Source organism: Aliiglaciecola sp. (genome assembly GCF_039982535.1).
GTDB lineage: Bacteria > Pseudomonadota > Gammaproteobacteria > Enterobacterales > Alteromonadaceae > Aliiglaciecola.
Genome location: NZ_JBDWYG010000017.1, coordinates 57,672 through 173,014, shown reverse-complemented (window position 1 = coordinate 173,014; position 115,343 = coordinate 57,672). Strand labels below are relative to the sequence as shown.

The window sequence follows — 115,343 nt, the reverse complement described above, 5'->3', positions numbered from 1 at the left end:
TGCAAAGTACATTCCAGGCCCCTTAGCCGCTTTGGTGATAGGTACCCTTGCTAGCTTTGCTTTCACCAATGTGCCAGCTCTTGGAAACATTCCTACAGGATTGCCAAGCTTACATTTACCTGTCTATGAACAAAGTCACTTCTTTTTAGTGTTAGAAGCAGCATTCATACTAGCAATTTTAGGCGCAATCGATAGTTTGCTGACCTCATTAGTTGCTGACAACATGACTCGTACCCGACACGACAGTAAAAAAGAGCTGATTGGACAAGGGATTGGTAACACTGTATCTGGTTTATTTGGTGGTATTGCTGGCGCAGGTGCAACTATGCGTACAGTAGTTAACATCCGAACCGGTGGTAAAACCCGAATCTCTGGAATGGTACATTCACTAGTTTTACTTGCGGTTGTACTTGGTTTAGGTCCATTGGCAGCCAACATTCCCCATGCCGTCTTAGCCGGGATACTTGTTAAAGTTGGTCTGGACATTATTGATTGGAGTTACCTAAGACGGGCTCATAATGGCCCTCGTTGGGACTTTGCATTGATGATTCTAGTATTAGGCCTAACCGTATTTGTTGACCTAGTGACAGCCGTAGGCGTAGGTGTGGTTTTAGCAGCCTTGGCATTTGTTCGTCAAATCGCGCAAATTCAAATCGACGAATTAAAGAAAATTCCGGATACTTTGAATGATCCCAAAGAAAATGCATTGCTTAAACAAGCAGACGGTAGAGTTAGCATCTTCAGTTTCGGTGGACCTCTTAGCTTTGGTGCTGCTGCAGATGTTGGCCATCATGTGCGCGACAAGGTAAAACCTGGATCACAAATATTGATTATGGACTTTACACGAGTGCCGACAGTGGATGTTTCAGCAGGTATGGCCATTGAAACGGTGGCATCAGATGCGAAAGGTGCTGGTAGAAGGCTGATAATTTGTGGTGCCAATGATGATATTAAACAAGTATTAAAAGGCATCAATGCGGCGCAAACGGATGTAGAGTCCTTTGACAACCTATTAGGTGCACTAGAACACGCTGTTAAGTTAATTAACAAGGAGCCAGACTCCACAAAAAAGTTATCTAGCTCTGCAACCTTGGCTGGAGCGTAATAAACTAGTAGCAAAATAGCCTTTGTGTAAGGCTTAAAATGAGCTATAAGGTTAATAATTCAAAAGCGCTGTATCTTAGATACAGCGCTTTTTTATTTATCCGTAAACAGGGAATTCAGCGGTCAGTTGTGCAACCTTAGACTTCACTTGCTCACTCACCTTAGCGTCCTCAGGGTTATCCAGTAAATCACATATCCAATTTGCTAAATCAGCTACATGGCTTACTTTAAACCCTCTTGAGGTTACTGCAGGTGTACCAATGCGTATTCCACTGGTCACAAAAGGTGATTGCGGATCATTAGGCACGGTATTTTTGTTAACGGTGATGTTCACAGAACCAAGTAACGCATCCGCTTCTTTACCTGTCATTCCGCGAGCGATTAAATCCACTAAGAACAGGTGATTGTCGGTTCCACCAGAAACCACGCCATAACCACGCTTTAAAAACACATCAGCCATTGCTTGAGCGTTATCAACTACTTGTTGTTGATAAGTGGTAAATTCAGGGGCTAACGCTTCTTTAAATGCCACTGCTTTTGCGGCAATAACATGCATTAAAGGACCACCTTGAATACCTGGGAATATCAAAGAATTGAATTTCTTTTCTAGCTCAGGATTAGACTGACACAAAATAAGGCCACCACGGGGTCCACGCAAGGTTTTATGGGTAGTAGTGGTCACCACATCAGCAATTGGCACAGGGTTAGGATACAGACCCGCTGCGACTAAACCTGCCACATGAGCCATGTCCACAAACAAGTAAGCACCAACACTTTGCGCTATATCTTTAAACTTCTGCCAATCAACCACACGGGAATAAGCAGAAAAGCCTGCAACAATCATCTTCGGTTGATGAGTTTGCGCCAATTCAGCCACTTGTTGATAATCAATTTCACCGGTATCCGTATCTAGACCGTATTGAATGGCGTTATATAATTTTCCTGAGAAGTTTGGCTTTGCCCCATGAGTTAAGTGGCCGCCATGATCTAAGCTTAAGCCTAGGATAGTATCGCCAGGTTTTAGCAGTGCCATGTAAACGGCAGCATTTGCTTGAGAGCCAGAATGAGGTTGAACATTAGCGTAGTCAGCAGCAAAAAGTTGTTTAGCTCGTTCGATTGCTAAGCTTTCCGCTTTATCGGCAAATTCACATCCGCCGTAGTAGCGTTTGCCAGGGTAACCTTCCGCGTATTTATTGGTTAACACGCTACCTTGTGCTTCCATCACCGCTTGACTGGTATAGTTTTCTGACGCTATCAATTCAATGTGCGCTTCTTGTCGTTTTTCTTCATCTTCGATTATGTCGAAAATATCAGGGTCTACAGTTTTTAACGGGTTATTTAGTTGCATCTTTATATGTCCATTGCCTTTCGAGAAACTCTATGCTAGAACTACACGAGCAATAAATAAAATTAATAATAAATATAAGCTCATAAGATTTTAATATGGCTTTAACAAGGCATAAACATAAATGCCACCCACTTTCATCAGGAGTGAAGCCATGAAAAATTTATCTATCGATTTTTTACGATCGTTTGTGACAATTGCGCAAACAGGTAGTTATACATTGTGCGCAGAACGATTAAAACGCACCCAGCCAGCTATCAGTTTACAAATAAAAAAACTAGAAGAAGTTGTTGGAGAAAAACTCTTTCTGCGGGAAGGAAATCGACTTACCCTCACCCTAGCGGGCAGTAAATTGTTAGAGTTTGGCATGAAGATATTAATGCTAAATGATCAAGCAATGGCCGAATTTGGTAAACCTCAGGTCAGTGGTAATATCAAGTTAGGCATTCCAAGTGAATTCTCCACTACTTTAATGCCAAGAATAATACGGCGATTTACCCATACCTATCCTGAAGTTTCCTTAGAAGTACATTGCGCATTAAGTAAAGACTTAGTCTGTGAACCCTTAAAAAGCCAGTTCGATCTGATCTTATCTCTACAAGAACAACCCGATCCTGAACAAGAAGGCTTTATCATCACCGATCAATTGGTGTGGGTGGGCAGTCAGAGATACGTAAATAAAGTCCCCAATAAACTCCCAATAATTGCCGCCCCCGCTCCTTGTATTTACCGTAAACGCGCTACCCACGTTTTAGGAAAATGCAAGAAACAATGGCAAGTTGTGTACACCATTTCAGATCTAAACGGTATTCAAGCTGCTATTAATGAAGACTTGGGAATTACGGTACTGGCAAGGAGTACTGTACCGCCTGGCTTGTTTGTATTGCCACCACAAGCCGACTTGCCAGACTTAGGACACATTGGTGTGTGTTTATTGAATCCACAAAAAGTGCGTTCAGAAGCCATTGAGTTATTGGCTAAAGATATGGTTGACCAACTAGCAATTTAAGCCTCATTTGCTAGTTAAAGGAAACATAGCTCGAAATTAAATAACTGCAGCTAAATTTAAAACGATTAAGCAAAAAAACAGCACCTCAAGGAAGACCTTGGGTGCTGGAAGTTGCTCTCGGGAGCACACACACGAACACAAATCGTTATTGTAATTTATCTACCACAACTGTTTTAAGGTTTGGCCTTAGCAGTGGGATATTTCACGCTTTGCTGATTAATAACCGCTTTTACTTTATTTGCTTCATAGTAATCAGCACGCATTTTCTCTCGATAACGTTTCATTATCTCTTTGTTTAATTGAGATTGTGATTTGTTACCGTTAGCCGCTTGCTCTTCATTTCCATTTAAGCCAGTCGCGTTACCTTGACCAATACCCACACTCAAAATAGTCATTAAACTAAATTTAATCAGCAGGTTAGGTTTAAATAAATTTGAGAAGAAGCGACTTTTCATTATTTTTTCACCATTGGATATTCAACACCTAATTGCTCTAGGTAAGTATCATATTTTTCAGGATCGTAATAAAAAGGTTTTAACTTCTCACGAAATTCACCCATGATTTTCTCATTCAAATGAATTTGTGGTTCATCGGTATCACGTAAAAACGATTGGTACTTAACGTCCTTGGTTTGTACGTTGTCAAAATAGTCCTGTACCTCTGCCATCAATTCAGGATCAGTGAATAGATCGATCATGGTCATCGCATGAGCCTTAGCGCCTGCAACAATACCTTTGTGAGCAATAGGTGTAGCCATGGCCACTGCATTTGACCAATGGTGTCCAGGCAAGTTAGGAATATTAGAAGGATATGACAACCACATTGAAGGTGTTACCCAAGAGATATCTCCCATATCATCAGAACCACCGCCGGTCATAGTTTTAGGATCCGGTGGTGCAACAACAGGCATTAAATCTGTAGGTAGACCGGTTTGCGGTGCGCCAATCTCTTTTTGCAGTGATTTGGCCAGGGTAATATCAGCTTCTGACCATTCAGGCATACCAACCTTTTGAATATTTTCAAAAGCACGCAAAGCCATAGGTTTATTGTAATGACCCGGCCATGCCGTTCCCATTACTGTAGAATCCCAAGTGGTATTTGTCATCAAAGCCGCACCTTGGGCTATTTTATCTCCCACTTCCCAAAGGGCTTTTACATGTGGATAGTCTAACTCTCTAAAATAATACCAAGAGGTGGCTTTTGAAGGAACTACGTTAGGCTGATCCCCACCGTCTACTACCACTGAATGGGTACGCTGGGCGATACGTAAATGTTCGCGACGATAGTTAATCCCAACACTCATAAGTTCAACGGCATCTAACGCACTTCGTCCACGCCAAGGTGCGCCAGCACTGTGAGCTGACTCTCCATAAAAGTTATATTGGATTGACACCATGCCTGAGAAGAAAGGGTTACCGTAGAAAGTACCAAAACGGTTGCCCACATGGGAATACAGTACTGCATCTACATCATCAAAATAGCCTTCACGCACATAATAGGCTTTAGTGGCAAGCTGTTCTTCAGCTACACCAGGCCATAACATAATCGTGCCTTCAATGTTGTTTTCGGTCATGTATTCTTTCAAAGCCATTGCCGCAAGAATATTCACCACTTGACCAGAGTTGTGCCCTTCACCATGTCCAGGTGCACCCTCAACAATGGGATCATGATAGGCAACACCAGGCTTTTGAGAGGCTTTAGGGATGCCATCTAAATCAGTTCCTAAGGCAATTACGGGTTTACCAGAACCCCACTTAGCTACCCATGCAGTTGGGATGCCGGCAATGCCTTTTTCTATTTCAAAACCTTGCTCTTCGAGGTGCTTAGTTAAATAAGCGGATGTTTCAAATTCTTGGAAGCCTAATTCTGCGAACGAAAAGATCATGTCGTTCATAACTTGGGCAAGTTTTGCATTTTTATCGACGGCTGCTGCAACCTCTTGTTTTGCAGTTTCGCGCTGGGCGTCTGTGAAAGTCGTTGCTAAGGTGCATTGGGAAAACATTAAGCCAAGCATTGCTATGCCTGCCTTTTTACTGAAACTTTTTTTGCTGAAATCTAACATCTTGATATGCTCCGAGACGTTTATAAACAGTAATCATGGTCGACCATTATCTGTCGAACGAAAAGTAGTTGGCAGCGTTACCACTGCCAACAAATGACCTGTTTTATGGGTTTTTAACGGTTGGATATTCGATACCTAATTGTTCTAAATAGGTATCGTACTTTTCTGGATCGTAATAGAACTTTTCCAACTCAGATTTGTAAGTCGCCATTATTGCTTTGTTTAAATGAATGGCAGGCTTATCTTGAGGACGCAATAAAGGTGTATATGAATCTTCCTTTGTTTGCACATTTTTGTAGTAATCCCAAGCTTCATCCATCAATGCACTGTTGGTCAATAGATCAAACAGGTTCAAAGCTTGCGCTTTGGCACCAGCAACTATGCCTTTATGGGCAATTGGGGTTGCCATGGCAACTGAATTTGACCAGTTATGTCCAGGTAGATTAGGAATGTTGGCAGGGTAACGTAAAGTGATAGTGGGTACTTGCCAAGAAATATCACCAATATCGTCAGACCCCCCACCAGTTAGCTTGGCAGGATCAGGTGGATCTAATAACGGATTAAGTTCAGTTTTTAGACCTTCAGGTGCAACACCAATTTCAGTTTGCAAGGCTTTAGCCAAGGCAATATCATCGGCTGACCATTCAGGCATTCCCACTAGCTTTATGTTTTCATAAGCATCTTCAGCGATAGCTTTGTTCATATGCTGTGGCCAAGCTGAACCTAATACGGTGGATGACCAAGAGGTATTACTCATCAGAGATGCCCCTTCAGCCATTTTGTCACCAATCTCCCACAAAGATTTTATATGTGGAAAATCCGTTTCTCTAAAGAAGTACCAGATACTCGCTTTTTGAGGTACAACATTTGGCTGATCACCACCGTCGACAATAATAGAGTGAATACGCTGAGATAAACGTAAGTGTTCGCGACGATAGTTAATCCCAACACTCATAAGTTCAACGGCATCTAATGCACTTCGACCACGCCAAGGCGAGCCCGCACTGTGAGCTGATTCACCGAAAAAGTCATACTGTACTGAGACAAGACCGTTTCCTCGACCTGCTCCCCAGCTAGTGCTGAAACTATTAGATACGTGTGAAAACAATACCGCGTCAACTTCATTAAAATAACCATCACGGACGTAATATGCTTTCGTCCCTAATTGCTCTTCGGCCACACCAGGCCAAATTTTAATGGTGCCTTCGATATCATTTTTTTCCATGTATTCCTTAACGGTTAATGCCGCAAGGATGTTCACCACTTGACCTGAGTTATGGCCTTCACCATGGCCCGGCGCACCTTCAACGATAGGATCATGATAAGCCACCCCTGGCTTCTGAGAAGCCTTAGGGATGCCATCAATGTCGGAGCCTAGGGCGATGACGGGTCCGCCATCTCCCCAAGTCGCCATCCACGCCGTTGGAATACCAGAAATACCACGTTCAACGGTAAAACCATTGTCTTCTAATATTTTGGTTAGATAGGCAGAGGTTTCAAACTCTTGGAAACCTAACTCTCCAAAGCTGAAGATCATATCGTTCATGACCTGAGCTTGCTTAGCTTTTGCACCGACTGCGTCAATCAGGGTCATTTTTGCTTCCATACGCTCAACTTGAGACATATCTTCGAAGGCTGCAGCAGACCCAACAATTGACGTCATAGTTAGCCCAATGACGGTGTTTAAAACCTTGCGTTTAAACATGCTTTTGTCCTTTTTAATTAATGTTTTGCTCATTACATTTCTACTCGGAAACCAACTTTGAATTGACGACCTAATACGTCGTACAAACCACGGTGAGTTTCTAAATATCCAGGACGGTTTTCCGAACCTTGTGATGCTGGGAACGCAACATCTGCAGGGTCAGTATCGAAGAGGTTACGAATAGATAGATAGAATTCAGCTTCTGAGTCTTTACTAAAGCTCACTTTTTTCGCTGCATATAAATCGAAGTAGACTTCACCATCAACGTGGTTGTTATTGATTGTGTAGTTTGGAGCCGTGCTTACCGGACAATTAGATGTACACTCAATATAGGCATTACTTAACACACCATCACTTACACCACGAGCCGTCAAATCAACAGTTACACCATCCAAGGTATAAGTGGCTGAAGCACGGTATTTCCAATCTGGTGTACTGGTTGTGTTAGCACCAGCAGAATCGATCGCCGTAACGCCGTTATCTGTGATACTTTCTAAATAGTTAGTAGCTAAGAAACGAAGTTTGAAAGCACCAGGTGCATCATCAAAAACATCCGCTAAATCAAAGGTATAAGTTAAATCATAATCGATACCTTTGGCCGTCATCACGTTTAGGTTGTCATACAAAAGGTTGATGGTCTGTAGTGTGCCTGCTTCATCATAAATCATGTTGTCACAGTATTTTTGCACACCAAACTCAACACAGTATTCAGCGGTATCATCTGCAGTTACGAAACTAATGATGCCGTCGATTTCCACTTCGTAATAATCAATTGCAGCAGAGAAATTTTCTAAGAAGCTAGGACGCAAAATTACACCTAGGCCCAAAGAATCAGCTTCTTCTGGCGCTACATTTGGGTTTCCTTGTAGGTTTTGAATCATAGGTACTGATGCACCATCGATAGTAACAGAGTTACTACGGGCGGTACCTGCAGCGTAAAGCTCACTCAAGTTAGGTGCACGAATATCACGTGACTTGGTTAAACGAAACGTTGCTTCTTCAATAGGTTGATAGGTTAAACCGGCTTTCCAAGTCGTCACACCACCAGAGGTACTGTAATCGGTGTAACGTACGGCACCATTGAAGTCTAAGTCTTCTGTAAGAGGAATCAATGTTTCCACATAACCTTCGATTACATCATAGTCACCTTGCGTAACTTTGTAGTTACCGTATTTCCAACCAGACTCGTATTGAGATTCTACGTAACCATCCATTTCTTCTTTGCGGTACTCAGCACCAAAAGCAACAGAAATTGGACCTGCCCAACCTTCAAAATCACCAGTACTGAAGTTAATTGCAGCAACATTTTGGATAAACTCTTGTTCACGGCGTGGACGACCTAACACATAGTCCAAGGCTTCATCACTTGCTACACCTACACCTAAACGGTTTAATGGTACACAACCGTTACTAGGATCGGTTAGTGTAGAACGACACACAACTTCGCCAGTGGACGCATCTACAACCGCATCGGTTGCTAACGTTAATTTAGCGGTATTATAGGTTGGTGTCATATGCTCATCGGTTTTGGTTTTACCGTATTGATAATAGGCATCCCAACTAAAGTACTTGCCGCCCATTTCAAATTCACCGTCAGCACCTAATACAATTCGCGTTGTATCACGTATGTTATTGGCACCCGATGCTGGCATATCTACGTTACTGGTATTTAAGCTGAAACTTTCTAGCCCTTGATCAGCCATCTGTGCAGCCACTGCATCAGGTAGGTAGGCGTTGTCAGCATAAATTGTAACCCCTTTAGAGGTAGGGTTGATGTAATAACCTAAACCTTCATACTCCGCATAGGAACCTTGCAAATACACTTCGGTTTCACCAAACATATAACTTAGGCGACCAAACAAGTTTTTACGCTCTTCATCCGCTGCTAAGGAGTTGGTGCCTAACATACCTGACGTTGTATATTCATAATCGCCACCTTGCATCCACTGACCTGATACATCACCAAATGCCAATTGATTAACTGCGCCATCAACACCAAAATAAGTACCATATAAAGGACCAGAAGCAATCATGCCACCGGGTGTGTAATTAGAAATACCGATACCTTCATCAACTAGATAAAAAGGTGAACCTTCGCTGGTATCAGGATTAATCATCCCCACATAGCCGCGTTCAGCCCAATCACGAGTCTCATAGTGAATACCATTTGCAGAGTAATATTCACCACTTAATAAAAGGTGCCCTGCACCATCTGCCAATTCAGTACCATAGGTCAGTACTACCTTGCCATTTTCTCTATCACTGTAGGTGGTTTCACCATATTCAACTTGAGATTTAAAGCCCGTATATTCTTTATCAAGAATAAAGTTCACCACACCACTAACGGCATCTGAACCATATACAGAAGAAGCACCACCGGTAACCACTTCAACATTTTTAATCAGTGCTTGAGGGAAAGTATTGGTATCTACCTGACCTGTTGATGCAGAAACGACGTTACGCTGACCGTCGAATAACACCAAGGTACGACCGACACCCAAGTTTCTTAAGTTCAATGCCGCAATACCAGAGGCACCGTTACTTAATGAACCTGATGAAGTTGACGCCGTGCTACTACCGGTAACGGAAGGTAACGTGTTAACAAACTCCGCCACACTGCCTGGGGCGTAAGCATTAATGTCATCTTGTGTCATTATGGTCACGGGTGCTGGCGTATCATAACCATCCCTTGCTACCCGTGAGCCTGTAATTTGAATGGATTCTAATTTGTCATCTTCGCTTAAACTGTCGTATTCACTAGCTGCTTCCTGAGCAAGAGCGGTGTTCACTGCCAACATGCTAGAAATCAATGTAGCCAGATAAGTGACTCTATGCGTTTTTGATTTAATGGGGCTTTTCATGTGTTCTTCTCCTGTACAAAGGATGTAATAGTTATTTTTATTTGCTGATTATTTTGCGACTTAAAACATAAATGCATTTTCACGTCGTTACAGTTGCAACAAGTTAAAAGCACAAGTCATACCTAAAACATTGATTTAAAAAATTATTATTGAGTTTTTTTTACATCAGCCAAAAACAACAACCAAATAAGTCAGAAAAAATTTAATATTTTCAGGCACTTGAGATTCATAAAAACATTTTATTCACATACTGAAACATATAAGAAATTCTTATTGAAAATTAAGTTGTTAGATAAGAAAAACTAATGTTTTTTTATTTTAATAAAAAAAGCTTATACAAAAATAAACTTCATTTATGCAAATTAGAAAGTCGCACTATTTCGATGCAACGATGCATAAATTAGGATAATAATTAAGCTTGAGAGTAATTTTATTACCCTTACTGAATTATGCTTGTCCTAAACTTGAGGGGTTATAATGATATATGTTTCTAAAAAGTATGGTTTGGGGAATAAAAGGTAATAAGTGATTAATCATTTAATATTTTACGCAAACCTAAACTCTATGCACCTCCCAGACAACTTAAGGGTTCACAGAAGGATAAAAATGCAGCAAATAGTGAATAATTATTCAAGCTGATTTGCCCCTGCACCAATTTGGAATATCTAGAAATGGCAAAGTTGCATTGCAACCTATAAAAGATAAACACTTCAGTTTAATAAGAAGCATGTTTAGCAAAACCAAATCTAAAAGTAGCGGAAAACTATCCTTGGCTTTGCATGCTAGGTTGGTATTTTGGTGACATAACGCAAATTTAGATATAACGCTGGCTTTCAAACGCCATATAACTTTTTTGATTGATAAAGCTGTTACACATTTTTAAGGTTTTATCTCCCACTCACGTAACAATTCCATTTAGATCGTAAAGTTTCTGTAAAGACCCCTCTCATCAGTGAACAAATCAACGCTCCCCCTGTCCGAATCGCCATTGTGAGAAAAATGACATCTATGTTCATCACCTCGCTTTTCCTAACAATAATTAATGTGGAGAATCCATGAAAATCAGTAAGACAACCCCAAAATTCACTTATTACCCCTGGGTATGTTTGGGTTTAATGTTATTTGTATTAACTGGCTGCGGCAGTGACGACGATAGTTCAGGTTATATTAAGTTCTATAATGCATCAGCCAATGCCCCTGGCGTTTACCTCACAGTAGATGAAGATTTAGATAATGATGACGATGATGAAATTGAACTAACCTATAGCGCGGTTGAGTTTGCAGAAGTCAGTGCAAATAATGAGTTGGATACGGGAAGCTATTATGTGGAACTAGCCTGGCAGGATGAAGAAAGCAGCGATCGTAGTGATCTGGAAATGGTCTATCAGGAACAACTCAGTATCAACTCCGATAGCATCACCTTTCTTGCTATGATTGATGATATTAGAGAACCAGAGGTATTAAAATTTGATATTGAAGTCGTAGATGACGACGATGATGATGACGATGACCTGTTTAATCTCCGTTTCTTAAATCTTCATCCTGATTATCAAAACGTTGACGTATATATGTCTGCGGATAATGAAACCTTTAACGAAGCAGTATTTGTTAACACCAGCAGCTATACCGAGTTGTCTGAAAATATAAAAATGGATCAAGACCAATATATTTTCTACATCACCGAAGCGGGTAGTGATGAGGTTATTTACACTTCAACTGATCAATCCTATACCACTGTAAGCCAATACGTCATCGTGTTGAGAGAAAATATAGGGGTTGGTTCATCACCTTTTGCTATCGACAGCATTGGTACTAACGGCGCAACCTTGTTGAACGATGTTGATTCAGAAGCCACCTTTGGTTTCTACAATGGTGTGGCTGAAAGTGAATACCTGCCGAACTATGGCGGTTATATCAATATTGATGTCAAATTAGGGGATGACTCAGAAATCTTGCTTGAAGGCCTTGGCATAGGCGAGTTCAGTGATTCTACCACTACCGCAAATGGTGACTATGGATTTGATGTAACTGATTTTTACACGGAAGACACCTATATCAGTGATGCGTTGTTAAGTCTTGAAGAAAATGCTGACAGCACCATTTTCATTTATAACAAAATTGACCCTATTGATGATGATGAAGATAACGACATTGATGAAGACAGTGACGGGGTTGTTGATGGTTACGAAGCCACGATAAAGTCGCTAACCATTACCAAAAGTAACACTTCCAGTATCTATAGCCATGGAATCAAAGTAGTTAACTTATCCGATTCTGATGACTTTAGTCGAGTGACTTTCTACTTTGTATTAAATGACGAAATCATCTCAACGGCTGAAAATAAATTATCGGTATTAGAAACCAGCAGTGGTTCAGTTACTTTACTGAATAATACCTATGATATTTTCGCCATTGCCACTATCGACGGTACCGACGTCATTATGGATAGCTTGACGATGACGTTAGATGAAGACAGCGTAGAACAGTTTCTAATATTCTCAGAAAATGAATCTATGCCTTCTGGTTATCAAATGACCTTAGTTAACCAAAAATCTGACGAGTAATCTGACAACACCTCGCTCGCAAATTTTATAAAAAATTCCTACTAGAAGCAGGCACAACAAAATTGTGCCTGCTAAAGGACATACCTGAAATTTGCCTGCGGCGTGGCTAAAAAGTAGTAAACAGGAAATTCAATGAAAAAGATCCGACTTGTACTAGCGCTGTCCTGCTCCATGTTAGTGGGTTTTAAGGTCTATGCTGCGCAATACCAAGTAATAGAGTTACCCTTTACCGAGTTGGGCGACAGTGCGTCTCCCACAGACATAAATAGTATTGGTGAAGTGACCGTCAACCTTGTGAATAAATACAATCCACCGATTGATATATCGCTACTCGATTTCGATGCATTGTCTATTTATCTAACCGACGTTGAGTCGGCAAAGGTAGGTGATTTTAACGACGAGGACTACGCGTTCCTTTACAGTTATATTCAATCTTCTGCTGAGAATCAGTTATTCCAGCAGATTTCCGCTCAAAATGCCTATATCGCCACAGAATCAGATGCTGAAGAGCTACATGGCTTTGATATTTTTGACTCTGAAACGGACGATTATACTAATAGCGCTTATGTAAGCGCACAGGGAATTAACGATTTTGGTTATGCTGTAGGCTACAGTCATGATGGATTTTACACCCTCGATTATATCAATGCAGATATTGACGATATAACCTATGTATTAAATGAGTTTTATGTCAGAGGGTTTGCCTACATAGATGGCGATACGGTTGCCTTACCGCCAACAGAAACAACCGCGGGTGGTTTAAGTTACGCGTTTGATATCAACGACAGCAATCAAGTGGTTGGTTTTGGAACCACTGAATTAGTATCTGATGAGTTTGCCCAAAGTGTGGAAGATTGTGCAGATGATGATTTACGAGGGGATGTACCAGAAGAGTCATGTTTACGTAGTTTAAGTGTTGAGCTTAATACTAGCGTTTCTACCATTGCCCAACGCAGAGGTATTATCTGGCAAGTAGATGAACGAGGCAGTGTTACCGATACTTACGTTTTACCCATGTTAATTGAACCTGAAAGTGACGATGAAACTATTTATAGTAGTACTGCTATCGCCATTAACGATTATGGTGTGGCTGTAGGAGAATCCCCTGGCTACTACTTTGATACCACCACAGTCACCACATCTGCCGCTATTTATATAGATGACGAAGTCAGTACCATCAACCAAGATGAAGAAGTTTATTCCAGTACTGCAACGGCAATTAATAACGACAATATAGTGGTAGGTTATGCTTCAAAACTAGTAAACGGTAGTCTAGTGAATAAGTTTTTTGTTCACGATGTGGATGCCGACGTCACCGAATATCCAGATGATTTTTATACCTCAGCGAATAGCTATGCTACAGATATTAATGACCAAAACATGATCATCGGTTATGGCGACTCTGAGTACACCACATCTGGCATCAGTCGAACAGGCGCTTTTTTATATGATTATAGAAATGACCTTTTCAACGAAATAAATACTTTAATAGAATGCAATAGTGCCTACAACATCGTTGAAGCCCATAGCATCAACGACGATAACACTATTGTTGCCACCGCTACAGTGACAGAGGCTAGTCGTAATCTATCTGGAGAAATTATTTATGATGATTATGGTGCTGAGGTTGAAACTACTCATTACGTGGCAGTCAAACTAGAACCCATCTCTGGCGGATCCATAGATAACTGTGATGCTTTAGAAGCCGAAGTATTACGTCAGGGTGGTAGTATATATTGGTTACTTTTATTAACGCCTGTGGGTTTACTCAGACTGTATTCCATCAAAAAACCTAAGCTCAATTCTTGATAAACTGATTATTGTTGTGCAGGCACAAGTCTGCACAACAACCTTCCAACCTAGTTCTTTTATTCAAACTTTTTTATCCCCAAGAAAACTCCTTAGGGCTACTTTCTTGGATTTTCATGTAAAATAATCAGCCTATGCACTCCACAATAAAAAGTATTATCCATGTTTAAGCATTGTCCAAAATGTCAAAGTACAGATATCAGTTTTGAAAGTCAGCGCTATTGGCGTTGTGGTCATTGTGACTTTGTGTATTTTCATAACACCGCCGCCGGCGTTGCTGGAATTATAAAATATCAAAACCAACTACTTTTTACTATTCGAGCAAAAGATCCCTGTAAAGGAAAATTAGACTTACCCGGTGGCTTTGTGGACTATCATGAAACACTAGAAGAAGGTTTAAGCAGAGAGTTAATGGAAGAATTAAGCTTATCTATTGCCCCGCAACAATGGCAATATTTATGTTCTTTTCCCAATCAATATTTATACAAAAATATTAATTACCACACTATAGACAGTGTATTTGTCTGTGAGCTAGACGATAAACCAATAATACATTTAGAAAAATCAGAAATACTAGAAGCCCAATGGATAGGTTTAAACCAAATTGATGTCAGTGAAATTGCCTTCCCATCATTAGCCAAAGCCGTTACTCAATTTATCGATTTAGATTAATTCAATAACCTCAGGTCTCTGACAACCCCTTAAATTCTAAATCGAACATGGTTTTATGCTCATCAATATAATTTAGAAACTCAGCAAGCTTATTGGGTTTATTAAACCCCTGCCGATAGACCATGTAAATAGGCAAACTTGGACTTACCCAATCAGGTAAAACATGCACTAGCTCACCGGATTTAATGGCGTCTCGAACCAGAAACCAAGGCAATTGGGCAATACCTAAGTGGTTTTTCACGCAGTTTAATACCGCAACAAAATCAGCACACTGAAATGCCGCAGGAACCGATGCATATTCGGTTTTTGTACGATTTTGCAGTGTCCAAGTACTTTGTGTAGATTCAAAAAATTGCACACTTTTACAACTTTTCAAATCCTCAACCCCCTGAATTATATGGCTTTTAATATAGTCCGGTGATGCCACCAGCACACGATTAGCTTTACCAATTTGCCGTTGAATCAGGTTTTCGTGTTGGTTTTTGCCCATGCGAAAGGCTAAATCTAAGCCTTCTTTGAATAAATTTTCATACTCATAGGAAAGCTTAAGGCTCAGGCTAACCTGTGGCCAAGCCGCGAGAAAGTTTGGCAAAAGATAATTACTTAACACTCGCCCTAAGGCCGGAGGCGCAGCCAAATTTAATTTCCCTGACACACTGCTATTCAAAGTTTTAATATCATTAAACAAATGGTTCGAGTCTTCTAACAACACCAATGCTCGACTATATAGAATCTTGCCGGCTTCGGATAAACGCACCACCCGCGAAGAACGGTCGAAAACTTTACTCCCAAGCTCCCCTTCCAGCTTTGCAATATCTTTACTTAACTTCGACTTAGTGACCTTGAGTACATTCGCCGCTTCGGTGTAACTCAGGGTTTCAGCAATGACCACAAAGTGCCGTAACAATTTTAAATCGATGATCTGATTATTTATCATGTGAGTGTCTTTATAGCTCTGTTAACGATTTAAAGGAACTAATGCCCTTTTCTATTTTCACAACCCTAGCACATTGTTTCCATACTAGAAACTCTGAGTTTCTTTTACATCTATTGTTACTTCCAACCGATTCAATAGAATAACCTCATTGAAGGCTACTAAGCCAAAATCTAAAAATGCGAGGAATACAAATGATTAATGCCTATGCAGCCAATGCCGCTGGAAACAAATTAGAAAAATTTCAATACGATCCGGGTCCGTTACAACAGGATGATGTGGATATTAGCGTGGAATCTTGTGGTATCTGTCATAGCGATCTGAGCATGTTAGACAACGAATGGGGCTTTACTCAGTACCCTTTTGTGCCAGGTCACGAAGTAGTTGGAGTGATTAATGCCGTTGGTGACAATGTTACTTCCTTAAAAGTTGGTCAACGAGTGGGACTTGGCTGGCAATCGGGTTACTGCAATGCCTGTAGAACCTGTCAATCGGGAGATCATAACCTTTGTTCATCTGCTGAGCTAACCTTAGGTGGTCGTCACGGTGGTTTTGCCGATAGAGTCCGCGCTCAAGCAAGTGCGGTTGTTGCCCTACCCGATGAGTTAAACCCACAAAGTGCAGGTCCATTATTTTGCGGGGGTATTACCGTATTTAACCCATTGGTGCAATTCGACATCAAACCCACTGACAAAGTAGCGGTAATCGGCATCGGTGGTCTAGGCCATTTAGCCTTGCAGTTTCTAAATTCATGGGGATGCGAAGTCACCGCCTTTACGCGAAATAGTAAAGAGCAAGACGAGCTCATTAAACTAGGTGCCCATAAGGTACTTAATAGTAGTTCAGATGAAGAATTGGAAGCCGCTACAGGTACCTTTGACCTGATAATATCCACAGTAAATGTGAAACTAAACTGGAATGCCTATGTGTCTACGCTAGCGCCTAAAGGTCGTTTACATTTTGTTGGTGCCACAACAGAGCCGTTAGATTTAAGTTTGTTCCCATTGATGGCGGGGCAACGTTCAGTTTCTTCATCGCCAGTTGGCAGTCCTGCGACCATTAAAACCATGTTAGATTTTGCAGCCCTTCACAAGGTTGAGCCGGTAACAGAATATTTTCCTTTTGAGCAAGTTAATGAAGCGCTAGATAAATTGCGCAATGGAAAGCCCCATTACCGCATCGTATTGCAGCATAAATAACCTCGAATATAAACAACGCTAAACTGCCACCGGACTAGCTATCCGGCGGTAGTTTTTGATCTATTGAAATGACGAGTGGCCATTGAGATTAATTCGTTTTAGCTAATTTACTCGCTTGTATTGCCAGCCCTTCACATACTGAATTAAATGCATCACCTTGCATCACAGGTAGGTGAGGTAACATCACTTCTTGCAGTTCTTTTCTAACGATAGGTGACAAACTCATACCACCGGTTATAAACAACATTTCTGGTGGCTCACTGCTATTGTCTAAACATTGAGTCACTAAACGTTTTACTCGACGCATCCAAGTTTGCATGGAGCGGTTCAAATCAGTCAGCGTAATATTAACATCGTAGTCTGGTTCAATATAATGCAGTGGTAAGGTCACTTCATCTTTAGAGGACAACAACTCTTTGGCTAGACGGGAGGAGTTGACGAGTCTGGCAGAGAGTTTTTGCTCCTGCACAACCAACAAGCGTTCTAACAGTCGAGGATCTTTAGTAATAGACATGGTTTGTGCGATTTCCAAACCATAGTCTTCGGAGAAAAACCGGTTAAGTTTGGAAATATCATCAACAGCACACATATCCGAGAAATAGGTTGGTGGAATGGGTAAACCGCTATGTGTTAATAACTCTTGCCCCATTGTTGGCGCAATGGATTTTACGATGAGGTTTTTATCACATTCCATTCCCCCCAAGCGTGTTCCTGTGACCGCAAGAACATCTTGTTGACGGTCCAAATTCTCTCGCTTCTGGGGAGATAATTTAATGCAACACACATCAGTAGTACCACCACCTATGTCGACCACCAGCACATTGGTAGGTTTTTCTAGGGTACGTTCAATTTGATAGGCAGCAGCGATGGGCTCTTCGAGAAATTCAACCTTGCTAAAACCGGCTTTTTGCGCAGCTTGAGTCATAATATCGATGGCTTGATTGTTGCCCGCATCTCCCCGCGTACCGTGGAATTTAACCGGGCGGCCAATTACCGCTGTATCTACTGTGGTTTGCAGTTGCTTTTCGGCACTCAGGCGAAAAAACTCTAATTGTTTAGCAATAATTCCCACGAAGGCTTGTTGCTGACCGGCAATTAAAGTCGCCCCTAAAAAGTTCTTCGGCGAGTAAATTAGACGTCCTTTATCCGGCATTTTTAAATACCGTCTAAATCCTTCTTCCCCAAACGCGAATTTGCCTGTTTCAACCAATTGTTGCAAGGATAAATCTTGCACTGTCATGTCTTTTAACAACAGTTGAATAGCCTTGCGTTGCAGCGCTGGTAGGTTATGCAATTGACCACGAAAATCGTCTATTTTTTCGCTATATATGCGTTGTTCTCTTGGATCTGAAGCCTCGTAATAGCCTTGTTTGGCTTTTTCAATCTGATCGTTTATAGCACGTTTAATCTGTGCAACTTTTGCTTCAATAATCCCAACCGGAGGCAAAGGTAAATCGTCTTCATAATAAATAAAGACTGAAGAGCGGATTTTGTTAGCTGCATCTAGATCAGGATCAAGTTTAATAAATTGGTGTTTTTCACCATCAAAAAAAACCACCTCAGAATTTGAGGTGCCATAATCTATGCCAATCGCTGCCATTTGAGTCCAACACTAGTGAAAATTAAAGTCGCGGATTGTAATGTAAAACGCGTTATTGTTCATCTATTGTTTGCGATCCAAAAATTACTCCTAAAAGAATAGAGCTTGAGCCATTCAGACAAAGGTGACTTTATGCCGTTCACCAATATCTGGCATTTTATGCAAATCCTCAGGCATCGCTTTTACTCTATCATTAATTTCCTGGAAGAAATGATGGGAATGACTGGGAGACTCAAATGCAATGAACAATCCCTCTTCATCAGATACCCCTTTAAATCCATGCACGTGATTGGCTGGTACCAAGGCATAGTCACCTGGATTCAATAACGAAACTGTATCATCCAAGCGCAATTCAACTTGCCCTTTTAGAACATAGAAGCCTTCATCCCATGGGTGAGAATGGGGAGGCGCGCCTAGCCCTTTAGGGACGGTATTTAACATACTTGAGTAACGCCCGTTAGTATCGTCTGCAGTACACAAGAATTTCAGTTTCATCCCCAATACAGCTAACCAATTCTCATCACTTGCATGTTTAATCATAGCTCTCGTTTCCATCTGAAATGCCCTTTTGTGACATATTGTTATGTATAAATATTAGACAGGAGTCAGTACCTATGTCAAGATAACAACACAAATGACAAACCATTAATATCCAATGACAACATTGCAGCAAAAAAAACTAGAGTTTACCCGCAATCTTATATTGAGTGCGGCTTGTGAATTGACTGATGAGCTAGATGTAGATGAAATCAGCTTTAAGAAGATTGCCCAACGTGCAAATATTTCTGAGCGCACCATATTTAGATACTTTGATAGCCGAGAGGCATTTTTAGATGAACTTACACAGCGATTGTATGGGCAATTAGAGTTACCCGATTTTCCCACACAGATAACTCAGTTGCCTGACTATATCTCACAGTTTTACACCCAGCTTGATAATCAACAGCGAAAAGTGTTGGTATTACTAAAAGGTGAGTTATTTCAACGTGTTTTGTCGACATCTGCGAAAGCACGGTTAGAAGAGTTGATTAAATTGTTAACGGAAACTTATCCGAATACCGATGAGAAAGAAATTGTTAAAACCGCGGCCAATATTCGTCATAATTTAAGTGCTTCAAGTTGGCGTTATTATCGAATGTACTTTGAATTTGATCTAGACACCTGTATTGAATGTTCGCAGATGCTGGTCGCTCAAGCGCTGCAGCATCTGCATAAAGTGAGTGTCGAAACTACTGAGACTTAATTAGAATAAGCTCTTGTTGCGGTGGAATTAAATACTCAGCGCCGTCTTCGGTAATTTGCACCATTTCTTCTACTGAAATGCTTTTTCCTTGACCATTTTCCAGCGACCAACTGTAAAATCCATCGAACGCAAAGGTCATGCCTTCGGCTAAGGTTCGTAACGAAGCAGGTCTAACACTCACAGCCCTTGAACCACCTAAATTTGGCCCTGTATCGTGGGCAACATATCCCACTGGGTGTCCAGTACTCCACATCAATGGAATAGAACCCGTCGCTTCCATCACTTTACGTTGTGCAGTATCAACATCAATTCCTCTCACACCCGGTTTCATTGCCATAAACGCAGCATTTTGGCCTTGTTTAGCATTTTTCCAGTAACCTTGTATGTCAGCTGGAGCTTTGCTTTCACCTTTTTTAAGGACATAAGCAAAACGTTGAATATCAGTTACCCAACGTCCGTACACGCGGATCCCAAAATCAGTTTGAATCACATCGCCAGGCATAATGACCTTATCTGTGGGATGAGAGTGTCCACGGTCTGGTCCAGAATTGATATTTGGGTTTTGCGCTGCGGCCCATCCATCTGTCACTCCCGCTTCACGCATTTTCATTTTAAGAAAACGAGCCAAGTCTGCATCAGTTGTCACCCCAGGTATCACTTGCTGATACGCTTCTACCTGCCACTGGGCGGTTAACACGGCAGCTTTCGCCATTATCTCAATTTCCGCAGGCAATTTAATTGACAACCATTGATAAATAACCTCTTCAGCTGAGGTTAAACGCTGACTAAATTTAGGTCCTAATGCCTTAGTAAGTTGTTGATACTGAGTGAAACTAATGCCGTCGGCTTGGGCATTTTTAGTCGACATATTAATTGCAATAGAGGCAAAGTTTTTGTCTTTGATAAAATCAGCCGCAGTTTGAATCGCCGATGCGCTACGCTCTACTGAAACCACTTCATCTAGCAAATTGATATCTTTGAGTGCGGTGGATTCACCTGCAGGCGAGAATGCCATCGAGTGAAATTGATAATTCTGGTTATAAAATAAAAAGGCGGCAGTTTGCCCGGCATTTTCACACCCCACGTGATCCGCTAGTGGGTCATTATTATTCTCACGACAAATCACTAACCAAGCATCCACATTTGCTTTTGTTAAGGCTGATGGTAATAAAGTTGCTATTCTTTGTTTACGTATTTCAGGCCATGGCGAGGGGTCAGAAAATTGTGCAGATACCATAGTAGGCAACAGCAGCACAAATAACACACTGATAAATTTCACGTCTTAATTTCCCTTTTTATTTAGTTATTTTTAATTTTTGAATGTGAATTAATCGTTCGCTAATTCAATCTTTAGAAGCATAAATACAATATATATACTATGCAACAATGCATTGATTTTGTTGAAGGTTTACCAAAGTAACCTAAATTAATAGGTCATCGACTAATTCCATTAAAACTACTTATCTGAACTCACTAAGCCAGCCTGCTTTAATGAGTCAGCGAGTAGATCGATGAATGCAGGCACGTCAAAATAGGAAGTATGTATTAACTCCTGCCAATTGAGACTATCGCTTAACTCAGTGCGAATGTCAGGGGAAGTCCCGGCACTTTCAGACATGCCTAATACTAAACGTACTTTGTGCAAGGTTTTAATGGCATTTTTTTCACTGTGTTTACGCAAAGGTTCGGCTATTGCCTCATTTAAAAAGTCACATTTATGGGCAAATTGAGGTGGGTGTGAGCTTATGGCATGCACATCCTCTTTTAACAAATCATCGCCCCATGCCCGTTTCTGAATTGAGGTCCAAATCACTTTGTTGAGTACATACGCCATTGGCCGACCAAATAAAAACGCTAAAACACTCAATAATTTTGTCAGTATCCAGGTAGCCGGTATCCAAATAAGTAAAATTTCAAATGCAATGGAAAAGGTAATCCCACCGACACTAAAACCTTCTGTCCCATCTTCGTTTGAGACAAAATAGGTCAGCATTTCACCGCCATTAAAGGCCAAATCGAACGCAAATATCAACCCAACCAAAATAACCAACCCAAATTGCAAACCGGCAACAATGGGCATCAAAAAACTGTTTGGAATAATAGGCGCACTAATATTTTGAACGTTACTTAGGGCACTAATGGCTTCATCTTCTTTATGCCATAACCCGCACCATGACTTTCGATAAAGCTGTTCAGCTTGTTGTTTTTGTTTTTTACTAAACCAACTTTTTTTGCGCGCTTCGTATAACCAAAGGCAAACATAAGTGATAACCCCATACAGAGTCATTGCATAACCTAAGGTTATAAAGTCTTGATTCACCTCGGGCTTGAACATCGTCATTAGCAAGATCCAAACACCCAACACTAAAGCCACTATGCCGGTAGTGTAAATAGTTAAACCTATGCTTCGAAGGCGTTGAAATAGAAATGTGTTTGGTCTGTAATCTAAAAAAGGCGTGCCCACTGTACACCACAGTTTAAGCCGTTCAAAAGGCGCATTATTTGCTACTGATTTTAAAAGGGCGTTATAGATAACCGAGCCACCATGGCTATGCCCAATGAGGTAGTAGTCTTGCTTGGCCTCATCGTAGGATTTCAATTGTTCAGCCAAGGCAAATCCTGCTGCTCGCCTTTTATCTTCGCTGTTAGGACCAATTTCCCATTGAAAGGGAACAATTTCAACTTGGGCGGGATCCAGTGCTAAGCGTTTTTGCAATTCCCCCATAAAGACACTACCAAGTTGCCACCACTTATCTCCTGAACTAGTGACATCCCCCGCCCCAGTACCATGGACGGTAACTAACTTTATGGGCGTATCATTTTGACTTACTTCGTCCTTAGACTCTTTTTTATTATTATTAATGGACACAAATCATTCCTTAATTAGTTTCCAAAGCCCTTACTAGCGCTATGGCTATTGTCTGACTGTACTATTTTTAATCTAAAACTAGCAGTTTTTTACAATTTAGCCAGCGATAACCCTGCTACAGCAAATTATTGAGACACCCATGATAAGAGCGGGAAAAATTATCGAGACACCCATAAATATCTTACTCTCAAGACACCAATTAGAATCAATAATTTCACCCTCGTTTACCCCTGCCTGTGCCAGTATGCTGAAATCTATTATCGATGAAGATTCTGTGATTTTAAGGGCTTTAGAGAATTGGTAAGTGACCCGCAAAGCATGGTGATATCTTTCACTGTTATCTTTAACTGCAATGGGTACGAGCTTTGTGCTGAACAAAAATTATCGAGACACCCATAAATGTCTTTCTATCAAGGCACCCATTAAAATCAATAATTTCACCCTCGTTTGCCCCTGATGATGCCAATATGGTGAAGTCTATTGTCGATGAATATTCTGTGATTTAAAGGGCTGTAGAGAATTGGTAAGTGACCCGCAAAGCATGGTGATATCTTTCACTGTTATCTTTAACTGCAATGGGTATGAGCTTTGTGTTGAACAAAGCAACATAGTGATACAAAAAGTATTTCAAACTCTTCTATAAATACAAAAAGCCAGAGTAAAAACAACGCTTCACTCTGGCTCGTTTCATCACGCTAAGCAAGTTTCTTTAAACTATCCACGAGTTGTTGAATTTCATCAGCCCCGGTAAATACTTGGGGAGTGATACGTACACAAGCACCGGAGTCTAATCCTTTACGGATAACCGTGAAAATCCCAAAATCATTCTCCAGTCGCTGCTGCAATTTATTGGCATCATCAATACTGGTTTTTCCCTTTAGTCGAAATGAACTCATCCCTGTAGATGACATACTGTCTTTTCCGCCTAACACTTCGATATGGCTCATGGATTGGGCTTCTGTAAACCACAAGTCTCGCAAATAGTGAAGTCGCGCTTGTTTATTTTCGCCACCAATGGCCTGATGAAAATCCAGTGCGGTCGGTACCGTTAAAAATGCAGCGAAGTTAGCAGTGGCTGTATGCACACGAGTGTACGCTCGGCTGTTATCAGGATCTGACTCTCCAGGGTAAGGTGCAATTTTATTTAAGCTACCTGTTTTCATGTACAAGGCACCTACACCAACAGGTGAACCTATCCACTTATGTAAATTAAATCCGGTCCAATTAACCTCAAGATCACTAATTTTATAGTCGATTAATCCCCACGATTGAGCGCAATCGCAAATAACATCAATACCCCGTTTTTTCGCTTCTTTAACAACTTCAACGACTGGAAAAACTAAACCGTGTTGATTACTCACATGGGTGAGTAACATCAATTTAATCTCTGGATGTTTATCAAAGGCAGATACGTAGGCTTGCAATAATTGCTGTTGGTCGGCCAGACTAGGTGTAATGACTTCGACACTTTTCACTCCCTGATCCTGCTCTAACCATTTCATTGTCGTTTTGAAGCTAGGATAATCACTGTCTGCAAATAACACCGCATCTCCAGCACTCAAACCTTGATATTGCCGAATCAGGTTATGGATGGCTTCAGTGGCATTGCGAGTTAAGACAATTTCCCCCTCTTCTGCCCCCAGAGCTTGAGCCACTCGACTCGTTGCATGTCGAATATCTCTGGGAAAGTGCTTACGAGCATAAAATGAGTTTTGATCATTAACCATCTTAGTTGCCCGTTGGTACGCCTCAATGACGGGCTTAGCCATTTTTCCCCAATAACCGTGCTCAAGATTAACGATACCCTGTGTTCGATCATAGTAAGTGGCGACTTCAGCCCAAAATGCTTCATCAGCGGCTAAACGGCCAGCAGAACCTTGAGTTGTTTTAGGCAAAATAAACGAAGAAGCCTGTTTTTCAGCCGCAACACCAAATGACGAAATAGCCGCTGTAGTGGCAACGCCAGTTAACAAATGACGACGGCTTATGGAAAATTTAGATGAGTTCATATGAGCTTCTAATTGGTTTCAATTTAAGGGGTAAGATAAATATAATCTATGACAATTCGATAAAATAAGGAATACATTTGAGACGGGTTTCATTGGTTAAGCAAAACCTGTACTGAAAAATAAAAGACTAAAGCTGTGAAGTTAGATTAGCATCAACAAATGTGAGATTTACTTTTGCTTTAAATTGCTTGCAGGTTTAGTTTGATTTAGGGATTTTTTGGAAGCCGTCTTTTGTCCAAAAAAATAATCCGTAAAGCGCGCCATATCGCAAGGTGAAGAACTCAACTCTGGGGCTGAGTCTAATGTTTTTGACGATCTGTTTTGCTTTTTCATTTCCTTTTTCCTTAGATCTTTTCACCCACTGCATTTGAAAACACACAAACAATAGACTGGTTCACAACAACATCAGTGATTTTTAGTACATTATTAGTATAAAACACTATGGCGGTTTTGCCTGCCGCTGAGCTAATCTCGATTACAAACTCTCTTAAACAAGCCACTCACATTTACGTGACTTTTATTTATCCAAAAGCGGTTTTACTCGTCAAAAATTTTAACAACTTTATAACATGAAAAGATTAAGTCATTGTTTAATAACAAGATAAAATTTAGGTTTGAAATATGCATATTTAGCCATGCAAATTCTAAATTTGCAGTTATCTAAATTAAAAAGGAAGTACTATGAATTTATCTAAATTAGTTAAATTAGCAGTTTTAGGTTCGGCTTTTATGACCATGTCTAGTCATGCAACATTAGTCACCAAGACCTTTGACAATGGCGATTCATTAGCAGATTTTTATGTTGATCGAGCGGCACCTGCGAGTTTCCAAATTATTGGCAACGAGCTTGTTATGGGTATCGACGGTTCAACGTCTACTGGAGGCGGTTCGTTTTACGATACCCAAGGCATGAAGCTAGACATAACAGGCTCAAACTATGTGTCTGTCGATATGTTTATTGATTCAGCTTGGACCAATAGTGAACGTTTTGCAGGACTCTGGGGAGTTGGCAGAGATGCTGCCAATAGCATATCTAGCTACCCAATTCTAGAATTCCAAGGGGCGGGAGTTACCGATCCTAGCGCGGGTTTAGCAATCTGGGACAACGCGTGGGTTGACCTATTAACGCTTTTTAACCTAGATGAATTCAACACTATTGCGTATAAGGCAGCGAATAACGGAGTGCAGTATTTTGTAAACGGCACTATGGTGTATTCTGAAACAGCATCAGCAACAACCTCTTTTGGCGAAGTTATTTTAAATGCTAAAAATGATGGTAATTCGTTTGATGTACGGTATGACAATCTAACATACGGTGTGGTTTCTGAGCCTGGCGCTATCGCACTCCTTGGTTTAGGTATGTTGGCTATGGGGTTACGTCGCCGCAAATCTTAAACAGAAAAAACAAAAAGGGTCAGCGTGAATTTCACACTGACCCTTTTTTATTATTCCAAATGAATAGAATTAAATTTTAACGTGGTTGATTGTGATAATGTCCGATAAGTGCCGCGCCTAAAAATACAAACATGATACACATAACGCCTAGCATCCAAAAATGAGTGATTTCGAATTCTTGCATGATATTACCCTCGTCTATTTTAAATGGTTATTTCCATTTACCAGCATAAAAAAATCGGTAAAAAGCATAACCTATCAACATAATTGTTATGATGATGATAGATACTTGTAAAAAAATATGCCAGAACATGTTAACTCCTTTTTCAATTTGTTTTACTATTTGCAACAACTTGTGCGTTATATTCCACCGAATTGAAATATTTATCTTTGCCTGGGCACAATAAATTAGTCGTCACACCCACAAATAAAGTCAAAATCAGCATAATGTAAGAATTAGGAATATCAGCCATTCCTAGCAGCTGTGGCAAATTGGTAAAGGACCATAGGGTATTTATGCACCACACACACCCTAAGGTGATAGCTGCACCAATACTGGAACGTTTCCAAAATAAACCACTTAGAATTAACCATAGAACCGGCATTAGCCATGCTAGTACCCACCCCACTGAAGCGAGGATTTGCGGCAGAAATGAGCCTACTAAAATAGCCACTAAAGAGAGCAAAACAATCACAATTCGAGTGACCTTGGCGATTTCTTTTTCGGTGGCATCTTGGCGATAAAATCGTCGATAAATGTCGTTACTGAAAATAGTCGCAGGTGCCAGTGCTGTCATTGCAAAAGAGGACAATATTGCCGCCATAAATGAGCCTAAAAGCAGAATCACCAGCCAGTCCGGTAACATATTAACCAACATAGATGTTGCTGCTGTTTTAGGGCCAAGGGCGGCAAATTCAGGAATCGATTTGGCGGTAAGTCCAATAACACAAATGAAGACGCCGAACATGCCATTCACAGGCGCAGCAATCCAGAGGGCTTTAACAATGGTCCGCTCGTCTTTTGCGCTCATGCATACCTGTAACAGAGGCTGATTTGCGGGTTGACTGAACACTAAGGCAACAACTAGTCCAAATGCAAAGGTCCAGAGTAAATGGGAAGAGCCAAAGACCGAAAGAGCCGCTTCATTGCCACTGCTAACATAAAACTCAGATACAGAACTAAAGTCTTGATTGGGTAATTGAAAAGCAATAAACATAGTCGCTAAAATCACCGCGATATACATAATGATGGCGTTGGCTACATTTATCCAACCCACTTCTTTAATGCCCGCAAGCACTACATACAAAATCCCTAACACGCCACCGGCGATGGCACTGTATTGCACGTTCCAGCCCGTCATTGCCGAAAGCAAAATGGCAAGACCTTGGGTTTCTAGGGTTAACACACCAAAAATTGACCCCGCCATTACGCAGCCCACTACCACTCGAATTCCCGGGTTATAGAGATCTTCCAATAATTGAGGAACGGAGTTAACGCCCGTACGGCGCATCCACAATCCTGTGGTTAAGCACACCACAACCAGCAAAATAACATGGGCAATCGAAAACCAGAGTGCTGTCGCCCCCATATCCCAAGACATTTCGAATATCCCCATAATATGAGGCGTTCCCAATACCGTCAGAGCCAAAGTTGCGGCTATCACGGTTACCCCTAATTGGCGTCCGCCGTGGGTAAATTCAGCGTCGTGGGCGACTTTGTTTTTACTTGCTTGTTTAGCAACGAAATAACCCACGCCACCAATCAAAACAAGTTCGTAAATCAACACACATAATATAAGCGATATATTCATAGATTTACTCTCCAGCTTGTTTGCTTAAGTGCGGTGAGGAAAATGCAGGAGCAATGCGTCCCACCACAGAGCCTAGGCCAATACGTAACCCATTTTCTGATTCACAAAACCCACTCAGTTCGATCTCATCACCATCTTCTAAAAACCCTCTGAATTCATTACCAGGAAGAGCAATACTATCTTGCCCTCCCCGAGTAATTTCTAGTAGCGACCCCGCTTCTGCTGCATTAGGGCCAGACTGGGTGCCAGAACCTAAAAGATCGCCAGAATTCAGGTTGCAACCTGTTTGAGTGTGATGACTGAGCATTTGATTAATGGTCCAAAATGCATGTTTGAAACTGGTTTGACTAAGTTTTTTCGCGGGAATGCCGTTTTTACGCATTTGTGCAGTCCTAAGGTGACAAGTCATTTGAATATCGAAGCCACCAAAAACACTATTTTCATAGCTTTCCAGAGACGGAACTTTAGGTCTGTTGGCATACCTTGTTGGCGGCAATCTAAATGGCGCTAACGCTTCAGCAGTTACCACCCAAGGTGAAATACTGCTCATGAAGTTTTTCGATAAAAACGGCCCCAGTGGTTGATATTCCCAAGCTTGAATATCTCTTGCCGACCAATCATTCAGCATACATACGCCGAAAAAATGCTGCTCAGCTTGTTCAATAGCAACAGCTTCGAAGGCAGGGGTAGGTCGACCAACAAATATGCCTAACTCAACTTCATAATCAAGTTTAGCGGTAGCGGTCAATTCAGGTGTTTGCGTTGTAGGATTTAAACATTGCCCTACAGGACGATAGACCTGTGTACCTGACGGATGAATACTCGAAGCACGACCATGATAACCTATGGGTAACCATTGATAATTGGGCAATAGAGGATTGTCAGGACGAAATAATTTTCCTACGGATGTGGCGTGGTGAATCGATGTGTAGAAATCCGTGTAATCATCAATATGACAAGGTAAACATAGGCTTACTTCTGACATAGGCATCAAAGTCTTTCTTATTGACGATTCCCATTTACTGCCACTGGTTAAAGCCTTTGATAATGATTGTCGAAAAGCTTTTGAAACCTCTCGTCCTAAAGACATAAAACGATTTAATGACGTGTCGTTAAGCGCTTCGAGGCCCTCACCTGCTTTGCCTGTAAATGGACGGTCGGCCCAAAGCTTATGCAGATTTATCACATAATCACCAATGGCAACACCACATCTGCGGATCCCATCGGAGTCTTTAAAAACCCCAAACGGCAGATTATGAATAGAAAAAAACGGATGGCCGTTGGCACTATCAAGCCAACTTATCAATGACGGATCATGAGTACCATCCAAAAAAGGATTTTGCTGATTTAATTTAGTATCTGATTCCACGCTTCATCATCTCCGTGCCTATCACTGTGGCTTTCTTTTTTAACTTACTGATTAATGAGGGCTCTAGTTTTTGGCCAAAGCGAGAGGACGGTGTTAACACCACAATGGCAGCAATGGGCTGACGAATACTATTAAAGATTGGTACCGCCACTGCACAGATCCCCAAATGCAGTTCTTCTTTATCCGTGGCATAACCTTGTTTGTTGTATTCGATTAATCGCTCGCGCAATTGTTGTTTATCAGTGATGGTATTGGGAGTGACTTTCTCAAGTTCTCCTTTCAACAACATATCCACCCGCTCATCGTGAATATATGAAAGTATTGCTTTAGCACCGGCTGCGGTATGTAAAGGTAAAACTTCACCTGGTGGCAATACCACTTTTAACGGCAAGTTAGAGGGAGCGGTATAGGTAGGTACGGTAGAATTACCTAGCCATATTTCTAAAGTAACAGTCTCTTGCAATCCATCACGAAGCTCATCAATATGAGGACGAGCCAGATGTAAAATTTCATCAAAGTTAACGTCTGCCATCGTCATGGCAAGTTGATAGATGGCAGGCCCTAACCAATATTTACCTGTTTCTTTGTTTTTATAGACAAATTCATGTTCTGCTAGTTTCATTAACAACCGCGATACCGTTGCTTTATGAATATCCAATTTTCTACCTAGACTGGTGGTTCCCACCTCTTGGTTTTCTTTGGCCAGTTCAATCAGAATACGAATGGCTTTGTCTACGGTAGACGATGAGTCACATTCTTTCATAGCGCCCCCTAAAATTAGTTAACCCGATATTACTGTCGACACCAGATTCCGCAATAAAGATGTCTCACTATATGAGACAAATGGTTTATATAGTGTGTTTATTTTGTAAATATTTTGTAATTGTTGATTTGTGGTAAATTAATTTCGTAATGAGGAAGGAATAACAAGGGTAAGAAAGATTTTGACAAGAAAAACGCCCGTAGCAGAACTTAACCTACCACAGGCAAAAACGTGTTAAAGGGTTAAGTTTACTCGGGTGAACCAACCTGTGAGCGCAGAATTCCAATGCCCTCTACTTCTAATTCAATGTTGTCGCCTGGCTCTATCCAACGTTCAAGTTCATCACCACAACCGAAGGCTATAGTGCCTGAACCAATGAAGTCACCTGGGTGCAGCGTCTCAGATTTTGAAACATGCTCGATAATTTGCGCAAAACTCCAGTACATATCAGAGGTATTACCTAATGACCAAGTTTCACCGTTAATGCGGGCTTCCATTTTAAGGTTTGCAGGATCAATTTCATCGGGAGTAACCAGACAAGGTCCCATCACGTTTCCCATATCCATATCTTTGCCTTTTGCCGGTCCTAACAGCATGGTAATTTCTTGCTGAAGTACATCTCTTGCGCTGATATCGTTAAATATGGTGTAACCCGCGATGTAAGAAGCTGCATCTTCAGCACGTATATTACGTCCTGTTTTGCCGATATAAATACCAAATTCCAATTCAAAATCGAGCTTTTTAGTGTAGTTTGGCCAAGGGATTACGCTATTATCACCACATACCGTGCTGGTGTTGCCTTTATAATAAAGTGGTTGCTGATACCACAGTTCTGGAATCGGTTTCCCGGTGCGCTTTTCGAAATTTTTAGCGTGGGTTTCAAAGCTTATGGTATCTCGTATCGAATTTGGATTTAGTACCGGTGCAAGCAAAGTTACTTGTGACATTAACAACTGCAACGGCTGATTTTCAGGGCCAAACATAGGTTGATTGTTTGTGTAGCGACTTTTTACAAATTCAAAACCTTTTTTCGCCTCCTCCATACTGTAAGCCCCTCCTTTTAGAAGCAACAGCATGTCAGCGGGAACCACGGCATCAGCGATTTCCTGACAACGTTCAGATTCAGTATGTTCCTTTAGGTAAAATGCATAAGCGAAATTAAGATCAACAACATACTCGTGCAATTGCGCACCTATGCGGTTAATAGGGCCAAAGGGCGAGTCGACAGAAAAAGAAATGAGTTTCACAGGTGTACTCCTTGCAAAAAATAATAGTTGTCTTCAATAAAACCTAGGTTTTGAATGCATTCCAAGGTTAATTATTTTCAATGAAAAGCTTGAGTTGGCGTAATAAGCGTTCATTATTAACCGCCACTTTTTTCTCGCCGCGCCCTTGATCATATTGGTACCAGCCCTCCCCTGACTTCAATCCTAGTTCGCCACGTTCCACCTTATCGAGTAGTTGTTGAGAAGGTAAATGGGCATTACTCAGGGTAGGAAAAATATTAGCTGAAGCACGGGCAGCAGTATCAAGGCCAATCATATCTTCAGCCTCCATTGGTCCTAGGCAAGCAAGCCTAAATCCATAACTGGCTTTAACGGCAATATCTAAGTCTTGGGGTGATACAACCCCTTGCTCAAGTAAGTAGTCGATTTCTCGCTCCATTGCCCCGGTAAGACGATTAATAATAAAACCTGGAATTTCTTTTCTGACTAACACGGGTTGTTTACCGATGGATTTCATCAATTCAAGGGTTAGATCAATAGTTTGTTGGGAGGTTTGCGCGCATTTATGCACTTCAACCGCAGGAATAATATGTGCAGGATTAAAGTAATGTAGTCCAATTAAACGCTGTTGAGTGGTCATTTTCGCGCCCACATCAGAAACCGTCATACTACTGGTATTGGTAGCCAAAATAATATTTTCCGGCAAGCTGTCGAGCTGTTCAAATAAGGATTGTTTTAATTCAATCAATTCCGGCAACACCTCTACAACAACATCGCAATTTACTAAGTGTTCTGCCACATTTTCAGTGGCTGTATAACTAATCCGTTGCAATATTTCGAGTTTGTTTTCAGTAATTAGATCGTGAGTTTGAAACTGCTCCAAATTGCGAGTAATACCACTTTCACAACGCTGCAAGGCCTCGTCCGAAATATCATATACATCGACTTTTAAGCCCGCCTGGGCAAACCCCTGCGCAATTCCTTGACCCATTACGCCGGCACCAAGAACGGCGACGCGGTTAATTTGCTGTATTTGTTGAGAAACCATTAGTATTCATCCGATTTTGCATTTAACTTGTTAAACTTTCGTTAACAATAGTAAGGCTGAAAAGGATTGAGCAGCAAGACAGGCGTATCACTATATGAGACACCTTGCAGGAATATGCGCAAATAGCGCCACAGCACGGGGCTAAGTTTACTTTCAAAGCGTTTCAACATGTGAAACACATCCATTGACCGGAGAATCGACCATTCGTAACCTAGATTTAACAATTTTATTACATTGATCAATTCACGAAAATGCGATGGCGCATTGAGGAGTACCTATGAGTAATGATGTACAAAGACGTTTTAAAAGAAAGCCCCTAGCACTAGCAGTTTGCACGCTTTTGCTAAATCCAATAGTTGGCAATAGTCAACTTTATGCACAAGAACAAGCCAACCTCACGGAAGAAGAAGCGGTTGAACAAATTGTTGTTTTTGCTCGAAAACGTGGAGAACAAGAAAAAGATGTACCGGTTTCTCTTACCGCAATGAGTGGCGATGAGTTAGTTCAGGCAGGTGTTTCTGATATTACTGGCATGTTTGCTTTGATGCCTGGTGTAGAAAATAACGCTGACGGCAGTCGAATTGCGAACAAACCGGCCATTCGAGGTGTTGGTTCTACAGAAAACTCCTCAATACGCGCTAAGGTCACGACCTTTATTGATGGTATTCCCATTGTTGGCGCTCAAGGTATGAGCTCCTTTGCTGGCTTGCAACAGGTCGAAGTTTTGCGTGGACCGCAAAGTGCCGCATTTGGACGTTCAACCTTTGGTGGCGCAATAAACTATGTTACCCGTGACCCTGATCCCCTCGGTGATTTGGAGTTTGATGTGCGAGCAACCCTAGGTACCGACGATACTAAAAATATCAGTTTGTCTCTTATCTCGCCTTTGGTTGAAGATAAGTTAGCCGTAGCAGTCACCTTAGAGTCAAACAGTTATGGCGGCCCTAGCGAATGGGTAACGACCTCAGGCGACCAACTCGGCGCCAAAAAAGACACCCTAGGTTCGGTAAAATTCGTATATACACCAACGGATAATGTGAAAGCAGAATTGATGTATATCTCTCAAGAAATTGATGATGGCCACACTGCAGTATTGTTTGCTAACCTTGATCAGTTAGAACCCTATTCACTAGACAGTGATGGTTTATGTAGCATAAATGGTGGCTCAAACTCTTGTGTAATCATGGGCGAACTAGACCATATCGAACCCTATTTTGATTACAATTTTGACTCAAGTGCTAACCCAGTTCTTGAGCCTGGTACACGTATTGATCGTGACCGTGTTCAAGGTTCAGTGGAAGTTGAGTTTGATAATGGTATGGAGTTAACCGTGTTAGGCGCTGTCACAGATGAAAAAGGGGATACTTGGTTTGACCGTGATTCATACGATGACCTTTTACTTATCCACGTTGCATCTTCACCAGAGAGCGATGAAAAATATGCAGAAGTGCGTTTGTCTTCCTCAGATGAAGGTGATTTAGATTGGTTAGTGGGGGCATCGCTATATGAATATGATTATTTGAATACAGTTTATGCTAACAAGTCCACCGGTACTGTAATGGATTTGTATTCTGAGGGCGCAAGAAATATCGGCTTATTTTTTAACGTTGGTTACCAAATTACAGACCGTTTAACTGGATCAATTGAGGGACGGTATCAGTCTGATGAAATCGACAGTGTATACCCTGAAAATGCAGCCCGAGGCGCGGACAGCGACATTCAATCCAGCAGTGATACCAAATCATTCCAGCCACGTATTGCCCTTAGCTATGAATTAGATAAAAACAACAACGTTTATGCGCAATTTGCTCGTGGTACAAATCCAGCAGGCTTTAATGCTAATGCCCTTGACCCAATTTTGCGACAAACAGCCGCCGAGGAAGATTTTGATTTAGATGCTTTCCAAACATACGAAGAAGAAGTGATTGTAAGTTACGAACTGGGTATGAAAGGTTATCTGCCTGATCATGATTTCCGCTACTCATTAGCACTTTATTACTTGGATTGGGAAGGTTATGTTCAACCCGCCACAGCCAATTGGACGCCCTCAGATGGTATTCTAGCTGATGGCACCACGGCTGATGATTACTACTCTCGATTATTTTTAAATACTGGTGATTTAGATGGTGCTGGTATTGAATTTGAGGGTGAATGGCAACCAATCGACTATTTAGATATCGGCACTGCCATATCTTACACTGGACTTGAATTCAAAGATGACGCTTGTTCACCCATTCCGTTAGATTACGGTGTTGCAGCAACTTCCACTGAACCATATAACTGTGCAGCCACTATTGGCGGCAATGCGCCTCCAATGCTGTCTAGATTCACTTTTTCATTAAATGCAACTTACACAGTTGAGTTGAGTCAAGACATGGTTTCCTACAGTCGCGTGGATTATCAATACCGTTCGAAACGTTATGTTGAACAAATAAACACCGATTATTTACCCGCCTACTCAATGGTCAACCTTCGCAGTGGAATTCGAGCTGACAACTGGTCTGTGGAACTGTATGTTAACAACCTTTTTGATGAGGACTCGCCAGCTGGTGCAGTGCGCTTCTTTGATGGCCGCATAGCAGGCATGTATTACAACACTAGTGTTCGCCTTCGTGAACCAAGAACTGCTGGCGTCAATTTGTCATACAGTTTCTTTTAATTAGAGTGTTAAGGGGTAATAAGTAGTATGAAACTAACTAAGTCTGTATTACATCTTTTAGGTGTACTGAGTTTAGCAACTTGTATCAATGGCTGTGTTAAAACAGAAAGTGAAGCAAAAATAGCGCCTCAAGCCAACGCTCAACCGAATATCATTTTTATTCTGTTAGACGATTTGGGCTACGGTGATGTGGGGTATTTAGGCTCCGAAATTAACACTCCTAATATTGATGCCTTAGCTAATCAAGGCGTGGTGATTAATCATAGTTACGCTTACCCCATTTGCAGCCCCACACGGGCTGCACTAATGACCGGTAAAAACCCGTTGGAATTTGGTATCGATGGTCCCATGGAAAACGATGCCATGCTGCCTGAAGATTTGGCAACTATGCCTGAAATGTTTAAGCAAGCGGGTTACCAAACCTGGATGGTGGGTAAATGGCATTTAGGCATGGCTAAAAAATCAGCCATGCCTCATAACCGAGGATTCGATGACTTTTATGGTTTCTTGGGTGGGTTCGTGGATTTCTACACCCATGTCTATTTTGGTGGCCTTGATTGGCAGCACAACGACGAATCCCTTCGCGAAGAAGGCCATGCCACTGACTTGCTAGCGAAAAAGGCAATTGAAAAAATACAAAATTATCAAAATGATGCTCCTTTTTTCATGTATTTATCTCTCAATGCACCCCACACTCCACTGCAATACGTACCTGAGCCGATCTACGATTACAGCGCCATTCCATCCACTGACCGTAGAGTGTTTGCGGATATGACATCCCACGTTGATCAGCGCATTGGGGAAGTGTTGCAAGCTCTGGAACAAAAAGGCATTGCCGATAACACCTTAGTGGTATTTATGAGTGATAACGGCGGTAATTTGGAAGCAGGAGCAAGCAATGGTGAACTTAAGGCCGGTAAAGCAAGTGCCTATGAAGGTGGCGTACGTGTCCCTACCATTGTGCGTTGGCCTGCCGGTTTAACTAAAAAGACAGTGGAAAGTTCACCGCTATTCACTCAAGACTGGTTGCCTACCCTATTGGATGTGGCGAACATCCAATATGATGCTGCTGATTTTGACGGTCAGAGTAGGCTAGCACTTTTGCAACAAGGCACAATGAACAACAGTCAACGTACGGTTGTTTTGGGTACTGCAAAAACCAAAGCGGTATATCAATGGCCTTATAAGCTGTTAAAAGAAAAAGGAAATACTCTGTTATTTAATCTAGTAGAGGACGAGTTTGAACAACAGGATATCGCTGCCTTACACCCTGAATTAGTGGCGAGCTTATCAACTAAACTCATCACTAAGAATGCGCAACCGTCAAAAGCCGCAAAAGGGCCACCACCAGAATCACTATTTTATGGACCGGATGGCAAATTTGTCTACGATATTCGTAAACCCGAAACCCGAGATCCCTGGGTGCTAACAGCAAAATAATAATGAGCTTACAGGTGCAGTAATGAACTCAGAATACACTCAAGACGTCGCGTTTAATTCAGATTTCGGTGCATTACAAACACCTGTTCACTTGGCAACCGCAGCTCTCCTTGCGGGTTGGAGGGCTGCTAAATTTAGCGGCCACTTTCGATACCTCGATTTAGCCTGTGGTAATGGGCACACCTTAACCCTGCTTGCTGATGCTTATCCTGATGCCGAATTTGTTGGCCTAGACATTAATCCCACTCACACCGAACAAGGCCAATCTCTAGCCCGTGCGGCCAAACTAAAAAATGTCACTTTTATCTGTGGCGATATTGCCAATGCCACTGAGTTAAACTTAACGGATTTCGATTATTGTACCGCCAGTGGCGTTTATTCTTGGCTTGATCAAAACCGCCAATCAGCCTTATTTCAAGTCGCCACTCAAGCGCTTGCTGAGGGGGGCTTATTTTTCTTAGATTATTGTGCGCTGCCGGGGATCACGCAAAATGCTACCTTGTATGGCATGTTACAACAACTCTCTTCAGAGTATTCCGGCAGCAGTGCTGACAAACTAAAAGGCGCAAGCCAGTTACTTGCCGAGGTCAAAAATAATAATGGCCAATTTTTCCAACAGAATAGTCAAGCAAATGAGCGCTTCTCCAGATTGTTAGCTAATCCTGCGGAAGATGAAGCGCACGAAGTGCTAAACCTACAAGCTCGTAGTGTATGGAGTCGCGATATTATTGCCAAAGCGGAAGGTGTCGGTTTAGCATTTGTTGGCAGTGCGGGCCTGCATCACAATTTACCTGAGTTTTCTGCGCATTTGGGATTACCTAAAGATAGCGAACAATTTTCTACCGCAACTCGTCAAATGCTGCAAGACATCGCTTGGAATGTGGCACAACGAAAAGACATTTATTGTAAAGGTGCGAAGTCCGCTGAAACATCGATATTGCAAAGAGCCGGAGATTGTCACTTTTATTTTGCCCCAGGGGCACTTAGTGACGCCATGATTCAGCGCATTATAACGCAATACCCAGCCGCAACTTTACTCACCCCGAACATAATATCGCTACTCAGACAGCATAAGCATTGCACTAGCATAAACGAGCTCATGGCCCGAGTGTGTGAGCAGTATCAACAAAAAACAGCTAGTCCTTTTTTACAAAAAGATAAGTTAGTTAGCCAATTATTGGCAACTCGCCTGATGTCGTTAGCGAACCCTGTTAACCAGCCAGTACAACAAGGCAGTTTATACATGCCTTCGTTGTTAAATCAGACATTGCTTAAACAAGACATCCATCTAGAACATGGACGCCCTTTAGCATCACCGGTTATTGGTACACGTTTGTTGTTACCCATAAAAGATAGGTTGTATTTGTGGGCCTTAGTATTTGGTGATGTGGGTTTAGCATGGGATAAAATGAGTGACTTGCGAAACGCCTTTCATGACGCTAATGGGCAGCCTATCAATAAACAAATGTTTGTTTCAATTATTACCCAAAGTCAACCCGCATTTAATCAGCGGGTTGTGCCCGAGCTGTTACGCTTGGGCATTCTTCAATACCGTTAGTTACATGAAAACCCACCGTCAATATTGATAGTTTCTCCAGTCACCAAGTTTGAAGCAGCGGACGCTAAAAACATAAAAATGCCATTAAAGTCTTCAGGCTCCCCTAGGCGTCCCAACGGGATCCGGCTTAGTACATCAGCGCGTTTATCCGCAGCTTCTGGCTCAAACAACCAACTGGTTAAGGCCGAACGAAATACTGTGGGAGCAATGGCGTTAACACATATATCATGTGGCCCCAACTCTACAGCTAAAGAACGAGTTAGCATATTCACAGCCGCTTTCGAGGTACCATAGGCAGAAGTTCCAGCAGCGGTAGCAAACTGAGCCCGCACCGAGGAAACTAAGATGATTTTTCCACCACGACCTTGAGCGGTCATCACTTTACTGGCTTCTCTTGATACCAACCAGCTTTGTTTAACGTTTGCATCCATAACACGATCAAATTCTTCTGGGCTCATTTCGGCGATGGGTTTTACTACCGCAGTTCCAGACGCACAAACTAGAATATCGAGGGGATGTTTTTGAGTTGCATGCTCAAGCATGCGAGTTACGGCTTCTTCATTTTCGGGTCTACCTACAAAATATGAAACATCCACTGAGTATGCTTCAAGCTCCTTTGCAAGGGCTGACAGTGTCTCACTATTCGAGCCTGTTAATGTAATGTTCGCCCCTGCCGCTGCCAGCGCTCTTGCCGCTGCAGATCCCAATGCACCCGTAGCACCAACTACGAGGGCTGACTTGCCATCTAGGCTAAATAAAGATGTCGGTGATAATTGTTGCATAATTGTAACTCCCTTAAGTTTAAACCTGACAATAAATTGCCTTCAACCCAAGTATTCTGCAGTCTAGACCTAAAAACCATTTAAATTTAAATAGTGTTTCAATAGTCAAGACAACCCAGTCGAAGCGTCCCTTTTCCCGTGCAATACTCTTTTCACACCTTGCAACTGTGGATAACAAAATGACCGTTAAAACAGAACCAAACACTGGCCTACAATTTGTAGAATTGAGCCACCCATGGCACCACAACCAACCCGTTTTGCCCGGACACGACGAACTTATTTTATACCGTTCCGTGAACCATGCGAAACATGGTGTGATGAGCCAAAAATTTAAAACTACTTTTCATACCTCGACCCATGTAAATGCGCCTATTCATTTAGTATCTGGCGCACAGGGCATTGGCGAATTACCCCTTGATAAATTTTGGGGAACTGGCGTGGTAATTTCCATTCCGAAACAAAAATGGGAAAAAATTAGCGCCGCCGATTTAGCCCCATTTGATCAATATATCAATGCTGACGATATCGTATTAATCAATACCGGTTGGCATCATCATTATGCTGACAGCCAAGCCTATTTTGGTCATTCACCGGGTATGACTGAAGATGCAGCTCAATGGTTTGTGGATAAAAAAATCAAAATGTTAGGTGTAGATACACCCCAGGTTGACCATCCACTTGCTACCTCATTAGGACCCCATAGAAACGGCCCAACCATGAAACGCCTAGCACCAGAATATGAAACTGAAACTGGCCGAAGTGCAACTGAAGACTTCCCAGATTGGCTGCCGGCTCACAAATTATTGTTGCAACACGGCATTCCAACTATCGAAAACGTTGGCGGCGACCTTGACACTGTCACAGGCAAACGCACCACCTTCCATGCCATGCCATGGCGTTGGAATGAAGGAGATGCTTGCGTTATTCGATTAATGGCAATTTCAGATCCAAATGGGCAATACCGTATCGAAGCCGGTACGAATCAGGAATAAGGAGAGCGTAATGTCACAAGCAACACAAGGTTTACAGTTTTTTGATTTAAGTAATCGCTGGGGACACGGTATGCCTCAATGGCCATCTAGCCCTAAAGGTATTGCTATTAGCACCCAACAGTTTCATGCCATGAATGGCTGCCAAGTACTTGAATGGGAGGGCATTATGCACCGCGGAACCCACATGGACGCGCCTATTCATGTTACCGAAAACGCCCCTCATTTAGATGACTTTGAGCCTTGGCGCTTTTTTGGCACCGGCGTAGTGGTGTCAATTCCTAAAGGCAAATGGGGTGTGGTAACACCAGAAGATTTAGAGAAAGCCAGACCACAAATTCGCGAAAACGACATCGTGATCATCAATACCGGTAGCCACAAAAACCTAGGCGATAACGATGAATACTTCCAATATTCACCAGGACTTTATAAAGAAGGTGCTGAATGGTTGGTTGACCACAAAATCAAGTTATTGGGGATAGATGTGCAGGCTTTGGATCACCCACTTGGGACTAAATTAGTCGACCATGGCCCTGGCCCTACTCACCACCATTTATTTAAAGAATATAAAGAAGAAACAGGCCGCGATGTAATGAAAGACTTCCCCCATTGGGAACCGTCTCACAAAGCACTTTTAGCCGCGGGGATCCCCGGTATAGAAAACGTAGGTGGAGACATTGATAAAGTCACTGGTAAACGTTGTACCTTCATGGGCTTCCCTTGGCGTTGGCCTGGCGGCGATGGCTGTGGTATCCGACTTGTGGCCATTGTTGATCCTGAACAATCTTATGTGATCGATAAAGGAGACGATTATGCAAGTAACTAAACTCACTGACGCAAAAACTTACGAAGCTAAACAACATTGGGACATGGCCGGTTTACGCCTACAAGGCGTGGATGCCACCAATATCGACGCCTTTAGCTGCTGTTTATCCTATTTTTTACCTGGTGGTGGAGCAGAATGGGCCTCTTCGCCAAATGAAAAGGCTTATATCGTGCTCGACGGTGAAGTGACCATTCTTACCAAAGAAAATGGTGTTCAAAAAGAAACCGTTTTAGGTCCGCTAGACTCTTGTGTAATTGAATTTAATGAAGAGCGTGCCGTAGAAAATCGCAGTAACAAAGTTGTCACTATGCTTGTGGTGATATCCAACTAGGAGGATCAGATTATGATATCTGAAGCGTTGAAAAACCCATTATCTTTGTTTGACGTTAGTAACAAATCAGCGTTGATCACTGGTGCGTCAGGCGCGTTCGGACGCGCCGTGGCCATCACCTTAGCATCCCTTGGTGCCAAGTTGACTTTAGTGGCGGGTAACAAACAAGAATTAGAAGCCGTTGCACAAGAGTGTCGTGAAGTAGGTGGCACTGTGCAAACTCTGAATTTGCGTCCTGACTCTTTAGAAGATGCCACTGCAATGGTTAACGCAGCAGTTGAAGCTTATGGTGATATTGAATTGATGTTCATCGGGTCAGGTTATAACAAAGCTGGCTTTATACACGAACAAGACTACGAAGATTGGCAAGCCGTTATGGATGCAAATGTACGGGGTAACTGGTTCATGGCTAAAGCCTATGGCACCTACCGCATCAATAACAATTTAACCGGCGGTAAAGTAGTTATGGTGTCATCGGTACGTGGACGTCACGGCAATATATCCGGCTACACAGGGTATTGCACCAGTAAAGGTGCCACCGACATGTTAACCAAAGTGCTCGCCACTGAATGGGGACAGCATGGTATTAACGTTAACTCCATCGCCCCTACGGTATTCCGTTCAAAACTGACCGCTTGGATGTTTGAAGAAGACAATGAATTAGGTCAAGCAACAAAGCAGCGTTCTTTGTCTCGCTTACCATTGGGACGTCTCGGCGAACCTGAAGATTTAGTGGGTATGGCGTTGTATTTACTCTCGCCTGCATCAAACTTTTGTACAGGTCAAATCATGTACGTTGATGGCGGCTTTACAGCGGGGTAATGACAATGACAGATCAACCTAAGGTCACCGTAATTGGTGCAGGCTTAATGGGGCACGGTATTGCTCAGCGCTTTTTAGCTGCTGGTCATCCAGTCAATTTAGTTGACCCCAATTTGCAAGTGCTCGAGCAAGCTGAGCAGCAAATCAGTGACATTTTTACACTGCTTGAACAACCTTATGATAAGGGGGATCTTTTAAGTCTGTACACAGAGATACAACCAGCGGTAGAAGATGCTGGGATTGTCATCGAAGCAGGACCCGAAATTTTAGAGGTCAAGCGAGATATCTTTACCCAACTCGCCCGCTTTAGCAGTCCAGAGTGCATCTTGGCCAGTAATACCTCCGCCATCCCAATTTCGGAGATAGCTAAAGGTATCTTGCATCCACAACGTATTGTGGGTGCGCATTTCTGGAACCCACCGCACTTAGTCAGATTAGTTGAGGTGGTGCAAGGGGATGAAACTAGCTTAACAACGGTAGAACAGACCATTGCACTGCTAGATGCTGTGGGCATGAAATCCGTTCATGTTAAGAGGGATATTCCAGGCTTTATCGGCAATCGTCTGCAACATGCAATGAAACGTGAAGCCATTGCCATGTTAGAAGCTGGCGTCTGTGATGCCGAAACCATTGATGATGTAGTCAAACATGGTTTTGGCCAGCGCTTAGCGGTACTGGGCCCACTTGAACAATCTGATTTAGTGGGTCTGGATCTTACAGTGCGCATTCTAACTACTATTTATCCATCACTAGATACCAGTTCAACTCCGCAAGCCACTTTGGTTAAGCGAGTTGAAGCTGGACAATTAGGCATGAAGACGGGTGGCGGTTTTCGCCAATGGACGCCTGAAGCCGCCGATGATGTGCGCACTCGCGTACGTGAACACTTAGTCGCGAAAGCGAAACAAACAATTACTAATTGAGCGAAAATCGCAATTTAAAGAGGACAACATAATGGCTATTAATCAATATTATCAAGTACCTAAATTAGAAGAATACAGCGAAAAGTTTAAGGAATTTTTCAAGTTCAAACGTGAAAACGGTATTCTTGAAGTAAAAATGCACACCAAAAACGGTCCCGTAAAGTGGAGCTATCAATTCCACCATGCACTAGCTGAATTGTGGACAGTCATCGGTCATGATAAAGAAAACGAAGTACTTATCCTCACCTCAACCGACGACAAGTGGATCAACGAATGGGATGTTGAATCTTTCAAAGAAGTAGAACAATCTCCCGATGACGACAAACGTTTTGATGTGCAAATTTACGATACGCTGAAAATTGTTGAGAACTTTATCAACGACTTAGAAATCCCCACAATCGCTGTAATTAACGGTAAAGGGATCCATTGGGAAATGTGTATGATGAGTGACATCACCCTGTGTACCCCAGATTTCGTATTACAGGATGACCACTATGGTATGGACAGTGGCCACGTACCTGGTGACGGTATGGGGCTTTGTTTACAAGAGATTTTAGGGGTCAAACGTGGTAATTATATGATGCTGACGTGTGAAGCCATGGATGCACAAACCTGTTTAGAACTGGGCGCGGTTAACGAAGTGGTTGAGCGTGAAAACATTGTAGACCGAGCTTGGGAAATAGCCCGCAACATCATGACCAAAAGCCGCTCATGCCGCCGCTTAACCCATTACATTTGTGTTCGCCCTTGGAAAGCCGTGGTTGAGCGTGATTTCAGAATCCACGTTTTATCTGAAATGTATTCATTCAACATGTCCAAATCAGAGCATGACTTTGAATACATAAAATATGATGAAGAATAAAGTTTACTACAAAAGCTTAGCCCTCCATTTGTTGGAGGCTTTGAAATAAAAATCGAAAGAAGTCCTCCTTTGAGGGAGGGCTTTTTTAGGTTTTAAACTCATTTTTTAAGCAAAAATATCCCACTGTATTTTGTCCACAACGTCATCAAAACCCACACAACCTGCAAACAAAAAAAGCAGCTCCACAATGCAGTACTGAGTTCACCTTTGTTTTTTCAAAGATGAATTTATTACTCAATAATCTGCTTGTTAAATTAAATTAGTGTGTTTATATTAGTGCCTCTTGTCGGAGTGCTAGCACGATTTAGTTTACTAAGTAGTGTGAGCTGAGACCGTTAATTCGGGATCCGTTGAACCTGATCGGGCTAATACCCGCGAAGGAAACAAGCGTAATGCTGTAACCATTAAAGTGCTTTTATTGCGGCTTAGTTTTACAGCTTATTTTGCCAATTGGGGTGATCTTCTGCGTTGTTAAATGCAACCTGCCCTTTTCGATAATTGGCGCTTTTCAACACCAAACCTCTCCAGACAAGCAACTTCATTTTTTAACAATATGAGAGATTGCTAATGTCAAATCGTCGTCAAACTCGCGCTAATGCGAAACAATTTATTGATAACTTTAAACCCTTTTCTTATCCCAACTCGAACAAAATCTATGTGCAAGGTGAACTTCACGATATTCGTGTTGGTATGCGCGCAATATCCCAAACAGAGACTATTTTAGGTGGCAGCAAAGACGCACCTATTACCGAACAAAATCCAGATATTCCGGTATACGACTGCACAGGTCCCTATTCCGATCCCACTGCTCAAATCAATATACATCAAGGTTTACGCAAACTTCGTCGTAATTGGATTATGCAACGGGGAGACGTTGAACAGTTAGAGCAAGTTAGTTCTGAGTTTAGCCAAGCACGCAGCAGCGACGATGATTTAGAGCACTTACGATTTAACCGCTCGATAAAACCGCTAAAAGCCAAAGCGGGTAAAGCTGTCACCCAAATGCATTATGCAAAAGCGGGGATCATTACACCGGAAATGGAATATATTGCGATCCGCGAAAATATGGCCAGAGAGGAACTAAGGGATCCGGTTTTACGCCAAAAAGCCCAAGGTAATGCCTTCGGTGCGCTCGTTGGACAACCTATCAGCGCAGAATTTGTGCGCCAAGAAGTGGCACGCGGTCGTGCGATTATTCCCGCCAATATTAACCACCCCGAATCCGAGCCGATGATTATTGGCCGTAATTTTTTAGTCAAAGTAAACGCGAATATTGGCAACTCTGCGGTTACCTCTTCCATCGAAGAAGAAGTAGAAAAATTAGTTTGGTCAACCCGCTGGGGGGCCGACACGGTAATGGACTTATCCACGGGACGCTATATTCACGAAACCCGCGAATGGATTATCCGCAATTCGCCTGTCCCAATTGGTACGGTTCCCATTTACCAAGCCCTGGAAAAAGTAAATGGTGTTGCCGAAGATCTCACTTGGGAGGTATTCCGTGACACCTTGATAGAACAAGCTGAGCAAGGAGTAGACTACTTTACGATCCACGCTGGGGTATTGCTACGTTACGTACCTATGACCGCAAAGCGCTTGACGGGGATAGTATCTCGCGGCGGCTCAATAATGGCCAAATGGTGTTTATTTCATCACAAGGAAAGTTTTTTATATGAGCATTTTCAAGAAATCTGCGAACTATGTGCCGCCTATGACGTATCCCTATCTTTAGGGGATGGAATGCGTCCCGGTTGTATTGCCGATGCAAATGATGAAGCCCAGTTTGCCGAGCTAGAAACCCTTGGGGAATTGGTCAAAATAGCTTGGCAATATGACGTGCAAACCATAGTCGAAGGCCCTGGTCATATTCCAATGCAACTAATCAAAGAGAATGTGGACAAACAGTTGCAAATTTGTGACGAAGCGCCTTTTTACACCCTTGGTCCACAAACAACTGACATAGCGCCGGGCTACGATCACTTTACCTCAGGCATAGGCGCAGCGATGATAGGTTGGTATGGGGTAGCCATGTTATGTTACGTCACCCCTAAAGAGCATTTAGGATTACCGAATAAAGAAGACGTTAAACAAGGCTTGATTGCCTATAAAATTGCGGCCCATGCAGCCGACGTCGCCAAGGGTCACTTAGGTGCGCAGATCCGCGACAACGCACTGTCCAAAGCACGTTTCGAGTTCCGCTGGGAAGACCAATACAATCTTGGTTTAGATCCCGACACGGCAAGACGATATCACGACGAAAGCTTGCCCCAAGAGTCAGCCAAGGTAGCCCATTTTTGTTCCATGTGCGGTCCCAAATTCTGCTCCATGAAAATCACTCAAGACGTGCGCGAATACGCCGCCAAACAACAAATTCAGATAGAACAAGACGCCTCACGATTGAAATTGAGTCAAGCAGGATTGAGTCCGCAGGAAATTGCCTCAGCCATGGCACAAAAGTCCGAGGAATTTAAAGCCCAAGGTGCCCAGCTATACACCCCCATTGATGAACAAACCGTTACGGAGTCTGAGTAAACCATGGGTGTCCACATAAGCACAGAAGCTGAACCAACCATGGGTGTCTACTTAAGCAAAGAGTCTGAATTAACCATGGGTGTCTACTTAAGCAAAGAGGCTGAATTAACCATGGGTGTCTACTTAAGCAAAGACCCTGAATTAACCATGGGTGTCTACTTAAGCAAAGAGCCTGAATTAAACATGGGTGTCTACTTAAGCAAGGAGCCTGAACCAACCATGGGTGTCTACTTAAGCAAAGAGCCTGAATTAAACATGGGTGTCTACTTAAGCAAGGGGATGAACTAATCATGGGTGTCTTCTTAAGCACAAATATTAAATCAAGCGAGGTGCACTCTGCTGGCCGCCCCATTGTTTGGTCTATTGCCGGCTCAGACAGTGGCGGAGGGGCTGGCATACAGGCCGATAATCTAACCATTCACGACTTGGCAGGGCATGCATGTACGGTTGTGACTGCCATCACCGCACAAAATTCACAACAAGTACAAGGGATTACGCCTACCCCAACAATTATGCTTGGAAAACAATTGGATTGCTTATTGGAAGATATTCCTCCGGCGGCAATTAAGATTGGTATGTTGGCCAACCCTGAGCAAATTTGCTGCATAAGTGAATGGCTCGCCAGCAAATTAAAACCTTATGAAAAGGCCAATAATCTGCAAATTCCAGTGATTTGGGATCCAGTTATGGTGTCCACCAGCGGTCAGTCTTTATCCAGCAATAATCAACAAGACAGCTATGCTGCTTATTTACAATTAGCAAAACAGGTTAGCTTGATAACCCCTAATCGTCATGAACTAGCGGTATTACTGGGATTAAGCCAGTTGCCAAACATCACTCACCAGGAGCAAATTGCCAATCTTGAAAACCTTGCCAAAAGACTAGACTGCAACATACTGTTCACCGGTGGCGATCCTTTAAGGGCTGACGCACTAAACTCGAAATCCCAAAGCGCTGATTTGCACAATCAGAGCATAGATAACAGCTATGCAACGGATTGGTTAGCGGTTAAAGATATTCCATTTACCTCCCCCCAGCATCAACATCAGCGTATTGGTTTTAGCAGCCCCCGCGTGGTCACCCAACACAATCACGGCACAGGCTGTACCTTATCCAGTGCCATTGCCACAACTATGGCCATGGGGTATCCACTATTAGATGCGATTGTGGTGGGCAAAGCCTATGTACATCAAGGGCTAAGCAGTGCTTATCCGGTGGGAAAAGGGCCGGGAGTTTTAGCCCGTAATGGCTGGCCCAAACACCTTGAGCACTTTGCCCAAATTACTCTGCCTAAATATCCACAGATAAAGCAAAGCAAGGGACTTAGTTTTACCAACGTCCAACAGCCTTTGCAGGTCTATCCGGTAACCGAGTCGGTTAGCGTACTCGAGCAAGTGCTAAAAGCCGGGGCACGCACGGTGCAATTACGTTTAAAAGCCGCACCTCCCCTAATGCAGTCGGAACAACAAATTGAACAGGCCATACAAACAGCTATCGCTTTGGGTAAACAATACCAAGCACAGGTATTTATCAACGATCATTGGCAATTGGCCATTAAACACGGTGCATTTGGAGTTCATTTAGGCCAAGAAGATATGTTGCAAGCAGATTTGTCACAGATCGCAGGGGCAGGTTTGGCACTAGGATTGTCCTCCCATGGGTATTTTGAATTACTGTTAGCCCAGCAACTGTCGCCCAGTTATTTGGCCATCGGTCATATCTTTTCAACGCCAACTAAATCCATGCCCTCTCCCCCCCAAGGACTGAATAAACTTGAAAAGTACTGCACTTTGCTGGGTGATCGGCTGCCCCTAGTCGCCATCGGTGGCATAGATCACACTAACCTTGATGCCGTCAAACAGACTCAAGTAAACGATATCGCCGTGGTACGCGCCGTCGAAAAAGCAAAAGATCCCGCGCAAAGTTGGCAAAAACTGCAACAACAATGGCAGACATTATCATGAAAGATAAGATCATGACTGACAGTGGTGTAAGGGACAACAACAGCGCAAACAAAAGTGCGATAAATACCTTGAGCGACAATCAGTTTATTCAATATTACCGGCAAATATTGTTGCCTCTAGTTGGCGAGCAGGGTCAACAGAACCTACTCAATTCCCATGTAATTGTGGTGGGGGTGGGTGGACTTGGGAGTCATGTCACCCAACAATTAAGCGCAGCAGGCATTGGCCATCTTTATCTAATAGATGATGATCTGGTTGAGTTGTCGAACCTACCCAGACAAATTCTGTTTGATGCAAACTCCATTGGCAAACACAAAGCCATCTGTGCTGCTGAAAAAGTCGCTGCAATCAATAGTGATACACAACTCCGCTATTTCTGCGAAAAGTTCACTCACAGCTTTGCTGAACATCTATTGCACAGCAATGTTGAGCTGCAACAAGCCTATCAAAACGGCCAGTTAATATTACTTGATTGTTCGGACAACATGCCGACTCGGCAATCTATTAATGTTTGGTGTGCCGCGCATTTTATCCCGTTGATAAGTGCATCAGTCGCGGCTTTTTCCGGTCAATTGTTGGTAGTTGATGGCCAAGTGGCACCGCAAAGAGGCTGTTACAACTGCCTTTTTGCTGGCAATTCAAGCCCCCAAGGTTGTGCTAATTTAGGGGTACTTGGTCCTAGCGTTGGGGTCATGGCCAGTATGCAAGCACTGACAAGCATTAAACACATCCTAAAGCTTGATACCGAGCTTAAACATTTGCACATTTTTGATGGTTTACAACTCAGCTGGCGGCAGCTTATTCGTCACCGAGATCCCCATTGCCAAGCCTGTGGACACTGGCCCAGCGAGCCACAAAGTCAGCTTTCTAAGTCCCAGAAAACCATCCAAACCGAGGTAACCTTATGATCACTGTTTATGTAAATGAACGCCCCCTAGAGGTGAACAAAAGTAGCAATTTACAACAGGTTTTAGCCCTTAGTGTGCAATCTCTTGAGCTTAAACTAGACAACATTGCAGCGGTACACAATCAACATGTGGTGCCCAGAAGTAAGTGGTCCACAAACCTGTGTCATGAAAATGATCGAATTGAAATATTTAGTGCTGTGGCAGGAGGATAAAGAATGTTAACAATAGCAGGACAACACTTTTCTTCTCGCTTATTTAGCGGCACCGGAAAATTCGCCAGTAGTCAGGTGATGTTAGATGCTTTGCATGCCTCAGGAACAGAATTGGTCACCCTAGCAATGAAACGCATTGATTTAGAACAGGGGACCGACAACTTGATACAACCATTAACGGCAATGGGTGTGAAGTTATTGCCTAATACATCAGGGGCGCGAAACGCACAGGAAGCCATTTTTGCCGCGCAACTTGCCCGTGAAATGTTACACACCCACTGGATAAAACTGGAGATTCATCCCGATCCCAAATATTTAATGCCCGATCCCATAGAAACCCTAAAAGCAGCGGAAACCTTAGTAGAAAAAGGGTTTGTGGTGATGCCTTATGTCCACGCCGACCCAGTATTATGTCGGCGTTTGGAAGAAGTAGGATGTGCGGCGGTAATGCCACTAGCCAGTCCCATCGGCAGTAATCAAGGTTTACTGACCAAAACATTCTTAAAGATGATTATTGAACAAGCTAAGGTGCCAGTGGTTGTCGATGCTGGGATCGGTAGCCCATCGGATGCCACTGCGGCAATGGAAATGGGAGCCGATGCGGTACTGGTTAATACCGCCATCGCGGCAAGCCAACAACCAGTTACTATTGCCCAGTGTTTTCGTCAAGCGGTTATTACCGGACGTAAAACCTATCATGCGGGTTTAGCACAGGTATCAAACCAAGCCAGCCACACCAGTCCATTAACGGGATTTTTAAATGAGCTTTGTTGATAAATTTAAACAATTAGATTTAACTGCGTTACAACTAGCGTTAAATAGCGCCACTTGTGCTGATGTTGAACAAGCATTGCAACACCCAAACGGAAACCTTGACGCCTTAATGGCGTTATTGTCTCCTGCTGCAATCCCCTATCTAGAGCAAATGGCACAGCAAGCCAAACAAATTACCTTACAACGTTTCGGTCACAATATTCAGTTGTTTGCGCCCATGTACCTGTCGAATCTGTGTGCCAATGAATGCGATTACTGCGGCTTTACTCTAAGCAACAAAATCAAACGTAAAGTACTAAATCAGCAAGAAATCGCCGACGAAATAAACATTCTTAAAGGCCGTGGCTTCGACTCTCTACTGCTGGTGACAGGCGAACACGAAAGCAAAGTAGGCATAGACTATTTTGCCCAGGTATTGCCCCAATGCAAACGCCATTTCAGCCATGTTTCATTAGAAGTGCAACCTTTGCAAACCGAGCAATACAAACAACTGGTTGGCCTTGGGTTAGACGGTGTTATGCTGTATCAGGAAACTTACCACCCTGTGACTTACGCGAAACATCATACTCGAGGTAAAAAGTCGGACTTTTTATATCGTTTAGACAGCCCAGATAGGTTAGCTCAAGCGAATGTGGATAAAATTGGTTTAGGGGTGTTGTTGGGCTTAGATGATTGGCGTGTGGATGCGCTACTAATGGGACATCATCTGGCCTATTTAGAGAACCGCTATTGGCGCAGTAAATACAGTATTTCATTACCTCGGTTACGGCCTTGTGCAGGCGGAGTTGCGGCAAAGATGCCCATTTCCGACACAGGACTAGTTCAATTAGTCTGTGCATTTCGATTATTTAGTGAAGCTTTAGAAATTAGCTTATCCACCCGAGAAACAAGTCAATTTAGGAACAACCTAATGCCACTGGGAATTACACATATGAGTGCTGGCAGTTCCACTGAGCCCGGTGGCTACGCTAAACCCGAAAGCCAATTAGTACAGTTTGAAATCAGCGATGAACGCTCGGTCAAGGAAGTGGCCGAGGCCATAAAAAACAACGGATATACCCCTGTTTATAAAGATTGGCAAGGAGATTGGATTACGACTTAATTGGTTAAAAGACAGAGGTTTAAGTTGGTTGAGATTACTCTTTTAATGGGAAAATAGGTAAAAACCGGAGCTGGAATAGCAGCGGAAAATATCCTTTACCATTAGTTGTGTTGTCTTAAAACAGGTTAAGCTAGACACTCTGCTACACTTGAACCAGGTAAATTGGTAGCCATATGAGTGAGGATATTTATTAGTGAACGCTGAATTTATATTGTTATTGTTGAGCCCACTATTCCTGATAGCCATAGGCGTAGAGCTGCGCAAACGCAGGCAAAGTTACTCATTAAAAGAATTTGTTCTAAATCTGGGGTTAGCCTTATCTCACCAAGCAACCGACATTCTGGCCATGCTTGCTTTAATGCCCTTTTTTTATTGGTTACACGGTAAATTCGCAATATTTAACATAGAACTCAGCGTTTTCACGCTATTTATAGCCATCATTTTACAAGACTTTTTATATTATTGGTTTCATCGTGCTAGTCATCAATGCAATTGGTTATGGGCAGCGCATGTTGTGCACCACAGTTCCAACAATATGAATTTTTCTACCGCTATGCGGCAAAGTCTATTTTACCCTGTTGTTGGCATGTGGGTATTTTGGCTACCGATGATTATTTTGGGGTACACTCCGGAGCTAATGCTGACAATAGTCGCATTGAATTTGGCATTCCAATTTTTTGTGCATACTGAACTTGGACCCGAATTCAAAATACTTGGTAAAGTATTTAACACCCCTACTCACCATTGCTTGCATCATGCAAGTAATCCTCAATATGTTGATAAAAACTATGCTGGGGTGCTTATTGTTTGGGATAAAATCTTCGGAACCTTTGTAAGTAGTAATGGCGAAGCGCCACGTTATGGTGTCACTGAGCGAGAATATAAGGTTTCCTTTTTTGATGTGGTATTCACACCGTGGAGAGTTTTATTTAATAATGTCAGACGACAAAAAAGTGTCTCTAATGCTTTAAAATTACTATTCAAGTCGCCTAGTAAATTCTAGTAGAAAAAGCAATTTAGTTACTGGGTAGTCAGGGCTGTTACCCAAAAAAAAGCCCCGATTTTATCGAGACTTTTTGATATCTGAAAATGACGAATTAAGCGTTAGCTTTTTTTCTACCTACTAAAGCTAGTATGCCTAGGCTTAGTAAAAGAATTGAAGCTGGCGCTGGAACAGCTACAGAGTCGGTTTGAGTTTCGATTTGGAACTGAGCTTGTGTGAGATTAAAGTTAAAAATGTCGCTACCTAAACCATCATAGCCAATTTGGATGCTATTTGCGGTGAACGAGAGTACTTCATCAATAGCGATATCAGTTATGTTACCTGAAATCCATGACAAACCCGTAATCGTTTCAGCAGCGTCAAAGACGATATTACTTATAGAGGCAGTGAAAATTTCAAAATCTAAGTCATCTTGTGAGTTAAGGGTAACTATGTTTGTTGTTGGGTCTAAGTCAACTAGAACTAAACCTCCAGACCAGCCACTGTCATTACTTAACAAGTTACTACTGTCTAATTCGTTACCAGCGCCAACAGAGGCATTGAGATTTTCATAAACTAAAGGACCTTGGGTGCTACAACAGTATGGAAGATCAGCTTCATTGCGAAAGTCACCTGAAATAATAGTGGCATTGGCAGCACCAGTAAAAAGTAAAGCAACTAAACATAAAAATTTATTCATTATTTTATACCTCAAAAAATGATCATTAACATCAACTATCAAATACAAAGCAAACCCCATGCCAATAAGTTAAATTATTGATTTTTAACAGAAAAAACAAAGTATCTAAATAAGGGGAAACGCGATCGTAAATAATCCTGACAAAAATAGTCAAATTAAACATATACTTAAGTATAATAGACAATGATCATCAAGTGGCAATGATTCCCCTTGGGGTAAATCAAATTGAGTAACCTTTTTCTCTCTAGTTTCTGTATTTTTTAACTATACCTAAGCCTATTCTTTTCAATACTCTTATTACCCTATAAGGTGAAACTTCATGTATTAGTCATTTTGACATTTTAATTATGGTTGTCGATAGACCGATAGCAATCCCTTTTGCTAGGTCGTACAATGCCGTTAAACCATAAATGTACAGTAAATGTTATAGCAGTGAGTCTTAAATCATTTATTTGTTATCGAATCAGCAAAAGGTTTCTCATGAAAATATTATTCTTTATCGGCGCACTATTTTTAACCGGGTGTGCCACTACTCAAGGTCTATCTGTTTTTTCATTTACTAACGCACAAGTACAGTCCCTGCTGAGTCAGCAGTTACCTAATTTAAGCCAAAAAGCCACTGTTATGGGTGTCCCAGTAGAATTAAATATCAATGACTTAAACGTTGATATCGGACCAGACAACAGAGATGTGATTGCCCTTGGAGTCGATTCTGGTGCAGAGATAAATGCCTTTGCTTTTAAATACCCCGTGCGCTTAATGTTGCAGGTTGAAGGTAGTCCTTTTTATGATAGTGACAAAAAAGCAGTGTATTTGCGAAACCTTAAACTGATCGATTCAACGGTTGAAGCAGGTAATTATAAAGGTAATTTGAATGTATTGAATGACCAAGTAATGGCACTTATTAATACATTTTTGGCGACCACACCGGTTTATAAGTTGGATATGACAGATCCAACTGTTGCTTTGTTAAGTAAAGTGCCATTGAATATGAAAGTAGTGGAAGGTGCGGTTCAATTAGTGCCCAACCTCTAACTTTAGTGCCACACCTCTAATTTGACACAATAATCATCGAGCAGTTAAGTCTGCTCGATGATAGCTTTGCTATTATCGGGCTTGGCACTCTATTTGTTTGTTGTTTTTTTGTTCTAGCCCTTGCATTTTTCCACTTCACCCTTATTAACCTTATCAAGTCATTACAGGTAGTTAGATTAGATTTATGTGGTCTTGGCGCGCTTTGCTCTTTAGTTGGTTTATTGCGGTTTGTATAGCAATGAGTGCCCCTGCCCGCTCTGTTGATAATCCGCTAAATTCTCCCCACATCCCATTAAGTGTCGACGTTCATGCTGGTCAACTCGACAATGCACAAAATCAACTCACCTTATCTCAATTTACCCAAATTTTGTCTGCTGATTATATTCTTAGTGAACAAAAAGCAGGATTAAAAAAGCGCAAAGGGACTACTCGTAAAGAGAGTAATAAGGACCATTTTAAATCTAAATCTCCTTCTGAATTTTTTAAGATAAATCGCGATATACGCTGGCCTCCCTTTGAGCGTTCAGCCTACAGTGCATTTAGCTCACCCATTCAAAACGAACCCATTTTTGTTCTAGCCTATGAATTTTTGCCTGAAATCTTAGGTCGTCAACACTTCTTAGCAGCGCCCGTCAGCAGTGTTGATACTCCATGGTTTTTGCGCCCTGATGCAGCAAATAACCACTGCAAATTAAGTGGCTGGAAAGACGGAAATACACTGTATTCTGGCACCATTACCTACCTAAGTTAACACGTTCTCGCACTGCACTCAGTGTACTTTTTAATGGGTATCTGCATACCCTTATTTATGTTGCGTTAGCCTATTAATCGCTTGCGCACTCCATCTAACCATTGCCCTAAGCAATGGGTTATTTGCTAAAAAAGAGAACGAACATGCGTAAAACAACAACGAAACCCAAGCATACTTGGCAGTTAATCGTGATTATCGTCACTGTGCTTATTTTGGGATTAAATGCCATCCCAACTTTATATGGAAACAACAATGCGTTACTGATTAGTAGCAGCAATCCAACTCAATCACTTCCTGCACCGCAAACCTTGCGCCAGTTAATGCAACAGGAAAACATTCAAGTTAAACAAATTATCAGTGGCGATACTGACAGTAAAATTGTTATACAAGGTGATGATGAAGCACTTTCCATTGCCCAACAAAAACTGAAGGCTGACTTAGGTGACAACTACGAAGTCCGTTTAGGCATTCAATCTGCAGCGCCAAATTGGCTTAATGAACTCGGCATGTCCCCAATCAAGTTGGGGCTAGATCTTAGCGGGGGTGTCCTGTTTGTATTGGAAGTCGACACGCCAAAAGCAGATCAAGAACACTACGAAAGTGCAAAAGACGAAGCTATGCACATCATTCGCCAACAAGGTTTTAGGGGAATGAGCGTAAAGCTGTCTGAAGCGAATGGTGACACCTCCACTGCAAATGGTCTTAACCTGCGCTTCCTCACTCAGCAAACAAGTGATGTGAAAACCCTTGTACAAAAAGTCCAAGACTATTTACCCGGAATTGCCTATACCAAAATTGACGAGAATAACGGTCGTTTGACGTTTTCCGAGCAAAGTATCAACGAATTTCACCAACAAATTATGGCTCAAGCGTTGACGACCTTACGAGGTCGTATTGAAGAGTTAGGGATCACTGAGGCTGTGACTCAGCGACAAGGGGCCAACCGAATTCGCGTAGAGTTACCAGGGGTGAAAGATCCCGAACAGGCGAAGCGTATTATCGGTGCAACAGCTTCGTTAGATTTTTACGCAATGGCAAAAGACGGTGAAATAGGTGCCAAAACCTTTAAAGATGACAGTGGTCGTCGATTGCGGGTCGCGTCGAAACCAATATTCACCGGCTCAAGCATTGAGAATGCGAACTCGGGGCGTGACGAAATGGGAATAGCATTGGTCAATCTGTCATTGGATTCCGTAGGTGGCGAAAAGATGTCAGCATTTTCCAAAAACAATATTGGCAACCCTATGGTGGTAGTGTTTTCTGAATATCACCGCAATGCAGCCGATGAGATGGTGAAAAGCAGTAGGGTGATCAACGTTGCTACGATTCAAGCCCAGCTAGGAAATCGCTTCAGCATTACTAATCTAGACAGCCATGATGAAGCTGCTGAACTGGCTCTATTGTTACGTGCAGGTTCACTGGATGCTCCAATCACAATAGTCCAACAACGGACAATTCAGGCCTCTCTGGGGCAAGACAATGTGAACAACGGGATCATGGCATTAGCCATTGGTTTGAGTATCACCTTGTTATTTATGGGGTTGTGGTATCGCAAACTGGGCTTAATTGCTAACACTTGCCTAGTTCTTAATTTGGTGTGCTTGGTTGGATTAATGGCCTTGTTACCCAATGTGGTTTTAACCTTGCCGGGGATTGCCGGATTGGTTCTCACAGTGGGCATGGCCGTGGATACTAATGTGTTGATTTTTGAGCGAATAAAAGAGGAGCGAAAACGAGGGCAAAGTAACTTTTTAGCCATAGAGACAGGTTACAAGGAGGCGTTTAGAACGATTTTAGACGCTAACATCACCACTATGATCACATCCTTAATTCTTCTTAGTATAGGCTATGGCCCAGTAAAAGGGTTCGCCATGACACTCAGTTTAGGCATTTTAACCAGCATGTTTACCGGCGTTTTTGTTGCCCACGTATTGACCTATCTAGTGAAACCTCAAATCTCAATAAAACATAAGGAACTTATGTCATGAACACCAAAACAATCAACAATGAGGGCTTTGCAAAAGTCCTTAATATGACCAAAAACAAAAGGGAAAAATCATCGACCTCCCTTTCTCGATTCAGTCAATATCGGATTGCAGGATTCTATCTTGCCATGACGTTGATGGTGCTGTCTGTGGTGGGTTTAGGGATGCGTGGATTAAATTTAGGATTGGATTTCACGGGTGGTTATATGACGGAATTCACCACCAGCCAAAGTATCGACAAAGCAGACATGCAACGTCAATTGGATGCCCAACTCACGGCGGATTTTGAGCTCAATAGCAGCGTTACAAATACCCACTGGACTGTACGCCAGGCGGATGGTGTAGCTGATGTTATAGATAAAGCTTGGCTCACAGAATTCGCAAAACAAAGCGGTTACCAAATTACTCCGCAAGATTCGGTTTTTATTGGCTCACAAGTGGGGTCAGAATTGATTGATAACGGCGGTTTAGCCATGCTTGTTGCTGCAATTGCGATGATGATGTATTTGACCTGGCGTTTTGAATGGCGCTTAGCTTGCGGCTCATTGGTAGCGTTGGTCCATGATGTATTAGTGGTGCTAGGGTTATTTGCGTGGCTTGGCCTACCGTTTGATTTGACGGTATTAGCTGCAGTACTCGCCATTATTGGCTACTCTCTGAATGACTCCATCGTAATTGGAGACAAGTTACGTGAAGTCATGAGTGCCAAAAGCAATCTAAACATGAGTGACATAGTGGATACCGCGGTTAAATCAACATTAACTCGCTCGTTAATAACCTCGGGCACCACACTGGCAACCATCGCCTCAATCTGGCTCTTCGGTGGACAGCCACTACAAGGTTTCGCCATAACCCTATTTGCAGGTGTCGTATTTGGGACACTCTCATCAGTTGCCGTTTCGGCAACAATCCCGCAACTAATCGGTTTAAACCCCGCGTTTTATCAACATCGTGCGCAGGAGTTAATTCTCAATGACGAACCTTAGATCCCGCCAAATATAGTGTTTTGATAGCAACTTAATGCCCACTTAGGTGGGCATTTTTCAGTTAAAAGCTGCGCACTAGCTGGACAGCCATGCTAAGGCGCACTAGCTGGACAGCCATGCTAAGGAGCAGTTATTAGCGATATTAGCGGGACAGCCATAGTAACAATAAGATTATTAACAGGCTAACAGAGTTAATAATAAATAAATTATTGAGACACCCATTTTAAGAAAGATATATTTGGTGGTTGTATAGCAATATCGGTTTATGCAAATGAATTAGTTTACAGAAGTGTTGAGGATTTAGATTACAAAAACTGAATTTTAACTACTCTCAGTAAGCTCAATTGTCAGTAATTTACCAATGAAAAGACACAAACAACTTGGGTCCCAAACTTGGGTTTAGTTTCCCTGACGCTAAATAGGATTGAGCAACTGCTTTGCTTTTGCCATACCTCGAATTCGTTGGTGATTTATGCTGCATTTGAATTTCTGTAGCATATATTCGCTGCCTGCTGCGATTGAAAAGTGACGCTCAAATTCGGTGCTTAGTGTTAACCACTGTTGTATATTAATTCTTAAGCGAGTAAGGAGCTTATTTTCTCTATTATTTATAAACCCAAGCTTATCATCTCTTACAATTCTTCCGGTACGGTCCACTAACTCACAATAATCGCTCAAACTGAAAGCGATACCTTTAGATGTATTTATTCGGTCATTACCCACAAAACGCAGTAGTGATTTAGGCTGTTTACCAGTTTTCGTGGCCGCAATGCGCTTGAAAATACTTGTATGTTTAGAAGTTTCAGGAGTGCTTTCCATGTTAGCTCGAATTGGGTTTAAATCGACATACGCCATACAAGCTAAAAGTGCTCGTTCATCTAGTAATGCTTGGGATTTGAACCTTCCTTCCCAAAACCGGCCAGTGCATTCATCTTCCTTGTTAGCTTCTCGGGCAATATATTCATTCAAGCTCCGCATAAACCAACTGATGTCATACAAGCGCTTACGATACACTTCAATGATTTTATTCACTGTAAGTGCTTCACATTTATTGAGTTTTTTGCTTTTTAGATATTTTTGCGTGAGCAAAGTCCCTTTGTGCAATTTATGCCAACGAGTAAGTACCTCTTTTTTTGAAAAACTTTCAGCAAGATCTTTATCTACGAACAATACAACATGAGTGTGGTTACTCATCACAGCAAAGGCAGCTATATCAATCGCAAAAACCGAACCTAAAAATAGTAGTCTGGACTCTACCCAACCGCGCCGATGATCGTAATTTTGCTTAGTGAATCTGTTTTCTCCGCACAAAAATGATTGTCTTACACACCGCGAAACACAGTGATAGTAGGGAGTCTCACTTAAACATATTTGCTTTTTTCTCGCTTGAGCCATACATCATCCATCCGTGGTGATTGAAGACTTTTAAGCATAGTCGATTGTACAAAATTAGTAGTATTGAAATGGACCTATAACCATTGCAGGTTCTAGAGTGATGATTTTCAAAACCAGTTTAACAAGGATGGGTGTCTTGATAGTAGTGGTGTTGAATCGAAGCTTTCAAAAACCAATAAACTATGATGGGTGTCTCGAAAGCGGTGACCGTGAGCTAAGATGGGTGTCTCGATAGTGAAATAGCCATCAAATATCTAATTTAATGACTATTCACAAATATTTGCGGTAAAGCTGTAGCTCTAACTACAAGCCATTATGGTATTGACTGTCTGTGGACGCTGGCACCATAGTATTTAACTGAGTTTCTACTTGTTTATTTCCTTGCAACAATTCCTCGAACTGCTCAATTAACGCAACTTTGTCTGGGGACACTTTATCGCCAGCGCCAATATTAGTTAGGTCAATCATAAAACCATCAAACAAGTCAGCTAAATCATGAATCACCTGCATATTCAAAAACTGATCTTCATTATAAATACTTGGATAACCTGCTTTTTGTTTATCAATGGCAAAGGACATTCCTTTAAGATTTGTGATGCTGGTAGACTTATCACACGACAACATACAGCCGTTATCAATTCTCGGCTTATCACACCCCACACTTTGTTGGAAAAAACACTGCCTACTCGTCATCAGCAAGATGGGATGATAAATACTGTAAAACAATTTAAAGTTTTCAGGACGAGCAATGTTTTTCATCTGCATACGATTCAACTCGTTCGAAATAAACGCACCACTACAGTCAAACTCTTCTTTCATGGCCATTAAAGCATAGGAATTAGTCGTATTTAAAAATGGGCCGGCAATCCACTTTATCCCTAATTGATTAGCATGGTAAGCAATGCCGGTATTATTTGTGACAATTAATGGTGGCATAACTTTTTCTAAGATATTAATCGCCACGTCATAATCTTTACCAATTAATACTGCTGGAAACCAGGGGATAAGACGAGGGTTTTCAGCAAGGAAATCAATATACTTCGTGCAATTTCGCTTGTAAGCATCAGGTAACTTAAAGTAAATATCAGCGTCAGTAACATCCGCCAATGCCACATCAGATTCATCGCAGATTAAGATGGAGAGCTTGGGTTGTTGCGAGCCACCAGCATCTTTGGCGTGACTTGTTAATTTCGGTAATGTTACTGGTGGAATTAACGCTTGAGCACCATTTAATAAGCGAATAGCTTCATTTTTCAACGTAGTCAGTTCACGAAAAGGGACGGTTAACCCTGCCGACAAATTCTTTGAATCAATTTTAGTTAGCTCATAATCTCCGTTACTTAAACTTTTAAATCGCTTCTCTAACGCGACTTCATCAATTGCATTTTTATCACTTCTTGTCAATAAACTGCTTGATTGTAATGTAATGGTTTTGCCATGAGTCTGCGGCTTTTTATCCTGGAAAGGTTGCTGTTTACTTAAATCATCAGTTTTGATAATAAGTGTTAATGGGCAACCTTCTTCACCGGAGAATGAAAGTTCCAAAGAGACTTTATCGATACTCAAATATTGGATTTTTTCCCTTACGATATCGTGAAGTTCGTTCTTCTCTTGATACAAGGTTTGCTTCACTTCTTGTATTTGCACAACCGATATTCTATTGCTATCGGTGTCAGAGTTAGCTTTGGCGATGGCATGATTTTTAGAATTGTCGCGTGGATTATCAATAAACATCGATTGATTTAAATCACCACGTAAAAATGCATTGGAGAAATCTCGATTAAACACCTTGTAGAGACGCTCACCATCTTCAAGTAGTTCACCCGTTTCTACAAAGCCATCGATTTGTTTACGGAAGCTATCCACAACGGTATGAACGTAACTCGAGCCTTTTATTCGACCTTCGATTTTAAACGAATAAACGCCGGCTTCGATTAAAGCGGGAAGATCAAAAAATGCAGAGTTATCTTTTAGGTTAAGAGGAAAGTTATTTCCTGATTCAGTAGTTTCGTATTCTTCACGACACGCCTGGCTACAACGACCACGATTACCCGAATTTCCCGCACTTGCAGAGGTTGAATAGCACAACCCTGAGAACGCAACACATAATGAGCCATGAACGAACACTTCGGTTAAAATGTCGTGTTCGCGACTTACTGCGGTTAACGAACTAATTTCTCGCAAGTTTAATTCTCTAGATAAATTAACCCTAGATGCCCCTAGTTTTTTTAGAAAGGCAATTTGCCCCGCATTATGAGTAGTAAGCTGAGTAGAGGCATGAATATCTAAAGTAGGAAAATGCTTCTTGATAAGATTAAACATACCAATATCCTGAACAATCACGCCATCTAAGGTGGTGTTTACTAACTTACTTAACAACTTAGCTAAGGTAGTAAACTCCTGCTCTAGAATGACTATATTCAGGGTTAGAAAAATCTCACATTCATATTGATGAGCGAGCCGAATAACACCAACAAGTTGCTCAAAGGAAATATTCGATGCACGATTACGGGCATTGAAATTATCTAGACCACAATACACGGCATCGGCACCAGCAATAATCGCCGCTTTTATGGCATCAATGTCGCCGCCAGGGGCTAACAATTCAATTTTTTGCTGGTTTTGGATACTACTCATGCCGACATTACTCATTTAGGTGCGATTTATTTTAAGAGGGATTTACGGTTTGTTTTACATCCCGCATTTATGTGCTGATGATTTTACCTGTATATTTAGCCAATGAATATCACTAGAGTGGATTATTCTCGTCAAATCCTGCAAAGTGCCGAGTTTAGACATTTATTAATTAAGGTAAGTGCCAGCTTCGGCAACTTTAAAAACAATAGAAAAGTAACTATGACCCAGCCGATTCTATACTCATTACGAAACTGCCCTTATGCAATGCGAGCAAGAATAGCGCTTTTCAAAGCCAACCAATCCGTTGCTGTACGTGAAGTAAAATTAAACAATAAACCTGCAGAAATGCTGAAAGCTTCCGCGAAAGGTACGGTACCCATTTTAGTAGTGGAAAATGATTTAAAATCGACATTGATTATTGAAGAAAGTCTTGAGGTTATGTTGTGGGCGTTAGCTCAGAGTGATCCTAATGATCTGCTTCGGAAAGACGAACCAATGGTCCTACCTTCAATGCTTTCGTTAATTGCTCGTTTTGATGACGAATTTAAAACACATTTAAATGCGTATAAATGTGCCAAACGCTATAAAGAAAACAACCTGATTGAGTGTAGACAAGCATGCGAGGTTTATATTCAAGAATTAGAAGATTGTTTGTCGGTTGGAACCGCAGATAATCAGACTAACAAAACGTCTTATATCATCTCAGACCAAGAGAGTTTGGTTGACATAGCGTTACTCCCTTTCATTCGTCAATTCGCCAAAGTCGAACGTCAATGGTATCAGCAATCTCCTTACCCAAAGGTTAAACAATGGCTTAACCACTATCTACAAAGCGTCATGTTCACCAAAGTAATGACTAAGTTTGATGTTTGGAACTCGACGAACTGACCCTTTTATTCCTAATGATAAAGAATATTATTTTCTAACGATCCAGTTACCATCTCCATGACGACAGGCCTTGCCATGCACTACCTCAGAAACTCCCCCTTTAGTAGCTTCAACGATATAGTCTCTACAGGTTTCACCATTCAGTAAGTCGGTTTTGATTGGAACCACACGATATTCATAGCCTGTATCAGGGTTATACCACTGCGTTGCCACACCGGTACGAACCATTTCTAAAGAGTGTGAGACATAAGTTCTATCAGTATGATTCATATGATGCCCCACATTACCACCGATACGAATTTCTACAGTTGGCCCAATAATAGTAGCGTTAGCATGAGCATCATCTTTGCCAATTTCGTGACCGATAACACCACCAATAATGCCCCCGATAACTAATCCAGTAATAACGTTGCCGCCTCCCCCGCCGTGACCATGATGTATTCCACCGCGCCCCGCGCAAGCAGACACCGACAAAACGCTGATACAAAGCAATGCGACAACCACTTTTTTAGAATGTGTAAACATAACAAGAACCTCTTTATTGTAGTGATGAAAATAGTACGGATAACAAAATTTTCTCTTAAGAGAATGGGATCAATTTTAACCACCAATAAATGAAGTTTTGTGCAAAGAATGTGAAGAAAATGCGGATTTAAAGACTGATAGTTGATTAGATGTGTTGGACTTATCCTTCACTTTAATCAGAGCATTATGTAAGCAACTTTGCCGTGCAAGTTGGGGTTTCAACGAGAGGTATAAACGAGACACCCATGTTTATTGACTGTAATGTAAATAGGATACTCACAAAATGAGTCCTGCTTTAACATGGCTGTCCATGTAAACAGTTTTACGATGTAGCGAGAGATGCAAAAACACGCAAGATATAAACGAGACACCCATGTTTATTGGCTGAAATGCAACTAGGACAAGCACGAAATGAGTCCTGCTTTAACATGGCTGTCCATGTAAACAGTTTTACGATGTAGCGAGAGATGCAAAATATACTGATGGCTAACAAGCAAATAGAACTCTGAAGAATATGTAGAAACGTAAATTGGACAGCCATGATGAGGATGGTATTAACGAGACACCCATGCTTATTGACTGAAATTCAACTAGGGCACACACAAAATGAGTCCTGTTTTAACATGGCTGTCCATGTAAACAGTTTTACGATGTAGCGATAGATGCAAAATATACTGATGGCTAACAAGCAAATAGAACTCTGAAGAATGTGTAGAAACGTAAATTGGACAGCCATGATGAGTGATTTAAGAGGATTATTTGGACACCCAGTTTTACTAGCCATTTTTCAAAGGGAATACACAAAGGAAAGCGAACTAACCTAAATTTGGAAATTACCGATCAAATGTAATGAGCGACTACAAATAATACAGCTTAAATTAAATGTAGAAATACAAGGCCCCAAAAGCCAATTGATGTTCAAAATCAAAGCCTAGCAGGCTATCATTCTATTAATTAGTTAATGTATTTTTGGCTCTTATGGCAGCTATACGCTTTATCCCATCCTCAATCACGATAGTTTGTTTTTCTACATTTGATAGCTGTTTTTCTGCAGTTTCAATACTAGATTTAAGCTCATTTTGTTCGAAAGATTTTTGCTCTATTTCGCTTTCCCGGGCTGCAATTAAGGCCTGACTTTGTTGATTTAATCGATTTATTTCTTCAGTTTGTAGTTGAAATGATGCAATTTCTGCTTGAAGTTTATCTCGTTCCTTTTCGGAAATTTGATATTTTTCCAAATCTCGTTTTGCAAGATATAGTTGAGCGTTATAATCATCCAGTACTTGGCTTATACCATTGGCGCGTTCGTTCAAACCTTTTAAGCGAATACGCATTTCTTTAATGAATGTTTCAAATTGACCAGTAGATGAACCTATAATTACATCCATCGAACTTTGCTCTTCGGGCTTTTGAGATACTGCACAACTCGTTAAACCTGCGCTAAAAGCGATTAGAAATATTAATTTTGAGTAAGACATTTACTATTTCCTTATCCAGCAATCAAATTAGCCATAACAGTGTTATCAGATTTAAGTTCGTTAATTGTGATTTGTAAATTAGCAAGCATTGAAGCAAGGTTTTGTCTTTTTTCTAAAAGTTCATTATAAGCATTTTGCGTTTTTTCTTTATCAGATTCTAATTTTGAGATTTTAGATTCTGATTCCTCCAGTGCGCTATCTAGATATTCTAATGTATCGGTATAACGATCTTTTAGCGTTAGGCTTTCCTCAAGCCTTGCTTCAGTCTCCGCTTTAAGTTTTTTAGCTTCTTTGATTTCTGCGGCTGTTAGTGATTGCTTTGCTTTGAGTTGGTCGATACGAACTCGAGTTTGTTCAATTTCTAATTGTGTTTTTTCAAGAGCACTTTGACGCGTCTCGATTGCAGTTTCCGATGCTGTAATCTCAGACTCTAAAAACTCATATTCAGTGGCATAACTGAGACGTCTTACTGCAATAGCCTTTCCTACATATTCCCCCAAGCTAACCCCCCCCTTCATGCCCAAAAGAACACAACTTCCTATAGCTTGGGAGCGAAAAGGTATATTGCCGAGCTTTTTGTGGCATGCATAGCCCAAGGCAATTCCGCCAACAACTTGACCAATGGTTTTTGACGTTGATATATCTTCTTTTGCCAACTGTTCAACGGGGGAGCTGACATCAAAATCACTTAAATCTTCAGTTTGGTTCTGTGTGTTTTTATCTTTTTCTTCATCATCACCAAATATTGATCCTAATGAAAACTGTGCATGTCCTTGGAAAGCAATTAACGAGCAAGACATAGTCACTAGCAAAAGTAGTTTACAAATTTTCATCTTATCGTCCTTTTAAATTGTTAACTTTCGTTTTATTAATGATTGTTTTTCAATTTTTGTAGCAAACTCTGAAGTATCTTTAATTAAATTATGTAAAGCTTTAAAAAAGTCAGACTTTTCGTAATTTCCGTGTACTGCGGTTAATTCAATTTCGTTACGTATAATGGAGTCAAATTCTGCAAAGGATAGCTCTCTTTTTTCAGCCAATATTAGGGTTCTTTCTCTAGCTTTGAGCATTTTATCTTCGATAGCGACTTTGTTTTTTTCAATGCTTAATAGCAACAAATCTAAATTTTTTTGTGTATTTGCATCCAACTCACCCAAAGAACGCAACGTGTTGATAACACTCTGATTACTCAGCATTTCACTCTGAGTCAATTCAGCTTTAGTTATTAATTGATAAATTATATCAAGCTCTTCAGTTAAACTAATTTTGATAGTGTTAGAACTGGATGAAGTGAGGTCTTCAGGCATTGAAGTTTTATCATTGCTTTGAGCTATAAAAATAGCTATCAAACATATAAATGCCAGACAGGAAAATCCCGCTAATATTTTCAGTCTATTTTTTTTAACTGTCACGTCAGCAGAGGTGACATCAGTATCTGTTTCTTTTTCTGTTGAGGTATCTGTATCTATTTCTGTGTCTCTATCAACTGACTCTAATGCTGCTTTAAATTCTTCTGCAGTTTGAAAGCGATCGCTTATCTTAATAGCCATCGCTTTTTGCATGGCATTAATTAATACCGTTGAGTAACTATATTTAACATTTTCAATGGCTTCTAATGCAGGATCCTCTTTTCCTTGCATTACGGACAAGACTCTATCTTGGGCAGCAGGAGGATTGGTATTCATAATGATTTTCCAAATCATTGCCCCGACGGCGTATATATCAGTCCATGGTCCTAACTCACCTTCTGAACCTAATTGCTCCAAGGGAGCATATCCAGGCGTATGCATTTGATATTGGGTTTTTTGACTTTGTTGGAAATTTTGTTTGGCTGCTCCAAAATCAATTAATAGAGGTCGATTGTCGGACATGCGAACGAAAATATTAGCAGGCTTGATATCTCTGTGTAGCACTCCTTCAGAATGAATAAAACTCAACCCATCCAATATTGGTCCTATAAGTGCTCTAATTTGCGGCTCTGAAAGTGAGTGACCTGCCTCAGCATGATTTTGCAGTATTTCAGCTAACTCTAAACCCTGTTCAAGGTTCATTACTAGATAAGCGGTACCATTATCGTCAAAGAAATCCTTACAACGGATGATATTCGGATGATCATCAAACACGACTAACTGTTGTGCTTCTCGTAAAAAGGAATCTATACCTACCTGAAACTCTTCAGCATATTGTTCTGTTTGCGGATAAACGGTAACACCTTCGCGCGAAGCACAGTGCTGAGGGAGATACTCTTTGATGGCAACATAGGAGTTCAGCCGCATGTGTTTGGCTTTGTAAACTATTCCAAAACCTCCCATTCCAAGAACTGACTCAATTTGATATTGATGAACAATCGTACCTGCAGGTAGTGCTATATTTTGTGGCTGACTATTCATAATCCATTTCTATTCATTATTCTATCCGTTTTCGATAGCCAAACATAAAGCAAGCAACTGTGCGCATTAGCTGTTTTTTTATTCGTTCTCAAATAGCAATCTAAATCATCAGTTGTCTCTTGTCTATTTTATATACAAAAAATCCGTTATTAACAATCGCTTGAAAAATAAAATCCCAATTCAAATTGATGGAATTATTACCAAATGAAACACTGTTTCTTTAGCTAGATATGTGTGACTTTTCAAGCTGCGCGAATAGTAGAAAATAATCGGGACACCCACGCTAGAGGTGCATAAAAAGCATTTAAAGTGCTGAGTGGTTGCTTATAAAACAAGCAGGCTTAAACGTGGATGTCCATGTAAATAGTTATGGGTGTCTTAATAAGAGCTTGCCTATATACGATCTAAGCGGAACCATGGCCAGATGAAACTCCTTTGCTTTAACTATATGTTTATGATTTATCCAATTGCGAGAATAATAAAAAAATAATCAAGACACCCATGCTAAGAAATAATCAAGACACCCATGCTAAATGTGCATACATTACGTGGGTAAAAAAGCCATTGAGGGACTGACTTTCCTCTCTAAAGATAAGTGAATACTCATAAATACCGATCTGCTTTAACACGGCTGTCCATGTAAAAGGTTTTTAATTTGGTTGGGATTGTAAAACGAAATGAAGGGTAACGAGCGCATAAAGCACCCGCCCCTTTTTCATTATGAAATCAACGTGTAGCCTTAAAACCGAGCTCTAACACCTAGACTAACGGAACGACCTGGTAGCGGTACTTCATCCTTAACGTACGAAGAGTGCACTCGCCCCTCTGTATCCCCAAGGTTCTGTCCTTGTAGATAAAATGTCATATCCACATTACCCAAAGGTAGGTAATAATTAACGGACGAAGACACCATTGTATAACCATCAGTTTCTGTCTCATAAGAAGCAATATCGTCTTGTTTACTGTTGCGAATCACTTCAACTTCACCGTGCCAATTGCCTTTTTCATAGTGCAATGAACTACCGAATCGCATAGGCGGAATACGAGGTACATTGCCTCCTTCATCTAATTTAGCGCGAGTATAATCACTAAATAACTCCCAGCGTAATTCTTCCGTCAAGTGCAAGTCTACTTGAGCTTCAAAACCATATAAGGTGGCATCTTGCTGTTCAAAGTTGATTACCGATAAACCATCAATTTCTTCGTCAGACTCGCCATTTAATGCAACATCGGCATCAAATTCCGCTTCGGTGATCAAATCTCCCCCCGAATACACTAAACCGGTACGCTGCTCAAAGATGTAATCACTTACCTTATTGTAAAATACGCTTAAAGTGGCATTCCAGCGATCCGTGTTATATCGGTATGTTAGATCGACATTATTCGACACTTCTTTATCTAAATCTTGTGACGATTGACTTACTGAATAAACCCCATCAAGTTCGTTGATATCAAAACTGCCACCAATTTCATAGGTTTGTGAGCCTACGTGAGGTCCGTAAGAAAACATTTCAGAGGCAGAAGGTGCTCGTTGAGAATAGGCATAATTAAAGGCTAATGAGTTTTGATCGTTAATTGTCCAAACTACACCTGCAGATCCCGATAATGAGGTATACCTTTTGTCGTCAATTGAGATACTACTGTCCAACTCAGAATAAAAGTCATTGTCGACGTCATGATTGAGAGTTTCAACTCGTGCGCCTAATTGCCATAACAAATCGCCTGTTTCACGTTCTTCTAATAGAAAAGCAGCGATAGAATCCGTTTTAGTAGGCGGTGTAAATGCCTCCTCACCTAATGCAGACGCATCTATATAATTATAGTGGAGTCCAATTACCCCTTTCCAGCCGTTAATCAGTTGATGATCTGCCCATAATCTAGACTCTACTGATTCATTTTTAAAACTCGTTCCAACTTCATCACCTTCAAACTCGGTGTGTTCATAATCAGTATATGCAGCTTTAAAATGAACACCTTCAATGGGACCACTCAAGTTGTTCCAATCAACTACGCCTTGATAGCGATCTTGCTGTAATTTGATATAAACATCTTCTTCAACCGGTAAACCATACTCAGAGTCCATGCTACCGTAGGATAATGCCACGCGGGTATCATCGGTTATCCAACCACCGCCAAGATTGAATCCATGTGCACTGATAGCTGAATTAGCTAACTCACCACTACCGCCAGTCTCATCAATATTTGCTGGTACGGGAATTTTATAGTCGTCGGTATCTCGATTATAACCGTCTACATGAAATACAAAATCACCGCTCCCCATATTCAAATCAGTTGATACGGTTTTAGCATTAGCCACATTGTCATATTGGGCAAAGGCTTCGCCACTAAAGCCTTCTTGACGCTCTGCCGGAAGTCGATTATCAACCACATTGACTACCCCTCCGATTGCACCACTGCCATACAGTAACGTTGCCGGACCTCTTAACACTTCAATTTGACTCGCAGTTGAAGTTTCTGTGGCAACTTGGTGATCAGGCCCTACACGGGAGGCATCAGAAACATCTAATCCATTTTGCATCACCTTAATACGAGGCCCATCTAACCCTCGAATGATGGGACTACTGGACACTGGACCAAAATAAGAACCATGCACGCCTGGCGTACTACTCAATGTTTCGCCAAGGGTTGCTGCTTGGTGTTGGTCTAACTCTTCACCACTTAAAATAGTCACAGGTGTACTTGATTGCAGGACTGTTCGGTTAAGGGGTGATGCAGTAATGACTATTTTTTCAATATCATTTTCGTCTTTTTGAATATCGTTATTGTGGGTTTGTGCTTGAGCATTGGATGCTAACGCTGCTAATACAGCTATTAGCAGTCTGGATTTTTTAGATTTCATTGATTTTTTCTCTTACATACAAATAAAACAACAATCCCTCACCAAATAAATGGGGGACAAAATACTGCAGGGTGAAACGAATTAAACTATTGAAGGTGGATCACGGTTTCCTGTAGCTCTAACAGACACCGGAAGGTAGTGAAGCACCAATATTTCAATTACATTCCCAGTAAGAGAAGTATCTAAAGTAGAAAGATTGAGGAAGGGTATTGCATTGTCATAATCATCAAATACTAAGCATTCGATACAATGATTATCAGTCTGAACTATATGAGCGTCGTCATGTAATCCATTAAAAATGGTATATCCCAGCGCGCACATAAAGATAAACACAATGGCATATTTTGGCATTGTGCTTCTATTTACTGAACGGGGATTTGGACAATCACTCATATGATATAACGTAACACAAGAAGGTTGGTTCGACGAATGTCATTAGGCTGTTTTAACTCACAGGTTATCGCAAAGTTTAGTCGTTAATCCCCCCTATTGAGACACCCATAATAGCTCTTTGATGTTTACCCGTTTAAAGGTCATAAACATGGGTGTCTTGATAAGCTTATCGCAAAGTTAAATCGTTAATAACCCCTATTGAGACAGCCATAATAACTCTTTGATTTTTACTTGTTTAAAGATCTTAAACATGGGTGTCTTGATAACCTAACCATGGGTGTCCTAGTAGTCGCTCGTTTAACATGGGTGTCTCAATAACTGTTATCACTGATTACGATAATAAACTGGGACTTGGTTTTGTTTATATCCATCAATATAAAATCGGGTTGGCCAATCGTGTGGGGGATAGTGTTCATCCTTTGTCGGTTTTTTTGGCGTTACATCTGTAGTGTGAGAATTTGGGAGAAGTTGATTGCTACCCGGTACCGTATCTCGGGTATCAATATAGGTGTCGCTAAAATCTCCACATGAACCAAAGTGCTCGATTCCATAATCCCAAAAAATACCTGAATACACGCTAACAGGATCTAGATAAGTGGTTTGCACTATTAATTGTGAATGGACTGATTTAGCGCCTTCACATATTCCAAGTACCACAAAAGCGCCACAACTATGGCCGATAGCATGAATTGCTTTAACGCTTGTTTGCTTAGCTATGCGCTTCCCCATCTCAACGCCAATTTTTCTTCCTGCAACTGAACATAAAAACACATTGCCAGAAAATTCTTGCCAATCAATACTGTGATTTTGTTGTTTTATATCACCTAATTGAGGATAAGGATTCGTTGCCATCAGTGACTGTAGCTCATCACTCCAATCAGCGGGTGAACCTTTTACACCGTGGGCTGAAAGGCTAATATATTCGATCCCTCTTGTTAAAGGAAATTGAGTGGCCGATGAAAAATCCCTTGGCCAATAAACATAGATTGCGAATCCTAATGTACCAAGTACAAATGGGATCCCAGGTATAATTACCAACCACCACCAAATGAAGCGGATTATCGTTTTCTTACTAATTTTCAACACGGCGAATCATATTTTGAAAATGGGCCTTAAGTGTGAAGAGTTCCTGAATTTTTAGCAAGCTCGATACTTTGCTAACTCTGCATGCATGAAAGTCAACACTTTAGAAAATGCCACAAGCTAAACTATTCATCCAATTCACAATTAATTATAACCAGCCTTTTTGATCTGCAATTCGGGCGGCATCCACTCGGTTAGTGGCATTTAACTTAGACATAGCCTCAGACAGATAATTGCGCACTGTGCCTTGGGCAATAAATAATTTTTCGGCAATGTCTGTAGTCGATAACCCCTGAGCCGCAAGTTTAAGGGCTTTTCGTTCTTTAACATTTAGGGGATCTTTATCTCCTAACGCTAACATCGCAAGCTCAGTATCAATTACTCTATCTCCACTGATAACTTTGCGTAAGCAGCTTATTAAATGATCACTTGGGGCTTCTTTGAGCACAATCCCCTTTACCCCAGCTTCAATTGCCCTACGCATATACCCAGCTTTTGCGAAGGTCGTCATGATTACCACTTTAATGCTCGGATGTTGTTTTTGCAGGGTTTCCGCCAGTTCAATGCCGCTTAGGTGAGGCATTTCAATATCACTTAATACCAGATCGGGAATAACTTCCGAATGATTAATGAAACTAAGGGTTTTTTCACCATCACTACAGGAAGCGACAACCTCAATATCGGACTCGAATCCAATTAATGCGGTCAGTGCATCCAGTACCAAGGTTTGATCTTCAGCAATAACTAATTTTGTGGTCATTAAATATCCTTTTTAATTTAAACTACAGGCTCACAAGGGTAGCTAAGATTAAGCCAGTGAAACACGCATTTCTAGGTGCATTCCGTCGCGATGATGTATATTAAACGAACCATTTATCATCTCTAAACGCTCTTGAATGCCAGTTAAACCGTTCCCCGCCTGATATGACTTGCTAGAGTTACTTCCGTTGTCACCAATGCGCATCATCATTAAGTTGTCTACAATAGACGCTTCAATATAAGCTTTACTTGCTTGGCTATGACGCAGAATATTAGTCACCGCTTCTTTTGCCACAAAGGCCATTTGCAGTTCAATATTTACGGGTAAATCAGCTGCATTCAATTTATTTGTGCTCAATTCAACTTCGATATTGGCATTTTCAAGCAACTTTGTCAGTGTATGTAACTCATTTTTCAACGAAAGTTTTTTCATGCCTGAAACCGCTTTTCGGACATCAGACAACACTTCTCGGGAAACAGCACTGAGCTCTTTTAATTGAACTTTTGCTTCTTCTGCTCGGTCATGCTGCAGAAGTTTTTCTGCCAGTTCAGCTTTTAATGCAATAGTTGAAAGAGTGTGCCCTACAAGATCATGCAAATCACGACCAATACGCTCACGCTCAGCAATGGCACTCACCTGGGCTAGCTCATTTGCAGCGCGTTCTTTGTGTATTTCAATGAAGGCCTCCTTTTTTTCAAGCAATCCAAATGTAAATAGCGCCAAGCAGGCAAAAAATGAGGGAATTAGAAAACGGAAATCCAAGGTGTCATAGTGTAAAATCGACAATAACATGGCAACTAAAACCATAACCAAACTGACAACGCGCCTCCAACCTCTCCCATGATAACCAATTAAAAAAGTCGCAAAACCGTATAAAAACACCCCGCCAAAATTAACAAAAGAGGCACCAACACAGGCAAGTACTAGGCACACTATTGGCAGTATTACGGCTTTTCCACTGCTAAAAACGGCCCATACATAAAACGCTACAAATGATACAAAGATAGCAATAGACGCAATCAAGTGATTAGTGCTAACAGAATTGGCATTCATAAATAGAGGAACAAAATAAAAGAAAGAAAAAGCGAGGGAAATGAATGACCACTTCTTGCGCTCGCCACGCCCTAAGGCGGGCAAGCTGATGTTTGAGTTCGGTTGAGTTGTAGACATGAAAGTTCCTTGTGAATGCGACTTCATCACTCAGCTAGGCATGACGTAAAGGTGCAGTAGTAGACTCAACACCTTTTGCATCCGTTGAATCCTTTAAGCTGGCATAACGTTTTTCTTGGATGTAAATGCTTGCAATATATATCACTACAATCACCGCCGGTACAGTCACAAATACCTGTTCAGGGGCAACAAAATAACAAGTTACTATAGCAATGGTTCGCGTAATGGCATGAAAATACCCAACCCAATGCTGAATGGCCCAAGATAATGGCATCCACATCAATCCAGCAAGAATCCCAACCGACATAGGGATAGATTCGTTTTCTTTAGTGGCGAAAGGCATAACAATCGCAAAAACTAACAACGCCATCACGACTCCTGCCATAAACAGGTTATCAAATTCATTTTTCGGACCTTTTCGATTAAAAAAATCTTCGCCGGTGAGCTTGGCAAAGAAAACCCCCAAATAAAAAATCGCTCCACAACCTAACCAAACTGACCATACTTTTATTTCCATTGATTCGGCAAAAAAGCCGATTAATCCAATGATGCTCCAAACTATCATTCCTGCTAACGGCATTGCTAAAAAGCGACGTTGACGGAACAGCTCGCGTTGTTGATCTAAAGTAAGTGTTTTCATTTGTAATCTCGTGAGTTGTTTAAAAGACGAGTTTATTATTACTAAAGTGGTCACTCCGGGTAAGGCACAAATGTCACCAATAAGATGTGACATTTGTCATGATATCTCTGCCAACTACCACATGGTTAAAACGACACCCGCATAAAAACCCCATATAGGTCGTGTGTTAGTCTCCTAGCCCCGCGTGGGTAAAGTATTCGTAAACGATATTGCGTGATAAAGGTGGGTGTCCAGGTAATTTGTTTGGAGAAGCTTTATCGAGACACCCATAATAACCCTTATCAAGACACCCACGCTTAATTCGGTTCAAATCATTTAATCAAGGGTGCTTTAGGGTGGGTGTCCTGGTAATTTGTTTGGAGAAGCTTTTATCGAGACACCCATAATAACTCTTTTCAAGACACTCTCGCTTAATTCGGTTCAAACCCTTTAATCAAGGGCGCTTTACGGTGGGTGTCCTAATATTTCATTTTTAATGATGGATGTCCTTGTAAACTTCTTAACATGGGTGTCCTGGTAATTTTCTAACACATTCGGCTAGCGATATTGCTATCAAAGCTAAATAAGAAGTATGAAAAATGATAGTTAATTAGGGTGATCGTCTTACTATAATTAAACGTAATAACCCAATGTAGTTGAGCTAACACCTAACCAATATTAGGGAGATTGACATGGAACGTTTTATTGTTCGAAAACCTTTCGGTGATACGTTTACGTATCAATACCCCACAGGGAAAACCGTTAAGAACAAAGGGATCAAACGTTGGGTTCAAAGTTTAGCTATTCCACCAGCATGGCAAGAAGTACAGATTGACCTTGATCGTAGTGCCAAAATATTAGCCTTTGGCCGAGATGCACAAAAACGCAAACAGTATATTTATAATCCCAAATGGACAGAACAAGCAAGTGAGCAAAAGTTCGAACGAATTTTACGGTTTGCTAAAGAGTTATCCACAATGCGAAGGGTTACAGGGCAACATATCACGCGACGTCCCATTGATGAAAAAGCAGTTTTAGCTTGTATGGCTCGCATGCTTGATGAGGCGTTTTTTAGACCAGGCAATCCCACATATACTCGCAACAATCAAACGTACGGTTTAACCACATTGCGTGTGAAGCATATGAGTATTGAAAATGGTCAGGTACATTTTGACTACGTTGGTAAAAGTCAGCAACCCCAACATCGGGAAGTTGATGATAAGCATGTAAGGAAAGTTTTAGCACAATTAGAAAAAATGACAGGTTATGAGTTATTTGATATCACTTTGCCGGATGGCAAACGCAAAAAAATCAATGCCCAAGATTTAAACCAATATATTTCCGAAGTTATGGGAGAAGACTTTAGCGCAAAAGACTTTCGGACGTGGGCAGGAACCGTATTAATGGCTATTGCTCTTGAAGAGCTTGGACCAGTAAATGACCAAAAGATGAATAAAAGCAACGTACTAACGGCTGTTAAAAAAGTCGCGAGTGAATTAGGAAATACCCCTGCTGTTTGCCGGTCGAATTATATTCACCCTAACGTAATATTACATTACGAAGGTGGTCGCACCCTGGCATACTTTCGTAAACAACTTAAGCGTTCGCGAGCCAAGTATTTCAGTCCAGACGAAAAGGCAACGTTAAAACTTCTGGAATATTTAATCTCGACTTAGATTGCAACTATCCATACTTCTATCAAGGTTATTCCTTCGCTATCCTCTTATCTGCTCAATGGCCTATTAAAACTCAATATTTGTAGGCCTGTTAACAAGACACCCATGTTTATATTTCTGTTTGCTTACCTTTCTCAATATCTGAATTACTTAAGCTTTAACGTGGGTGTCCTGATTATTAGTGTGGGTGTCTTGGTAATTTTTGATCTGCAATTAAACATGGGTGTCTTAGTAATTCTCCTTCTGAATTAACTAATCTTTAACGTGGGTGCCCTGATTAATAAAACTAAGCACCGTCATGTTATCCACTAGCTTATTTGGGGTATTGCAAAACTATAGGATCATCAAGCCCTATGGTGGTTAGTAGCGCTTTATATCTAACATCCTTTTTTAGTCCTTGTAGCCTTGGATCGTTTCGCGTGAATATCAAACAATTCGATTGATATGCAACTGCTTGATTAAATAACTCAAACGCCTCATCTATATTATCCAACAGCACATGAACAATAGCCGTTTCATACGGACACATGTATTCATTACTTGCCTGAGCTTCGTTAATTAGAGCCATTGCCTCAACTTCTTGGCCTGCAGACGCATAAGACTGCGCCAACAAAATCAGAGGTAAAGAGGCACGATTACTCAGCTGCACGCCTTGTTTAGCCAAGGTAATGCTCTTTTGACTATTTCCGTTAATATATTCCGCCACCGATAAGTTTAATAACGGGTAAGGCAATGATGGGTGTAACTTAACTTTGTCTGTTCCCCACACTATGGCCGCATCAACTTCATTTACCATTAATAGCGCCCATAGGCCCCAATCAGCAATTTCTAAATTTAACGGGTCCAACCTATCAGCTTTCAATAAAGCGCTTTTAACACCATCCACATTACCCATCGCAGAATGGTAGAGTGCAAAACCTAGCTCGGTCAAAGCAATAGAAGGGTCTTTTGCTTGCGCTTTAGTTAACATGTTCCATGCGTCTTGCCACTGCCAAGCATGAACATAAGCAAGGCCTAGTTGCGACATTATTTGTGCTGACTCTGGGTTTATATTTAATACTTCAATTGCTGAGGATATGACTTTGGGTAAGACTTTTTTAGGCTGCTCAAAAAAGGTCATAATTACTCGATATGCATTTGCCTTGGCGATATAGGCCGCTTCAAAATTCTGATCAATAGAAATCGCTTCTGAAAAGTAGTCAATTGCGCGAAGCACTGACGCATGAGTCATAAGAGAAAGTTGGTATTGTCCTTGAACATAAAGATCGTAAGCTTGAACATTATTAGTCGGAACTTTTACGAGGGTTTGTTTTTCGTTTTCAAGCACAATCACTTTTAACGCGTCTGATACCGAAGAAGCAATTTCGCTTTGAATGTTAAATCGATTGGTACTACCAATTTGCATATCAAAGTCACCATCCCACAATAATTGACCGTTCGTCAGGTTTTCGAACTCGACCGTAATACGGATATTGCCTGCATCATCCTCATTAATAACACCGTCTAAAACATAATTTACGTCTGGTATTTTTTGTTTAATATGAGTTCTGGTCTTATTCTCTTTAAAGGCAAAAGATGATGGCGGCGGCACAATCGTAATGCCAGATATTTTTCGTAACCCTTGTATCAATTCTCGAGTAATCTGATCTGCGAAGGGCTCCCATTTAACTGAGTGTGCACTAGAAACGGATAAGGGCAACACTAAAACATAAGGAGGAGCGTTTTCTTTAGTCGTTGACGTGTTAACTTTCCATAAAAAAATCACGGTCACGAGCAATATGATAAAAGTAAAAGAGATTTTTGTTTTATGGGACATTTTTCGATTTGCGGGCGGTTGTGAATTTTGCTCCGTTATTGATGGTTGGGAAACTTCATTCACGGGCGCAATAAACTGATAACCACGAGATCTCACCGTCTTAATGACTTGTTGTAAATTGCCATTATCACCTAAAATTTTACGTGCCGATTTTATATGATTACTTAACGAGGTATCAGAGACTTCACGACCATCCCACACAGTTTCAAAAAGCTCTTCACGAGTTACTAGCCTTTGCCGGTGTTGAATTAAATAAACAATTAAATCAAAAACTTTTGGTTCAATAAGCACAGGGGACTTGTCTGAGCGCAACTCAAACTTATTTAGATCAACCTCAATGTTGTTAAACCGATATATCACGTCAACTCTCCACAGATTCGATCTGACCTAAGCCTACTTCACCGAAAGATTATCCATTCATTATGTAATCGTTAGCTAGCCATCATGCTTCATTCTTTCTAACCCTGATAATAAAAGTAGGTTTAATCACATAATAAAAGGAGCTCTATTATGCCTACACCAATCGACATCCTTATGGATCCATTATCAATAACTTTACTCGCCATTTATGCAGGACTTATTGTTTTGGAGGCGTTATTACCTGGGCAACCTGTGAAAAAAGTAAAAGGCTGGATACCCAAGGCCCTTGCTGTCTTCATTGTATATTTCTATTTATCGACTTATTTACCACTAATATGGGACAAGTATTTATTACCTTATCAGCTTGTTAACCTCGAAGATATCAACCCGTATATTAGTACGATAATAGCGGTTTTAGTATTTGAGTTTATGATTTATATCTGGCATCGAGCCATGCATAGCAATACATGGTTATGGAGAGCCTTTCATCAAATGCATCACAGCGCTGAACGCTTAGATACCTTCGGTGCTTTTTATTTTAGTCCTTTAGACATGATAGGTTTTACCCTTATTGGCAGCCTAACCCTAACCATAGGTGTTGGACTAGCTCCGGAAGCCATTTCATGGTTTTTATATATCACAATGTTTTTAGCAATATTTCAACACACCAACATCAAAACACCGCAATGGCTAGGCTATATAATTCAGCGACCTGAAAGTCATTCAATTCACCACCAACGAGGTATTCACCAATACAATTATTCTGACTTACCTATTTTTGATTTGATATTTGGGACCTTTAAAAACCCTAAAGAATTTTCTACAAATATCGGATTCTATGACGGCAGCTCAGCAAAATTAAAGGAAGTGTTACTCGGCAAAGATATCGCTAACGTCAATCACCAAAATTTATCAGAGCAATAGATAGCACTGCAATGTTACGTACATCAAGCACCATAAACGCGGAGGCTTGCACACTAATGATTTGTGCAGGCCTTTATAGGTTTTCGACTGATGTTAACAAGACACCCATGTTTATATTTCTGTTTGTTTACCTATCTAAATATGTGAATTACCTGCGCGTTAACGTGGGTGTCCTGATTATTAACGTGGGTGTCTTGGTAATTTCTGCTCTGCATTTAAACATGGGTGTCCTGGTATACCTCTGGTATATCTAAAATTTCTGATTCTTTTGGCAGAACTAACTCCCTAAAACTAACTTTGCAGTTATCGACCATGCTAATCCGCACTCACAACACTGAGACAATTATCACCCGAAAAACTGTTCAAAAATCAACCAAACATATGAGTGTGAACTATACTATTGCTTGTAAGGAGGTGATGTTTATCTACCTATATTACGGTTGATGTATATCCGTATCGAATAGTTAATAAATGTAACAAGGAGAAGTTATGAGATTTATTCAATATATACAGCTATTTCCATATGCGCTGCTAATATTTTTGCTGTCAGCGTGCACCCTAAACGTCGATGTATCTGAAGATGACGAGCCAATATCAGGTTCTAGTGTTTACGAGTTATTTGTCATTCAGCAAGATATGGATGACGCTTTTAACATATTATTTGTTCCCGATGCTTCTTATGGCGATCTGGCTAATTTAGCTAATCGTCAAGCCTTTGTAGATGACCTAACCAATGCTATTGAAAATAGCTATTGGCAAAATCAAGGTTATTACTTCAACCTAGGGCGCTTTAATTATTATTACACTCTAGACTCTGGAAGTGTCGTTGAAAACGAGCTCGATGAAGATGGGAATTTTCGTTGTCCTTCAGTTACTTGGCCTAGCTCTATTAGTTCAGACGGCGCTTTTGCCGATGCAACTATATTAATACACAGCAATGAACTACGCGATTGTGCTAACCCAGCATCCGGCCGTGCTACCGCAGAGCCCACAAGCTATAGAACTATTGTGCATGAAACTTCACACGCAGTGTTTGCCTTGCCCGACGAATATTGCTGCGACTCAAACTACAGTACTAACGTACCTGTTCTGTATGCAACTGAGACTGCATGTGAAAATGATCCTATCAATGCGGCTTGGAGAAACTGTACAAGTTTCGTTTCAGATAGAGATGGAAACGACTGGTGGCGTTCAGAAGGCGATATCACGACCAGTGCAATTATGTTATCAGGAGGAAATACAGTTTGGGAATTTGGTCCAGCTGATTGGGTAATTATGGAAGCTGCTTACCTCTCGTTTCCGAATGCAAGTTCAGCGGGAACCCCCACAATCTTTGCACCAAATAATTGGAATCGTCCCTAATAAAGGAATATAACATGAGATATCTATTACTAATTTTAACGGCTTTATTGAGTGCCGCGTCATTAGCGCAAACGAATAGCCAGATGCCAATCGAAACACCTAAATTTGAACCAACAAAACAGCATAAACCGATGGCAAAGCCTACAGATTACCAACGCATAGCGATTTTAAATATCAACTTAAAATATGACAAAGGTGAAGCGGTCAATGCAGAACTAGTGCGTTCACGAATTATCAAATCCGTTGCTCCCAAAGTCTTTACGCGACAGATGGGAGACTGGCAGGTAATCATTGGCAACAACCCGAAAAATGCTTTTTTTGTTAATGACCCCGGTTATTTAGAGGTTGAAAATGATGATAAAAATGAAATCCCTTATCATTATATCTCTCGTGGTGCTGACGTAGCTTGGGATCTAGTAGTTCCACTTTATAAGGATGGCCAAAGTATCGATGCTTCGACTATCACAATAAAACGAGTTAAAGACGGAAAACAAATTTTCGAATCAAAAATTTAATCTCAAATAGGCCAGCTAAAACTGGCCTATCTTTTAAATTAAAGCGATTCTATTTTTTGTTTATGAATGAAAACCTTGTCATAAATTAATTAGAAACCGTAACGCAAAACTGTCCCTCGAAGAGTCAAACCCATAACCTGTAATGTATTCCCTCTATTATGCAAAACCAAAGGTCAGCTATTTAACAAGACACCCATGTTTATATTTCTGTTTGTTTACCTATATAAATATGTCATTTACCTGCGCGTTAACGTGGGTGTCTTGATAATTTCGCGGGCATAATTGCGACTTTTTAGTGCAGTGTTGACTTAAATTTTGATGTTCCTGGGACATAGATATGCAATTCCTAGCACTAAAGCGTGATTAAGTGCTGCATGCAGGCTGGCAAAAATTTAGATGTGAAAAAGGAATAAAACTTGCTGATATTGTTCAAAATAAATTTACTGAGATCAAAATTATGCAAGCATTCATCAATAACATGCCAAAAGCTGAGTTACATGTGCATTTGGAAGGCACCTTAGAGCCAGAGCTGAGTTTTGCACTAGCGAAGAAAAACAACATTCCCCTCCCCTATAAAACCCCTGAAGCATTGATTGACGCATACGATTTCACCGACCTCCCCTCATTTCTAGAAATCTACTATGCAGGCATGAATGTGCTTGTTACAGAGTCCGACTTTTACGATTTAACCATGGCTTATTTAAGCAAGGCAAGTAGTCAAAAGATTGTATACGCTGAATTGTTTTTTGACCCACAAGCGCACACGTCCCGCGGTATCGACTTTTCAGTTGTGATCAATGGCATACATAAAGCCCAAGTAGACGCAGAACAGCAACTTGGTATCAAAAGTCAGTTGATAATGTGCTTCCTACGGGAATTGTCAGCCGAGTCTGCCATGGAGCACCTGTTAATGGCTGAACCTTATTTATCCTATTTAATTGGCGTGGGGCTGGATTCGAACGAACGGGATAATCCCCCTATAAAATTCCAACACGTGTTTAAAAAAGCAAGAGAGCTAGGGCTCAAGTTAACCATGCATTGTGATGTGAATCAAAAAAACACACTCACTCATATAGGGCAGTGTTTAGACGAGATTAAAGTAGATCGCATCGACCATGGCGTTAACTCTCTAGAAGATCCATCTTTGGTTGCTAAATTACGGGAAAACAAAATTGGATTAACAGTTTGTCCTGTATCCAATAAATTTGTTGTGCAGTCCCTTACCGCAAAAGAGATTAGAACCATGTTAGACGAACAAATCATGGTAACGATAAACTCCGATGACCCCGCTTACTTCCGAGCTTACTTAAATGAAAACTTTGTCGAACTGCAAAAAGAGGGAGATTTTAATAAGCAAGAACTGCAAACCCTAGTGGAAAATTCATTTCAAATTGCTTGGTTGCCTGAAATCGAGAAACAGCAATATCTATCGAGTATAGAAGACTATGTAGTAACAAGCTCATAAGCCTTCGCAAAGGAATACAGCCTATCCATACACCAGGTAGGTTGTTTTCGCCTTCACTTTTTATTGGTCGAACACAAGGACGAAATCGGCCAAGTATCGAATATCCATTTAAAAGCTAACTATTGCGGGTTTTACTAACGGTTTTAGTTTTAACAAGACACCCATGATTAGATTGTAATAGATTTTTAATTTCCTATGGTTTGAGGTAGATGTCCTTGTAATTTGAACCTTGTAATTTGTTGTTTTAAAAATGTTTTGTGGGGGGTATCAGACTCCGCCGTCTTTTATTCCCAAAGTACATAAAATCAACATCACTCAAAAAGTATTTTCGCGCCCTCTTTTGCGATCCATTACATGATAAAATACATTTTCATACTTTTTTCGCAACGATCTAGACATATGTAGTGGCATAGTTAATTTGGTCACCCATTAAGAATAAAAGGGGTCAGAGTTAAATTAAGTCCAAATACAAATAAGTATTCTTAGATGTCCCAGCTACATTCAGAAAAACAAAGGTTACAGTATCCCCAACATCCAAAGCGTAAAAGCACTTAGTCGTTATAGTATCTAGATAAAAATCGCTTAGTTAGTTAACCATGACTATTATTAAAACCAATAACTTTTCTATTAATAATGCTTAAGCTCGAGCTAAATAATTAAAAAATACTTAATTATTTGAAATATTTCCGTCAATAGAGCGGTTATTACCAATAATAGAACTTCAATCACTAATGAGATACCTATGAGACATTTATTTAAATATTTAGCATTTATCGTTATTACATTTTTTACAATACCCGCTTTTGCATTAGACGACGCAGTAAACACTGGCCGTTTTAATAATATCGCTATTGATGGTTACGACACGGTTGCATATTTTACTGAAAGTAAACCGGTTAAAGGCAATAAAAAAATCACGGCAGTTTGGCATGATGCTACATGGCAGTTTTCTAGCGAAGAGAACCTAGCCTTGTTTAATGAAAACCCTGAAAAATATGCTGCACAATATGGAGGTTGGTGTGCTTATGCCATGTCGAATGAAGCTACTGTACGTATAGACCCAGAAGCATGGCATATAACAGACGGTAAACTCTACTTAAACTACAGTAAAAGTATTCAGAAAAAATGGTTAGCAGACAAAATGTATCGAATTGAAGATGCTGACTTGTATTACCCTGAAGTGACTAATGTAAATAAGTTTTCTAAGAATTAAAAAGTTACAAAGTTCGCGTAATTAAAACCGATAGGGTCAAAGTGTGACTCTATCGACTCAAACGCATGAATCTTGGTACCTCACCTCAAACTCAGTCACTAGAAATAAAAGCGGTCAAAATAAAAGGGGGCAGAAAATAGAAAGAGCCTGTAACAGATTCTGTGTAACTGCCATTAGTTAATATGCTGTTCGAGGCGTTTCTCAAACTCGATAACAAAACGGCTCATCGCCTGTCGCCAGTTATGAACCGGCATCGACCATTTTTTACTAGCATCTCCAATTGCTAAGTACACCATTTTTCTTGCTGAATCATCACTAGGGAAGGTTTTTCGTTTCTTGATGGCCTTACGGATAACGCTGTTCAATGACTCGATGGCGTTTGTTGTGTAAATCACTTTCCTTGCCTTCACCAAGACTAGAAAACAAATCAATAACTTTAATCGGATTATTCATCCACGCACCCTTTCCATCAGACTATCTTCCATAACAACAACGCGTAAGTCCCGCCTAACCTTGTTTGTTCATAGAATATCTATTGCATAATTAAGCACAGATCAAAGGAAGAGTTTTGGGTGGCTTGTGTCAAAATTTGGATTGGAATGATATCAGACTGTCGGATTAAACAAAAAAGGGCCTTTCAGCCCTTTTCACAAACTTCATTCGAAACTAACAATCAAATCAATCTTCCATATAGGTCTCAATGCTTGGGCATGAGCAGATCAAGTTGCGGTCGCCATATACGTCGTCGATGCGGTTTACGCTTGGCCAGAATTTATTTCTTGCCACTGATGGTACTGGGTAGGCTGCGGTTTGTCTGTCGTAAGCACGATTCCAGTCGCTGTCGCAGATGTCGTCTAGGGTGTGTGGTGCGTTGTGTAGTGGGTTGTCAATTGCATCCCACTCGCCGCTTTCCACTTTTGCCATTTCAGCGCGTATGCAGATCATTGCTTCGATGAAGCGGTCTAGTTCTGCTTTTGCTTCCGACTCTGTAGGCTCAATCATTAGCGTTCCTGCCACTGGGAAGCTCATTGTTGGTGCGTGGAAACCGTAGTCGTTTAGGCGTTTTGCCACATCCATTTCGGTCACACCTGAGGTTTCTTTGGCGGGACGCAAGTCGATAATACATTCGTGGGCTACACGGTTGTTGCGACCTTTGTACAACACCGGATAGTGACCTTCGAGCTTTTGTGCCACGTAATTGGCATTCAGCATGGCAACTTCGGTGGCTTTTTTAAGGCCTTCGCTACCCATCATTTTGATGTACATGTAGCTGATTGGAAGTATTGATGCACTGCCCCATGGCGCTGCCGACACTGCGCCGTTTCCTGCCGTGGTATTGCCGGTGTCTACCACTTGGTGATTAGGCAAGAATGGTGCTAAGTGCGCTTTCACACCTATTGGTCCCATGCCTGGGCCACCGCCACCGTGTGGAATACAGAAGGTTTTGTGCAAGTTCAAGTGCGAAACATCGCCGCCGATTAAACCAGGAGAGGTAACTCCCACTTGGGCGTTCATGTTGGCACCGTCCATGTAAACCTGGCCGCCAAACTCGTGTACGATGTCACACATTTCTTTAATGGTTTCTTCGTAAACACCATGGGTTGAAGGGTAAGTGATCATTGCACAAGACAGATTTTCAGCCACTTCTTCGGCTTTTTTGCGCAAGTCAGCTAAATCGACATTACCGTTTTTATCACAGTTAACCACGACCACTTTCAAACTTACCATTTGCGCTGACGCAGGGTTAGTTCCATGGGCTGAGCTTGGGATTAAACACACGTTTCTGTGTCCTTCTCCACGGCTTTCATGATAATTTTTGATGGCGATTAGACCAGCATATTCACCTTGCGCACCTGAGTTAGGTTGCATCGACATGGCGTCGTATCCAGTAATGTTAATTAGCCAATCACTTAGCTCATCAATCATTAGCTTATAACCTTGTGCCTGTTCCACGGGTGCGAACGGGTGCAATTTACCAAACTCTGGCCAAGTCACGGGGATCATCTCCGCCGTGGCATTCAATTTCATGGTACAAGAACCTAGGCTTATCATGGAATGATTCAAGGCTAAATCTTTGTCTTCTAAAGATTTAATATAACGCAACATTTCAGTTTCTGAGTGGTAGGAATTAAATACTGGGTTACTCAGAATTTCATCGGTGCGCACTAAATGTGTAGGTAACGACTTCGAACCTTGAGTGGTAATTTCTGCATCCATCATTTCGATATCGAAACCATGAGTGTCACCACAGAATAAGTCGATAAGACCTTTTAAATCATGACGTGTAGTGGTTTCATCAACTGAAATACCCACTAGGTTATCAGCCAAATCAGCACGTAAATTCATGCCTGCTTCTGCAGCACGAGCAACTAGCGCATCTTTATCATCGACCATCACGGTAATAGTGTCGAACCAAGTGTTGTGCTTAAGTGCATAACCATGACGGGTTAGCGCGGCAGCTAATAAATCAGCAAAACGGTTAATTCGTGTGGCAATGGTTTTTAGGCCTTGAGGTCCATGGTACACCGCGTAGAACGAGGCCATGTTTGCCAATAATACTTGGGCGGTACAAATGTTTGAGTTAGCTTTTTCACGGCGGATATGTTGCTCACGGGTTTGCAATGCCATGCGCAGTGCTGGACGACCACGAGTGTCTTTAGAAACCCCAATGATACGGCCTGGTAAGGAACGTTTGTATGCATCACGAGTGGCAAAAAAGGCAGCATGTGGACCACCATAACCCATAGGCACACCAAAGCGTTGAGCGGAACCTAAAACCACATCTGCGCCCATTTCACCGGGAGATTTTAACAACACTAAGCTCATAATATCTGCCGCAACGGCTACTATGGCTTTGTTTTCATGTAAAGCACTGATGATATCCGTGAGGTCTTTCACTTCACCTGTGGTGCCTGGGTACTGTAATAACGCACCAAATATATTGTGAGAAGCTGCTTCTGCGTCTTTTCCAACAATTACGTCAAAACCAAACATTTCTGCACGGGTTTTAATGACGTCCAAGGTTTGTGGATGCACATCGTCGGCAACAAAGAAGCTGTTGGCTTTGCGGTTTTTCGACACACGCTTAGCAAGCCCCATGGCTTCAGCCGCCGCTGTTGCTTCATCTAATAGTGAAGCTGAGGCAAGTTCTAGTCCGGTTAAATCAATTGTTACTTGTTGAAAGTTTAATAAAGCTTCCAATCGACCTTGGGCAATTTCTGGCTGATAAGGTGTGTAGGCCGTATACCAACCTGGATTTTCCAACACATTACGTAATATCACATTGGGAGTGATGGTATCGCTATAACCCATGCCGATGAAACTGCGGTTAATTTGATTCTTACCGGCGGTGTCTTTGAGTTCTTGTAATGCTTGTACTTCGGTTATGCTGTCGCCAATGTTTAGGGATTCTGGTAAACGGATACCTGCAGGAACGGTCTGTTTCATTAAGTCGTCTAATGACTCAGCGCCAACAAATTCGAGCATTTCTGCCATTTCGCCTTCGCTAGGGCCAATATGACGCCTTACAAAATCTTCGGTCTGTTCTAGCTGAGCGAGTGAAAACGGAGTATTAGCCATGAATGAGTGCCTTTAATTTGAACAATGTGATACTGGAAATAGAAATGCAAAAGCTCTCTATATATTTGAATTCAACAGAGCTTTTTCTGCTATCAATAGACAATACTCGCCACCTGTAATCTTAAAAAAATACAGCGGCGAGCATTTAATTAATAACCAATATTAGTCTTCGTCGATACTGTTTGCGTAGCCTTCAGCATCTAACAAAGATTCCACTTCTGCAGCATCTTCAGCTTCAATGCGGAATAACCAGCCTTCGCCAAACGCGTCGCTGTTTACCAACTCTGGAGTATTTTCCAAGTCTTCGTTTACAGCAACTATAGTACCTGTGATTGGGGCATAAACATCAGAAGCTGCTTTTACTGACTCAGCTACTGCTACGTCATCTCCAGCGCCTACAGCGTCGCCAACTTCTGGCAATTCAACAAATACCATATCACCCAAAAGTTCTTGGGCATGTTCAGTGATACCCACGGTAAAAGTGCCATCACTTTCAGGTCTAACCCATTCGTGAGTGGATGCATAACGTAATTCTGATGGAATGTTGCTCATAATCGTTCCTAAATTTTGGTTTTTATTAAACTAATTAATCGAAATTTTACTAAAGGTGCTGAAAACTCACCTTTTTAAAGAACACTTTTTCCGTTTCTAACAAAGCTAGGTTTAACAATGTTAACGGTAACCCACTTTTTGCGCATTTCCACTTCAGCAGTGGTATCGGCAGTAGCAGGAATTCTTGCCATGGCAATACTATGACCTAGTGTTGGAGAAAATGTACCTGAGGTGATCACACCTTCGCCTTCAGACACTTTCACTTTTTGACCGGTACGTAAAACACCTTTATCGGTCATTACCAAGCCAACTAGCTTGTGAGTGCCTTCTGCCTTTTGTGTTTCTAGTGCTTTACGCCCCATGAAATCACGATCAGCTGGTTCCCAAGTAACGGTCCAAGCCATGTTGGCCGCAAGTGGAGAAATAGTTTCGTCCATGTCTTGGCCATATAAATTCATACCGGCTTCTAGACGCAAGGTATCGCGAGCACCTAAACCGCAAGGTGCAACACCTGCTTCAATTAAACGTTGCCAGAAATCCGCTGCCACTTCATTAGGCACCATAATTTCGTAACCTGCTTCACCGGTATAACCCGTTGTAGCAATAAATAAATCTTCAGCTTGCACACCAAAAAATGGCTTCATTCCCGCAACGGCTTCTTTTTGCGCATCGGAGAATAAGGTAGCTGCTTTTTCTTTGGCGTTGGGGCCTTGTACTGCAATCATTGCATAATCAGGGATTTCAGTAATAGTTACGTCAAATCCACTGGCCACACTGTTCAGCCAATCCATGTCTTTTTCACGGGTAGCTGAGTTAACCACCAAACGATAATTTGTTTCATCGAAGTGATAAACAATCAAATCATCAACCACGCCACCCTCATCATTCAGCATGCCGCTGTAGAGTGCTTTGCCTTTTTCAGTTAATTTAGCAACATCGTTAGCTAATAATTTGCGTAAATAGCCTTTAGCTTCACTACCTTTTACATCCACAATCGTCATATGCGACACATCGAACATGCCAGCATCTTTTCTCACTGCATGATGTTCTTCAATTTGTGAACCGTAATTAATCGGCATTTCCCAGCCATGGAAGTCCACCATTTTAGCGCCGGCTTCAATATGCTTGGGGTGTAAAACTGTTTTGTTGGTCATTTACCTTCACCTGATTGAGTCACTTTGAATTAGCAGTATAGAAATCACTCGGCTCTGGGACAAATTGATAATTCAAATGCTTACATAATTTTTTTAAATGTATTAAATTACTTAAATTAGTATTCCAAATGAATTTTAAGTCTAAACATTATCAATGAAACAGCTATCGTTAGACCATTTACGTACTTTTGTGACCGTAGTAGAGCTAGGTGGTTTTGCTAAAGCCGGCGACATGCTGGGCCGCTCTCAACCGGCAATTAGTTTGCAAATTAAGAAGTTAGAAGAACAATTAGGACGTCGTTTGTTCGACAAAATTGGCCAGCGCCAGTTGGTTAATCAAGATGGACAGGCACTATTGCAACAAGCAAGAGCCATGTTAGGAATTAACGACGACATATTTCGACAATTCGAACAATCCTCGTTACGAGGCCGATTGCGATTAGGAATACCAAGCGAATTTGCCACTACCTTACTACCCAGCATCATTGGTGAATTCAGTAAACAATACCCAGACGTAGCCTTAGAAGTTACCTCAGAATTAAGTCGTAGTTTACTTAACGATAAAAATCATCGGGACTTTGATTTAGTCCTAGCCCTCGTTCATCCAGACCAACAAACCGAGGGGGAAGTGGTATTGGAAGATGAATTGATTTGGGTGGGTGATGCCAATAAAGCCATTAGTGCAAACAAAGTGGCATTGGTTTTAGCTCCAGATGGCTGTGTTTATCGCTCCCGCGTGATTGAAAAACTCAAACAACAAACCACCAGCTGGCGGATCACTTATACCAATGCCGACCTTTATGGTTTGATAGCAGCCATACAACAAGGTTTAGGCATTACTGCGCTAGCACGTTCCAGTTTGCCCAGTGCATTACAGGAAATTCGCCATAAGTCGTTACCTCAGCTGGGCAAGATAAAAATATGCCTATTCAACCTCGACACCCAACACCCGCAAATTAGTCGCGCCCTAGCCGATTTCATCATGGCCAGGTTGAAGTCTTAACCCAAGCCCTCCCATGGCTGTAGGCGGTGGCTTTAGCCCCGCGCAGTCATAGGTGAGAGGTTATCAATATTCCATGGCCTAAAGGCCATGCTACAAGCCCCGCACAAACCTCGGTGGAAGATTATCCATCTCCCAAGAACCTGTAGGCGGGTGCTTTAGCCCCGCGCAAAAACCGAAAAACCCCAACGGGCTAAAGCCCGTCCTACAAACATGGCCTAAAGGCCATGCTACAAGGCCCGCGCAAAAATCGGTGGCAGGTTATCAATATCCCAACAACCTGTAGGCGGGTGCTTTAGCCCCGCGGAAAAACCGATGAAAGGTAACCATCTCCCATGGCCTAAAGACCATGCTACAAGCACCACACAAACCTCGGTGGGAGGTTATCCATCTCCCAAGAACCTGTAGGTGGGTGCTTTAGCCCCGCGCAAAAACCGAGAAACACCAACGGGCTGAAGCCCGTCCTATGAGCGTAATGCACCGCGACCTGGCCTCACAAAAAACTAACATTTTAGTTATAAAAAATTTACTCTTATAATTGACACTGATAACCTTAACTAAAAGTAAATTAGATTAAATTCAAGGAAGAACATGAAGTACAACGTCTTTTGCTTAGCAGTTGTGGTTTTATTTTTGACTAGCTGCGTCAACAAAGTCTCATCGATTAAACAAGACATAGATCTCAAGCTTGAAGCCGACATGGGTTATTTACTCATGGGGGTAGACTCTAATGTGTCAATGAAAGACGTTGATATAGTTGGACAAAGCAACATCCGTTTAAGCAGTGAAGATTTACGTCCTGGTACTCAATACATATTGATTGATTTACAGGCTGGTGATTATCAGTTTGAGAGCATTAAATTAAATTCAATCTTTGAAGTGGAGTTAGTTGAGGGCTATTGGAACTTTAACGTGCGTCCCAGTGGGATAAGTTATATTGGCCATTTAGATGTCAAAGCCGATACGTTTTTTTTACACCAATTCACCCGTACCAACGTTGAGCTGACTAACCGTTCATCTGAAGCTTTGCAGTTTATGGAAACTGAATTTCCAAACATTCTAAGTAAACGAACTATGTATTATGAGGGGCCAGGAAAAGATCCTTTCTTGCGTTTTATGCAAGAGGAGAACATCAATGAATAAATTTTTGCTGTTAATTGTATTTTGCAGTTTATTAATTACAAACCAATCACTACTTGCTGTTCCCATTCCTGCTGAGAAACTATTCAACGAACCAGCAGTAAAGCTGCCTGACTTATCACCTGACGGTCAATACGCCTCTTTTCTGGCTAATCATTCTGGTACCAGTTATTTATCTTTATTAGATTTGGAAACCAAAGAGTTAGAAGGAATATTAATTCTTGATAATGACCAAACCCTTACCGACTATAATTGGCTAGATGCGAACACATTACTTGTTAGCGTCATTATTAATGGCCAAAACCGTTTGGTTGTCACCTATAGAGAGGCCAACTCTAACAACGGCAAATGGCAAAACGTTCTATTAGATCAAAGAGGCTATTTAGTTAGCCGGTTACCAGACGATAATTCGAAAATACTCATTGCGGTTCAGACTTATAATTCAAACACCTACTCCGAGTTATACAAACTACCAATTCAAGGTTTAATTCAAGGTGATTTTGATGCAAAACATCTAATCTCTGGTTTACCTCCAGAACAACGTTATTTTGCGTATGACAGTCAAATTGACCGTCTAATTTTAATGGGTGTGGATACAGATTCAGAAAACCTTTTAATTGCTATACGAACCTTAGAGAAACCTCAGTTATTACGCTCATTTAATATCGATGTAGAAAATATTGATTTTCTTCCCGTTGGTTTCCTATCTGAAACTACACTGGCCGTTTTGAGTAACAAAGATTCCAATACTCAATCACTTTTTGAATTTGATTTAATCACTCAATCCTTTGGAAAGCAGTTATATAGTCATAATAAATATGACTTGGTTAGAGCAGATGTATCACCTTTTAGCGGTGAAGTGAATTCCGTTAGCTTTAATGATCATGGTCGACTTAGGACTGAATACTTTAATCAGCAAGATGCCAACAACTCAGTCATTCTGCGTCAACAGTTTCCTGATAATCAATATATAACAGCGGCTAAAAACGACGTTACTGGCCAAAGTATTTTGTTTATCTTCGACTCAGATAAACCAGGTAGCTATTACTTATTTGATCATAAGGCCCAAAAAGCGGAATTATTGTTAGCGACATTCCCAGCACTTGAACAATACGACACCGTCAAAAATCAATTATTAAACGTCACCAGTGAAGATGGTACTGAAATAGAAGCCTTTCTTACTTTGGCTAAAAAGCCAAACCTGAAAACATTATTAGTTATGCCCCACGGCGGCCCTGTAGGTGTGCGTGAAGTCGATGCATTCTCCCCAGAGGTTCAATATTTTGTGAGTCGCGGGTTTTCAGTATTAAGAGTAAATTTTCGAGGCTCTTCAGGGTATGGTAAAGAGTTTTTGGAAGCTGGTGTTGGCGAACTAGGCAAATTGATAGAAACCGACATTACTGTAGCCGTCGATAAAGTATTAAAAGAAAATGATTTTGAACATACCTGTGCAATGGGCAGCAGCTATGGCGGCTACTCCTCGGTGATATTAGCCATGAATCAACCTGACCGATATGAGTGTGTTGTTGGTGCTTTTGGTGTGTATGATTTGCCTCTGTTATTCAATTCAAGCAATTGGGCAGTGTTAGAAGAAGAACAAATTCGCTGGGAAAATGTAGTTGGTGAACAAAGCGATGAATTGCTAGACGTTTCTCCTGTTTATATGGCTGAGAAACTCAAGGCGCCAACCCTGTTAATTGGTGGAGTGCAAGACAAAATAGCCTCTGTAGAACAGACGCGGCGAATGGAATATGTATTACGACGTTTAAATAAGCCAGTACAGTCTCTGTATTATAAAAACGAAGGGCATGGACATTCAAAATGGAATGGCGACTGGCACCAAAGCACCTTAACCTATCAATTTCTTATTGAGCAGCTAGGCTTATCGCCGTTGCAAAAAGAGCAAATTTTATCGACGGATTTAAGCAAGATAAGTGAAGAATACTACTGGGTAGGTTTAAATTATGATTCGACTAAAAATGTAAACATAAACCGCAAGTTAGCCCACAAGTTCTACTTAATAGCGGCAAGCTTAGGCCATGTAGAGGCGTTATACCAACTAGGTAGAGATTTAGAAAATGGTGAAGGCGCGCCCGCTGACTTTCAAAAAGCATTGGCTTATTACCAACAAGCATCTGAAGAAGGTAGTGCTTATGCCAGCTATCATTTAGGTACATTATATAGTGATGGGAAGCTTGTTCCCAAAGACCCTTTAAAAGCATTTGAGTATTATAATTTAGCCAAATCATTAAAGTTTAATGCCACCGTTAATGTGAAATTGGCTAAGGCTTATTGCTTAGGTGAAGGTGTAACTCAAAATACCAATAGCTGCATAGAATTGTTGGATTTAAATCAACAGGTCAATGATAAGTCGCCCAATCTGGTCAATAATTTCAGTTATGCCTTTCGAGAACTTGAATTGGCTAAGTTACTTTTATCAGAACAAATCTCTCTAGAAACCCGCACGCAAATAAAGTTGGCGATCCAACGTTGGTACGAATTAGATACCTTAGCTGTAGAAGTAGATATGGACGAATACGGTAAAATTGGTCAATCTGCAACAGGCATATCCTACGATAGTAGCAGTAATATCGAGTTTTCAGAAAATAACATCATTGGCGTGCTTTTAGATGTCGATATTGATGGAAGCTATAAAAATAGAACCGCTAAAACGGGCTTAGTCGCACATTGGAAAATAAACACAAGCAATGAAGCTGATGAAATCGATGATAAAAAATTCAGCTATTTACTTATTGGTACAAAATACAAATATTGGTACACACGACTGGGTTTGTCAGAGATCCCGGAAAGTGCAATATCTGCCGAATTACAAGTATTTGATTTAGATCGAAACCTGAAGTTTAGCCATACATTTAATCTGATACCAGAGTAAGTAAAACAGTCCAGGTCTTTTTTAGGCGGGGCATTGGCCCCGCGAAAACCTCGGTGGGAGGTTATCCATATCACAATAACCTGTAGGCGGTGGCTTTAGCCCCGCGCGAAAAATTGAGAAACAACAACGGGCTAAAGCCCGTCCTACAAACATGGCCTAAAGGCCATGCTACAAGCCCCGTGGAAATATCGAAAAACCCCAACGGGCTAAAGCCCGTCCTACAAACATGGCCTAAAGGCCATGCTATAAGGCCCGTGCAAAAATCGAAAACCCCAACGGGCTGAAGCCCGTCCTACAATTTGCTACTCGACTTAAATATGTACAAACTGGGATTTTATCGGCAAACTTGTAGTGACAATTCTAAAAACAAAAAATCAAAGCAGTAAAACGGACTTATTCTATGAACACTAATCAACATACAAAAACTTATGCAGACTTTCTCAAAAATACATTTTTCATTGTTTTATTAAGTGTATTTTCAACCCTGAGCAACGCTCAACAAATGGGGGGAAGCAATACAGATTCTGTGTTTGCTGAAGCATCTGCACAAACCGCTATTGCCTTCGCCGAAGCCCTGAACAACCATGATATCGATAGCTTAGGAGAGAAGACCGACACAGCTAGTTTAGGTCGGATTGTTGGCAGTGCATTGTTTTCTAAACAACGTGATATCAATGACTTTGTAAGGGGGTTTTCCTCTGAAGGCACGCGCAAAACGTTAATTAACAATTTGTTTGTACAATTTTTTAATGAAGAATCAAACTCCAGCTTTATACGTATGCTTGATGAACAAGGGGCTCTAAGGCCACTTATTCGCATCGATTACTCGTCTGGTGGACACGAATACCTCATTTTATTTTTGAACGAAGATCAAAAAATATATGATTTCCATATTGCCAGCAAAGGCGGGCAATTTAGTGACTCCTTAACCCAAGCCACAGCGTTGATGATATCGACTGATGATTCGTTCTTTGGCAAAGTCTTTGGTAAAGAGAAAATTAACAAAGATATTGTGACTAAATTTCAGCAAATTGGCAGACTGCGCCAAACAGGGCAAATTGAACAAGCTTATAGACTGCTCCAAGGCATGCCCGAAGAGATGAAGAAACAACGGGTGATAATTGATACCGGTATTAGCCTTGCACAGAATATCAGTGATGCGGAATACCTAAAGCAACTTGGCATGCTCGATAAATATTTTGGTCATTTGCCATCCACTCAATTTATGCTGATCGATTATTACGTAATGACCGAAGATAACGTCAAAACCCAGCAGGCTATGGAGAATGTAATTAAACGGTTTGGAATGGATGGAGCCCTCGGCGAGCTAAGTGCAAACTTATATTACAATGTTGGAGAAATGAACGAAGCGTTAAAATACGCCTACTTAGGTGTGAATGCTGAACCTAGTTTTGAACCACCCTATTGGACTTTGCTGACTATTTATAACGAACAACAAAACTATCAAGGTGTTGCCGATACGTTAGATCTCATTAGTGAGCGATTGTATTACGAGTTTACCCCTGAAAGTTTAGGTTCTGAACCTGCATTTGCTGGTTTCTTAGCATCAGATGAATACAATTTGTGGTTACAAAATTAATTAACTGATCAAAAAGTGATAACTTCAATGCACTAAAATTATGAACCTGAGTTGGCATGTACCTTTGCCAGCTTAGGTAAATTTCCATCCATACCAACAGCATGTTTAATCAAATCATTTTTTAACGGCGACAAATGATTCGTTGCACTCAAACCGATATCTCTTATCAATTTTTTGACTGGATTTGCACCATTAAAAAGTCGTTTGAAACTCTCCATTACGGCTATCATTTGTAACGCTTCTGATTTACGCCAACGTTCAAAAGCGCGCAGGTTTTTAGTCAAACCGATGTCTTTGTTTTGCTCATGTAATTCAATAATAACTTCGGCCAATGCCGCTGCATCGGCAATCCCTAAATTCGCGCCCTGCCCTGCCAATGGGTGAATGGTATGAGCGGCATCGCCAATTAAAACAATGCGATCACTTACCCACTGACGGCAATAACGCATTTTTAACGGATAACTTGCACGTGGGCTAAGCAACTTAATCTGCCCTAAGCGCAAGTCACTTTGGGCACTCAATGCATGATTAAAGGCGTTTTCATCCAAGTTTAACAGCGACTCAGCCTTCTCTACTCGCTGAGACCAAACAATTGAACAAAGGTTTTTTTCGTACAATGGCAACAAAGCAAGGGGACCATCAGGTGTAAACACCTGTCGTGCTACGTTATCATGAGGTAACTCGGTTTCAATAGTGGCAACTATTGCAATTTGGTCGTAATCCCAAAAGGTGAGCGGCAAGTTTGCCACTTTACGGACTAAGGAGTTTGCGCCATCAGCCCCCACCACAAGCTTGCTACTTAAATGACTGCCATTTTCTAAACTAATGAAGCTTTCTGACTGACCTATGGAAATATTGGCTATTTTAGCACTGTCGGCTATTTCCACATTAGACACTTGATTTAATTGCTGCAACAGCCCTAAGCGAATGGCTTGATTCTCAATAATAGTGCCTAAGTGTGCTTGATGAATATCTGCTGCCGAGAAATTAATCTTGGCAAAGCTATCCTGCTCCCACACATGCATATGTTGATAAGGCTGCAATCGTTGATTATAGATGCCTTGCCACGCTCCTAAATTGCTAAAAACGTTCTGACTAGCAAGGTTAATAGCGCTAACCCGTAATTCTGGCTCTTCGCTAAGGGGCTTGTCTGCTGGTTCTGAATCTATAATCACTACCCGTAAGTCGGTGTTTTGTAATGCCAGGGCGGCGGTTAATCCAATAATGCCCGCTCCGATAATTGCCACATCATAATTTTGCATGGGATTTTCCTGATGTTCCGTGAAAGCCCATGGCGTGGTGAGCTAAAATTTGTTTTAACCTAGGATGACTGTCTAATATGCCGAGGGCCAAATTGCGACCTAACACGAGGGGCGGATAACGATTAGAAAAAGTATGAACCAATAAATCTGTTGCGCCAATTAAACGTGCTTGGTCACTCTTACGATTCTGCTGGTAACACTGTAACCCAGAATAACTGCCTATATCCGAGGTTTTTTCAGATGACTGGTTCGACAGTATAATTTGCACGAGCTCATACACGTCTCTTAATCCCAAGTTCAACCCCTGACCGGCAATGGGATGTAATGTCTGACAGGCATTACCTAGTAGCGCGGTGCGATGTTGAATATGCTGTAATGCTCTACTTTGCACCAAAGGAAAAGCACTACGATTTCCCACTGCTTTTATTTTTCCTAGGCGATAGCCAAACTCATCTTGTAAACGTGCGATAAATTCCTTATCGCTCAACGCCAATACAGACTCACATTGGCTACGAGATAAAGTCCAAACCAATGAACTTCGATAAGAATCAGGATGCTGTGATGCAGGCTTTAGTGGTAACAAAGCTAATGGCCCATCAGGAGTGAACCGTTCAAATGCGGTATTGTTATGATCGTCAAATAGCGCCACATTCGCCACTATGGCAGATTGCTGATAATCTTTTAGTTGGATATCGATGCCTGATTTTTCGCGGGTTGGAGAATTTCCCCCCTCAGCAATTGCCAGCAACGAGGCTTTTAATCGTTGTTTATCACCTAATACCAGTTCCACATAATCCGCCGATTTATGCAATTGCTCTATGCTTTGCCCGTAATAAAAGGTGACTTGTTGCGCATAAGCTTGTATTTCATTTTGTAATAACTCAACCAACACCGGCAGTTCAATCACTTGCCCTAACGCATCGAGATGGTAATCTTGTGCATGCAAAGAGCTTCTGCCCAAATGCCCTTTATCTGACACGTGGATGTGAGATATAGGACAGCCAAATTTAGACAACGACGTCAAACCTAACTCACTGAGTATCTGGGTAGACTGGGCGGAAAGTGCTACGCTGCGCAAATCCAGAAAGCTATCATTGTTAGAAGTGCAATCATCAGCGTTTGAGTTAGTAGACTTAGGGGAGTACTCACTCTTATTTTGCGGTTCTGGGCGTTCATTTGCTTCTATGACAGCAACGTTTAACTGGCTTTGCTGCGCAATGGCTAAGGCTAAAGTCAGACCGACAGCCCCGCCACCAGCGATCACCAGATCAAATGATTTTTCAGCCTTATTCATTATTGCTATTTCGCCATCAAATTTTCTATTTCTGCAATGGTTTTAGGAACCTTACCAGTTAGCACTTTATGACCGTCGTCAGTGATCACTATATTATCTTCAATACGGATACCGATGCCTTTCCATTTAGGATCAACTTCAGCCGATGCAGACACATATAAACCTGGTTCAACCGTCAACACCATTCCAGGTGCAAACTCTCGATCTGTGCCATCAATTTTATAATTGCCCACATCATGAACATCTAAACCTAGCCAATGACCAAGTCCGTGCATGAAAAATTGGCGATAATGCTGTTGCTCAATATTGTCCTGTAACTCTCCACTCAACAAGCCCAAATCAAGCAAGCCAGTGGTAAGCACTTCTATGGCTTTGTCAGAAGCGGCTTTAAAAGTGCAGCCAGGTTTAAACAACTCAAATGAAGCTAACTGTGCATCTAACACTAATTGATATAAAGCTTTTTGCGGCTCCGTAAAGTGCCCATTTACTGGGAATGTGCGGGTAATATCGGCGGCATAGCCCTGTAATTCAGCACCCGCATCGATAAGTACGAGTTTATTATCTTCAAGCTCACAATTGTTTTCGGTGTAATGCAGTATGCAGGCATTATCACCACTACCGACAATAGTAGAATAGGCAGGCGATTTAGCTCGGTGCATTGCAAAATGGTGATGAATGGTTGCTTCCAAATGGAACTCGTTTTTTCCCACTTCGCTGAATTGCATTGCGGCAATGTGCGCGTCCGCTGATATGTCAGCAGCTTGGGCCATAATTGAAAGTTCGAAATCAGATTTAAACAAGCGCATTTCATGCAACAAAGTGCGAATATCGAATTCACAGTTAGGCGCAATTTGTGATTGTTTGGGTGCATTTCGCAGCTTGCTTAGCACTTCATCAATTAACACATCACTAGGCCCATGATGCCCACGGGCAAAATATAAATTGTCATGGCCATTGATATAACTCACCAAGCCCACTTCAATATCATCAATTGGGTGGGCAATATCCACCTCATAATCCGCAGGTGCAGCATCCACGCCTATACGTCTGCCTTGCCAAATTTCTGCCAATTCATCCTTAGGTAAACAAAACAAAGCGCTGAATACATCCCCCATCAAAGGGCTGTTGCTAATCACTAAATACCCATCAGGCTCGGGAAAACCAGACAAATAATGAAAGTCGCTATCTTGACGAAACGGGAATTCGGTATCGTTACTACGGGTGACCAAGTTGGCAGCAGGCACAATAGCAATGCTGTTTGGTAACATTTTGTCGCGTAAAATTTGTCGGCGTTTAGCGCATTCTTTGATTAATTCTGATGACATTAATGTACCGTCTTAGGTTCAGTTTGTGCTTGATCAGCTGAGTGACCCAGTTCATTGAAACATAACATGCAAGACACTCGCACATATTCAATCACTTCGAACAAGGCCTTTTCGGCTTCCTCGTCTTCTGGCATGGTGTCGTCCATACGAGAAATTTCATAGAAATCTTCCAGCGCTTCTTTCACATCAGCGGAACAGGCGGTTAAGTCCGCTTGGTGAAAACCAAAGCCCAACATAAACCCTTGAATCCAGTTAATTAAGGCTTTGCCTCTTTCATTAATCGGCGCAGAATCATCGGGCATGCACAGGGTTAAGGTGAAATCGGTTTCTAACAATTGTTGACAGGTATCATTATAAAGTGCGGTTAACTGCTCTTGCACCTCATTAGGTAGGTTGTCACCTTGATTGATTGAATCATTTAATGCAGCTGACCAGTCTTGGCTCTCTAATGCCATGCCACCGGCTAACATACCGCAAAAAATGCCATGGACTTCTGATGCATCAGCCAGAATGTTGTGCTGTTCTAACAAGGTAGACAACTCTTCATATTTTAAATGCGATGGATTCAATTCAGTTTCCTTTATTTTCATTCATACCAATCCCAATGAAAGAACCGGTACAAGATAGGGTTAGCAGATCGTATCACTACCAAAGCAGCCTGCCTAGAGCATGACGAGGCTTAACTAACACTTTAGGAGATTGATGTTAACCGATTGGGTGTCAAATACGGCAAAATAGTCCAGTTTCTAAGCAACTAAAAATGAATTGCCAGTTTTCGATTTTATTTTGGCGTCGCTATGCTAAAATTCGGATCTCTCCTGGGGTGTTTGCCAGTTCAGTTTTGTCCCTGGCCGATGCTAATTAACCTGGAAATTGATTCCACTACTATTGTGCAAGCTTGGCTAGTATCAAGACGCCTACGGTAGTGATGATGTTTCCGCCCTGAACTTTCGGTTCACGGGCCCACACCGAACAGCGGCATTTTGGGAGATTCTAATTTCACAAGGCGATGTGTCAATTAATTTGACACATCGCTTTTTCTTTTCCCCGCCAAAAATCTTAACCAACTGATTTTTATGAAAATAAATCTTTTCGGTTCATAAATTGCAAGTTAATATAATTCAGTATAATACTGTTGATTGGATCAAACAGACGCTTTAAATAAGAATAAAATGAAACTGTACTTTACACACTAGTAAACCATTCAAGTACAGCGGGCATATACAATGGAGCAAGCCTGAAGAATAACCAAAGCAGCAATTAGTGGTGGAAACAACACCCTTTTGTCGTCACTGAACATTTAAAATTAACTTTATAAAGATATCAATTAGATGAAACTGCCCTCAACAGAACAACAGGCAATCTATGATGCTTGCCCTGAATTTTTTGATGATTTAGATACCCAAATTGAATGGAAATGGGATGCTCATTTTGGCTGCCTTCTTGCTGAGTTTTCAGTGGATCATGCCCAACATGTTTATGCTATCGCTAAAAAACACTTTCCTCATAGTTGGAACAAAAAACAGTTAAAAAAAGCCAATCCATATCTCAGACACCGTGCAGGCTTCTTTAGTATTTTGGAGAAGAAGCAAGAACTGTTAAGCAAAGATGCCAATGGTGAGCATGAGGTCATGTTATCTTGGTGGCCTTGGGGACATGGGGCTACCGTGTCAGTGCGAGTGTTTGAGGTAAACAAACAACCTTATGAAAAGCCACAAGGATTTTTTGATAAATTATCAGCTATGTTTACGCGATAACCTATTAACCTATGGGTTGAAAAATGGCATCTCAGTTTGAGATAAATTAAAAAATGTAGCTTTCAATAAAAAAGTTGACCAAATGGTCAGGTTAAACTGTTCTTTTTAGCGTAAACTTGTGGTACAAACTCACTTCTTTGTTAATTCTTCGTGTTAAATTGGAATTTTTATGGCTGTTATTAATTTTGGGTCAATCAATATTGATCATGTTTATCAGGTCGATCATTTTGTTCAACCGGGTGAAACCTTATCCTCAACGGATTACCAACAATTATTGGGAGGAAAAGGAGCAAACCAGTCAATCGCACTAGCTAAAGCAGGTTCCGATGTTCGGCATGTAGGTAAAATTAATGAACATGATGCCCACTTTAAACAAGCAATGATTAAAGCAGGTGTTGATTGTAAATATGTGCAATGCACAGACTCGCCAACAGGTCACGCCATTATCCAGGTAGCATCTTCGGGAGAAAACGCCATAGTATTATTTGGTGGCGCAAATTTAGAAATAGATAATAAAGATGTGCTCCGAGCTTTAGATGATGCCGATGAATCTGCTTGGGTACTTACCCAAAATGAAACAAGCTCCATTGACATTGTATTTCAAGAAGCTAAAAAGTTGGGTTTAAAAGTCGCTTTTAACCCTGCACCGATGACAGATTCGGTGAAGCAGTTGCCCAGCGACTGTATTGACCTGTTAATTGTGAATGAAGTCGAAGCAGCTGAAATAGCAGGTGTTAGCGATATTGATCAAATAGAATCATATTTCCGCGAGCAATGGTCACATGCAGAAGTGTTGATAACTTTAGGCAAACAAGGTGTGCGTTTTGTATTAGCCGAAGAAACCATTGATGTGCCTGCATTCTTAGTTGATACAGTAGATACTACAGCGGCAGGCGATACCTTTATCGGCTACTTTTTAGCTGCCTATAGCCGTCGCAATAAACCCAAAGAAGCGTTAGTGCGGGCGTGTGCTGCTTCAGCAATCGCGGTGACTCGTAATGGCGCAGCCCAATCTATTCCAAGTACTGAAGAAGTAGATCTTTTCCTCAGTCAAAATCAAGCTTAACTACAACTTATCATTAAAGAGAACGATTATATGGCTCATAAAATAATTCTCGATACCGATCCAGGTATTGATGACGCAATGGCAATCTTTTTTGCCTTCCAATCACCTGATATCGAGGTATTAGGATTGACCACGGTTTACGGTAACGTACCTGTGACTATGTCGGCTCAAAATGCATTGACCTTGTGTGAATTAGCCGACCAAGATATTCCAGTCACCAAAGGTGTAGGCATGCCGTGGGTTGGCCCTGAGTCAGGATATGCGCACTTTGTGCACGGTGATGATGGTTTTGGCAATATAGATTTCCCTGCCTCAAAACGTGAACTCGACCCGCGTAGTTCAGCTCAATATATTGTAGACATGGCCCGTCAACATCCAGGTGAAATCACCTTAGTTGCCATTGGCCCATTAGGTAACTTAGCCTTAGCACTGCGTTTAGAGCCGGAATTACCTAACTTGGTAAAAGGTGTCGTTATTATGGGTGGAGCCGCCTTTGTAAAAGGTAATGTGACGCCTGTTGCTGAAGCTAATATATGGAATGATGCCCATGCTGCTGAAATCGTTTTTGCGGCCCCTTGGGATCTTAAAATGTTTGGCTTGGACGTCACCAATGATGTTCCATTCACTTTAGATTTCCTTGATGAACTCGAAACTAAAAACCCTAAATTAGGTGGTTTTGTTAAAAAGTCTTCGCAGTTTTATGTGGATTTTTATTCACAAGATAGAGATGACCGCGTTTGTTTCTTCCATGATGCCATGCCGCTTGCCTATTTGGTGGACCCCAGTTTGTTTGAATTTACCCGTGGCCACGCCAGAGTATCTACGGATCCATTAAACAAAGGACAAACAACAGTTGCACCTGAGGGCAGCACCCCTAGCCCCTTATGGTTAGAAGCGCAACAAATCGATGCAGCAACCAAAGTTGATCATGATCGACTGCGTAAACTGTACATTGATACTTATTCTTATTAATCTACGCCTTACAAAGCCTTAATAAGAAGCTTTTTGTCGAAGATGGTGATTAACATTACCATCTTCGATAATTAATAAGGTGATTGATTTATTTACTGCACAGTGGAATTGGTCCGCGTTAACTTATGTTTGTCAAAGGTGCCTCGACATTGTTAGAAAGCAAAACTCAGTTACGCAAAAAGTTTCGATTATTACGACGTAATCTCAGTCCTGAACAACAAAACCAAGCCAGCCACCAAGCTTTACAAACGGTAATCAAAAACAAGCTATTAGATCACGCTGAGCACATCGCGCTTTATCTTAATCAAGACGGTGAGTTGTCATGTGAAGATATCATCCAATGGTGTTGGAAAAATGGCAAAAAAACCTACCTACCAGTATTAGATCCGAATCGTGAAAACTATTTAGTATTTGTCGAATATGCTGCAGATACTAAGATGCAAAAGAATCGATTTAATATTCCAGAACCTATAATGACGATGTCAAACGTTAAGACCCTGTCGCAACTCGACAGTATATTTTTACCTTTAGTTGCTTTTGATGAAACTGGAAATCGATTAGGCATGGGAGGCGGTTTTTATGACAGAACCCTTGCACAGCTCACCTTTACTTTACAACCGCAACTTTTAGGTTACGCCCACGACTGTCAGCAAGCAACGAGCCTGACCACTGAGAGTTGGGATATTCCAGTCCATAAAATAATCACCCCCAGTCGAGTTATTTCCATCTAAGCACAGCCAATTCCAGTCCCCCCTTACCTCAGTGTTGCTAGCCGTGCGGGAACTAAGTGCGTTATACTCTGCGCAAATTTATAAAATGTGATTAACATTGCCATTTAAAGGATCCCCCATGACGCAAGATGAAAAGAAACGCGCCGCTGGCGAAGCTGCAGTTAAATTTGTTACGGACGACAGTATTATTGGTGTGGGCACAGGCTCGACAGTTCACTATTTTATAAGTGCACTAGAAAGTGTGAAACATAAAATTAAAGGGGCCGTTTCCAGCTCTGATGATTCAACAGCAAAGTTAAAAGCAATGGGCATTGAAGTATTTGACCTCAACTCAGTGGGCAGCTTTGATATTTATGTGGATGGTGCAGATGAAATAACGAAATATAAACATATGATTAAAGGTGGCGGTGCTGCTCTAACCAGAGAGAAAATCGTTGCCGCCGTTGCCAAGAAATTTGTGTGTATTATAGACGATAGTAAACAAGTTCCTGTTTTAGGTGCTTTTCCACTACCTGTTGAAGTTATTCCAATGGCGCGTTCATTTGTAGCCCGGGAATTAGTAAAATTAGGTGGCGACCCTGAATATCGTCAAGGTGTCACCACTGATAATGGCAACGTGATCCTAGATGTTCACAACCTCTCAATCCTCAACCCTGTGGAATTGGAACAACAGATCAATCAAATTCCTGGCGTAGTAACAAATGGTCTGTTCGCCATGCGTGCCGCAGATATTGTATTAGTCGCCACAGACTCTGAAGTAATTGAGATTGAATAGACGAAATTAATATAACAGGCTCTTTCTTATTTGAAAAAGTTCTGGTATTTTTCACTTTCAAATAGACGTCCAGATGTCTCTCAAATCTGACGTCTTTCACTAATTATGTACGGGAACATTAATGAGCAAAGTATCACTGCCCAAAGAAAAAATTAAGATATTGTTGCTTGAGGGTTTACACCAAAGTTCAGTGGAAACTCTTGAAGCCAATGGCTATACCAATATTGAATACATCAAGACGTCTTTATCCGAAGAAAAGCTAATTGAAAAGATTGCTGATGTTCACTTTATTGGAATTCGTTCTCGTACGCAGTTATCTGCAAATGTAATAGACGCGGCTAAAAAACTTGTTGCTGTTGGTTGCTTCTGCATTGGTACCAATCAAGTTGATCTTAAAGCCACACAAAAACGCGGCATTCCAGTGTTCAACGCCCCTTTCTCTAATACGCGTTCAGTAGCTGAATTAGCCCTTGGACAAATTATTTTATTACTTCGTGGCGTGCCAAGTAAAAATGCTAAAGCACATCGCGGCGAATGGGAAAAAAGTGCCGTAGGTTCTTACGAAGCGCGTGGCAAAACCTTAGGCATTATTGGTTATGGTCACATTGGTACGCAACTGAGTATATTGGCAGAGCATTTAGGTATGCGTGTTCAGTTTTATGATATTGAAGACAAATTGGTGCTGGGTAACTCCACACAGGTTAAAACCTTAAAAGAATTGTTGAATACATCTGATGTAGTTTCGTTGCATGTGCCAGAAACCGCACAAACTCAAAACATGATTGGCAAAAAAGAGTTAGCGATGATGAAAGACGGTGCAATCTTAATGAATGCCGCCAGAGGAACCGTTATCGAAATTGATGCACTAGCTGAAGCAATGGAATCTGGTAAATTGAACGGCGCAGCAATTGACGTATTCCCAGTTGAACCAAAATCAAATGACGAAGAATTTGTTTCGCCCCTTAGAAAGTTTGATAATGTCATTCTGACCCCGCACGTAGGCGGAAGTACCCAAGAAGCCCAACAAAATATTGGCTTCGAGGTTGCTGGGAAACTGGTTAAATACAGTGATAATGGCTCTACGCTTTCTGCGGTTAACTTCCCTGAAGTATCGTTACCAGAACATACTGATCGTTCACGATTGTTGCATATCCACGTTAATGCGCCTGGTGTCTTAACCCAGATTAACCAAGCGTTTGCAGCTCATAACATCAACATTGCAGCACAATATCTACAAACTAACGAAAATATTGGTTACGTGGTAATTGACGTTGAAACAGATGATGCAAAAGAAGCGTTCGAGCAACTGACTAAAATTGACGGTACAATTAAAACTCGTATTTTGCACTAAGTAAGTCGCCCTTTCCCATTATCATTATGGGGATTCTGGTTTGGGTCAAGAACAGTCTCTTGGCCCATTTCAAAGCTAAAGTCCCACCCTAAGCCCTGTGCATCTCCAACCTGATCTATATTTAATCAAATGTCTTATTAAACTAAGCTTGAAACAAATTACCCCCATGACAGTGGGTAAAAAATCAATCTATTATTTAAAATGTAACCTTGTGAATTAAAGGGTATATTAAACAGAAATTTATTAATCAAAAAGTCGTTCTACTGCTTAAGTTGTTAAGATTAATGGGAATTGGGAATGAAATGTATATATAAGATATTTTGGTTTAGTTCAGCGTTTATTTGTTTTAACGCTTTGGCAATACCAGTTACCGTTGATGTTTTTAGCAATACAGATAAACCTGTTTTTCAGACGGTGGTTTATTTAGAGCCTGAAGGTGACGTAGAGATCACTCAAGAGCATCAAGACATTGCGGTCATGGATCAAGTCGATCGCCAATTTATGCCACATATTTTACCTGTGCAAAAAGGTAATAAAGTGGTTTTCCCAAATTCTGATTCCATTAAACATCATGTCTATTCATTTTCTCCAGCCAAGCAATTTGAGCTGAAGTTGTATAAGGATTCCGACGCTGCCCCCTTACCATTTGAAAATCAAGGTGAAGTGGAGTTAGGCTGCAACGTACATGACTGGATGCTTGCCTATATTTGGGTAGTAGACACACCCTTTTTTGCTAAAACTGACCAGTCAGGTAAAGTCACAATTGACGTGCCTAAAGGCCATTACAGTGTAAAAATTTGGCATCCTAGAATTCAAGATGACTTAGACGCATTAACTCAAAAAGTGAGCATTGAAGCCCCCACCAGCATGAGCTTTAAATTACAGGAAAAGCTTTTGCAAGACCTCAGCTTTTATGAGCAACGAGCAGATAAACTAACCGACTACTAATGCCCTAGTAGCATTGCAACCTGGAATATTACTTTTGATAGTTAAGCATAACTTTAATTATAAAACCTTAATTGCCATTCTAATGTTTATTCTGTTGTTCAGTTTGAATTTGTTGACTCCTGCTGCTGCAAATCAAGTTGGCGGTATTGTGCAGGTGTACATTGCTGACACCGACAGTTGGCAGTCTTACCAAAACAACGGAACAGGCATCCTCCGTCACGATGACGATACTGTGGGTATACAGCAAGCTCTGTTGCACACAAACATCGACTTAGCTTCGAATGTCAGTCTAAATGCTGTTGCTCACTATTATCCCGACGGTGAACAGCAAGTGGGCTTTTCACAACTATCCTTGCAATATAAACCCTTGAGCCCAAATAAGATTAAATTTAAGGCTAGAGGAGGGTTCTTTTATCCACGTTTATCGTTGGAAAATGTTGATGATGGTTGGCTTTCTCCTTACACCTATACCCAATCTGCAATCAATAGCTGGGTGGGTGAAGAGATGCGTACACTGGGCCTAGAATTTTCAATTTATAGTCCAGGCAGAGCCAGAAGAAGCCCTTGGTCATGGGAAATGATTGGCGCGGCGTTTAAGGGCAATGATCCCCTAGGTACATTAATCAGTTGGCGCGGGTTTGCCATGCATGATCGACAGTCTCTGAACAACGACAGAGTTAACTTTGCCCCCTACCCCACAGTCATTGATACTGACTTTATATGGCACCCAGACTACGTTGAACCCTTTCATGAGCTTGACCGACGATGGGGGTTTTATACTGGTTTACACCTCAGTTATTTTAACCAATCAAGCTTTCGTTATTATTACTATGACAACCAAGCTGACCCTTTAACGGTAAATAGCCAACGACTTTATGGTTGGCGAACTAAATTCCACTCTTTGTCTTTCCAACATAAATTAAATAGCAACACCCGCTTGATTAGTCAGCTTATGACAGGCAGCACTGTGATGGGAGTAAAGTTTGTGTATGTGGATTTTGATGCCTGGTATCTAATGCTCAGCCATCAGGTATCGCAACACCGTATCAGCCTGCGTTACGACAGATTTATGGTAATTGAAGATGATGTATTTCCTACTGACATGAATAATAGTGATGGTTATGGACTGACGTTAGCTTGGCGCTATGATCTTGATGACAACTGGCAATTAGGCATAGAACAACACTTCAATAAAAATACCGCGCAAAATAGAGCCCAGCTAGATCTGCCAATAGATGCTAATCAGCAACAAACCTTATTAGTGGCACAATTTCGCTGGTAGTGTTCTCTTAGAAATAAAAAAGCCGGCATAACAGCCGGCTTTAAACAAACAAATAAGTGTGGTTTAGAAGAAAGTGTAAACCAAAGTTACTGCCGTTTGTGTATCAAGCTTTTCAGTATCATCGCTTGCACCAGAGTTATGATCCAAAGTCACACTAAATTTCATTGATAATGAACCATTAATTGCTGCAGACAATGACGTCACAGATTTAGATTTTGTGTTGTCTTCACCGACTTCAGTTGATAGCAATTGTTTAAAGGTTGCTGTATCAGAAATTTTCCACTGATAATCTAACGCACCACGGACAATTAACCCTTTCTCAGTTTCACCTGGTACAAGAAGTCCAGCGTCATCATAAGTGTCTGCAGTTTTATTATAAGAATAACCAGGACCGACACTGTATTCAAATGACGAGGTTTCGTCTGCCCACAGCTTTTGGTTCCAACCAGCGGCGATTGTAGACTGATAATCATAGCTGCTGAAACGATCATCTTCGTATGAAGCAAAACCGAACAAACGGTGATCTGGGTTTTCTAATTTATAGTTTGCTTGGCCTGATAGAAACCATTTTTGAGCAGTGGTTTGAGTAACAGTTTCATCATCCACTGTCACTTGGTCTTTTTTGTATAGCCCTTCAACAATAAAGTCGTTGCTCCACTTTTCCAACTCTTGATGAGCAGATAACTTACCCTTAACAGAAGTAGTTTCAGTATTACCAGAGGTGACGATTAAACCAAACTCGCCATCCATAGTAAAAGGTTTAGTTTCTTCTGCGCTAACATTTGCTGCCATTGCGCAAAATATAACTGAACTTAAAACTGATTTTTTCATTCGACTTTCCTGATTTTAATTAAAATAAAAACAGCTACTATTATTATTGTTGTACTGAATATTGTTTGAAACATTTCAAATCACCAATTTGGTAAACACAAAGTGTACCAAGTTGCTGATTATTTGTTATTTTTAGTCATTCAGTTTAAAAAAACTGATACACCAATGTGACGGAAGTTTGAGTATCTAAAGGCTCGTCTAACTCTTGTGGTGAGCGATTATGGGTCATATTAAACGACAACTTCATTGCCAAAGAACCATTTATCTTTGCAGCCAAAGAAGTTTCTGAAAAAGAACGCGAAAACTCGTCGTCAGTTTCAGTGCTTAAATATTGCCTGAACGTAGCCTTATCATTGAATTTTTTCTCATATTCCATAGCCGCGCGGATTATAACACCAGTTTGATCTAACACATCAGTATTTTCTTTAGCGATTGATTGTGCATATCCGGGGCCGACACTGTAGGTAAATTCGCTCTCTTCATCTGCCCATAACTGCTCGGTATATCCCACAGCTAAAGCAGCTTGGTATTCATAGGAGTTAAAACGATCATCTTCATATTCACCGTATATAAAAAGACGATTTTTAGGATTTCTGAGTTTGTAATCCGATTGCATCGACACAAACACACTCTGGGCACTGGTCACCAGTTCACTATTGGAATCTAACACCTGTTCATTTTGTTTATACAAAACCTTGGCAACATATCGATGATGCCATCTGAGCAAGTCTTGTTTAGCATTTAACTTTCCGGTAATAGTAGTACCGGTCGTATTACCACTGGCGTAAATTACACCAAACTCTCCATTCATTTCAAAAGAGTCTTGATGTTTAGCGGTGGCATCGCCATGAAAAGGTGCGTCAGCTAGAAAAAGTGCCCGCATAACATCAGTACGAGCACTACTTGAAAAGCTGATAAACAGGAGAATTGTGGCGCAAATTAGCTTCATATAACCCAGTGTAAAATGATTTTAGTTCTATTTTTGCGATATTGTATATAATAATGTGACAATATGCAGCACAAAAATAGACTAAAAATCAATCAAATAGTTCCTTAACTTAAGTAAATTAAAGTAACCAATAACGATGTCTGTAAATAGCTACAAGGACAAATCCAGTTAAACACAGAAATTTAGTAAGGACTAAAGATAGACATCATTTGATTGATTTCTTGATTACTAAACGTAATCGCATCCACAAGTAACTCAGCATCTAAATCAACACTCGCAAAAATAGTAGGATTGATTGCCTCTTCAGGCTTTCCTGAGTAGTTTGTCGCTAATAAATAAGCAACCTTAGACGCCACATGCATGATGGCCACTTCTTTGTTTCCCATTGCGTATTCTTCGTCATCAATATGCATAATGGTCATAGAAATTTGGGTAGGCAATTGCCAAAGTTGTAAAATCGTCGAACTGCATTGGGGGTAAGTAAAACCTAGAATGTTTTTTTGCAATTCAAATGGCATTACTGAGTGATCTTGAGGTATGCAACTTGCAGCTAACTCAGGGCTTTCTTTGGTAATCACCAACTCCGCTAAATTATGCAGTAGGCCCAATAAAAAGAAACGTTCCGAACCTCTAATTCTAGCTAATTTCGCAACATGTTTTGCTAACAAGCCCGTGTATAAACTCTGCCTCCAAAAGCGCTTTAAATCCATATGTTCACTGCTTAGTGAATCGAATGCATCTTTTGCTGTTTCCGCCATAACCAGATTATACAAAGCCTCTCCACCGAGGATGTTGACGGCTTTAGCAATATTATCAACTTGGGAGCGAAATCGAAATAAAGGACTATTTGCCAGCTTTAATAATTTGGAGGTAAGTGATGGGTCGAGACTAACCAAATTACCAATATCTTCACCATCAGATTGGTGGTCATCTAACATTTCACGAATACGCAGACAAATCTCTGGCAACGCGAATGAGGTGCTAGCTTTTTTGGCGTAATCAATTGCTTGCATAAATACTTTTGAATGATATGTAATTGCTGGTAGTCGACATTATAGACACTCTGAGTGGAAATTTCGGATTTTTTTGCCCCTCAGATTGAACGCTTTGGATAATTCAACAAAACACGGCTGCCAGCGCTTGTGCAATGATAAAAAGGTTGATATTTATGGTGTATGGCGTACGGTATTATTCATAACATATTGTTAACATGGGGCTCAAAATGGAAGAACTCTCAGGTTTAGATGCTACTTTTCTATTTTTAGAAACTGAAAAAATCCCTATGCATATAGGTGGAGTATGCATAATCGAAGGCTCGATGAAATTCGAAGAGTTTTACGAATTTATCGAACAACGTATTCATCTAGTATCAAAACTCACTGAGAGACTAGTAACAGTTCCACTAAGTCTCGACAGACCTTACTGGGTTGAAGACCCCGACTTTGATTTAAGTCAGCATATTAAGCGCATCAAGTTGCCGGAGCCAGGTTCATGGAAAGAGCTTCGTTATGCTGCCTCCCAACACTTTTCAACTTGTCTTGATAGAAGCAGACCACTTTGGGAATTTATATTTGTTGAAGGTTTAGACAATGTTTCCCAAGTACCCAAAGGCTCTGTGGCACTCATCACCAAAGTGCATCATTCAGGTTTCGACGGTAAATCAGGGGCAGATCTTATGGCCATGATGTGGGATGTCACACCTAAACCTAGGCCTGTTCCCGCGAAAGTCCCCAAACCTCAAGAAAAAATTCCTGGCCCAATAAACCTTATGGCGCGCAGTGCGTATAACTTAGTCAGTATACCGGGCAAAATACCAGGACTATTATGGAATACCGGCAAAGCTACGTTAAAAGCCAGTTATCTGTCCCGTGTTCATAAAATAGAAATGCCAACGCTTCCCTTTCGTGCGCCGAAAACACCATTTAACGGAATCGTTGAACAAGAGCGCAAATGGAATTCAGCATTGCTCGAGATTGATCGGGTTAAAGCCATACGTAAAGCGGTGGATGGTGCGACTCTAAACGATGTCATTTTGACTATTTGTGGTGGCGCGTTGAGACAATATTTATTGGGCAAAGGTGAACTACCAGAACAACCATTAGTCGCCATGGTACCTGTATCAACACGCTCGAAAGATCAAAAGAATGCGATGGGAAATCAGGTGTCTGCCATGTATATACAATTGGCAACAGACCAAGAAGACCCCATAAAACGTTTGGAAAAAATCCATGTGAATACCTTGGTCGGTAAGTTGTACCAAGATGCCATTGATGCAAAAAGTCTTATGGGCTATGCCGACTTAATCCCATTTGGTTTAGCTGGTGTGGCTTCGCGATTCTATACTCGCTCGGCGTTAGCTAAATGGCATAGACCCTTCTTTAATTTGGTGATTACCAACGTACCAGGGCCAAATGTTCCCCTTTATTTAGGTGGACATAAACTAATTACCAATATGGGGACGGCCCCCATATTTGATGGAATGGGATTGATTATGCCAGTGTTAAGTTACGATGGAACTATCACTATCAGCCCCACTAGTTCCGCAAACTTGATGCCAGACATAGATGTTCTGACTAAATGCATATTAGACTCCGCTAATGAATTGGAAGCTGCCGTGCATAAAAAACAAGAAAAAATGGCTGCGTTTAACGCTTTATTAAATCAGAAGTAATGGGCGCACTAAACAACCAAAGAAGTAGGAAGTTAATATGAACAACGAATTAGCCACATTGCCACACAATCGTCCTAAGAAGCGACATATGCTCACCGAAGGACGCGCGCTATTCGAACTCGGCACGACTAGTCTATTAATGCCTTTGTTAATGCAAGCTCCACGGGGTGACAAACATCCAGTAATGGTGTTACCGGGCTTTTTAGCGTCAGATATTTCCACAAAACCTATACGCACTTTCTTAAAAATGAAAGGTTATAAATCCTATGGTTGGGGTTTAGGCCGAAATTTAGGGACTCACATTGTTGGTGGGCAGCATATCGTGAGCGACCAACTTCTTAATAAAGTCATAGAGTTACATGTTAAATATGATAAAAAAGTAAGTCTTGTTGGCTGGAGTTTAGGCGGTATTTTGGCAAGAGAAATTGCCCGTGCGATTCCTGATTGTGTACGCCAAGTAATTTCCTTAGGCAGTCCATTTAATGGCCCCCAAGGCTCGGCCCCTGTTGCCGCTAAAATGTTTCAATTAATCAATGGTGATTTAAACCAAAGAGAGCCCCATGCCGCTAAACGTATTATCCCTCCCCCAGAGGTTCCTAGTACCGCAATTTTTTCCCGAAGCGACGGCGTAGCCCATTGGCAGTCTTGCATCAATTCAAATGAACATCTTCATTCATTGTCGGAAAACATCGAAGTGAAAGGGAGTCATATGGGCCTAGGACACAACTCCCAGGTGTTATGGATAGTTGCTAACCGATTAGCGCAAACCGAAGGAAAATGGCAGCCATTCAGGCAAAAAACCTTGCATAAAATTCTTTATCCAAACCCAGACAGGGCATAAGTTTGACAGAAGTAAACAATAGCGATGAGCTTTTCGCGGACGTAAATGGAATTACATTGTGTTACCAGACCTTTGGCGATCCTAAAGGTAAACCTCTTTTATTGATCATGGGTTTAGCCACACAAATGATCCACTGGGATCCCCGGTTCTGCCAAAAATTAGTGGATCAAGGGTATTGGGTTATACGATTTGATAATCGTGATATTGGCAAGAGTACAATTTTGCATGATCAGAAAAAGCCGACATTCTTTTCGGTGGCGGCGAATCAGTTTTTCGGTAAAAAGCTTCATGTACCTTATAATTTGCATACCATGGCTAGCGATGCTGTCGCGCTATTAGATCATCTAAATATCTCCACCTGTCACTTAGTTGGTGTGTCTATGGGCGGCATGATTGCCCAGTGCGTTGCTATTGATTATGCGAGTCGAGTTGCCAGTCTAACGTCAATTATGTCAACAACAGGCGATAGAGCCTTACCTAAAGCCAAAAATGCAGTGATTTTGAAGATACTGCAACCGCCGCCAAAAGAAACGCAAGCATTTCTACGATATTCGTTAAAACTGTGGAAGATGCTTCATGGTAAGCACTTCAAATTTGATAAACAAAAAATTTCACAGCTATTACAACATGCCAGAGAACGTTCGTTTAATCCCGATGGCGTGTGGCGACAAACCTGTGCCATATTAGCCTCACCTGATCGCACCCAAGCTTTGCACTATGTAAAAGTACCCAGTTTAGTGATCCACGGTGATGCCGATCCCCTAGTTCCCGTTGAGTGCGGAATTGCCACTGCGGCCGCATTACAAAACAGCGAACTTATGATCATTAAAGGAATGGGTCACACATTACCTGAAGAAGCTTGGGATCAAATGATCAACGGTATTGTTAAGTTAGCTAATTAAACAAAAATAACTAGGCGCAATGAAGGTCGGTTAATCAAACAGATCAGTTTGTTTAGGTGTTGTAGCCGCAGCGTCACTATTTTTCTTACGCTGGGCAATAGACTTGCGCCTTTGGCAGGCTTTTATAATGATCCGCTTGGCATAAGGCGTAGCCTGATTCCAATAAAGTCGTTCATCCCTACTGCGGAAACATCCAGTGCAATAGCCGCTTTTCCCAGACTGGCAAACACCAATGCAGGGGCTAGGAATATCAAAAAACTCGAGTTGATCCACGATAGTAACTTAATTTCATAAATTCAGATCATTTCCTATAGTTTACACCCTTATGCAGATGTAGGTGAAATACTCATAATGAAGACATGATCTGAATATATTAAAATGTTTTTACTCTGGATATTGAGAGAATTTAGGTGCTGCTTGTCCGGCATCGTACCAAGCAAACTTCTCTTCCCAAAATATATTCGCCTGAGGCGTCATATCTGGCACCTCGTCTAAGAAGCCGGCTGGGATACACAACAAACTACCATCACGGGTTAAATAAGGCACTTGTGAGCCACATTCAGTGCAAAACACATTGCTAAAGCGCACCGCGTTTGGTAAATCAAAGCGCTTGATTTTGTCTTCGCCACTGAGCCACTTTATATTCTCAGGATCGGTAAAAAGCAGTGACGCAAATGCTGAGCCGGTTTTCTTTTGGCAGCGATCACAATGACATTGATAAAAGCGTTTATACGGACCATGAACTTCGCACGTTACCGCACCACACAAACAGCTACCTTTAATTTCTTGCGGCATCATTATTCCTCTTAGATTAGTGTTGTTTTGAAAAGTGAATCTGGCTTACCGCCAACCCTAGTTATAGGAATTTACCTGCAGATAAACAGAAACGCCAATAAATACGGCAGATATAAAAAATGCCAGTATGCTTAACGCAGACTGGCATTCTTAATTTCTCTTAGAAAATTACTTTTTCTTTGCTTTTGGATTTGGCAAATCAGTAATACTTCCTTCGAAAATTTCAGACGCTAAACCAATTGATTCATTTAGGGTTGGGTGAGCATGAATTGTCAAAGCGACATCTTCAGCATCAGCGCCCATTTCAATGGCTAAACCAATTTCACCTAACATCTCGCCAGCATTGATACCGATAATTGCACCACCGATAACACGGTTAGATTCTTTTTCGAATATCATTTTAGTCATACCTTCAGTACGACCA

The 115,343-nt window shown here is 41.3% G+C and carries 95 protein-coding genes, 1 other RNA gene, 1 pseudogene and 1 riboswitch (2 of these 98 cut by a window edge); of the genes and pseudogenes, 52 read left to right on the top strand and 45 right to left on the bottom strand.

All coding sequences use genetic code 11. From position 1 onward, the window contains the following. Positions 1-1,105, top strand: the 3' portion of a protein-coding gene (locus tag ABJV04_RS03680; protein ID WP_348489950.1) for a SulP family inorganic anion transporter. It extends 542 nt beyond the left edge of the window; only the last 1,105 of its 1,647 coding nucleotides appear in the window; the start codon falls outside the window, past its left edge; the stop codon is at positions 1,103-1,105. A gap of 96 nt (positions 1,106-1,201) precedes the next feature. Here ABJV04_RS03680 and glyA read toward each other — a convergent pair whose 3' ends face one another. Further along, the gene (gene glyA, locus ABJV04_RS03675) at positions 1,202-2,452 is read right to left on the bottom strand and encodes a serine hydroxymethyltransferase (RefSeq protein WP_348489949.1); all 1,251 of its coding nucleotides are present in this window, start codon (positions 2,450-2,452) and stop codon (positions 1,202-1,204) included. 151 nt (positions 2,453-2,603) lie between these two features. Between glyA and ABJV04_RS03670 the strand changes: the two genes are divergently transcribed. Next, a complete protein-coding gene (locus ABJV04_RS03670) occupies positions 2,604-3,458 on the top strand; it encodes a LysR family transcriptional regulator (RefSeq protein WP_348489947.1) in 855 nt (284 codons plus the stop codon). Between the two features lie 173 nt (positions 3,459-3,631). Here ABJV04_RS03670 and ABJV04_RS03665 read toward each other — a convergent pair whose 3' ends face one another. The 4 genes from ABJV04_RS03665 to ABJV04_RS03650 form a co-directional block, all read right to left on the bottom strand. Next, the gene (locus ABJV04_RS03665) at positions 3,632-3,913 is read right to left on the bottom strand and encodes a hypothetical protein (RefSeq protein WP_348489945.1); all 282 of its coding nucleotides are present in this window, start codon (positions 3,911-3,913) and stop codon (positions 3,632-3,634) included. Continuing rightward, positions 3,913-5,520, bottom strand: coding sequence for an amidohydrolase (locus ABJV04_RS03660; protein WP_348489943.1), 1,608 nt, complete (start codon positions 5,518-5,520; stop codon positions 3,913-3,915). Before ABJV04_RS03660 ends, ABJV04_RS03665 begins: the two co-directional genes overlap by 1 nt. A 103-nt stretch (positions 5,521-5,623) precedes the next feature. Continuing rightward, positions 5,624-7,225 (bottom strand): peptidase dimerization domain-containing protein, encoded by a 1,602-nt coding sequence (locus tag ABJV04_RS03655; RefSeq protein ID WP_348489941.1) that lies wholly within the window; start codon positions 7,223-7,225, stop codon positions 5,624-5,626. A 32-nt stretch (positions 7,226-7,257) separates the two neighbouring features. Continuing rightward, the gene (locus tag ABJV04_RS03650; protein WP_348489940.1) at positions 7,258-10,086 is read right to left on the bottom strand and encodes a TonB-dependent receptor; all 2,829 of its coding nucleotides are present in this window, start codon (positions 10,084-10,086) and stop codon (positions 7,258-7,260) included. A 1,055-nt stretch (positions 10,087-11,141) separates the two neighbouring features. Between ABJV04_RS03650 and ABJV04_RS03645 the strand changes: the two genes are divergently transcribed. From ABJV04_RS03645 to ABJV04_RS03635, 3 genes are all read left to right on the top strand, one after another. After that, positions 11,142-12,650, top strand: coding sequence for a DUF4397 domain-containing protein (locus ABJV04_RS03645; RefSeq protein WP_348489938.1), 1,509 nt, complete (start codon positions 11,142-11,144; stop codon positions 12,648-12,650). A gap of 132 nt (positions 12,651-12,782) precedes the next feature. Further along, positions 12,783-14,459 (top strand): DUF3466 family protein, encoded by a 1,677-nt coding sequence (locus ABJV04_RS03640; protein ID WP_348489937.1) that lies wholly within the window; start codon positions 12,783-12,785, stop codon positions 14,457-14,459. 162 nt (positions 14,460-14,621) lie between these two features. Next, positions 14,622-15,131, top strand: coding sequence for an NUDIX domain-containing protein (locus ABJV04_RS03635; protein WP_348489935.1), 510 nt, complete (start codon positions 14,622-14,624; stop codon positions 15,129-15,131). 10 nt (positions 15,132-15,141) lie between these two features. Here ABJV04_RS03635 and ABJV04_RS03630 read toward each other — a convergent pair whose 3' ends face one another. Next, positions 15,142-16,068 carry a LysR substrate-binding domain-containing protein gene (locus tag ABJV04_RS03630; RefSeq protein WP_348489934.1) on the bottom strand — a complete coding sequence of 309 codons (927 nt, stop codon included), beginning with the start codon at positions 16,066-16,068 and terminating at the stop codon, positions 15,142-15,144. Between the two features lie 191 nt (positions 16,069-16,259). Here ABJV04_RS03630 and ABJV04_RS03625 point away from each other — a divergent pair, with 191 nt between their 5' ends. Next, positions 16,260-17,264 carry an NAD(P)-dependent alcohol dehydrogenase gene (locus tag ABJV04_RS03625; protein ID WP_348489932.1) on the top strand — a complete coding sequence of 335 codons (1,005 nt, stop codon included), beginning with the start codon at positions 16,260-16,262 and terminating at the stop codon, positions 17,262-17,264. An 88-nt stretch (positions 17,265-17,352) separates the two neighbouring features. Here ABJV04_RS03625 and ABJV04_RS03620 read toward each other — a convergent pair whose 3' ends face one another. Beyond that, positions 17,353-18,864: an Hsp70 family protein gene (locus ABJV04_RS03620; protein WP_348489930.1), complete on the bottom strand. Its 1,512-nt coding sequence runs from the start codon at positions 18,862-18,864 to the stop codon at positions 17,353-17,355. A gap of 114 nt (positions 18,865-18,978) precedes the next feature. Then, positions 18,979-19,404 (bottom strand): cupin domain-containing protein, encoded by a 426-nt coding sequence (locus tag ABJV04_RS03615; protein WP_348489928.1) that lies wholly within the window; start codon positions 19,402-19,404, stop codon positions 18,979-18,981. A 115-nt stretch (positions 19,405-19,519) separates the two neighbouring features. Here ABJV04_RS03615 and ABJV04_RS03610 point away from each other — a divergent pair, with 115 nt between their 5' ends. Next, positions 19,520-20,107, top strand: a complete 588-nt coding sequence (locus tag ABJV04_RS03610; RefSeq protein ID WP_348489926.1) for a TetR/AcrR family transcriptional regulator — start codon at positions 19,520-19,522, stop codon at positions 20,105-20,107. Here ABJV04_RS03610 and ABJV04_RS03605 read toward each other — a convergent pair. The 4 genes from ABJV04_RS03605 to ABJV04_RS03590 form a co-directional block, all read right to left on the bottom strand. After that, a complete protein-coding gene (locus tag ABJV04_RS03605; RefSeq protein WP_348489924.1) occupies positions 20,094-21,386 on the bottom strand; it encodes a M24 family metallopeptidase in 1,293 nt (430 codons plus the stop codon). The two genes, ABJV04_RS03610 and ABJV04_RS03605, sit on opposite strands and share 14 nt — an antisense overlap. A 177-nt stretch (positions 21,387-21,563) precedes the next feature. Then, on the bottom strand, positions 21,564-22,976 hold the full coding sequence (locus ABJV04_RS03600; protein WP_348489922.1) for a hypothetical protein: 1,413 nt from the start codon (positions 22,974-22,976) through the stop codon (positions 21,564-21,566). 695 nt (positions 22,977-23,671) lie between these two features. Continuing rightward, positions 23,672-24,985 (bottom strand): aminotransferase class V-fold PLP-dependent enzyme, encoded by a 1,314-nt coding sequence (locus ABJV04_RS03595; RefSeq protein ID WP_348489921.1) that lies wholly within the window; start codon positions 24,983-24,985, stop codon positions 23,672-23,674. A gap of 168 nt (positions 24,986-25,153) precedes the next feature. Beyond that, positions 25,154-25,318 (bottom strand): hypothetical protein, encoded by a 165-nt coding sequence (locus tag ABJV04_RS03590; RefSeq protein WP_348489919.1) that lies wholly within the window; start codon positions 25,316-25,318, stop codon positions 25,154-25,156. A 348-nt stretch (positions 25,319-25,666) separates the two neighbouring features. On the opposite strand from ABJV04_RS03590, the gene ABJV04_RS03585 reads away from it, so the two are divergent. Then, entirely contained in the window at positions 25,667-26,380 is a 714-nt protein-coding gene (locus ABJV04_RS03585; protein WP_348489918.1) for a PEP-CTERM sorting domain-containing protein, read from the top strand. Between the two features lie 326 nt (positions 26,381-26,706). Here the strand turns inward: ABJV04_RS03585 and ABJV04_RS03580 are convergent, their stop codons facing one another. From ABJV04_RS03580 to ABJV04_RS03560, 5 genes are all read right to left on the bottom strand, one after another. Continuing rightward, complete coding sequence (locus ABJV04_RS03580; protein ID WP_348489916.1) at positions 26,707-28,191, bottom strand: sodium:solute symporter family protein; 1,485 nt, start codon at positions 28,189-28,191, stop codon at positions 26,707-26,709. A gap of 4 nt (positions 28,192-28,195) precedes the next feature. Beyond that, entirely contained in the window at positions 28,196-29,560 is a 1,365-nt protein-coding gene (gene fahA, locus ABJV04_RS03575; protein ID WP_348489915.1) for a fumarylacetoacetase, read from the bottom strand. Next, positions 29,544-30,323 carry an IclR family transcriptional regulator gene (locus tag ABJV04_RS03570; protein ID WP_348489913.1) on the bottom strand — a complete coding sequence of 260 codons (780 nt, stop codon included), beginning with the start codon at positions 30,321-30,323 and terminating at the stop codon, positions 29,544-29,546. The genes fahA and ABJV04_RS03570 overlap by 17 nt, the downstream gene beginning before the upstream one ends. A gap of 248 nt (positions 30,324-30,571) precedes the next feature. Next, positions 30,572-31,570: a fumarylacetoacetate hydrolase family protein gene (locus ABJV04_RS03565; protein ID WP_348489912.1), complete on the bottom strand. Its 999-nt coding sequence runs from the start codon at positions 31,568-31,570 to the stop codon at positions 30,572-30,574. 67 nt (positions 31,571-31,637) lie between these two features. Then, the gene (locus ABJV04_RS03560; protein ID WP_348489910.1) at positions 31,638-32,597 is read right to left on the bottom strand and encodes a 3-hydroxyacyl-CoA dehydrogenase family protein; all 960 of its coding nucleotides are present in this window, start codon (positions 32,595-32,597) and stop codon (positions 31,638-31,640) included. Positions 32,598-32,874: 277 nt separating this feature from the next. On the opposite strand from ABJV04_RS03560, the gene ABJV04_RS03555 reads away from it, so the two are divergent. Genes ABJV04_RS03555 through ABJV04_RS03545 form a run of 3 tightly spaced genes read left to right on the top strand, consistent with a single transcriptional unit; the run spans position 32,875 to position 38,254 of the window. Beyond that, on the top strand, positions 32,875-35,256 hold the full coding sequence (locus ABJV04_RS03555) for a TonB-dependent receptor (RefSeq protein ID WP_348489908.1): 2,382 nt from the start codon (positions 32,875-32,877) through the stop codon (positions 35,254-35,256). A gap of 27 nt (positions 35,257-35,283) precedes the next feature. Next, on the top strand, positions 35,284-36,696 hold the full coding sequence (locus ABJV04_RS03550; protein ID WP_348489907.1) for an arylsulfatase: 1,413 nt from the start codon (positions 35,284-35,286) through the stop codon (positions 36,694-36,696). A gap of 22 nt (positions 36,697-36,718) precedes the next feature. Then, entirely contained in the window at positions 36,719-38,254 is a 1,536-nt protein-coding gene (locus ABJV04_RS03545) for a class I SAM-dependent methyltransferase (RefSeq protein WP_348489905.1), read from the top strand. On the opposite strand, the gene ABJV04_RS03540 is transcribed toward ABJV04_RS03545, so the two are convergent. Next, the gene (locus tag ABJV04_RS03540) at positions 38,251-39,036 is read right to left on the bottom strand and encodes an SDR family oxidoreductase (protein WP_348489904.1); all 786 of its coding nucleotides are present in this window, start codon (positions 39,034-39,036) and stop codon (positions 38,251-38,253) included. The genes ABJV04_RS03545 and ABJV04_RS03540 overlap by 4 nt on opposite strands. 179 nt (positions 39,037-39,215) lie before the next feature. Between ABJV04_RS03540 and ABJV04_RS03535 the strand changes: the two genes are divergently transcribed. From ABJV04_RS03535 to ABJV04_RS03470, 14 genes are all read left to right on the top strand, one after another. Continuing rightward, entirely contained in the window at positions 39,216-40,028 is an 813-nt protein-coding gene (locus ABJV04_RS03535) for a cyclase family protein (protein ID WP_348489902.1), read from the top strand. 10 nt (positions 40,029-40,038) lie between these two features. After that, on the top strand, positions 40,039-40,851 hold the full coding sequence (locus ABJV04_RS03530; RefSeq protein ID WP_348489900.1) for a cyclase family protein: 813 nt from the start codon (positions 40,039-40,041) through the stop codon (positions 40,849-40,851). Then, on the top strand, positions 40,838-41,182 hold the full coding sequence (locus tag ABJV04_RS03525; protein ID WP_348489898.1) for a cupin domain-containing protein: 345 nt from the start codon (positions 40,838-40,840) through the stop codon (positions 41,180-41,182). Before ABJV04_RS03530 ends, ABJV04_RS03525 begins: the two co-directional genes overlap by 14 nt. Before the next feature lie 12 nt (positions 41,183-41,194). Next, positions 41,195-42,004 carry an SDR family oxidoreductase gene (locus tag ABJV04_RS03520; protein WP_348489897.1) on the top strand — a complete coding sequence of 270 codons (810 nt, stop codon included), beginning with the start codon at positions 41,195-41,197 and terminating at the stop codon, positions 42,002-42,004. 5 nt (positions 42,005-42,009) lie between these two features. Further along, positions 42,010-42,927 (top strand): 3-hydroxyacyl-CoA dehydrogenase NAD-binding domain-containing protein, encoded by a 918-nt coding sequence (locus ABJV04_RS03515; RefSeq protein ID WP_348489896.1) that lies wholly within the window; start codon positions 42,010-42,012, stop codon positions 42,925-42,927. Positions 42,928-42,958: 31 nt separating this feature from the next. Beyond that, on the top strand, positions 42,959-43,789 hold the full coding sequence (locus ABJV04_RS03510) for an enoyl-CoA hydratase/isomerase family protein (protein WP_348489895.1): 831 nt from the start codon (positions 42,959-42,961) through the stop codon (positions 43,787-43,789). 277 nt (positions 43,790-44,066) lie between these two features. Beyond that, positions 44,067-44,189: riboswitch (TPP riboswitch) on the top strand. A 167-nt stretch (positions 44,190-44,356) separates the two neighbouring features. Beyond that, a complete protein-coding gene (gene thiC, locus ABJV04_RS03505; RefSeq protein ID WP_348489893.1) occupies positions 44,357-46,321 on the top strand; it encodes a phosphomethylpyrimidine synthase ThiC in 1,965 nt (654 codons plus the stop codon). 3 nt (positions 46,322-46,324) lie between these two features. Next, the gene (locus tag ABJV04_RS03500; RefSeq protein ID WP_348489892.1) at positions 46,325-46,609 is read left to right on the top strand and encodes a hypothetical protein; all 285 of its coding nucleotides are present in this window, start codon (positions 46,325-46,327) and stop codon (positions 46,607-46,609) included. A 2-nt stretch (positions 46,610-46,611) separates the two neighbouring features. Further along, positions 46,612-48,285, top strand: coding sequence for a thiamine phosphate synthase (thiE, locus tag ABJV04_RS03495; RefSeq protein ID WP_348489890.1), 1,674 nt, complete (start codon positions 46,612-46,614; stop codon positions 48,283-48,285). Beyond that, positions 48,282-49,193 (top strand): HesA/MoeB/ThiF family protein, encoded by a 912-nt coding sequence (locus tag ABJV04_RS03490; RefSeq protein WP_348489889.1) that lies wholly within the window; start codon positions 48,282-48,284, stop codon positions 49,191-49,193. Before thiE ends, ABJV04_RS03490 begins: the two co-directional genes overlap by 4 nt. Beyond that, positions 49,190-49,405: a sulfur carrier protein ThiS gene (gene thiS / locus ABJV04_RS03485; protein WP_348489887.1), complete on the top strand. Its 216-nt coding sequence runs from the start codon at positions 49,190-49,192 to the stop codon at positions 49,403-49,405. The genes ABJV04_RS03490 and thiS overlap by 4 nt, the downstream gene beginning before the upstream one ends. A gap of 3 nt (positions 49,406-49,408) precedes the next feature. Next, positions 49,409-50,179: a thiazole synthase gene (locus tag ABJV04_RS03480; RefSeq protein WP_348489885.1), complete on the top strand. Its 771-nt coding sequence runs from the start codon at positions 49,409-49,411 to the stop codon at positions 50,177-50,179. After that, positions 50,166-51,281 carry a 2-iminoacetate synthase ThiH gene (thiH, locus tag ABJV04_RS03475; protein ID WP_348489883.1) on the top strand — a complete coding sequence of 372 codons (1,116 nt, stop codon included), beginning with the start codon at positions 50,166-50,168 and terminating at the stop codon, positions 51,279-51,281. The genes ABJV04_RS03480 and thiH overlap by 14 nt, the downstream gene beginning before the upstream one ends. A gap of 193 nt (positions 51,282-51,474) precedes the next feature. Beyond that, positions 51,475-52,284, top strand: a complete 810-nt coding sequence (locus tag ABJV04_RS03470) for a sterol desaturase family protein (protein ID WP_348489881.1) — start codon at positions 51,475-51,477, stop codon at positions 52,282-52,284. Positions 52,285-52,378: 94 nt separating this feature from the next. On the opposite strand, the gene ABJV04_RS03465 is transcribed toward ABJV04_RS03470, so the two are convergent. Further along, the gene (locus tag ABJV04_RS03465; protein ID WP_348489879.1) at positions 52,379-52,963 is read right to left on the bottom strand and encodes a PEP-CTERM sorting domain-containing protein; all 585 of its coding nucleotides are present in this window, start codon (positions 52,961-52,963) and stop codon (positions 52,379-52,381) included. A 480-nt stretch (positions 52,964-53,443) separates the two neighbouring features. On the opposite strand from ABJV04_RS03465, the gene ABJV04_RS03460 reads away from it, so the two are divergent. The 4 genes from ABJV04_RS03460 to secF all read left to right on the top strand — a co-directional run bounded on the left by ABJV04_RS03460 (position 53,444) and on the right by secF (position 57,720). Next, positions 53,444-53,998 carry a DUF1439 domain-containing protein gene (locus ABJV04_RS03460; protein WP_348489877.1) on the top strand — a complete coding sequence of 185 codons (555 nt, stop codon included), beginning with the start codon at positions 53,444-53,446 and terminating at the stop codon, positions 53,996-53,998. Positions 53,999-54,182: 184 nt separating this feature from the next. Continuing rightward, positions 54,183-54,749, top strand: coding sequence for a hypothetical protein (locus tag ABJV04_RS03455; protein ID WP_348489875.1), 567 nt, complete (start codon positions 54,183-54,185; stop codon positions 54,747-54,749). A 143-nt stretch (positions 54,750-54,892) separates the two neighbouring features. After that, positions 54,893-56,737: a protein translocase subunit SecD gene (gene secD, locus ABJV04_RS03450; RefSeq protein ID WP_348489873.1), complete on the top strand. Its 1,845-nt coding sequence runs from the start codon at positions 54,893-54,895 to the stop codon at positions 56,735-56,737. A gap of 44 nt (positions 56,738-56,781) precedes the next feature. Next, positions 56,782-57,720, top strand: coding sequence for a protein translocase subunit SecF (gene secF / locus ABJV04_RS03445; RefSeq protein WP_348490021.1), 939 nt, complete (start codon positions 56,782-56,784; stop codon positions 57,718-57,720). A gap of 414 nt (positions 57,721-58,134) precedes the next feature. On the opposite strand, the gene ABJV04_RS03440 is transcribed toward secF, so the two are convergent. Both ABJV04_RS03440 and ABJV04_RS03435 read right to left on the bottom strand, forming a co-directional pair. Next, complete coding sequence (locus ABJV04_RS03440) at positions 58,135-59,115, bottom strand: transposase (protein WP_348489871.1); 981 nt, start codon at positions 59,113-59,115, stop codon at positions 58,135-58,137. A 303-nt stretch (positions 59,116-59,418) separates the two neighbouring features. Then, positions 59,419-61,752: a peptidase U32 family protein gene (locus tag ABJV04_RS03435; RefSeq protein WP_348489870.1), complete on the bottom strand. Its 2,334-nt coding sequence runs from the start codon at positions 61,750-61,752 to the stop codon at positions 59,419-59,421. A 219-nt stretch (positions 61,753-61,971) separates the two neighbouring features. Between ABJV04_RS03435 and ABJV04_RS03430 the strand changes: the two genes are divergently transcribed. Further along, entirely contained in the window at positions 61,972-62,640 is a 669-nt protein-coding gene (locus tag ABJV04_RS03430; protein WP_348490020.1) for a glutathione S-transferase, read from the top strand. A gap of 27 nt (positions 62,641-62,667) precedes the next feature. Here ABJV04_RS03430 and ABJV04_RS03425 read toward each other — a convergent pair whose 3' ends face one another. From ABJV04_RS03425 to ABJV04_RS03385, 9 genes are all read right to left on the bottom strand, one after another. Further along, a complete protein-coding gene (locus tag ABJV04_RS03425) occupies positions 62,668-63,165 on the bottom strand; it encodes an RT0821/Lpp0805 family surface protein (RefSeq protein ID WP_348489869.1) in 498 nt (165 codons plus the stop codon). Between the two features lie 950 nt (positions 63,166-64,115). Next, on the bottom strand, positions 64,116-64,643 hold the full coding sequence (locus tag ABJV04_RS03420; protein ID WP_348489867.1) for a hypothetical protein: 528 nt from the start codon (positions 64,641-64,643) through the stop codon (positions 64,116-64,118). A gap of 11 nt (positions 64,644-64,654) precedes the next feature. Beyond that, positions 64,655-65,476 carry a hypothetical protein gene (locus ABJV04_RS03415; protein WP_348489866.1) on the bottom strand — a complete coding sequence of 274 codons (822 nt, stop codon included), beginning with the start codon at positions 65,474-65,476 and terminating at the stop codon, positions 64,655-64,657. 12 nt (positions 65,477-65,488) lie between these two features. Then, positions 65,489-67,033 (bottom strand): serine/threonine-protein kinase, encoded by a 1,545-nt coding sequence (locus ABJV04_RS03410; RefSeq protein WP_348489865.1) that lies wholly within the window; start codon positions 67,031-67,033, stop codon positions 65,489-65,491. 739 nt (positions 67,034-67,772) lie between these two features. Further along, a complete protein-coding gene (locus ABJV04_RS03405; protein ID WP_348489864.1) occupies positions 67,773-69,893 on the bottom strand; it encodes a TonB-dependent receptor in 2,121 nt (706 codons plus the stop codon). A 717-nt stretch (positions 69,894-70,610) separates the two neighbouring features. After that, positions 70,611-71,372 carry a hypothetical protein gene (locus ABJV04_RS03400; RefSeq protein WP_348489862.1) on the bottom strand — a complete coding sequence of 254 codons (762 nt, stop codon included), beginning with the start codon at positions 71,370-71,372 and terminating at the stop codon, positions 70,611-70,613. A 145-nt stretch (positions 71,373-71,517) separates the two neighbouring features. Next, complete coding sequence (locus tag ABJV04_RS03395; protein ID WP_348489860.1) at positions 71,518-72,129, bottom strand: response regulator transcription factor; 612 nt, start codon at positions 72,127-72,129, stop codon at positions 71,518-71,520. 48 nt (positions 72,130-72,177) lie between these two features. Beyond that, a complete protein-coding gene (locus ABJV04_RS03390; protein WP_348489859.1) occupies positions 72,178-73,299 on the bottom strand; it encodes a sensor histidine kinase in 1,122 nt (373 codons plus the stop codon). A gap of 34 nt (positions 73,300-73,333) precedes the next feature. Beyond that, positions 73,334-73,939: a hypothetical protein gene (locus ABJV04_RS03385; RefSeq protein WP_348489857.1), complete on the bottom strand. Its 606-nt coding sequence runs from the start codon at positions 73,937-73,939 to the stop codon at positions 73,334-73,336. A 671-nt stretch (positions 73,940-74,610) separates the two neighbouring features. On the opposite strand from ABJV04_RS03385, the gene ABJV04_RS03380 reads away from it, so the two are divergent. Next, positions 74,611-75,594 carry a DNA topoisomerase IB gene (locus ABJV04_RS03380; RefSeq protein ID WP_348489856.1) on the top strand — a complete coding sequence of 328 codons (984 nt, stop codon included), beginning with the start codon at positions 74,611-74,613 and terminating at the stop codon, positions 75,592-75,594. Positions 75,595-75,907: 313 nt separating this feature from the next. Here ABJV04_RS03380 and ABJV04_RS03375 read toward each other — a convergent pair whose 3' ends face one another. Continuing rightward, positions 75,908-77,770 carry a winged helix-turn-helix domain-containing protein gene (locus ABJV04_RS03375; RefSeq protein ID WP_348489855.1) on the bottom strand — a complete coding sequence of 621 codons (1,863 nt, stop codon included), beginning with the start codon at positions 77,768-77,770 and terminating at the stop codon, positions 75,908-75,910. A gap of 150 nt (positions 77,771-77,920) precedes the next feature. On the opposite strand from ABJV04_RS03375, the gene ABJV04_RS03370 reads away from it, so the two are divergent. The 5 genes from ABJV04_RS03370 (at position 77,921) to ABJV04_RS03350 (ending at position 83,249) form a co-directional block, all read left to right on the top strand. Beyond that, complete coding sequence (locus ABJV04_RS03370) at positions 77,921-78,694, top strand: sterol desaturase family protein (protein ID WP_348489853.1); 774 nt, start codon at positions 77,921-77,923, stop codon at positions 78,692-78,694. Positions 78,695-79,183: 489 nt separating this feature from the next. Next, the gene (locus ABJV04_RS03365; RefSeq protein WP_348489852.1) at positions 79,184-80,056 is read left to right on the top strand and encodes a hypothetical protein; all 873 of its coding nucleotides are present in this window, start codon (positions 79,184-79,186) and stop codon (positions 80,054-80,056) included. Between the two features lie 14 nt (positions 80,057-80,070). Continuing rightward, positions 80,071-80,571 (top strand): hypothetical protein, encoded by a 501-nt coding sequence (locus ABJV04_RS03360; RefSeq protein ID WP_348489850.1) that lies wholly within the window; start codon positions 80,071-80,073, stop codon positions 80,569-80,571. Positions 80,572-81,028: 457 nt separating this feature from the next. Beyond that, a complete protein-coding gene (locus tag ABJV04_RS03355) occupies positions 81,029-82,036 on the top strand; it encodes an adenosine deaminase (RefSeq protein ID WP_348489849.1) in 1,008 nt (335 codons plus the stop codon). Positions 82,037-82,778: 742 nt separating this feature from the next. After that, positions 82,779-83,249 carry a YHS domain-containing (seleno)protein gene (locus ABJV04_RS03350; RefSeq protein ID WP_348489847.1) on the top strand — a complete coding sequence of 157 codons (471 nt, stop codon included), beginning with the start codon at positions 82,779-82,781 and terminating at the stop codon, positions 83,247-83,249. Between the two features lie 173 nt (positions 83,250-83,422). Here ABJV04_RS03350 and ABJV04_RS03345 read toward each other — a convergent pair. The 4 genes and pseudogenes from ABJV04_RS03345 to gcvT form a co-directional block, all read right to left on the bottom strand. Further along, positions 83,423-83,650 (bottom strand): annotated as a pseudogene (locus tag ABJV04_RS03345) (transposase); the annotation flags it as partial. A 277-nt stretch (positions 83,651-83,927) separates the two neighbouring features. Continuing rightward, entirely contained in the window at positions 83,928-86,828 is a 2,901-nt protein-coding gene (gcvP, locus tag ABJV04_RS03340; protein ID WP_348489845.1) for an aminomethyl-transferring glycine dehydrogenase, read from the bottom strand. Positions 86,829-86,990: 162 nt separating this feature from the next. Continuing rightward, on the bottom strand, positions 86,991-87,380 hold the full coding sequence (gene gcvH / locus ABJV04_RS03335; RefSeq protein WP_348489843.1) for a glycine cleavage system protein GcvH: 390 nt from the start codon (positions 87,378-87,380) through the stop codon (positions 86,991-86,993). A gap of 74 nt (positions 87,381-87,454) precedes the next feature. Beyond that, entirely contained in the window at positions 87,455-88,534 is a 1,080-nt protein-coding gene (gcvT, locus tag ABJV04_RS03330) for a glycine cleavage system aminomethyltransferase GcvT (RefSeq protein WP_348489841.1), read from the bottom strand. Between the two features lie 154 nt (positions 88,535-88,688). On the opposite strand from gcvT, the gene ABJV04_RS03325 reads away from it, so the two are divergent. From ABJV04_RS03325 to ABJV04_RS03310, 4 genes are all read left to right on the top strand, one after another. After that, on the top strand, positions 88,689-89,537 hold the full coding sequence (locus ABJV04_RS03325) for a LysR family transcriptional regulator (RefSeq protein ID WP_348489839.1): 849 nt from the start codon (positions 88,689-88,691) through the stop codon (positions 89,535-89,537). A gap of 588 nt (positions 89,538-90,125) precedes the next feature. Beyond that, complete coding sequence (locus ABJV04_RS03320) at positions 90,126-90,677, top strand: hypothetical protein (RefSeq protein WP_348489838.1); 552 nt, start codon at positions 90,126-90,128, stop codon at positions 90,675-90,677. After that, entirely contained in the window at positions 90,670-93,567 is a 2,898-nt protein-coding gene (locus ABJV04_RS03315; protein ID WP_348489837.1) for a prolyl oligopeptidase family serine peptidase, read from the top strand. The genes ABJV04_RS03320 and ABJV04_RS03315 overlap by 8 nt, the downstream gene beginning before the upstream one ends. 400 nt (positions 93,568-93,967) lie before the next feature. Beyond that, positions 93,968-95,167 carry a hypothetical protein gene (locus ABJV04_RS03310; RefSeq protein ID WP_348489836.1) on the top strand — a complete coding sequence of 400 codons (1,200 nt, stop codon included), beginning with the start codon at positions 93,968-93,970 and terminating at the stop codon, positions 95,165-95,167. A 38-nt stretch (positions 95,168-95,205) separates the two neighbouring features. Here ABJV04_RS03310 and ABJV04_RS03305 read toward each other — a convergent pair whose 3' ends face one another. From ABJV04_RS03305 to ABJV04_RS03290, 4 genes are read right to left on the bottom strand one after another with little or no spacing between them, the layout of a single operon-like run. Next, the gene (locus tag ABJV04_RS03305; protein ID WP_348489835.1) at positions 95,206-96,429 is read right to left on the bottom strand and encodes an FAD-dependent oxidoreductase; all 1,224 of its coding nucleotides are present in this window, start codon (positions 96,427-96,429) and stop codon (positions 95,206-95,208) included. Beyond that, entirely contained in the window at positions 96,416-97,723 is a 1,308-nt protein-coding gene (gene ubiH / locus ABJV04_RS03300) for a 2-octaprenyl-6-methoxyphenyl hydroxylase (RefSeq protein WP_348489833.1), read from the bottom strand. Before ubiH ends, ABJV04_RS03305 begins: the two co-directional genes overlap by 14 nt. A 5-nt stretch (positions 97,724-97,728) precedes the next feature. Beyond that, on the bottom strand, positions 97,729-99,048 hold the full coding sequence (gene pepP / locus ABJV04_RS03295; RefSeq protein WP_348489831.1) for a Xaa-Pro aminopeptidase: 1,320 nt from the start codon (positions 99,046-99,048) through the stop codon (positions 97,729-97,731). Continuing rightward, entirely contained in the window at positions 99,048-99,638 is a 591-nt protein-coding gene (locus tag ABJV04_RS03290) for a UPF0149 family protein (protein ID WP_348489829.1), read from the bottom strand. Before ABJV04_RS03290 ends, pepP begins: the two co-directional genes overlap by 1 nt. A 222-nt stretch (positions 99,639-99,860) precedes the next feature. Here ABJV04_RS03290 and ssrS point away from each other — a divergent pair. The 9 genes from ssrS (at position 99,861) to ABJV04_RS03245 (ending at position 107,930) form a co-directional block, all read left to right on the top strand. Then, positions 99,861-100,042, top strand: a non-coding RNA gene (gene ssrS / locus ABJV04_RS03285) — 6S RNA. A gap of 337 nt (positions 100,043-100,379) precedes the next feature. Continuing rightward, on the top strand, positions 100,380-100,805 hold the full coding sequence (locus ABJV04_RS03280; protein WP_348489827.1) for a hypothetical protein: 426 nt from the start codon (positions 100,380-100,382) through the stop codon (positions 100,803-100,805). Between the two features lie 169 nt (positions 100,806-100,974). Then, positions 100,975-101,871 (top strand): ribokinase, encoded by an 897-nt coding sequence (locus ABJV04_RS03275; protein ID WP_348489825.1) that lies wholly within the window; start codon positions 100,975-100,977, stop codon positions 101,869-101,871. A gap of 30 nt (positions 101,872-101,901) precedes the next feature. Further along, positions 101,902-102,843 (top strand): nucleoside hydrolase, encoded by a 942-nt coding sequence (locus ABJV04_RS03270; RefSeq protein ID WP_348489823.1) that lies wholly within the window; start codon positions 101,902-101,904, stop codon positions 102,841-102,843. Between the two features lie 149 nt (positions 102,844-102,992). Further along, positions 102,993-103,574: a 5-formyltetrahydrofolate cyclo-ligase gene (locus ABJV04_RS03265; protein ID WP_348489821.1), complete on the top strand. Its 582-nt coding sequence runs from the start codon at positions 102,993-102,995 to the stop codon at positions 103,572-103,574. Positions 103,575-103,692: 118 nt separating this feature from the next. After that, complete coding sequence (rpiA, locus tag ABJV04_RS03260; RefSeq protein WP_348489819.1) at positions 103,693-104,349, top strand: ribose-5-phosphate isomerase RpiA; 657 nt, start codon at positions 103,693-103,695, stop codon at positions 104,347-104,349. Between the two features lie 121 nt (positions 104,350-104,470). Continuing rightward, a complete protein-coding gene (gene serA / locus ABJV04_RS03255; protein WP_348489817.1) occupies positions 104,471-105,700 on the top strand; it encodes a phosphoglycerate dehydrogenase in 1,230 nt (409 codons plus the stop codon). Between the two features lie 297 nt (positions 105,701-105,997). Then, positions 105,998-106,648, top strand: a complete 651-nt coding sequence (locus ABJV04_RS03250) for a methylamine utilization protein (protein ID WP_348489815.1) — start codon at positions 105,998-106,000, stop codon at positions 106,646-106,648. Between the two features lie 82 nt (positions 106,649-106,730). Then, positions 106,731-107,930, top strand: a complete 1,200-nt coding sequence (locus ABJV04_RS03245; RefSeq protein WP_348490019.1) for a hypothetical protein — start codon at positions 106,731-106,733, stop codon at positions 107,928-107,930. A gap of 63 nt (positions 107,931-107,993) precedes the next feature. On the opposite strand, the gene ABJV04_RS03240 is transcribed toward ABJV04_RS03245, so the two are convergent. From ABJV04_RS03240 to ABJV04_RS03230, 3 genes are all read right to left on the bottom strand, one after another. Then, positions 107,994-108,761 carry a DUF481 domain-containing protein gene (locus tag ABJV04_RS03240; protein ID WP_348489813.1) on the bottom strand — a complete coding sequence of 256 codons (768 nt, stop codon included), beginning with the start codon at positions 108,759-108,761 and terminating at the stop codon, positions 107,994-107,996. Between the two features lie 145 nt (positions 108,762-108,906). Then, complete coding sequence (locus tag ABJV04_RS03235) at positions 108,907-109,710, bottom strand: DUF481 domain-containing protein (protein WP_348489811.1); 804 nt, start codon at positions 109,708-109,710, stop codon at positions 108,907-108,909. Positions 109,711-109,892: 182 nt separating this feature from the next. Beyond that, complete coding sequence (locus ABJV04_RS03230) at positions 109,893-110,723, bottom strand: HDOD domain-containing protein (RefSeq protein WP_348489809.1); 831 nt, start codon at positions 110,721-110,723, stop codon at positions 109,893-109,895. Positions 110,724-110,932: 209 nt separating this feature from the next. Between ABJV04_RS03230 and ABJV04_RS03225 the strand changes: the two genes are divergently transcribed. From ABJV04_RS03225 to ABJV04_RS03215, 3 genes are read left to right on the top strand one after another with little or no spacing between them, the layout of a single operon-like run. Beyond that, on the top strand, positions 110,933-112,381 hold the full coding sequence (locus ABJV04_RS03225) for a wax ester/triacylglycerol synthase family O-acyltransferase (protein WP_348489807.1): 1,449 nt from the start codon (positions 110,933-110,935) through the stop codon (positions 112,379-112,381). A gap of 37 nt (positions 112,382-112,418) precedes the next feature. After that, on the top strand, positions 112,419-113,222 hold the full coding sequence (locus tag ABJV04_RS03220) for a hypothetical protein (protein ID WP_348489805.1): 804 nt from the start codon (positions 112,419-112,421) through the stop codon (positions 113,220-113,222). Between the two features lie 2 nt (positions 113,223-113,224). Further along, positions 113,225-114,124, top strand: a complete 900-nt coding sequence (locus ABJV04_RS03215; protein WP_348489803.1) for an alpha/beta hydrolase — start codon at positions 113,225-113,227, stop codon at positions 114,122-114,124. Between the two features lie 30 nt (positions 114,125-114,154). Here the strand turns inward: ABJV04_RS03215 and ABJV04_RS03210 are convergent, their stop codons facing one another. The 3 genes from ABJV04_RS03210 to lpdA form a co-directional block, all read right to left on the bottom strand. Then, positions 114,155-114,397 (bottom strand): DUF1289 domain-containing protein, encoded by a 243-nt coding sequence (locus tag ABJV04_RS03210; RefSeq protein ID WP_348489801.1) that lies wholly within the window; start codon positions 114,395-114,397, stop codon positions 114,155-114,157. A 111-nt stretch (positions 114,398-114,508) separates the two neighbouring features. Continuing rightward, entirely contained in the window at positions 114,509-114,919 is a 411-nt protein-coding gene (locus ABJV04_RS03205; protein ID WP_348489799.1) for a GFA family protein, read from the bottom strand. Between the two features lie 168 nt (positions 114,920-115,087). Next, positions 115,088-115,343, bottom strand: the final stretch of a protein-coding gene (gene lpdA, locus ABJV04_RS03200) for a dihydrolipoyl dehydrogenase (RefSeq protein WP_348489797.1). The gene runs 1,166 nt beyond the window's last position; the window shows 256 of its 1,422 coding nt (coding positions 1,167-1,422); the start codon falls outside the window, past its right edge; it ends in the stop codon at positions 115,088-115,090.

Excerpts from the sequence above, each read along its gene's own strand:
- ABJV04_RS03420 (WP_348489867.1), bottom strand. The coding sequence starts at position 64,643 with ATGTCTTACTCAAAATTAATATTTCTAATCGCTTTTAGCGCAGGTTTA.
- pepP (WP_348489831.1), bottom strand. The coding sequence starts at position 99,048 with ATGTCATCAGAATTAATCAAAGAATGCGCTAAACGCCGACAAATTTTA.
- ABJV04_RS03585 (WP_348489918.1), top strand. The coding sequence starts at position 25,667 with ATGAATTTATCTAAATTAGTTAAATTAGCAGTTTTAGGTTCGGCTTTT.
- thiC (WP_348489893.1), top strand. The coding sequence starts at position 44,357 with ATGTCAAATCGTCGTCAAACTCGCGCTAATGCGAAACAATTTATTGAT.
- thiH (WP_348489883.1), top strand. The coding sequence starts at position 50,166 with ATGAGCTTTGTTGATAAATTTAAACAATTAGATTTAACTGCGTTACAA.
- ABJV04_RS03465 (WP_348489879.1), bottom strand. The coding sequence starts at position 52,963 with ATGAATAAATTTTTATGTTTAGTTGCTTTACTTTTTACTGGTGCTGCC.
- ABJV04_RS03610 (WP_348489926.1), top strand. The coding sequence starts at position 19,520 with ATGACAACATTGCAGCAAAAAAAACTAGAGTTTACCCGCAATCTTATA.
- ABJV04_RS03395 (WP_348489860.1), bottom strand. The coding sequence starts at position 72,129 with ATGACCACAAAATTAGTTATTGCTGAAGATCAAACCTTGGTACTGGAT.
- ABJV04_RS03305 (WP_348489835.1), bottom strand. The coding sequence starts at position 96,429 with ATGCAAAATTATGATGTGGCAATTATCGGAGCGGGCATTATTGGATTA.
- gcvP (WP_348489845.1), bottom strand. The coding sequence starts at position 86,828 with ATGGCTAATACTCCGTTTTCACTCGCTCAGCTAGAACAGACCGAAGAT.
- ABJV04_RS03670 (WP_348489947.1), top strand. The coding sequence starts at position 2,604 with ATGAAAAATTTATCTATCGATTTTTTACGATCGTTTGTGACAATTGCG.
- ABJV04_RS03500 (WP_348489892.1), top strand. The coding sequence starts at position 46,325 with ATGGGTGTCCACATAAGCACAGAAGCTGAACCAACCATGGGTGTCTAC.
- ABJV04_RS03480 (WP_348489885.1), top strand. The coding sequence starts at position 49,409 with ATGTTAACAATAGCAGGACAACACTTTTCTTCTCGCTTATTTAGCGGC.
- ABJV04_RS03350 (WP_348489847.1), top strand. The coding sequence starts at position 82,779 with ATGAGACATTTATTTAAATATTTAGCATTTATCGTTATTACATTTTTT.
- rpiA (WP_348489819.1), top strand. The coding sequence starts at position 103,693 with ATGACGCAAGATGAAAAGAAACGCGCCGCTGGCGAAGCTGCAGTTAAA.
- ABJV04_RS03290 (WP_348489829.1), bottom strand. The coding sequence starts at position 99,638 with ATGAAAATAAAGGAAACTGAATTGAATCCATCGCATTTAAAATATGAA.
- ABJV04_RS03410 (WP_348489865.1), bottom strand. The coding sequence starts at position 67,033 with ATGAATAGTCAGCCACAAAATATAGCACTACCTGCAGGTACGATTGTT.
- ABJV04_RS03655 (WP_348489941.1), bottom strand. The coding sequence starts at position 7,225 with ATGTTTAAACGCAAGGTTTTAAACACCGTCATTGGGCTAACTATGACG.
- glyA (WP_348489949.1), bottom strand. The coding sequence starts at position 2,452 with ATGCAACTAAATAACCCGTTAAAAACTGTAGACCCTGATATTTTCGAC.
- ABJV04_RS03615 (WP_348489928.1), bottom strand. The coding sequence starts at position 19,404 with ATGATTAAACATGCAAGTGATGAGAATTGGTTAGCTGTATTGGGGATG.
- ABJV04_RS03570 (WP_348489913.1), bottom strand. The coding sequence starts at position 30,323 with ATGAAAGAATGTGACTCATCGTCTACCGTAGACAAAGCCATTCGTATT.
- ABJV04_RS03520 (WP_348489897.1), top strand. The coding sequence starts at position 41,195 with ATGATATCTGAAGCGTTGAAAAACCCATTATCTTTGTTTGACGTTAGT.
- ABJV04_RS03560 (WP_348489910.1), bottom strand. The coding sequence starts at position 32,597 with ATGGTTTCTCAACAAATACAGCAAATTAACCGCGTCGCCGTTCTTGGT.
- ABJV04_RS03390 (WP_348489859.1), bottom strand. The coding sequence starts at position 73,299 with ATGTCTACAACTCAACCGAACTCAAACATCAGCTTGCCCGCCTTAGGG.
- ABJV04_RS03665 (WP_348489945.1), bottom strand. The coding sequence starts at position 3,913 with ATGAAAAGTCGCTTCTTCTCAAATTTATTTAAACCTAACCTGCTGATT.
- ABJV04_RS03360 (WP_348489850.1), top strand. The coding sequence starts at position 80,071 with ATGAGATATCTATTACTAATTTTAACGGCTTTATTGAGTGCCGCGTCA.
- ABJV04_RS03525 (WP_348489898.1), top strand. The coding sequence starts at position 40,838 with ATGCAAGTAACTAAACTCACTGACGCAAAAACTTACGAAGCTAAACAA.
- ABJV04_RS03590 (WP_348489919.1), bottom strand. The coding sequence starts at position 25,318 with ATGAAAAAGCAAAACAGATCGTCAAAAACATTAGACTCAGCCCCAGAG.
- ABJV04_RS03320 (WP_348489838.1), top strand. The coding sequence starts at position 90,126 with ATGAAGTACAACGTCTTTTGCTTAGCAGTTGTGGTTTTATTTTTGACT.
- ABJV04_RS03205 (WP_348489799.1), bottom strand. The coding sequence starts at position 114,919 with ATGCCGCAAGAAATTAAAGGTAGCTGTTTGTGTGGTGCGGTAACGTGC.
- ABJV04_RS03660 (WP_348489943.1), bottom strand. The coding sequence starts at position 5,520 with ATGTTAGATTTCAGCAAAAAAAGTTTCAGTAAAAAGGCAGGCATAGCA.
- ABJV04_RS03530 (WP_348489900.1), top strand. The coding sequence starts at position 40,039 with ATGTCACAAGCAACACAAGGTTTACAGTTTTTTGATTTAAGTAATCGC.
- ABJV04_RS03510 (WP_348489895.1), top strand. The coding sequence starts at position 42,959 with ATGGCTATTAATCAATATTATCAAGTACCTAAATTAGAAGAATACAGC.
- ABJV04_RS03235 (WP_348489811.1), bottom strand. The coding sequence starts at position 109,710 with ATGAAGCTAATTTGCGCCACAATTCTCCTGTTTATCAGCTTTTCAAGT.
- gcvT (WP_348489841.1), bottom strand. The coding sequence starts at position 88,534 with ATGACCAACAAAACAGTTTTACACCCCAAGCATATTGAAGCCGGCGCT.
- ABJV04_RS03280 (WP_348489827.1), top strand. The coding sequence starts at position 100,380 with ATGAAACTGCCCTCAACAGAACAACAGGCAATCTATGATGCTTGCCCT.
- ABJV04_RS03250 (WP_348489815.1), top strand. The coding sequence starts at position 105,998 with ATGAAATGTATATATAAGATATTTTGGTTTAGTTCAGCGTTTATTTGT.
- ABJV04_RS03425 (WP_348489869.1), bottom strand. The coding sequence starts at position 63,165 with ATGTTTACACATTCTAAAAAAGTGGTTGTCGCATTGCTTTGTATCAGC.
- ABJV04_RS03645 (WP_348489938.1), top strand. The coding sequence starts at position 11,142 with ATGAAAATCAGTAAGACAACCCCAAAATTCACTTATTACCCCTGGGTA.
- ABJV04_RS03630 (WP_348489934.1), bottom strand. The coding sequence starts at position 16,068 with ATGATAAATAATCAGATCATCGATTTAAAATTGTTACGGCACTTTGTG.
- ABJV04_RS03580 (WP_348489916.1), bottom strand. The coding sequence starts at position 28,191 with ATGAATATATCGCTTATATTATGTGTGTTGATTTACGAACTTGTTTTG.
- ABJV04_RS03455 (WP_348489875.1), top strand. The coding sequence starts at position 54,183 with ATGTGGTCTTGGCGCGCTTTGCTCTTTAGTTGGTTTATTGCGGTTTGT.
- ABJV04_RS03635 (WP_348489935.1), top strand. The coding sequence starts at position 14,622 with ATGTTTAAGCATTGTCCAAAATGTCAAAGTACAGATATCAGTTTTGAA.
- thiE (WP_348489890.1), top strand. The coding sequence starts at position 46,612 with ATGGGTGTCTTCTTAAGCACAAATATTAAATCAAGCGAGGTGCACTCT.
- ABJV04_RS03640 (WP_348489937.1), top strand. The coding sequence starts at position 12,783 with ATGAAAAAGATCCGACTTGTACTAGCGCTGTCCTGCTCCATGTTAGTG.
- ABJV04_RS03535 (WP_348489902.1), top strand. The coding sequence starts at position 39,216 with ATGACCGTTAAAACAGAACCAAACACTGGCCTACAATTTGTAGAATTG.
- ABJV04_RS03545 (WP_348489905.1), top strand. The coding sequence starts at position 36,719 with ATGAACTCAGAATACACTCAAGACGTCGCGTTTAATTCAGATTTCGGT.
- ABJV04_RS03540 (WP_348489904.1), bottom strand. The coding sequence starts at position 39,036 with ATGCAACAATTATCACCGACATCTTTATTTAGCCTAGATGGCAAGTCA.
- ubiH (WP_348489833.1), bottom strand. The coding sequence starts at position 97,723 with ATGAATAAGGCTGAAAAATCATTTGATCTGGTGATCGCTGGTGGCGGG.
- ABJV04_RS03370 (WP_348489853.1), top strand. The coding sequence starts at position 77,921 with ATGCCTACACCAATCGACATCCTTATGGATCCATTATCAATAACTTTA.
- secD (WP_348489873.1), top strand. The coding sequence starts at position 54,893 with ATGCGTAAAACAACAACGAAACCCAAGCATACTTGGCAGTTAATCGTG.
- ABJV04_RS03550 (WP_348489907.1), top strand. The coding sequence starts at position 35,284 with ATGAAACTAACTAAGTCTGTATTACATCTTTTAGGTGTACTGAGTTTA.
- ABJV04_RS03240 (WP_348489813.1), bottom strand. The coding sequence starts at position 108,761 with ATGAAAAAATCAGTTTTAAGTTCAGTTATATTTTGCGCAATGGCAGCA.
- ABJV04_RS03380 (WP_348489856.1), top strand. The coding sequence starts at position 74,611 with ATGGAACGTTTTATTGTTCGAAAACCTTTCGGTGATACGTTTACGTAT.
- ABJV04_RS03315 (WP_348489837.1), top strand. The coding sequence starts at position 90,670 with ATGAATAAATTTTTGCTGTTAATTGTATTTTGCAGTTTATTAATTACA.
- ABJV04_RS03430 (WP_348490020.1), top strand. The coding sequence starts at position 61,972 with ATGACCCAGCCGATTCTATACTCATTACGAAACTGCCCTTATGCAATG.
- ABJV04_RS03270 (WP_348489823.1), top strand. The coding sequence starts at position 101,902 with ATGGCTCATAAAATAATTCTCGATACCGATCCAGGTATTGATGACGCA.
- serA (WP_348489817.1), top strand. The coding sequence starts at position 104,471 with ATGAGCAAAGTATCACTGCCCAAAGAAAAAATTAAGATATTGTTGCTT.
- ABJV04_RS03365 (WP_348489852.1), top strand. The coding sequence starts at position 79,184 with ATGAGATTTATTCAATATATACAGCTATTTCCATATGCGCTGCTAATA.
- ABJV04_RS03595 (WP_348489921.1), bottom strand. The coding sequence starts at position 24,985 with ATGAACTCATCTAAATTTTCCATAAGCCGTCGTCATTTGTTAACTGGC.
- ABJV04_RS03310 (WP_348489836.1), top strand. The coding sequence starts at position 93,968 with ATGAACACTAATCAACATACAAAAACTTATGCAGACTTTCTCAAAAAT.
- secF (WP_348490021.1), top strand. The coding sequence starts at position 56,782 with ATGACCAAAAACAAAAGGGAAAAATCATCGACCTCCCTTTCTCGATTC.
- ABJV04_RS03225 (WP_348489807.1), top strand. The coding sequence starts at position 110,933 with ATGGAAGAACTCTCAGGTTTAGATGCTACTTTTCTATTTTTAGAAACT.
- ABJV04_RS03435 (WP_348489870.1), bottom strand. The coding sequence starts at position 61,752 with ATGAGTAGTATCCAAAACCAGCAAAAAATTGAATTGTTAGCCCCTGGC.
- ABJV04_RS03650 (WP_348489940.1), bottom strand. The coding sequence starts at position 10,086 with ATGAAAAGCCCCATTAAATCAAAAACGCATAGAGTCACTTATCTGGCT.
- ABJV04_RS03625 (WP_348489932.1), top strand. The coding sequence starts at position 16,260 with ATGATTAATGCCTATGCAGCCAATGCCGCTGGAAACAAATTAGAAAAA.
- ABJV04_RS03220 (WP_348489805.1), top strand. The coding sequence starts at position 112,419 with ATGAACAACGAATTAGCCACATTGCCACACAATCGTCCTAAGAAGCGA.
- ABJV04_RS03415 (WP_348489866.1), bottom strand. The coding sequence starts at position 65,476 with ATGAAAATTTGTAAACTACTTTTGCTAGTGACTATGTCTTGCTCGTTA.
- ABJV04_RS03490 (WP_348489889.1), top strand. The coding sequence starts at position 48,282 with ATGAAAGATAAGATCATGACTGACAGTGGTGTAAGGGACAACAACAGC.
- ABJV04_RS03620 (WP_348489930.1), bottom strand. The coding sequence starts at position 18,864 with ATGGCAGCGATTGGCATAGATTATGGCACCTCAAATTCTGAGGTGGTT.
- ABJV04_RS03275 (WP_348489825.1), top strand. The coding sequence starts at position 100,975 with ATGGCTGTTATTAATTTTGGGTCAATCAATATTGATCATGTTTATCAG.
- ABJV04_RS03355 (WP_348489849.1), top strand. The coding sequence starts at position 81,029 with ATGCAAGCATTCATCAATAACATGCCAAAAGCTGAGTTACATGTGCAT.
- ABJV04_RS03460 (WP_348489877.1), top strand. The coding sequence starts at position 53,444 with ATGAAAATATTATTCTTTATCGGCGCACTATTTTTAACCGGGTGTGCC.
- thiS (WP_348489887.1), top strand. The coding sequence starts at position 49,190 with ATGATCACTGTTTATGTAAATGAACGCCCCCTAGAGGTGAACAAAAGT.
- ABJV04_RS03325 (WP_348489839.1), top strand. The coding sequence starts at position 88,689 with ATGAAACAGCTATCGTTAGACCATTTACGTACTTTTGTGACCGTAGTA.
- gcvH (WP_348489843.1), bottom strand. The coding sequence starts at position 87,380 with ATGAGCAACATTCCATCAGAATTACGTTATGCATCCACTCACGAATGG.
- ABJV04_RS03405 (WP_348489864.1), bottom strand. The coding sequence starts at position 69,893 with ATGAAATCTAAAAAATCCAGACTGCTAATAGCTGTATTAGCAGCGTTA.
- ABJV04_RS03440 (WP_348489871.1), bottom strand. The coding sequence starts at position 59,115 with ATGGCTCAAGCGAGAAAAAAGCAAATATGTTTAAGTGAGACTCCCTAC.
- ABJV04_RS03385 (WP_348489857.1), bottom strand. The coding sequence starts at position 73,939 with ATGAAAACACTTACTTTAGATCAACAACGCGAGCTGTTCCGTCAACGT.
- ABJV04_RS03230 (WP_348489809.1), bottom strand. The coding sequence starts at position 110,723 with ATGCAAGCAATTGATTACGCCAAAAAAGCTAGCACCTCATTCGCGTTG.
- ABJV04_RS03555 (WP_348489908.1), top strand. The coding sequence starts at position 32,875 with ATGAGTAATGATGTACAAAGACGTTTTAAAAGAAAGCCCCTAGCACTA.
- ABJV04_RS03245 (WP_348490019.1), top strand. The coding sequence starts at position 106,731 with ATGTTTATTCTGTTGTTCAGTTTGAATTTGTTGACTCCTGCTGCTGCA.
- ABJV04_RS03515 (WP_348489896.1), top strand. The coding sequence starts at position 42,010 with ATGACAGATCAACCTAAGGTCACCGTAATTGGTGCAGGCTTAATGGGG.